At 54.4% G+C, this 113919-nt stretch carries 105 protein-coding genes, 4 tRNA genes, 3 rRNA genes and 4 pseudogenes (2 of these 116 only partly in view); 41 read left to right on the top strand and 75 right to left on the bottom strand.

Translation table 11 applies throughout. The annotated features are described in order from the left end of the window. Positions 1-1330 carry the 5' portion of a methyl-accepting chemotaxis protein gene (locus ACU4F7_RS04650; protein ID WP_481638128.1) on the bottom strand. It extends 254 nt beyond the left edge of the window, so 1330 of the gene's 1584 nt are visible here — the first part of the coding sequence; it begins with the start codon at positions 1328-1330; its stop codon lies beyond the left edge, outside the window. A 141-nt stretch (positions 1331-1471) separates the two neighbouring features. On the opposite strand from ACU4F7_RS04650, the gene ACU4F7_RS04645 reads away from it, so the two are divergent. Then, the gene (locus ACU4F7_RS04645; RefSeq protein ID WP_481638127.1) at positions 1472-2200 is read left to right on the top strand and encodes a metallophosphoesterase; all 729 of its coding nucleotides are present in this window, start codon (positions 1472-1474) and stop codon (positions 2198-2200) included. Between the two features lie 31 nt (positions 2201-2231). On the opposite strand, the gene ACU4F7_RS04640 is transcribed toward ACU4F7_RS04645, so the two are convergent. Both ACU4F7_RS04640 and ACU4F7_RS04635 read right to left on the bottom strand, forming a co-directional pair. After that, the gene (locus ACU4F7_RS04640) at positions 2232-2750 is read right to left on the bottom strand and encodes a hypothetical protein (protein WP_481638126.1); all 519 of its coding nucleotides are present in this window, start codon (positions 2748-2750) and stop codon (positions 2232-2234) included. Between the two features lie 200 nt (positions 2751-2950). After that, complete coding sequence (locus ACU4F7_RS04635; RefSeq protein ID WP_029590866.1) at positions 2951-3847, bottom strand: LysR substrate-binding domain-containing protein; 897 nt, start codon at positions 3845-3847, stop codon at positions 2951-2953. A gap of 115 nt (positions 3848-3962) precedes the next feature. On the opposite strand from ACU4F7_RS04635, the gene ACU4F7_RS04630 reads away from it, so the two are divergent. Next, positions 3963-5459: a UbiD family decarboxylase gene (locus ACU4F7_RS04630; RefSeq protein ID WP_481638125.1), complete on the top strand. Its 1497-nt coding sequence runs from the start codon at positions 3963-3965 to the stop codon at positions 5457-5459. 90 nt (positions 5460-5549) lie between these two features. After that, the gene (locus tag ACU4F7_RS04625; protein WP_029590864.1) at positions 5550-5936 is read left to right on the top strand and encodes an acyl-CoA thioesterase; all 387 of its coding nucleotides are present in this window, start codon (positions 5550-5552) and stop codon (positions 5934-5936) included. A 53-nt stretch (positions 5937-5989) separates the two neighbouring features. Here the strand turns inward: ACU4F7_RS04625 and ACU4F7_RS04620 are convergent, their stop codons facing one another. Next, on the bottom strand, positions 5990-7585 hold the full coding sequence (locus ACU4F7_RS04620) for an ABC transporter substrate-binding protein (RefSeq protein WP_481638124.1): 1596 nt from the start codon (positions 7583-7585) through the stop codon (positions 5990-5992). Between the two features lie 117 nt (positions 7586-7702). Here ACU4F7_RS04620 and pepT point away from each other — a divergent pair, with 117 nt between their 5' ends. The 3 genes from pepT to ACU4F7_RS04605 all read left to right on the top strand — a co-directional run bounded on the left by pepT (position 7703) and on the right by ACU4F7_RS04605 (position 9782). Then, positions 7703-8932: a peptidase T gene (pepT, locus tag ACU4F7_RS04615; protein WP_029590862.1), complete on the top strand. Its 1230-nt coding sequence runs from the start codon at positions 7703-7705 to the stop codon at positions 8930-8932. Between the two features lie 129 nt (positions 8933-9061). Continuing rightward, positions 9062-9508, top strand: a complete 447-nt coding sequence (locus ACU4F7_RS04610; protein WP_029590861.1) for a hypothetical protein — start codon at positions 9062-9064, stop codon at positions 9506-9508. A gap of 46 nt (positions 9509-9554) precedes the next feature. Next, entirely contained in the window at positions 9555-9782 is a 228-nt protein-coding gene (locus tag ACU4F7_RS04605; protein ID WP_029590860.1) for a hypothetical protein, read from the top strand. Positions 9783-9859: 77 nt separating this feature from the next. On the opposite strand, the gene ACU4F7_RS04600 is transcribed toward ACU4F7_RS04605, so the two are convergent. From ACU4F7_RS04600 to ACU4F7_RS04590, 3 genes are all read right to left on the bottom strand, one after another. Further along, positions 9860-10567 carry a DUF3142 domain-containing protein gene (locus tag ACU4F7_RS04600; protein ID WP_481638123.1) on the bottom strand — a complete coding sequence of 236 codons (708 nt, stop codon included), beginning with the start codon at positions 10565-10567 and terminating at the stop codon, positions 9860-9862. After that, entirely contained in the window at positions 10537-12681 is a 2145-nt protein-coding gene (locus tag ACU4F7_RS04595; protein WP_481638122.1) for a PA5441 family protein, read from the bottom strand. The genes ACU4F7_RS04600 and ACU4F7_RS04595 overlap by 31 nt, the downstream gene beginning before the upstream one ends. Positions 12682-13022: 341 nt before the next feature. Beyond that, complete coding sequence (locus tag ACU4F7_RS04590) at positions 13023-13349, bottom strand: darcynin family protein (protein ID WP_481638121.1); 327 nt, start codon at positions 13347-13349, stop codon at positions 13023-13025. A 629-nt stretch (positions 13350-13978) separates the two neighbouring features. Between ACU4F7_RS04590 and ACU4F7_RS04585 the strand changes: the two genes are divergently transcribed. Together ACU4F7_RS04585 and ACU4F7_RS04580 are read left to right on the top strand one after the other, a co-directional pair. After that, positions 13979-14818: an HNH endonuclease gene (locus ACU4F7_RS04585; protein WP_481638120.1), complete on the top strand. Its 840-nt coding sequence runs from the start codon at positions 13979-13981 to the stop codon at positions 14816-14818. A 396-nt stretch (positions 14819-15214) separates the two neighbouring features. After that, positions 15215-15796, top strand: a complete 582-nt coding sequence (locus tag ACU4F7_RS04580) for a hypothetical protein (RefSeq protein ID WP_481638119.1) — start codon at positions 15215-15217, stop codon at positions 15794-15796. 59 nt (positions 15797-15855) lie between these two features. Here ACU4F7_RS04580 and ACU4F7_RS04575 read toward each other — a convergent pair whose 3' ends face one another. Beyond that, complete coding sequence (locus ACU4F7_RS04575) at positions 15856-16458, bottom strand: tyrosine-type recombinase/integrase (protein ID WP_481638118.1); 603 nt, start codon at positions 16456-16458, stop codon at positions 15856-15858. A gap of 125 nt (positions 16459-16583) precedes the next feature. On the opposite strand from ACU4F7_RS04575, the gene ACU4F7_RS04570 reads away from it, so the two are divergent. Continuing rightward, positions 16584-17693, top strand: a complete 1110-nt coding sequence (locus tag ACU4F7_RS04570) for a hypothetical protein (protein ID WP_481638117.1) — start codon at positions 16584-16586, stop codon at positions 17691-17693. Between the two features lie 229 nt (positions 17694-17922). Here the strand turns inward: ACU4F7_RS04570 and ACU4F7_RS04565 are convergent. Next, positions 17923-18045, bottom strand: a pseudogene (locus ACU4F7_RS04565) (transposase); the annotation flags it as partial. A 339-nt stretch (positions 18046-18384) separates the two neighbouring features. Between ACU4F7_RS04565 and ACU4F7_RS04560 the strand changes: the two are divergent. The 3 genes from ACU4F7_RS04560 to ACU4F7_RS04550 are packed head-to-tail and all read left to right on the top strand — an operon-like array spanning position 18385 to position 19659. Then, the gene (locus tag ACU4F7_RS04560) at positions 18385-18876 is read left to right on the top strand and encodes an Hcp family type VI secretion system effector (RefSeq protein WP_024560485.1); all 492 of its coding nucleotides are present in this window, start codon (positions 18385-18387) and stop codon (positions 18874-18876) included. Then, positions 18873-19286: a polymorphic toxin type 44 domain-containing protein gene (locus tag ACU4F7_RS04555; RefSeq protein WP_071788782.1), complete on the top strand. Its 414-nt coding sequence runs from the start codon at positions 18873-18875 to the stop codon at positions 19284-19286. Before ACU4F7_RS04560 ends, ACU4F7_RS04555 begins: the two co-directional genes overlap by 4 nt. Then, positions 19264-19659: a hypothetical protein gene (locus ACU4F7_RS04550; RefSeq protein ID WP_481638116.1), complete on the top strand. Its 396-nt coding sequence runs from the start codon at positions 19264-19266 to the stop codon at positions 19657-19659. Before ACU4F7_RS04555 ends, ACU4F7_RS04550 begins: the two co-directional genes overlap by 23 nt. 884 nt (positions 19660-20543) lie before the next feature. On the opposite strand, the gene ACU4F7_RS04545 is transcribed toward ACU4F7_RS04550, so the two are convergent. From ACU4F7_RS04545 to ACU4F7_RS04510, 8 genes and pseudogenes are all read right to left on the bottom strand, one after another. Further along, positions 20544-21155 carry a BRO-N domain-containing protein gene (locus ACU4F7_RS04545; RefSeq protein ID WP_481638115.1) on the bottom strand — a complete coding sequence of 204 codons (612 nt, stop codon included), beginning with the start codon at positions 21153-21155 and terminating at the stop codon, positions 20544-20546. 20 nt (positions 21156-21175) lie between these two features. Next, positions 21176-21388, bottom strand: coding sequence for a helix-turn-helix transcriptional regulator (locus tag ACU4F7_RS04540; protein WP_481638114.1), 213 nt, complete (start codon positions 21386-21388; stop codon positions 21176-21178). Between the two features lie 124 nt (positions 21389-21512). Further along, complete coding sequence (locus ACU4F7_RS04535; protein WP_481638113.1) at positions 21513-22172, bottom strand: hypothetical protein; 660 nt, start codon at positions 22170-22172, stop codon at positions 21513-21515. Then, on the bottom strand, positions 22139-22465 hold the full coding sequence (locus tag ACU4F7_RS04530; RefSeq protein ID WP_481638112.1) for a hypothetical protein: 327 nt from the start codon (positions 22463-22465) through the stop codon (positions 22139-22141). The genes ACU4F7_RS04535 and ACU4F7_RS04530 overlap by 34 nt, the downstream gene beginning before the upstream one ends. Before the next feature lie 142 nt (positions 22466-22607). Further along, a pseudogene (locus ACU4F7_RS04525) lies at positions 22608-23148 on the bottom strand (tyrosine-type recombinase/integrase); the annotation flags it as partial. Then, positions 23069-23245, bottom strand: a complete 177-nt coding sequence (locus tag ACU4F7_RS04520) for an Arm DNA-binding domain-containing protein (RefSeq protein WP_481638111.1) — start codon at positions 23243-23245, stop codon at positions 23069-23071. The gene ACU4F7_RS04520 and the pseudogene ACU4F7_RS04525, both read right to left, overlap by 80 nt. A gap of 365 nt (positions 23246-23610) precedes the next feature. Beyond that, entirely contained in the window at positions 23611-24468 is an 858-nt protein-coding gene (locus ACU4F7_RS04515) for an HNH endonuclease (RefSeq protein WP_481638110.1), read from the bottom strand. Between the two features lie 318 nt (positions 24469-24786). Then, on the bottom strand, positions 24787-25251 hold the full coding sequence (locus tag ACU4F7_RS04510; protein WP_481638109.1) for a helix-turn-helix domain-containing protein: 465 nt from the start codon (positions 25249-25251) through the stop codon (positions 24787-24789). A 238-nt stretch (positions 25252-25489) separates the two neighbouring features. On the opposite strand from ACU4F7_RS04510, the gene ACU4F7_RS04505 reads away from it, so the two are divergent. After that, positions 25490-25987 (top strand): hypothetical protein, encoded by a 498-nt coding sequence (locus ACU4F7_RS04505; protein WP_284647464.1) that lies wholly within the window; start codon positions 25490-25492, stop codon positions 25985-25987. 41 nt (positions 25988-26028) lie between these two features. On the opposite strand, the gene ACU4F7_RS04500 is transcribed toward ACU4F7_RS04505, so the two are convergent. Together ACU4F7_RS04500 and ACU4F7_RS04495 are read right to left on the bottom strand one after the other, a co-directional pair. Continuing rightward, positions 26029-27525 (bottom strand): reverse transcriptase domain-containing protein, encoded by a 1497-nt coding sequence (locus ACU4F7_RS04500; RefSeq protein ID WP_079516908.1) that lies wholly within the window; start codon positions 27523-27525, stop codon positions 26029-26031. Positions 27526-27736: 211 nt separating this feature from the next. Next, entirely contained in the window at positions 27737-28297 is a 561-nt protein-coding gene (locus ACU4F7_RS04495) for a recombinase family protein (RefSeq protein WP_079518332.1), read from the bottom strand. Positions 28298-28490: 193 nt separating this feature from the next. Here ACU4F7_RS04495 and ACU4F7_RS04490 point away from each other — a divergent pair, with 193 nt between their 5' ends. The 3 genes from ACU4F7_RS04490 (at position 28491) to ACU4F7_RS04480 (ending at position 31521) form a co-directional block, all read left to right on the top strand. Further along, positions 28491-29444 carry a hypothetical protein gene (locus tag ACU4F7_RS04490; RefSeq protein WP_481638108.1) on the top strand — a complete coding sequence of 318 codons (954 nt, stop codon included), beginning with the start codon at positions 28491-28493 and terminating at the stop codon, positions 29442-29444. Positions 29445-30293: 849 nt separating this feature from the next. Further along, entirely contained in the window at positions 30294-30929 is a 636-nt protein-coding gene (locus ACU4F7_RS04485; RefSeq protein ID WP_481638107.1) for a hypothetical protein, read from the top strand. Positions 30930-31188: 259 nt separating this feature from the next. Beyond that, positions 31189-31521 carry an NIPSNAP family protein gene (locus ACU4F7_RS04480; protein ID WP_001261101.1) on the top strand — a complete coding sequence of 111 codons (333 nt, stop codon included), beginning with the start codon at positions 31189-31191 and terminating at the stop codon, positions 31519-31521. Positions 31522-31641: 120 nt separating this feature from the next. On the opposite strand, the pseudogene ACU4F7_RS04475 reads toward ACU4F7_RS04480, so the two are convergent. The 4 genes and pseudogenes from ACU4F7_RS04475 to proB all read right to left on the bottom strand — a co-directional run bounded on the left by ACU4F7_RS04475 (position 31642) and on the right by proB (position 36227). Continuing rightward, positions 31642-33582 (bottom strand): annotated as a pseudogene (locus ACU4F7_RS04475) (tyrosine-type recombinase/integrase). An 87-nt stretch (positions 33583-33669) separates the two neighbouring features. Continuing rightward, a tRNA-Thr gene (locus ACU4F7_RS04470) sits at positions 33670-33745 on the bottom strand. Positions 33746-33859: 114 nt separating this feature from the next. Beyond that, positions 33860-35113: a glutamate-5-semialdehyde dehydrogenase gene (gene proA, locus ACU4F7_RS04465; RefSeq protein WP_481638106.1), complete on the bottom strand. Its 1254-nt coding sequence runs from the start codon at positions 35111-35113 to the stop codon at positions 33860-33862. A 10-nt stretch (positions 35114-35123) separates the two neighbouring features. Beyond that, complete coding sequence (proB, locus tag ACU4F7_RS04460) at positions 35124-36227, bottom strand: glutamate 5-kinase (protein ID WP_481638105.1); 1104 nt, start codon at positions 36225-36227, stop codon at positions 35124-35126. Positions 36228-36521: 294 nt separating this feature from the next. Between proB and ompC the strand changes: the two genes are divergently transcribed. Continuing rightward, positions 36522-37628 carry a porin OmpC gene (ompC, locus tag ACU4F7_RS04455; RefSeq protein ID WP_481638104.1) on the top strand — a complete coding sequence of 369 codons (1107 nt, stop codon included), beginning with the start codon at positions 36522-36524 and terminating at the stop codon, positions 37626-37628. A gap of 108 nt (positions 37629-37736) precedes the next feature. Here the strand turns inward: ompC and crl are convergent, their stop codons facing one another. From crl to gpt, 3 genes are all read right to left on the bottom strand, one after another. Beyond that, positions 37737-38138 carry a sigma factor-binding protein Crl gene (crl, locus tag ACU4F7_RS04450; protein ID WP_024561764.1) on the bottom strand — a complete coding sequence of 134 codons (402 nt, stop codon included), beginning with the start codon at positions 38136-38138 and terminating at the stop codon, positions 37737-37739. A 57-nt stretch (positions 38139-38195) separates the two neighbouring features. Beyond that, entirely contained in the window at positions 38196-39443 is a 1248-nt protein-coding gene (frsA, locus tag ACU4F7_RS04445; protein WP_481638103.1) for an esterase FrsA, read from the bottom strand. Positions 39444-39551: 108 nt separating this feature from the next. Next, a complete protein-coding gene (gene gpt / locus ACU4F7_RS04440) occupies positions 39552-40010 on the bottom strand; it encodes a xanthine phosphoribosyltransferase (protein WP_024558399.1) in 459 nt (152 codons plus the stop codon). 259 nt (positions 40011-40269) lie between these two features. On the opposite strand from gpt, the gene pepD reads away from it, so the two are divergent. Beyond that, positions 40270-41727, top strand: a complete 1458-nt coding sequence (pepD, locus tag ACU4F7_RS04435) for a beta-Ala-His dipeptidase (protein WP_481638102.1) — start codon at positions 40270-40272, stop codon at positions 41725-41727. Positions 41728-41839: 112 nt separating this feature from the next. Here the strand turns inward: pepD and prfH are convergent, their stop codons facing one another. The 4 genes from prfH to dinB all read right to left on the bottom strand — a co-directional run bounded on the left by prfH (position 41840) and on the right by dinB (position 45531). Then, entirely contained in the window at positions 41840-42457 is a 618-nt protein-coding gene (gene prfH / locus ACU4F7_RS04430; RefSeq protein ID WP_481638101.1) for a peptide chain release factor H, read from the bottom strand. Further along, positions 42454-43593 (bottom strand): RNA ligase RtcB family protein, encoded by a 1140-nt coding sequence (locus ACU4F7_RS04425; RefSeq protein WP_481638100.1) that lies wholly within the window; start codon positions 43591-43593, stop codon positions 42454-42456. Before ACU4F7_RS04425 ends, prfH begins: the two co-directional genes overlap by 4 nt. A 253-nt stretch (positions 43594-43846) precedes the next feature. Continuing rightward, the gene (locus ACU4F7_RS04420) at positions 43847-44320 is read right to left on the bottom strand and encodes a GNAT family N-acetyltransferase (RefSeq protein ID WP_481638099.1); all 474 of its coding nucleotides are present in this window, start codon (positions 44318-44320) and stop codon (positions 43847-43849) included. A 155-nt stretch (positions 44321-44475) separates the two neighbouring features. Next, positions 44476-45531 carry a DNA polymerase IV gene (dinB, locus tag ACU4F7_RS04415; protein ID WP_481638098.1) on the bottom strand — a complete coding sequence of 352 codons (1056 nt, stop codon included), beginning with the start codon at positions 45529-45531 and terminating at the stop codon, positions 44476-44478. A gap of 140 nt (positions 45532-45671) precedes the next feature. On the opposite strand from dinB, the gene ACU4F7_RS04410 reads away from it, so the two are divergent. Next, entirely contained in the window at positions 45672-46538 is an 867-nt protein-coding gene (locus tag ACU4F7_RS04410) for a glycerophosphodiester phosphodiesterase family protein (protein WP_481638097.1), read from the top strand. Between the two features lie 261 nt (positions 46539-46799). Then, positions 46800-47537 (top strand): peptidoglycan meso-diaminopimelic acid protein amidase, encoded by a 738-nt coding sequence (dpaA, locus tag ACU4F7_RS04405; RefSeq protein ID WP_024558406.1) that lies wholly within the window; start codon positions 46800-46802, stop codon positions 47535-47537. Here the strand turns inward: dpaA and ACU4F7_RS04400 are convergent. Further along, on the bottom strand, positions 47508-48275 hold the full coding sequence (locus ACU4F7_RS04400) for a class II glutamine amidotransferase (RefSeq protein ID WP_481638096.1): 768 nt from the start codon (positions 48273-48275) through the stop codon (positions 47508-47510). The two genes, dpaA and ACU4F7_RS04400, sit on opposite strands and share 30 nt — an antisense overlap. Positions 48276-48322: 47 nt before the next feature. After that, on the bottom strand, positions 48323-48904 hold the full coding sequence (gene lpcA, locus ACU4F7_RS04395) for a D-sedoheptulose 7-phosphate isomerase (RefSeq protein ID WP_024555167.1): 582 nt from the start codon (positions 48902-48904) through the stop codon (positions 48323-48325). A gap of 228 nt (positions 48905-49132) precedes the next feature. Here lpcA and fadE point away from each other — a divergent pair, with 228 nt between their 5' ends. The 3 genes from fadE to ACU4F7_RS04380 all read left to right on the top strand — a co-directional run bounded on the left by fadE (position 49133) and on the right by ACU4F7_RS04380 (position 54885). Beyond that, positions 49133-51577 carry an acyl-CoA dehydrogenase FadE gene (gene fadE, locus ACU4F7_RS04390; protein WP_029590828.1) on the top strand — a complete coding sequence of 815 codons (2445 nt, stop codon included), beginning with the start codon at positions 49133-49135 and terminating at the stop codon, positions 51575-51577. Positions 51578-51699: 122 nt separating this feature from the next. Further along, positions 51700-52470 carry an amidohydrolase gene (locus ACU4F7_RS04385; RefSeq protein ID WP_029590829.1) on the top strand — a complete coding sequence of 257 codons (771 nt, stop codon included), beginning with the start codon at positions 51700-51702 and terminating at the stop codon, positions 52468-52470. Positions 52471-52980: 510 nt separating this feature from the next. Then, positions 52981-54885 (top strand): aryl-sulfate sulfotransferase, encoded by a 1905-nt coding sequence (locus tag ACU4F7_RS04380; RefSeq protein ID WP_029590830.1) that lies wholly within the window; start codon positions 52981-52983, stop codon positions 54883-54885. 68 nt (positions 54886-54953) lie between these two features. Here ACU4F7_RS04380 and ACU4F7_RS04375 read toward each other — a convergent pair whose 3' ends face one another. The 12 genes and pseudogenes from ACU4F7_RS04375 to ACU4F7_RS04320 all read right to left on the bottom strand — a co-directional run bounded on the left by ACU4F7_RS04375 (position 54954) and on the right by ACU4F7_RS04320 (position 67374). Continuing rightward, a complete protein-coding gene (locus ACU4F7_RS04375) occupies positions 54954-55874 on the bottom strand; it encodes a LysR family transcriptional regulator (protein WP_029590831.1) in 921 nt (306 codons plus the stop codon). A 37-nt stretch (positions 55875-55911) separates the two neighbouring features. Further along, the gene (locus tag ACU4F7_RS04370) at positions 55912-56241 is read right to left on the bottom strand and encodes a DUF202 domain-containing protein (protein WP_071809124.1); all 330 of its coding nucleotides are present in this window, start codon (positions 56239-56241) and stop codon (positions 55912-55914) included. After that, positions 56241-56585, bottom strand: coding sequence for a YidH family protein (locus ACU4F7_RS04365; protein ID WP_029590832.1), 345 nt, complete (start codon positions 56583-56585; stop codon positions 56241-56243). The genes ACU4F7_RS04370 and ACU4F7_RS04365 overlap by 1 nt, the downstream gene beginning before the upstream one ends. Before the next feature lie 88 nt (positions 56586-56673). Continuing rightward, positions 56674-58434, bottom strand: a complete 1761-nt coding sequence (locus tag ACU4F7_RS04360; RefSeq protein ID WP_029590833.1) for a sulfatase — start codon at positions 58432-58434, stop codon at positions 56674-56676. Position 58435: 1 nt separating this feature from the next. Continuing rightward, on the bottom strand, positions 58436-59854 hold the full coding sequence (locus tag ACU4F7_RS04355) for an MFS transporter (protein WP_071809127.1): 1419 nt from the start codon (positions 59852-59854) through the stop codon (positions 58436-58438). Positions 59855-60195: 341 nt separating this feature from the next. Then, positions 60196-61434 (bottom strand): anaerobic sulfatase maturase, encoded by a 1239-nt coding sequence (locus tag ACU4F7_RS04350; RefSeq protein WP_029590835.1) that lies wholly within the window; start codon positions 61432-61434, stop codon positions 60196-60198. A gap of 203 nt (positions 61435-61637) precedes the next feature. Next, positions 61638-62981, bottom strand: coding sequence for a nucleobase:cation symporter-2 family protein (locus ACU4F7_RS04345; protein WP_481638095.1), 1344 nt, complete (start codon positions 62979-62981; stop codon positions 61638-61640). Between the two features lie 27 nt (positions 62982-63008). Then, positions 63009-63344, bottom strand: coding sequence for a hydroxyisourate hydrolase (gene uraH, locus ACU4F7_RS04340; RefSeq protein ID WP_029590837.1), 336 nt, complete (start codon positions 63342-63344; stop codon positions 63009-63011). Continuing rightward, positions 63341-63862: a 2-oxo-4-hydroxy-4-carboxy-5-ureidoimidazoline decarboxylase gene (gene uraD, locus ACU4F7_RS04335; protein WP_268237259.1), complete on the bottom strand. Its 522-nt coding sequence runs from the start codon at positions 63860-63862 to the stop codon at positions 63341-63343. The genes uraH and uraD overlap by 4 nt, the downstream gene beginning before the upstream one ends. Further along, positions 63845-65095, bottom strand: a pseudogene (hpxK, locus tag ACU4F7_RS04330) (allantoate amidohydrolase); the annotation flags it as partial. The gene uraD and the pseudogene hpxK, both read right to left, overlap by 18 nt. Beyond that, positions 65092-66333 carry a pyridoxal-phosphate-dependent aminotransferase family protein gene (locus ACU4F7_RS04325; protein WP_029590839.1) on the bottom strand — a complete coding sequence of 414 codons (1242 nt, stop codon included), beginning with the start codon at positions 66331-66333 and terminating at the stop codon, positions 65092-65094. The gene ACU4F7_RS04325 and the pseudogene hpxK, both read right to left, overlap by 4 nt. Before the next feature lie 201 nt (positions 66334-66534). Continuing rightward, on the bottom strand, positions 66535-67374 hold the full coding sequence (locus tag ACU4F7_RS04320) for a MurR/RpiR family transcriptional regulator (RefSeq protein ID WP_029590840.1): 840 nt from the start codon (positions 67372-67374) through the stop codon (positions 66535-66537). A 115-nt stretch (positions 67375-67489) separates the two neighbouring features. Here ACU4F7_RS04320 and ACU4F7_RS04315 point away from each other — a divergent pair, with 115 nt between their 5' ends. Genes ACU4F7_RS04315 through hpxZ form a run of 4 tightly spaced genes read left to right on the top strand, consistent with a single transcriptional unit; the run spans position 67490 to position 71021 of the window. Further along, positions 67490-69073 carry a gamma-glutamyltransferase family protein gene (locus ACU4F7_RS04315; RefSeq protein ID WP_029590841.1) on the top strand — a complete coding sequence of 528 codons (1584 nt, stop codon included), beginning with the start codon at positions 67490-67492 and terminating at the stop codon, positions 69071-69073. Positions 69074-69082: 9 nt separating this feature from the next. Then, positions 69083-69268 (top strand): oxalurate catabolism protein HpxX, encoded by a 186-nt coding sequence (gene hpxX, locus ACU4F7_RS04310; protein ID WP_024559191.1) that lies wholly within the window; start codon positions 69083-69085, stop codon positions 69266-69268. Further along, positions 69265-70641: an AtzE family amidohydrolase gene (locus ACU4F7_RS04305; protein WP_481638094.1), complete on the top strand. Its 1377-nt coding sequence runs from the start codon at positions 69265-69267 to the stop codon at positions 70639-70641. The genes hpxX and ACU4F7_RS04305 overlap by 4 nt, the downstream gene beginning before the upstream one ends. Continuing rightward, on the top strand, positions 70638-71021 hold the full coding sequence (gene hpxZ, locus ACU4F7_RS04300) for an oxalurate catabolism protein HpxZ (RefSeq protein ID WP_024559193.1): 384 nt from the start codon (positions 70638-70640) through the stop codon (positions 71019-71021). The genes ACU4F7_RS04305 and hpxZ overlap by 4 nt, the downstream gene beginning before the upstream one ends. 264 nt (positions 71022-71285) lie before the next feature. Here hpxZ and puuE read toward each other — a convergent pair whose 3' ends face one another. The 3 genes from puuE to ACU4F7_RS04285 are packed head-to-tail and all read right to left on the bottom strand — an operon-like array spanning position 71286 to position 73706. After that, positions 71286-72239 (bottom strand): allantoinase PuuE, encoded by a 954-nt coding sequence (gene puuE / locus ACU4F7_RS04295; protein WP_024559194.1) that lies wholly within the window; start codon positions 72237-72239, stop codon positions 71286-71288. Positions 72240-72252: 13 nt separating this feature from the next. After that, complete coding sequence (gene hpxA / locus ACU4F7_RS04290) at positions 72253-72990, bottom strand: allantoin racemase (RefSeq protein ID WP_029590844.1); 738 nt, start codon at positions 72988-72990, stop codon at positions 72253-72255. Then, positions 72987-73706, bottom strand: a complete 720-nt coding sequence (locus ACU4F7_RS04285; protein WP_481638093.1) for a GntR family transcriptional regulator — start codon at positions 73704-73706, stop codon at positions 72987-72989. The genes hpxA and ACU4F7_RS04285 overlap by 4 nt, the downstream gene beginning before the upstream one ends. Positions 73707-73847: 141 nt before the next feature. Between ACU4F7_RS04285 and ACU4F7_RS04280 the strand changes: the two genes are divergently transcribed. Then, complete coding sequence (locus ACU4F7_RS04280; protein WP_029590846.1) at positions 73848-75329, top strand: NCS1 family nucleobase:cation symporter-1; 1482 nt, start codon at positions 73848-73850, stop codon at positions 75327-75329. Between the two features lie 56 nt (positions 75330-75385). Here the strand turns inward: ACU4F7_RS04280 and ACU4F7_RS04275 are convergent. Continuing rightward, positions 75386-75462, bottom strand: a tRNA-Asp gene (locus ACU4F7_RS04275). A 133-nt stretch (positions 75463-75595) separates the two neighbouring features. After that, the gene (dnaQ, locus tag ACU4F7_RS04270) at positions 75596-76333 is read right to left on the bottom strand and encodes a DNA polymerase III subunit epsilon (protein WP_481638092.1); all 738 of its coding nucleotides are present in this window, start codon (positions 76331-76333) and stop codon (positions 75596-75598) included. A gap of 51 nt (positions 76334-76384) precedes the next feature. On the opposite strand from dnaQ, the gene rnhA reads away from it, so the two are divergent. Next, complete coding sequence (gene rnhA / locus ACU4F7_RS04265) at positions 76385-76861, top strand: ribonuclease HI (protein ID WP_029590847.1); 477 nt, start codon at positions 76385-76387, stop codon at positions 76859-76861. On the opposite strand, the gene ACU4F7_RS04260 is transcribed toward rnhA, so the two are convergent. Continuing rightward, a complete protein-coding gene (locus ACU4F7_RS04260; RefSeq protein WP_024559200.1) occupies positions 76858-77574 on the bottom strand; it encodes a class I SAM-dependent methyltransferase in 717 nt (238 codons plus the stop codon). The two genes, rnhA and ACU4F7_RS04260, sit on opposite strands and share 4 nt — an antisense overlap. 33 nt (positions 77575-77607) lie before the next feature. On the opposite strand from ACU4F7_RS04260, the gene gloB reads away from it, so the two are divergent. Beyond that, complete coding sequence (gloB, locus tag ACU4F7_RS04255; protein ID WP_029590848.1) at positions 77608-78363, top strand: hydroxyacylglutathione hydrolase; 756 nt, start codon at positions 77608-77610, stop codon at positions 78361-78363. A gap of 71 nt (positions 78364-78434) precedes the next feature. Continuing rightward, complete coding sequence (gene mltD / locus ACU4F7_RS04250; RefSeq protein WP_029590849.1) at positions 78435-79805, top strand: murein transglycosylase D; 1371 nt, start codon at positions 78435-78437, stop codon at positions 79803-79805. A gap of 99 nt (positions 79806-79904) precedes the next feature. Here the strand turns inward: mltD and ACU4F7_RS04245 are convergent, their stop codons facing one another. Further along, a complete protein-coding gene (locus ACU4F7_RS04245; protein WP_024559203.1) occupies positions 79905-80708 on the bottom strand; it encodes an endonuclease/exonuclease/phosphatase family protein in 804 nt (267 codons plus the stop codon). 126 nt (positions 80709-80834) lie between these two features. Continuing rightward, positions 80835-82010 (bottom strand): MFS transporter, encoded by a 1176-nt coding sequence (locus ACU4F7_RS04240; RefSeq protein WP_481638091.1) that lies wholly within the window; start codon positions 82008-82010, stop codon positions 80835-80837. A gap of 106 nt (positions 82011-82116) precedes the next feature. Here ACU4F7_RS04240 and yafC point away from each other — a divergent pair, with 106 nt between their 5' ends. After that, positions 82117-83019: a DNA-binding transcriptional regulator YafC gene (yafC, locus tag ACU4F7_RS04235; RefSeq protein WP_029590851.1), complete on the top strand. Its 903-nt coding sequence runs from the start codon at positions 82117-82119 to the stop codon at positions 83017-83019. A 13-nt stretch (positions 83020-83032) separates the two neighbouring features. Here yafC and dkgB read toward each other — a convergent pair whose 3' ends face one another. The 7 genes from dkgB to gmhB form a co-directional block, all read right to left on the bottom strand. Continuing rightward, entirely contained in the window at positions 83033-83836 is an 804-nt protein-coding gene (dkgB, locus tag ACU4F7_RS04230) for a 2,5-didehydrogluconate reductase DkgB (protein WP_481638090.1), read from the bottom strand. Between the two features lie 159 nt (positions 83837-83995). After that, positions 83996-84072 (bottom strand) — tRNA-Asp (locus ACU4F7_RS04225). Positions 84073-84128: 56 nt separating this feature from the next. Beyond that, positions 84129-84244 (bottom strand): 5S ribosomal RNA (rrf, locus tag ACU4F7_RS04220). 91 nt (positions 84245-84335) lie between these two features. Next, a 23S ribosomal RNA gene (locus ACU4F7_RS04215) occupies positions 84336-87240 on the bottom strand. A gap of 190 nt (positions 87241-87430) precedes the next feature. Continuing rightward, positions 87431-87505, bottom strand: a tRNA-Glu gene (locus tag ACU4F7_RS04210). An 85-nt stretch (positions 87506-87590) separates the two neighbouring features. After that, positions 87591-89132, bottom strand: a 16S ribosomal RNA gene (locus tag ACU4F7_RS04205). The 16S, 23S and 5S rRNA genes sit together here with 2 tRNA genes alongside, the layout of an rRNA operon. Positions 89133-89524: 392 nt before the next feature. Further along, positions 89525-90085 carry a D-glycero-beta-D-manno-heptose 1,7-bisphosphate 7-phosphatase gene (gene gmhB, locus ACU4F7_RS04200; protein ID WP_024559208.1) on the bottom strand — a complete coding sequence of 187 codons (561 nt, stop codon included), beginning with the start codon at positions 90083-90085 and terminating at the stop codon, positions 89525-89527. A gap of 188 nt (positions 90086-90273) precedes the next feature. Here gmhB and metN point away from each other — a divergent pair, with 188 nt between their 5' ends. The 7 genes from metN (at position 90274) to ACU4F7_RS04165 (ending at position 96723) form a co-directional block, all read left to right on the top strand. Continuing rightward, positions 90274-91305 (top strand): methionine ABC transporter ATP-binding protein MetN, encoded by a 1032-nt coding sequence (gene metN, locus ACU4F7_RS04195; protein WP_481638089.1) that lies wholly within the window; start codon positions 90274-90276, stop codon positions 91303-91305. Then, entirely contained in the window at positions 91298-91951 is a 654-nt protein-coding gene (locus ACU4F7_RS04190; protein ID WP_024559210.1) for a methionine ABC transporter permease MetI, read from the top strand. The genes metN and ACU4F7_RS04190 overlap by 8 nt, the downstream gene beginning before the upstream one ends. Positions 91952-91995: 44 nt before the next feature. Then, positions 91996-92811, top strand: coding sequence for a methionine ABC transporter substrate-binding lipoprotein MetQ (gene metQ / locus ACU4F7_RS04185; RefSeq protein ID WP_029591137.1), 816 nt, complete (start codon positions 91996-91998; stop codon positions 92809-92811). Between the two features lie 111 nt (positions 92812-92922). Further along, positions 92923-93327, top strand: a complete 405-nt coding sequence (gene rcsF / locus ACU4F7_RS04180) for an Rcs stress response system protein RcsF (RefSeq protein ID WP_029591138.1) — start codon at positions 92923-92925, stop codon at positions 93325-93327. After that, entirely contained in the window at positions 93324-94031 is a 708-nt protein-coding gene (tsaA, locus tag ACU4F7_RS04175; RefSeq protein ID WP_481638088.1) for a tRNA (N6-threonylcarbamoyladenosine(37)-N6)-methyltransferase TrmO, read from the top strand. Before rcsF ends, tsaA begins: the two co-directional genes overlap by 4 nt. 107 nt (positions 94032-94138) lie before the next feature. Continuing rightward, positions 94139-95857 (top strand): proline--tRNA ligase, encoded by a 1719-nt coding sequence (gene proS, locus ACU4F7_RS04170; RefSeq protein WP_481638087.1) that lies wholly within the window; start codon positions 94139-94141, stop codon positions 95855-95857. A 68-nt stretch (positions 95858-95925) separates the two neighbouring features. Continuing rightward, positions 95926-96723 (top strand): YaeF family permuted papain-like enzyme, encoded by a 798-nt coding sequence (locus tag ACU4F7_RS04165; protein ID WP_481638086.1) that lies wholly within the window; start codon positions 95926-95928, stop codon positions 96721-96723. Between the two features lie 4 nt (positions 96724-96727). Here the strand turns inward: ACU4F7_RS04165 and nlpE are convergent, their stop codons facing one another. From nlpE to ACU4F7_RS04150, 3 genes are all read right to left on the bottom strand, one after another. Then, entirely contained in the window at positions 96728-97384 is a 657-nt protein-coding gene (gene nlpE, locus ACU4F7_RS04160) for an envelope stress response activation lipoprotein NlpE (RefSeq protein WP_481638693.1), read from the bottom strand. Between the two features lie 75 nt (positions 97385-97459). Further along, a complete protein-coding gene (gene arfB, locus ACU4F7_RS04155) occupies positions 97460-97876 on the bottom strand; it encodes an alternative ribosome rescue aminoacyl-tRNA hydrolase ArfB (protein WP_029591142.1) in 417 nt (138 codons plus the stop codon). Then, on the bottom strand, positions 97873-98418 hold the full coding sequence (locus ACU4F7_RS04150) for a YaeQ family protein (RefSeq protein ID WP_029591143.1): 546 nt from the start codon (positions 98416-98418) through the stop codon (positions 97873-97875). The genes arfB and ACU4F7_RS04150 overlap by 4 nt, the downstream gene beginning before the upstream one ends. Before the next feature lie 201 nt (positions 98419-98619). On the opposite strand from ACU4F7_RS04150, the gene ACU4F7_RS04145 reads away from it, so the two are divergent. Further along, positions 98620-98820, top strand: coding sequence for a YaeP family protein (locus ACU4F7_RS04145; protein ID WP_024559219.1), 201 nt, complete (start codon positions 98620-98622; stop codon positions 98818-98820). Beyond that, on the top strand, positions 98807-99067 hold the full coding sequence (rof, locus tag ACU4F7_RS04140) for a Rho-binding antiterminator (RefSeq protein ID WP_035887768.1): 261 nt from the start codon (positions 98807-98809) through the stop codon (positions 99065-99067). Before ACU4F7_RS04145 ends, rof begins: the two co-directional genes overlap by 14 nt. Before the next feature lie 45 nt (positions 99068-99112). Here the strand turns inward: rof and ACU4F7_RS04135 are convergent, their stop codons facing one another. The 13 genes from ACU4F7_RS04135 to bamA all read right to left on the bottom strand — a co-directional run. Next, positions 99113-99424, bottom strand: coding sequence for a c-type cytochrome (locus tag ACU4F7_RS04135; RefSeq protein WP_481638085.1), 312 nt, complete (start codon positions 99422-99424; stop codon positions 99113-99115). Further along, positions 99421-100725, bottom strand: coding sequence for a tRNA lysidine(34) synthetase TilS (gene tilS / locus ACU4F7_RS04130; RefSeq protein ID WP_481638692.1), 1305 nt, complete (start codon positions 100723-100725; stop codon positions 99421-99423). Before tilS ends, ACU4F7_RS04135 begins: the two co-directional genes overlap by 4 nt. A 63-nt stretch (positions 100726-100788) precedes the next feature. After that, positions 100789-101178 (bottom strand): VOC family protein, encoded by a 390-nt coding sequence (locus tag ACU4F7_RS04125; RefSeq protein ID WP_024559223.1) that lies wholly within the window; start codon positions 101176-101178, stop codon positions 100789-100791. Positions 101179-101235: 57 nt separating this feature from the next. Beyond that, the gene (locus ACU4F7_RS04120; protein ID WP_481638084.1) at positions 101236-103374 is read right to left on the bottom strand and encodes a lysine decarboxylase LdcC; all 2139 of its coding nucleotides are present in this window, start codon (positions 103372-103374) and stop codon (positions 101236-101238) included. A 171-nt stretch (positions 103375-103545) separates the two neighbouring features. Then, positions 103546-104505 carry an acetyl-CoA carboxylase carboxyl transferase subunit alpha gene (accA, locus tag ACU4F7_RS04115; protein ID WP_029591148.1) on the bottom strand — a complete coding sequence of 320 codons (960 nt, stop codon included), beginning with the start codon at positions 104503-104505 and terminating at the stop codon, positions 103546-103548. A gap of 107 nt (positions 104506-104612) precedes the next feature. Further along, complete coding sequence (gene dnaE / locus ACU4F7_RS04110) at positions 104613-108095, bottom strand: DNA polymerase III subunit alpha (protein WP_481638083.1); 3483 nt, start codon at positions 108093-108095, stop codon at positions 104613-104615. 31 nt (positions 108096-108126) lie between these two features. Then, positions 108127-108723, bottom strand: coding sequence for a ribonuclease HII (rnhB, locus tag ACU4F7_RS04105; protein WP_029591150.1), 597 nt, complete (start codon positions 108721-108723; stop codon positions 108127-108129). After that, complete coding sequence (lpxB, locus tag ACU4F7_RS04100) at positions 108720-109868, bottom strand: lipid-A-disaccharide synthase (protein WP_029591151.1); 1149 nt, start codon at positions 109866-109868, stop codon at positions 108720-108722. The genes rnhB and lpxB overlap by 4 nt, the downstream gene beginning before the upstream one ends. Continuing rightward, complete coding sequence (gene lpxA / locus ACU4F7_RS04095) at positions 109868-110656, bottom strand: acyl-ACP--UDP-N-acetylglucosamine O-acyltransferase (RefSeq protein WP_024561072.1); 789 nt, start codon at positions 110654-110656, stop codon at positions 109868-109870. The genes lpxB and lpxA overlap by 1 nt, the downstream gene beginning before the upstream one ends. A 3-nt stretch (positions 110657-110659) precedes the next feature. Beyond that, positions 110660-111115, bottom strand: a complete 456-nt coding sequence (fabZ, locus tag ACU4F7_RS04090) for a 3-hydroxyacyl-ACP dehydratase FabZ (protein ID WP_024552956.1) — start codon at positions 111113-111115, stop codon at positions 110660-110662. Positions 111116-111229: 114 nt separating this feature from the next. After that, complete coding sequence (gene lpxD / locus ACU4F7_RS04085; RefSeq protein ID WP_024559231.1) at positions 111230-112255, bottom strand: UDP-3-O-(3-hydroxymyristoyl)glucosamine N-acyltransferase; 1026 nt, start codon at positions 112253-112255, stop codon at positions 111230-111232. Positions 112256-112258: 3 nt separating this feature from the next. After that, on the bottom strand, positions 112259-112753 hold the full coding sequence (gene skp / locus ACU4F7_RS04080; protein WP_024559232.1) for a molecular chaperone Skp: 495 nt from the start codon (positions 112751-112753) through the stop codon (positions 112259-112261). A 119-nt stretch (positions 112754-112872) separates the two neighbouring features. Beyond that, on the bottom strand, positions 112873-113919 hold the 3' end of the coding sequence (bamA, locus tag ACU4F7_RS04075; RefSeq protein ID WP_481638082.1) for an outer membrane protein assembly factor BamA. Its footprint extends 1371 nt past the window's final position; only the last 1047 of its 2418 coding nucleotides appear in the window; its start codon lies beyond the right edge, outside the window — the gene reads right to left on this strand; its stop codon occupies positions 112873-112875.

Raw genomic sequence — 113919 nt, 5'->3', positions numbered from 1 at the left:
TATCAGCGACCCGCTTAATCGCCCCTTTCACGTCACCGATGGTCTCGCTTACTTGCGTCGCCTGCGCGGAGCCGTTTTCGATTAATGAAACCGAGGTGGCGATAAGATCCTTAATCTCTTTCGCCGCCGTGGCGGAGCGCTGCGCCAGCGTGCGCACTTCCCCGGCCACCACGGCAAAGCCGCGCCCCTGCTCACCCGCGCGCGCCGCTTCCACCGCGGCGTTCAGGGCGAGGATGTTGGTCTGGAAAGCGATGCCTTCAATAATATTGGTTATCTCGGAAATTTTGGTTGAACCGCCGCGAATGTCGTTGATCGTGCTGACCATTTGCTGCACGGCAGCGTTGCTGCCGCCAGCAATGTTGTCAGCGTCTTTCGCGAGAATATTGGCCTGGTGCGCGCTTTCCACATTCTGGCGAACCGTCTCCGTCAGTTGGGTCATGGTAGAGGCGGTTTGCTCAATGGCGGCGGCCTGCTCTTCGGTGCGCGAAGCGAGGTCGGCATTGCCCATCACAATTTCGCCAGAGGCGCTGGAAACGGCGCTGGCCGACGCTTTTATGCCGCTCACAATGCCTGCAAGCTGCGACTGCATTTCATTCAGGCTGAACAGCAGGCTGCTGCTGTCGTGCGGCTTTAGCGCCACCGAAGAGGTGAGATCGCCGCTGGCCACTTTTTTGGCGATCAGCGCCGCGTAATCCGGCTCGCCGCCAAGCTTGCGGTACAGGTTGCGGGCCAGGGTCCAGCCCAGCAGGCCGATCACCAGCATCAGCACGCCGCCAATCGCGAGCAACGCTTTCGCGCTCTGCCAGAAGGCCGTGTCGATATCGTCAATGTAATCGCCGGTTCCCACAATCCAGTCCCAGGGTTTAAACCAGACAACGCCGTAGAGCTTTTGTACTTTCTCCGTTGCGCCTGGTTTGGTGCCCCATGCGGTCAGCGTGGCGGTTTCCCGCCCTTCCAGCGCCGCGCGATAGCGTACGCCCGCCTCTTTGCCGCCTTTGGCGTCCACGGTGCCGATACGCTTCGCATCCGGGTGGACGTAGTTGACGTCGTTGGCATACCCCCTTGCCCAGAAGTAAAGCTGGTCGTGCCGCAGGCTGCCGAGAATGCGGCGGGCTTCCGCCTGCGCCTGTTCGCGGGTGAGCTTGCCCGCCTGTTCTTGTTCATAGAGTTTGTCGAGCGAGGACTTCGCCAGCGTCACCAGCGTGGTGACCTGCCCGGTGCGCTCCTGCAGCATGGTGTGTTTGAGGGTGGAAAGGGAGACGGCGGCGAGCGTCGTGACGCCAATCAGCGCCACCAGACAGAGCCAGAGAATGTGGGTACGGAGCTTCATTTTTAGCCTTATGTAAAATTTTATTATTCATATAGTTATCGTCTTGTTAATTAATTGCTTTAACTGGTACAACCACTTAAGCAAGCACGTGCTGAACGGTGCTGATAAGCTGAAATCAACCGGCCGTTACAGGAGGAAGCGATGCGCATTGCGCACATTACCGATATTCACGCCACGCCCGATAACGGCAATCTGGGGCGTCTGCGCCGGGTTATACGCTGGCTGGAGTCGCTCGCGCCCGATCTGCTGGTGGTGACGGGCGACCTGGTGGATGACGGCTGGTATGAGGGATACGCGATCGTCGAAGCCGAGCTGTTGCGCGCGCAGTGCCGCCTTCTGGTGCTGCCGGGCAACTCAGACAGTCGGGAGGCCATGCGCCATGTGTGGCAGGAAACGATGCGCTGGCCGCTCTGCGGCGCGCTGCACTTTAGCGATGTGATTAACGGCGTTCCCGTGATCGGCATCGATACCACCCTGCCCGGTGAAACCCGGGGTGATATCGCCCCGCATCTGACGTGGCTGACGGAAATACTGGCGGGCTTTACGCAGCCCGCGCTTATCTTCACGCACCATCACCTTTTTCGCTGCGGCATCGCGCCGATTGACGAGGTGATGTGCGGCGGCGACACGGCGTTCTGGCAGGTGATAGCGGGCAACCCCGTTGCGCCGCTCGCGGTATGCAGCGGCCACGTGCATCGCTGCATGTCGACGACGATAAGCGGCGTGCCTGCCTATATTTGCGGTTCAATCTGCCCTGCGAATCCGTTATGGCTGGACGAAAGCCGGATACCGCCGGTAACCGACCCGGCGGGGCTAATGATTTATAACTTGCGAGGCGGTGATGTTGTGGCAAGCCAGGTGAGCGTTTAAGAAGGCCAGACGCTTATCCGGTTTTTCACCTTCAGTAAGTATTACAAACGGTTTGCCAGCCCACCTGGTTGCAGTAAGTCGTTTTAGGCAGCGAATTTTGCAGGTTTTGCATGGACTGATTCAGCAGTTGTTGCTGTTGCAAGGCGAGTTGCTGCTGCTGATAAGCCTGTTGCGCCTGCTGCTGACGCTGAGCAATGGCAATGGCATAGCTTTCACAGTCACTTTTTGTTGGCGGCCTGGCTGTCAGTTTTGTCTGTACGCCCGCGTAGACGGCCTGATAGACCACCGGATCGTAGGTCCACTGATTCATATCACTGGCAGTAATATTTTTTGCGGCTGCCGCCGTCTGAATATCCATAAAGCCCTGCTCAACACACTTGTTCGCGGCAACATCATAAAGTGCAAATTGCTGGTAGTTTTGATAGGGGATAACGGGCTTCGACGTCGCGCAGCCAACAAGCATAGTTATAGCTGTGGCCACAAGAATAACGCGTTTCAATGTGCAGTCCTTATCAGCAAGCTTAAGAAGATTCTTATCTACCGGCAGCATCCCTTATTCAAATCCGTAAGTAAATCGCCGCTCCGTTATTGTCCTTCTCTCCCTACTTAAAAAGGTAGGCCCATGCATTCGCTTTTCCGCGTGTAAAAAACAGCGCGATTTCTGCTTACGCAACGGTCTGAAATAGCTAAGCGCAGGTCACCACTACGCCTTGATGAAAAATGAAGTGAGGAAAGGCAGAGGCGGACACGTTAATTATTCATGCCGGCATTGCGTAACAGGGCGATGGATTTTTTGACCGCTTCTGAGCGGATAAGCGGGTGATAAACCATGCATAGCTCGCTCTCTTCAAGGCGGTCCAGCACATCAAGGTAGACCACATTTTCAAGGCGCATCGCGTCGACGGAAGCGGGCACCAGCGCCACGCCTAACCCCGCCGCCACCAGGCTTATCAGCGTTGAGACGTCGCTGGCGTACTGCGCCACCTGCGGCGCGAAACCCGCCTGTTTGCAGGCGTCCTGAAAATATTGCTCAAGGCCGACGCCGCTCGGATCGCGCAGGGAAATCCAGGGTTCATTTTTCAGTGAAGCAAGGTTAAGCGAAGCGGCGTTCGCCAGCGGATGCTGATCGTAAAGCGCCAGCCGCATCTTTTCACGAAACAGCGGCCTGACCGCCAGCGCATCCGGCAGCGTCGCCAGCGGCGCGCGAAGGATAGCCACATCAATGCGGTAACTGAGTACGGCGTCGTAGAGCGTCTGCACATCGCCGGTGGTCAGCGAAACCTGAATGTCCGGCCAGCGGGTGCGGAGCTGGCGCAGCATGGCGGGCAGCCGGTCGTTAAACATCGCGCTGGAAACATATCCAAGGTTCAGCACGCCCTGCTCGCCTCTCGCCGTGCGCCGCGCCTCCAGCACCGCCTGGTCGGCCATGTGCAGCGCCATACGCGTTTTTTGCAGGAAGACCTCGCCCGCCGCGGTGAGCGTCAGCCTGCGGTTAGCGCGGGAAAACAGCGTCACGCCCAGCCTCTCCTCCAGGCTTTTTATCTGCTGGCTCAGCGCAGGCTGGGCCATGTTCAGCCGCTCTGCGGCCCGGTGCATGTGCAACTCTTCTGCCACAACCACAAAATTGCGCAACTGGCGTAACTGCATCTTCTTTACCCGCTCCTTTTTGATAACAAAAACCTTATCAATATCGACTTGCTGATGCAATTGATGCGCAGTTCTGCCGGGAGGATACTGGATACAGTGATTCAGTGAGGTAAATATGAGTAATAAAATCTGCGACTTACGCAGCGCTATTGCACTGCTGCAACAGCATGAAGACCAGTACCTTGAGACGAACCATCCTGTCGACCCCAACGCGGAGCTGGCTGGCGTTTATCGTCATATCGGCGCTGGCGGCACGGTGAAACGCCCTACCCGTATCGGCCCGGCGATGATGTTTAACAACGTAAAAGGCTACCCGGGCTCGCGCATTCTGGTGGGGATGCACGCAAGCCGCGAGCGCGCCGCGCTGCTGCTGGGGTGCGAGGCCTCCGCGCTGGCGCTGCATGTCGGCCAGGCGGTTAAAAACCCGATTGCGCCAGTGGTGGTGCCTGCTTCTCAGGCCCCTTGCCAGGAGGTGGTTTACCGCGCCGACGACCCGAACTTTGACCTGCGCAAACTGCTCCCGGCGCCGACCAACACGCCGATAGACGCGGGTCCTTTTTTCTGCCTCGGCCTGGTATTAGCCAGCGACCCGGAAGACGCGTCGTTAACCGATGTGACTATTCACCGCCTTTGCGTGCAGGCGCGCGACGAACTGTCGATGTTCCTCGCCTCGGGCCGCCACATCGAAGTGTTCCGCAAAAAAGCCGAAGCGGCGGGCAAACCGCTGCCGGTGACCGTCAACATGGGGCTAGACCCGGCGATTTATATCGGCGCCTGCTTTGAAGCGCCCACCACGCCGTTTGGCTATAACGAGCTGGGCGTGGCTGGCGCGCTGAGATCGCAGCCGGTGCAGCTGGCGCAGGGCGTTTGCGTGGCGCAAAAAGCGATTGCTCGCGCGGAGATTGTGATTGAAGGCGAGCTGCTGCCGGGCGTACGCGTAAGGGAAGATCAGCACACCAACACGGGCCACGCGATGCCAGAGTTCCCGGGCTACTGCGGCGAGGCCAACCCGTCGCTGCCGGTCATCAAGGTAAAAGCGGTCACGATGCGCCGGCAGGCTATCCTGCAAACGCTGGTCGGCCCCGGCGAAGAGCACACTACGCTTGCGGGCCTGCCGACCGAGGCGAGTATCTGGAACGCGGTGGAGGCGGCGATTCCGGGGTTCCTGCAAAACGTCTATGCCCATACCGCGGGCGGCGGGAAGTTTCTTGGCGTGTTGCAGGTAAAAAAACGCCAGCCTTCGGATGAGGGCCGCCAGGGGCAGGCCGCGCTGATAGCGCTCGCCACCTATCCGGAGCTGAAAAACATCATTCTGGTGGATGAGGATGTCGATATTTTCGACAGCGACGACATTCTCTGGGCCATGACCACCCGCATGCAGGGCGATGTGAGCATAACGACAATCCCTGGCGTTCGCGGCCACCAGCTCGACCCTTCGCAGATGCCGGACTACAGCCCTTCCATTCGCGGCCAGGGCATTACCTGCAAGACTATCTTTGATTGCACCGTGCCCTGGGCGCTGAAGTCGCGCTTTGAGCGCGCGCCGTTTGCGGATGTCGACCCCCGCCCGTTCGCGCCGGACTATTTGGCAAAACGGGCGAAAACGCAGTAACCCCACGGGCACGCCGCCGCTCCCGCTTTATTCATCCGCTGAATTATGATCTGATGGGCGCATGACTTAATGCTGAAAAAGGATAAGTAGATGTTCGCTAAACACTATTCGGTTGATGAAAAGCATATCGATTTTCAGGGCGTGGTAGACGGCCTTTATTACCCGTTCTACATGGAGTGGGCGCGCCACGCCTACATGCGGGAAGGGCTGGGCATCGATATTGAAAAAGAGTTCACGTCAGGCCGCCTGTACATGGTGCTGGAGTATACGCTGCGCTTTCGCAAGAGCCTGCAAAAGGGCGACGAGATGGAAGTGACCTGCCAGCTTGTGAAAAACGAGAAGCGCAACCGGGTGAACTTCGAGCAGCAGATTCTGGTGGACGGCAAGGTCTACGCGGAAGCGACGTTTGTCGCCACCTGCCTTGAGAACGGCCGCCCCTGCGTACCGGCCGCCATTGCGGACTATCTGGCCGACTAAAACCGCGCCTTTTCTGACCCGGCGGGGTCCCTCACCCCGCCGTTTCGCCACGCTTACTTTTTAATATCCACCTGATAAAAAATGTGCTTGCCGAACGGGTCGATCTCATAGCCCGTCACCTCCTTGCGCACCGGCTCGAAGATGGTCGAGTGGGCTATCATCACCGCCGGCATTTGCTCGTGCATCATCTGCTGGGCCTGCACGTAGAGCGCCGCGCGCTGCGGCTGGTCGGTGATGGCTTTGGCCTCGCCGATGAGCTTATCGAACGGGGCGTAGCACCACTTCGCCGAGTTCGAGCCGCCGTTGGCGGACTGGCAGGTAAAGAGCGGGCCGAAGAAGTTATCCGGGTCGCCCGTCGCGGTGGTCCAGCCCATCAGCGCCGCCTGGTGTTCGCCGCCCTTCACGCGCTTGAGATATTCGCCCCACTCGTAGCTGACGATTTTCGCCTTCACGCCGATTTTCGCCCAGTCGGCCTGGATGATTTCCGACATGCGGCGGGCGTTCGGGTTATAGGGGCGCTGCACCGGCATCGCCCAGAGATCGATGGTGAAGCCGTCCGGCAACCCCGCCTCTTTCAGCAGCGCCTTCGCCTTCTCTGGCGAGTACGCATAATCTTGTAAGCTCTCATCGGCGCTCCAGACGCCCGGCGGCAGCAGGTTTTTCGCCGCGGTGCCGGTGCCCTGGAAAACCGCATCGATAATGGCCGGCTTGTTGATGGCCATCGCCAGCGCCTGGCGCACTTTCACGTTATCCAGCGGCGGCTTCTGGGTGTTGAGCGCCAGGAAGCCGGTGTTCAGCCCCGATTTGCTCATCAGGTTGATATCCGGGTTCGCCTTCATGCGCGGCAGGTCCGCCGGGTTGGGGAAGGCCATCACCTGGCATTCGTTTTTCTCAAGTTTGGCATAGCGCACCGAGGCGTCGGGCGTGATGCTGAAGACCAGCCGGTCGAGCTTCGCCTTGCCCTGCCAGTAGTCATCAAACGCGGTAAAGAGAATGCGCGAGTCTTTCTGATACTGGGTGAGCGTAAACGGCCCGGTGCCGATCGGGTCCATATCCACCCGCTCCGGCGTGCCCGCTTTCAGCATCGCATCGGCGTATTCCGCCGACAAGATAGAGGCAAAATACCAGGCGAGATCGGGCACGAACGGCGCTTCCGGGTGGGCCAGGGTAAAGCGCACGGTGTGGTCGTCTACTTTATCTATCGCGGTGATGAGCTTGCCGAACTCCAGGCTTTCAAAGTTGGAGTAGTTGCCGTTAGAGACGTTGTGATACGGGTGCTTTGGGTCTTTCTGGCGCATAAACGAGAAGATAACGTCGTCGGCGTTAAAATCCCGCGTCGGCTTAAAGTATTTATTGCTCTGAAACTTCACGCCCTTGCGCAAATGGAAGGTGTAAACCTTGCCATCTTCGCTCACCTCCCAGCTTTCGGCGAGGCTTGGCACCAGCTCCGTGGTGCCGGTTTTAAAATCCACCAGCCGGTTGTAGACCGGCACAGCGCTGGCGTCCACGCTGGTGCCGGAGGTGTAGAGTTGCGGGTTGAAGTTTTCCGGTGAACCTTCAGAGCAATAAACCAGAGTTTTAGCGCCAGCCGCCGAGCTGGCTGTCAGAATGGCGAGCGTCAGAGCATGAATCGTGTGCTTGCTAATCATCGTAATTCCTTTATGTTTTTTTACTACGTGCCAAAGGATTCTGATTCTTCGTCACTCATCAATAACATTAAAAACACAACGCAAACACCTGATAACACCAATAGAGAAGGATCCACCATGCCATCTGCGCTCGGTAGTCAATTAACCCAACGCTTCTTTCGCTACCTGGCTATCACCAGCCAGAGTAATGCATCCGCCACTACCCTCCCCACCACGCCAGGCCAGCATGAGATGGCGCGCGCACTGGCGGAAGAGCTGAGAATGCTGGGCCTGGAGCAGATAGAGATAGACGAACACGCCACCGTCACCGCCGTGAAAAAAGGCAACGTGGCGGGCGCGCCGCGCATCGGGTTTATCACCCATATCGACACCGTGGACGTTGGCCTCTCGCCGGAGATTCATCCGCAGATCCTCACCTTTACCGGTGAAGATCTCTGTCTGAACGAGAAAGAAGGGATTTGGCTGCGGGTAAACGAGCGCCCGGAGATCAAGGCTTACCCGAACGAAGAGATTATTTTCAGCGACGGCACCAGCGTGCTGGGCGCCGATAACAAAGCCGCGGTGACGGTGGTGATGACGCTGCTGGAGAACCTGACACCAGAGATGCGGCACGGCGATATCGTGGTGGCGTTTGTGCCGGATGAAGAAGTCGGCCTGCGCGGCGCGAAGGCGCTGGACCTTAAGCGCTTCGACGTGGACTTCGCCTATACCATCGACTGCTGCGAGCTGGGCGAAGTGGTGTATGAGAACTTCAACGCCGCGCAGGCGGAAATTCGCTTTACCGGCGTGACGGCGCACCCGATGGCCTCTAAAGGCGTGCTGGTGAACCCGCTGCTGATGGCGACGGACTTCATCAACCATTTCGACCGCCAGCAGACGCCGGAGCACACCGCCGGGCGCGAGGGTTATATCTGGTTTAACGGTATGCAGGCGAGCCAGAACAGCGCGCTGCTGAACGCCAGCATTCGCGATTTCGACCTCGCCTCCTTTGAGCGCCGCAAGCAGCAGCTCAACGACGTGGCGCAGAAGATTGCCGCCGAACACCCGACCGCGAAGGTGGAAGTGAGCATCAGCGACGTGTACAGCAATATCAGCAACGCGATTGGCGAAGACCGCCGGCCGATTGAGTTGATTTATGAGGCGCTGGATGAGCTGGGCATTACGCCGAAAACCATTCCGATGCGCGGCGGCACCGACGGCGCGGCGCTTTCCGCCAAAGGGTTATTAACGCCGAACTTCTTTACCGGCGCGCACAACTTCCACTCGCGCTTTGAGTTCCTGCCGATTACCTCATTTGAGGCGTCTTATCACGTGGCGCTGAAGCTCTGTTTGCTGGCGGCGAAATAACGTTAAGGGGCCGGGAGACCGGCCTTTTTTATTTCTGGTAGCTGGCTACCTCCGCTTCGCCAGGGTATTTATGTCGCAGGTTATCAACGCGACGCTGTTTCGCTGAAAGTAAAAAAAGGACAGGGTTAAATGAAAGGTTATAACGGCCTGATTATGGCGGGGCTAATTGGTTTGTCTTTACCTGCGTACGCAGACATTACCTATTTCTCATGCGAAACCGGGAAAGGCACGGTCGCGTTGAAAGAAGCGAACGGCGTGCTTCACTACACGATGACCAAAAACGGCAAAGAGGCGTTCAGTTTTGCCTCGAAGGGACAAGATTTTGCCGGCTTTACGTATAATCACTACGCCCGCTACCAGACGGATTACCTGAATGTCTCCTTCAGCAATGACGGATACCGGTATCTGGTGTTCAGCAATGAAGAAGGTAATCAAGAGCGCCGCGGCGTGACGGTCATTAACCTGAAAAACAGCAAAGATTATACTTACGAGTGCACGTCTGCGGCCGTGGATCGCCTGAATGAGTTATCAGAGAAGCTGACGTGCGACATCGACTCGGCTCAGGGGTGCGAGTAGCCCTGCCCTGCTGGCGCGTTTCGGAACGCTCAGCGTTTTACCCGGCGTGCTTCTTACGCTGCCTGCCGTTTTTCATAAAGGCTGTTATCGGGCGTTTGAAGCGTATCCACCAGAAGCGGGGAAGTATCCGCAAGGCAGCGACGGCAAACCTTCCACCATCATGCCGGAAACCCGACAGCTTTCCCGCGCCATCGTCTTCGGCGTACTGCTGATTGGCGCCAGACCCTGTGGAGCGCGTTTGGGGGTTGGGTTTAAGCAGACCGGATATGGCTGAGAGATAAAAAGGCCGGAAATCCCCGGCCCTGCTCTTTTTCCTTCACCGGCTTTTTGCGCCGCCCGGCGCCATCGGCCTTATGGCTTAAGCATAAAGACCACGGTGCCGCGATACCAGGGTGAGGCGTTTAGCTGCGCCTCGGCCTGCGGTTCGCGGCTGCCGTTTTGCACCAGCCCAAGCTTAAACGGGATGCGCAGCCGGGCGAGCGCGGGCAGGTACGCCTGATAATTCGCCACCGTATGCCGCCCCTGATAGCTTTGCACCACCAGCTCATCCACCGGCAGCGCATTCAGCGTGGCCACCTCGCCCGTTTTGGCCCAGTCGAGCAGCCCGGTGACGCCCAGCGCGAATTCCGGCGGCAACTGCTGGCGTAGCTCGCGCAGAAAACGGGCGTAGTCTGCAAGCTGATGCGTCGCCGCATCAAAATCGACCTGCAATCCCACCACGTGATTCCCCGCCGCCTGCCAGCGTTGCATCAGCCGGACAAGCCGCGCCGGGATCGCCTGCGGCGCCTCCAGCGTGGTGAAGCGCACGGTTAGCCAGATGGACGGAAACGTCAGGCGGCTGACCGGCAGCCCGAGGCGCTGAAACACGACCTTGCCTGAGCGCGTCAGCACCTCGCCCTGATGAAGATAGACCGTCTGCGCGTTTCGCAGCTCGTCACTCGCCTTCACGCCGGACCACAGCCAGAAGGCAGCGTGGCGGCTTGCCGACACCGTCTCCGCCGCCTGCGCCTGGCCTGCCAGCAGCGCGGTTACCAGTAGTATTTGAGCTTTTGCGCCCACGGGCTCCCCGGATACTGCGTTTTTAACTGTGTGAACCACCCTTTGCGCTTCAGCTTATCGACCTCTTGCCCGCCGCAGTCGTTCGCCCCGGAGGGGGCATAGCACATGATGGCGCGATAGAGCGCATAGCTTTTATCTTCAGGTTCTGCTTTGGGTGAAGCGATGATGCGCTGGTAATAGCGCTGGCGATCGGACTGGCCGAACGGCTCCTTGCGGGAGATTGCCGCTTCGAGGACGCCGTTGCCCGCACTCTCTTTCCACAAATCAACCTGCGCGCGCGTGGTGCGAAAAAACTCGCCAAGGCAGTTCAGCGCGTGCGGGTCCGCCGCGTTCTTGCTAAGCACGGTGACGGTTTCATGCAGGCTCTGGCAGACATAACCCGGCTCGGTGGTGTCACCGTTCCAGTCGAAAATGCTCAGGTTGACGTCGTCGAAGGCTTCGCCAGTGACCGGCGGCGTAATGGCGCTGGCGAGTTTTTTGTCATTCAGCCAGTCACCGAAGCGGTTTTCGGTTAAATCGCGCACCAGCAGCGTGTGCAGGGCGATGGTGCGCTCCTCGCTGTTCGGCCCTTTTGTCGCCTGCTGGCGCAACAGCTCAGGCGAAGCCTGGGTTTTCAGCACGCGGGAGCGATAGCGCAAACTGGTGACGGCGCTGCCTGGCGCGAACACCGCCGCCGTGTCGCCCATGTAAACCAGCGTGGCGGCGAGCTTAGCCTGCACATACTGCTGCTGCTCGTTATCCTGGCTGAGCTTCAGCAGCCGCAGCCAGAAATCACGCGCGGCGGGCCACTGCTGTTGCGCCATCAACGCCTCGCCGTAGATAACCTGCTCGCTGAAGGCGAGGATATCGTGCGCGGGGAGCGTCTGCGCGGGCGCGACCTCCTGCAGCACAGCGGCGTAGTTGCCCGTCGCCATCCACAGGTTGAGTTGCAGGTTGCGCCACAGCGGCAGCTTGCCGCCCTTTTCAAACGCCGGTTTGCTGGTATTCAGCGCGTCCTGCGTCAGTACCGGTTTATTGTCGCTGTTGAGGCGAAGCGCGCGCAGCAGTTCGATAAAGCTCACCAGCGACGCTTCGGGAAACGCTTCTGTTACAGGTTGCTCGTAGAACTGCATGCCAAAGACATTATCGTATTCGGTTACCAGACCGCGCAGCGCCTGCGGGCTGGCGGCGTGCTGGAACGCCTGCTCGTAGCGTTCCGCCAGTTGCGGCCAGGCCTGCAGATACCAGTTAATGCGGCGCAGCATGCCACGTGCGGAGTCGGCATAGCGCCCCTGCGGCCAGCGTTGCAGATAAGCCTGCGCCGCGTTTTGCGCCTGGACGACATCGTCATGGCTGACGCGCGTCACGTCAAAATCGCCATACTCGCCCGTGCTTTGCTGGCTGCTTTTGTTAAGCGCCGTGCGCATCAGCATGTACTGCGCGGTTTCAGCTAACCATGGGCTATCGCTTGTAACCAGCGCGCTGAACCCCTGCGCAGCGCCTGCGTAATCCCCCTCATAGAACCGGGCGGCGGCGTCCAGATACGCTTTATATAACGCAGGCGCACCGGCCGGGAGCGCGGCTAACGAAGCGCTAACCTGCTCGCTGGTTGCGCCGGATAAAAGCGCCACCCGCGCCTGCGCCAGCGCGTGGCGCTGCTCAGGCGTTAATGCGCCGTCTGCCAGCAGCGCTGCAAAAAACTGGCTTACGCTTTCTGTGTTATTCGAGACAAAGCGGTTTTCCTGCTCGCCGTTGTCGGCGCGCATTGCCTCTGGGTCGATTTGCAGCGCGGCCAGTTGTTCAGCGAGAGCTTTATCTTCGACTGGCGCAGCGTCGGCAGAGGTAGATTGCGGGCTAACGTCATCCCACTGCGGATGATAAGCGAAGTAGAAATCGCGGGAGCGCGTGATATCCGCAGGCATCGGCTGCACGGGCAGCGCGAACGACTTTGCCTCGCTCAGCAAGCGTAGCAGGTTGTCGCGGGAATCATTATCCGGTGCCAGAACAGGAGCGCCTTTCAGCAGACAGGTGTCGTCGCTCCAGGTGCAATCTTCCATATCGGAAGAGGCGAAGGCATGCGGGGTGTGAGCTAACAGCAGACTTACGGTGACTGCAAGGGGGATCTTCCTGACCATAGCGTCAGTCCTTGTGGTTGTTTTTTATGGGGAAGATTTATATAGGGGAATGGTTTTGGCGGCAATGGGTTTTGGGGAGTCTGTTATGAACGAGGCGCGGGCAAGCGTGTTGTCCGTTGCCTGGCTGCAATGTAAACGCTTTTTATATTTAATATTGCAGTGGTGAATAAACTAAAAATGACGAAGCAGACACTGGTTAATCACTTAAAAAAGCGAGTGTAAGCATCAAAAACCTGGAGGCCCGGTAAAGCCGGGTCGTTAATCCTGCTTTAACCATTAAAAAGATAAGTCTCAACGGTGGGAGTAGCAACCGTCATTGTTACTCCCTCTGACCAGAATTATTATTTAGGAATACTGGCCTTCTCGAAAGCTTTAAAACCATCTTCAATGGCAGGAATAATTTCCACCATTTCAAAATAAGGTCTGGTTATAAGTTCCGAGTCCCTTAGCCGCTCAATAGCAAAATAAAATGCCTGCATATCTTCTGCCTGTAACATAGCGACATCAGTACATTTTGTGGTAAACGCCTCGGCGTCAAACATTCTTAGCGTGACTTTATTATCGGACAAAACGGTAGATAATACGCTATCAGCAATGCGGTTTCTTTCAGCGCGCTCCAGACGGAGCCATTCCTTTGTTGTCTTAAGTAAAACAAAAACGGTTATCATAAGTACCTCATGTGTGGAGTATTTAGAACGTTACCATGTTTTTGTTCAGGAAATTTATTTGACGATTCCCCTTTTAGTAACAAAAAATTATTGAACACCCAGGCGTGGCAGGAAATTCCGATCTGTTAATTGCCACACCTAATTGCCACACCGGGAAACGGGGTGCGAGGAACATCTGCCTCTGGCACGACGCGGACAGAAGAGACAGTTTTAATGCCTGCTATGAGCGAGGAGCGGACATTAAGCTACTTAAAGTATACGAAATAGAGAAACTCAGACGCACCACGGAGACTATCTCATCACTGGAGTTGAGCATTAACATTTTTGAATACAACTTATAAGGTTCCTCAACAATTAATGTATTGAAATACCCATAACGTCCACTCCATGCGCATTTCTAGCAGTAACCACGCGGTAAAAGACGCAGGTGACCACTGCATCAGAGGGAGCTAGAGAACGCGTGAGCAAAAGTAATGTAGTCGCATGAACAAGCCAGTAGAGAATTGATACCATTTTAGTAGCCATAAGAGACATTTTCTCATAATTTATATAAGGTATGACTGAGTCACGGCCTGTATAGGCCGATCGATTAAACAATTTTAGTTTGAAAATGTAGAGCCGGAGTAAGAATGTCAATTCCTGATAGCATTGCTGCCAAAATACTTGTTAAATCAGCTAGACATTGCTGCATTTGCAGAAGATTTTCACCATTGCAGATTCAAATACACCATATTGTCGAGCAAAGTGAAGGGGGTTCTAACGATGAAGATAATTTAATATCTATATGTATTTTATGTCACTCCTCTGTTCATACAAAAATGCATATGACTAAAGGATTTAGCAGGGAAGAATTAAAAGGGCATCGCGATGCTGTGTACGATATGGTAGAAAAAGGGAAGCTACCTTTACAGCCTCAGGTGACTGGTGAAGAAATGCATGCACTATCAGCAGTCATCATTGAAACCTTGAAAGTAGAGGGTAAGAGCAAGGAGCTTTCTGATCGTGCAACGAAAATTTTATTGGCGGCAGCATGTGAAGAAAGCCCCGCATTAATAGAACGAACTGATGGGGGTTTTTTTATTACGATCAATAGGCAAAATTTATTCTTTGATTCGAAGGGCGCAAAACAATACCCTGAAGAGATATTTGAACTTGCGCACGCTGGTTTTATGAGCCTTGATGGAGGGCAATCAAACATAACAGATGCTGGTCTTGCCCATGTACATAAGCTCGTAAAAACAACTTCCAAATATGTGGAAAAAAAAGTCAAATGTATGAAATGCAGTCTGCATTTTATTATTTTTTCATGGTTTCCCGACGGGCATCGCGCAGATACGCTTCATTGTCCAGAGTGCGGACAGTCAGAAGGGCTATTTTTGGTTTGGGCTCAGCAGAAATTTGGTTTTATTTTTGACCAAGTTCCTGGTAATTCTGCTTTATGGGATAGGGGTGATTTCACAAAATTATAGCACTGAAGTGCATCATAAATTTTTATTTAGTCACAACAAAAAGTTCTCACTTTTTAAATTGAGTAAGCACAGAATTAAATACCAGCCTAACGTTTGTGCTTACTCTCAATTCTCACATTCGGAGTAAGCAATTTTGAAAAATAATATCGATAAATGTTATGTAGAACTGCGTAACTGTGTTTAAAATCTATTATACCTGCCATCTGAATCATCGTGATTACTTCCCCCAGATTCGAAAATCCGCCTAGGGTCGAAAATTGCTCTACATCAGTGTCCGCTTCTGGCACGAAGCGGACGGGGACGTAGCGCTGATGGGCTGCTATGAGCGAAGAGCGGACTCTGGTATTATTTGCTTGTATTGGTGATCAGTGATAGTGCTTGCTAATATTTGAGCGTATGCAAAAAAACAAACATATCTTTGAAATGTTAATTTGGAACGGGAAAATGGCAAAATTATATGTTATCGACAGATACAATCGCTACCAAGAAAAACAAATTTTATCGCTGAAGAAATTTGATGATATCACACCTATCGAACTGGGGAATTTAGTGATTGAGTTATTCCCTGATGGTGTATCAGATCAAGGTAACTACTATTTCCTTTCGAATGTACCTTATATAGACCCAACGATTAATATAGATTGGTCATTTGAATTTTATCGGCGCGCAAAGTACCCAACCAAACCATCGCGATGGCAAAGCTTATACGCTTGGCAATCCTTGAGTGAAGCGATAGCGTTCAGAAAGTCTAATGGTAGTCCCGATAATCCCATTTATGAGATTGATGTAGATTTAAGTAGATGCCATATCGCGGATATGCGCTTATTAGATAATCCCGACTCTGCACTTGTACATACTTATCGTGCAGAGTTGTATTGGCAGGGACAAACAATACCAACTCATATTGTTCCCGACTGGCCCACTAAATGGGAGGTTCTGGTTCCCTTACCAATCACAATAGGGAAGCAGATTTATTAATATTATCAACAAGAGTTACCTGTTTACTACTCAGGGCTGCTGTTGCAGCCCTGACAATCTTAGATTTCAATCGACTCAGAGATCTCTAACGCATCATCGACTTCAGTGCCCAGGTAACGGACTGTGCTTTCCAGTTTCTTATGGCCCAATAGAAGTTGGATCCCCCAGAGATTCTTGGTTTTCTTGTATATCAGGTAAGGTTTTGTTCTTCTCATGGAATGTGTGCTGTAAAGCGAAGCTTCGAGACCAAGCTTTTTTACCCACCCATGAAAAATTCGGCTGTATTGTCGGGTTGATATGTGCCGGTTAGTTCCGATCCGAGACCGAAACAAGAAGTCTTTACTGTGCAAATTGCCAAGCTTTATCAATGCAGCAACAGCCTCTCTTGTCCCTTTGGTTATCTCAAATTGCACAGGGCTACCGGTTTTCTGTTGCAGCACCGTTGCTCTGCTTGAAACCGAGCTACCATATGCAACATCAGATACTTTGATGTTCACCAGATCGCAGCCTTGTAGCTTACTGTCTAAGGCCATATTGAACAGAGCTAAATCACGCGTTTTACCTTCCAGTTCAAGCCGGATTCGGATCCCCCAGATATGAGATATCTGAAGTGGTCTTTTTTGGCCTATGATACGGTCTTTATTCCACGGTGACGTGTTCATACTCAAATCTCCTGCAATGTGGGAGATTTGAGTATGGTTGTCCCTTATGAGCAAGGAGCAGACAGGGGCCGTTGGTTGTTGTATAACGATTTCATTTAGATTGACAGTGTGATGAGAAAGGAAAGATGGGCAAAGAAAACAGAGATGATTTTTCTTCCAAGACTAAGCAAGCTTTAGCAGCAAGAGCGAATTTTAGATGTTCTTTTACAGGCTGTGCCCAGATTACATGTGGACCCAGTCATGAGTCTAGTTCTGCGGTGAATAACACTGGCGTTGCTTCTCATATTTATGCTGCAGCTCCTGGCGGCAGGCGATACAGAAGGGATATGACCTCTGAAGAACGTTCCGATATCACTAATGGTATTTGGTTATGCGTAACCCATTCTGTAATGATTGATAGAGATGAAATAACATTCACTCCCGAAGTATTATTTAAAATGAAAGAGGAACATGAACGTAAGATTCAACATGAACATTTAAAGTTACCGGAAGAAGCCAAATCCGAGTTGTTTAGGTTAGGTAGTCAATTAATTTTTACTGGAGAATTATTATCAGTTGAACCCACCACATGGAATATAAAAATTGATGAATATATTTCTGGTGATAAGTTTGACATTTTAAATGTGATAAATTGCTTCGACGATCTTACTAATGAAGGAAAATGTATAATTTCAGAATCACTTAGTGATGCCCGTCTACTCACAACTCCCCCTAAAATAGTTTTCACTTCTACTGGCCTAATTTTAGAGTTAAAAGTATCACCAAGAACCAAACGAATTAGTGGTCGTAACCTTGGGGGTGATTTGGCTTTAGATGATAATGGTGATCTTCTCATTGAAAATGGTGATATTAAGATCATTTCAGGCATAGATAGACTATCACAGCATCTCATGATCTGCTTATCAACGCAGAAAGGAGAAGTTTACGGACAGCCTGAAATTGGAGTAAACCTTTCTGAATATTATAAATTGTTCAAGTGCACTACTTGGCTTGAGCGGATTTTAAAACTTGAAGTGATTTATCATTCGGCTTTAGGCCCAGAAAACCATTTGCCGGTGGAAAGACAAACCACTCTTGAGTGTATTGATCGAGTAGAAGATTTTTATATGGTCAGTGACATTTTAGATAAAGATTTTTTTACTGTCTTTATCGGTGTGCAGGTAAAAGATTATGGGCTTTGGGAAGGTGAAGTAAAAATCTATCTTGATAAAAATGCTAAATTGCTATCGATTTGACCGACTAGCCTCATAGATTGATAAACATACATATAAACTTACGCCAAAGTCTGTAATTGGCGCAGAGCGGACAAATTGACAGTCCTGTCTGGCTCCCTCAGAGTTAACCATTAATGTCGTTATACTGCCCGGCATGGTCGGTCAGTCCGAACGAACCGCATCAGTTCCTAAGTTATGGGAGAAGTTTTGGCATTTTGCCCTGTCGTTCATCCCGCAACTGCTTTACCTATTGCGCCATAGTAGAAAGACCAACACTCATAGCAGTGGCCGCATCTTCAACGGTGTACTTCTGGTCAAGGGCCAGTGGAGCGGATTCGTGTTTAAACTCTGCGCTGAAACGTCTTCTTTTCATTGGGACACCTGTATTGTTCTGAGGTGAGGATATCACCTCTTTTCAGGTGACCAACTGCAGTGTGCCACTACAACAGCCAAAGAGACGCTGTGCCGCTATAGCAATTCCATCTACGATTTCGTCTATAAAACGAACAGCAAGCATTGCCAAAGTGTGAAGACGTTCGATAGCAGCGAAAAGTTAAAGCACCGTTGCGGCCTCTTCCCTTAGTGTTATTTAACTAAAATCTAGCCACGTTTATATTAGTGAATTTGTTACATTTGATCGTTTACTTTCCACCCGGCCTTATAGGTACACTTTCTTTATGGATTTTTATAACAACATAAGGAAAAAGAGAAAATGGCTATTCCAGCTTACCTATGGCTTAAAGATGACGGCGGCGCAGATATCAAGGGATCTGTAGACGTTCAAGACCGTGACGGCAGCATTGAGATCAACGGATTCTCCCACAGCTTAAACATTCCCACAGACCCAATGACCGGGAAGATTACCGGGACTCGCAAACACTCCGCGCTGATTATCCAAAAGGAATTTGATAGCTCCAGCCCGTACCTCTACAAAGCTGTTGCCACAGGTCAGACGCTTAAATCTGCAGAGTTCAAATGGTACAAGATCAACGATGCAGGGCAGGAAGTGGAATACTTCAACATGCTGTTAGAAGGTGTGAAGATTGTGGGTGTTTCTCCCGTTATGCACGATACCAAAGACGCGAGCAAGGAGAAGCATAACCACCTTGAGTGTGTCGAGTTCCGTTATGAGAAGATCACCTGGAAGCACTGCGACGGCAATATTATGTTTACCGATAGCTGGAACGAAAGAGCGCAAGCATGAGGTATCCGACATTAGCGGCAAATCCTCACCCGCCGTATGAGTTATCTGCTATAACCCCGCCTGGTGTGAGTGTTGTCAATAACATGATGATGGCTCGCTTTCACCGTGGCCCGTCAGCCCTCACCTATGTCTGGTTTTACTATCAGGTAAGGAATCATGGACCGTGGGACTATAAGCAACGTGGCAGTAAATATGCAGCCTTTGGTAACTTTAACTATGGTGCGGTTGGAGCGGCTGCGGGTATCCCGGATCAGATCTTGCTACGTGGTGCAGGTGCTGCGCAAATTCTCGCAGGTACAAGCCGTCCGGAGTTTGCGGATTATCCAGGGCCCAATTCATATGGTGATGATCCTCAGGATCAGACTTGGATAAGAGCAGGGATAGACTATGCGAAACGTTCGGGTTTTTAAGTGGGTGGTGGTGCTATTGCTCGTCGTGGCTTGCTATGGCGCGTATAAGGCTCTCAACTCGCCAATCGACCAAACTGTTTACAAGGTTGAGAAGGTTAACTCACAGGTGTCACTGTACGTCACAGAGGGCAGCGCAGGTGCTACCACAGCCTTTGTGTACCAGTTTTATTTAGTCCCTCCAAAAGTCACGGAAGCGACTTTCCTGAAAGGTATCGGGGATAAGTATCAGCCATTTTTATCAACGTCTGACGGCAACGCAAAGATCGCGATACGTGATAGTGCTATTCATCTGAACGTGAAAGGCGATGTGTACCGCTTCACCAATGGGGCGAGCTACTCAACCACGATCTATCTGAATGCTTCACCATTCTAAAAGCATAGCCAGCTTTAACGCTGGCTCTTTTCTTCTGATTTCAGACAACAGAAGCCATAAAGCCCCGTTAGTGGTATTAGCAACAAGCGGAGCGTAGCAATTTCATCAGATTGTCAGAAGGATCACACCTTATCAGAGTACTCGTGTACCTTTCGGAACGTGAGCGAAGCGCTGGCAGAGCCGGATCTGTAGCTACCGGGGCATTACCACTATTCACCTGTTTACGCAGCCACAAGGCCGCACATCGGGCTTAAATGCGTTTGATAATCTGCTTCGGGAGGATGTGGAGACGTTGGCAGCGTCATCAGCTTCGAGTTGAGAGCGGTCCGTGGGGACTGTTCACGCTTTGTACCTGTTCGAGCTTTACAACTACAGAACTCCAGGCTGCTACGTACTAACATCCCTGAATAGCCACGATTAACCATACGGCAACTGTTGGTCATAGAATATTGTAAAAAGAGATCGTAGCTTGAGAGCGAAATTATATGTAAATAATTTTTTTAATTATGTTTTCCAATTTAGTGGTAAGGAATCAATAATGAAAAAAATCCTGCTTGGTCTTCTGGTCTTATTAATAGCAGCATTCGCATTTAAATCATGCCTCAGCAGTAAGAGCGCTTGCGGAAGTAACGAAAAAGACGTGCTGAAGCAAAGTTGCGAAAAATTGCTAAACAACAATTGATTATCGCAGGGGGCGATGGAGAGATCCTCGCCCTTGCTACGGGGAATAATTTATTGGCTGCTTTCGGTGTGAGCGAAGCCCTGCCCCAGAGGGGTATAAATGTTTTTCATGGCATTAACCTTTTCGAATCGTTTAGTGAGCTGTCGCGACAAACTTATTTTGAGTGCTCAACATCGCAAGAGCACTCAAGTTATTCACGAACTCAATTTTTTTCATCTGTTAAAGGCCGTACTTCAGGAAACGGCTCATGATCATCTTCGCCTAACAGCTCGGGCTGATACTCACGCCATAGCTGAATCTCCTCCCGCTCAAGTGCCTCTTTTGCTCCCTTACATTGCTGCAACTTATACCCGCGTTTGCTGGCCTCATGCTGATAAGCAGCCATGCGCCGGCTAAAGTCGTTCAGGAACGCGAACGGCACACCATAAGAGCCAGTTTTGCGGATAGAGGGGATAACCTCGCGAAATACCCAATTACTGAAACGATGGGAGAATGTGCCCGGCGTAGTAGCTTTACGGCTGCGGGCGATCAGCTTGTAGAAACCAGATTCAGAGACAGCGCTCTGATTTGGGTTCCCGCGAATACCGTAAGTTAAAGTTACGGTATTTCTCTCGTCATCATCCAGAGCCTGCAACGCCATGCGCGAATTGGATAGTTCCAGCGCCGCGCAAACATCTTTTGCAACGAACCACGGTTCACCGTTGATCTTAACAATACGGACTTTCGCGGCCTCAAATTTAATGACCGAAATATCATCGCTGCTGTTTTCAGGTTGAGCAAAACCCTGCCCGGCTAGGGCATTTTTGTTAGTCATAATAATTTTCCCGGGCTAAGTTACAGTTGAGGTTTTTTGGAAATTAATGCATCACGTTCTTCGATACGCTGGCTTATCCAATCATCAACTTCACTTTCAACAAATGCGATGGCTCGTGACCCAACTTTGACGAGGCGAGGGAAGCGATCTTGAGGTATAAGCCTGTAAATCCAGGTTTTTCCATTACCGGTGCGGCGCATAACTTCAGGCATTTTAATAAGGCGTACTGACATCTATCCTCCTGTCTTCGTGTGGCGTCATCGGTAGACGCCAATAGATTACAGGAGGAATTATGCCGTTCATGTGGAGTAAGGATAAGGCATAGTAAACCTACTGTACCGGTAGAGTGAGTTACCTCTACCCCTTGTTATTTGCTGCAGCTCTAAGATGTCTTAGTATCACATCTTCATTTGTGATTGGTAATGGAGGTATCTCACTTTGACGAGCCATAATACAATCACGCCATTTTTCAGGACTTATTTCCTTGCGTTCTCCACGACATTCCTCAGGATATTTCGATAATAAGCATATAGCATATTTGTATAGTTTCTCCCGATTTATTGCATGACGTTCAGCGCTTTGGTTGTTTTTTTTTGCTTTTTGCACCAAATCGGCAGTTAGGAAAGTCTCATTATCACTACACTCAGGTAGATCGCTGTAGTCACCATTATAGTTTAATAATTTTCTCATCTGCTCTGATGTTATCCACAAGTCATTTGCAGTTATTTCAACATCTGGATAATTTTCTTCATATTCATCGTTATCATCCTCACTATTATTATTATCGGAATGTACCGGCAAAGGAATTAAGCATAAACTAGGTGTGCTTACATCTGTACGATAAAGACCTAAAGAACCCCATAAAAGAGAAGAGCGCCCATAGTTCATTATCGAATTTATTACCGGCAACTGAGGAACCCAGAGACCATAGCCTCTTCCTTTATGACTTTGGGATTGATTCCCTAATGGATTGCCCTTTGCATCTAAACTTTGATAAACCTTGGATGAAAGACGCATTCATCACTCTCTTCATCATAAGCAAGTCGATCAATAGAAAAAGATGTGTATTTTGATAAATATTTTGCAGCAGCTAGTACACTGCCATCATTTTTTAAGGATAAATACCATTCATCCAGTCCATCGGGTTTACCATCGACAAAAAGTACTGAACTTAAACCATCTAACCTAACGCAAAGGATTATTTTCTCGGATAATGCAAGGCTAAGTAGATCCTCATTACTCATCCCCAAGAAATCAGCAGCCCTGTTTAATCGACAAAATGAAAAGGGTATAAAAATATTTTCAGGCATCACACCACCTCATCCCTCTGATTATTCGGATATGTCAGCCCGCAGAGGTATGCAGGTTTTCGGTGACCAGCCTAGACAATGCCTAATCATTGTTCGTCTACTGAAGTCTACTACTGTCAATAAGCACTGTCTATACATACAGTTAGACGCTTTTCCCAAAGGTTCCATGCATAACATTTTCGCCGTTTTCCAACGCTTCCATATAGCCGGCATACCACTGGAGCATTTCACGACGGCCGTCTATGTATCGAGCATGATTGTAAGTGCTGCGGATAGAGTTTTTATCGACTTGTGCCAGCTGCGTTTCTATCCATGCAGTGTTGTAGCTTGTTCGTGCAGATAGTACTCATGGTGTGCCGGAAACCGTGCCCGTTGACTTTTCCGTTATAGCCAATCCGCTTAAAGACTTGGTTTATGCTGACTTCACTCATTGTTTTTCGCGGATCATTACGGCCAGGGAGCATAAGCGGGTAATTGCCTGTTAGCTCTTGGAACTGGCCAATAAGCGTAAGAGCTTGTCTGGACAACGGCACCACATGAGGGCGACGCATTTTCATGCGTGAGGCTGGTATTTCCCAGACCGCCTTACTGATATTGATTTCATCACAAAATGCCCCGCGGAGTTCGCCGGGACGCAAGCCGGTGATAATCAGCAGACGAGCGGCCAAAACTACTAACTTTGAGTCGCCAGTATTTGCCGCCATTAGGTTTGATAAGGAGATACAGACCACCACCATCAGCCAGCTTGTAAGGCTTATCCTTAGGGTTGGCGGCGTCCACCTGCCGAGCGTTTAGTTTAACTTGGGGGTAACTCCTTTAGACCGAACAGCAAATACCCCCATAAGTACCCCCAAACGACCGTAGGTTTCAGGAAACTTTAGTAGACGTAGAAATACTAAAAGGGGCTGTAAAGCTCAGAGTATAAGGGGGTTTCAGTGAACTTTAGTAAATTTGGGGAGACGTTAGAATGGTGCCGGTAATAGGAGTCGAACCTACGACCTTCGCATTACCGAAACTCGCGTAACCACATGAGTTTGTGAAGTTAGATTGTAGGACGCATTTGTAGTAGGTGCTACATGATGAAGTAGTCTTACTCCGAAAGAGCTCAAACTCTTTTACTGCGATCTCCTGATGGCATTTAGATTTTACTTTATACGAGAACAGAACTCTTCCCAGCGAGCGACCAAGGCAATTTTATCAAGTGACAGCACTGTTTGAATTACGTGTCCTTCAAAATCGAGGTAGCTATCAATTGCTCGCTCACTAAAATGAATCGTGAGGGTTTCCGGGTTGACTGCCATATCACCGCGATCAAAAACAGCATGAAGGTCTTTTCGAACAGCAATCCCATTAGCTACCTTCATCGCACCTCCATTACTATGCGGGTGTATATGCGCAGCATCCAATGCGGCACGATACTCAACACCAGTTACAGCACACACATTCAAGGAATTCAGCAATACTGCATTACGGAAGCGAGCCTGACCGAAGCGACTATATGTGTTATAAGTCTTAATCATTGAGCTATTCACCATATCCCGTATCTGATCGGGATGTAGCTCGAAATCAGCTTGATCAACCTGACTCGGTTTTAAGTAAGAGTGGCTTCGTGCTGATCCTCTAACCTCGTTGTAAGTCGAGTAAAGCTCTCCTCTCGTCATTGCTTCGATTCGTGCGGGCTGATAGCCCTCTTTAATCAAGCGACGATAAGCACTTCGGTAGTCTTGTTGGGACTTTTCAGAAAGTAAAACACCGCCTTTTCCATCAAATGAAATTAACCAGAAATCTTCTTGGTTACTGACCTTATTCTTACATGCCTTCAAGTGCCAGCCACCATCTCTCGCCCAATCAGCTCGCTGATTACTATGATTGGTCGTGTCATACCCTAAGCTATTGAGCCAGCTATAAAATGAAGTAAAACCCAAATTCTGAACTTCTAAAGAAGGAATACGCACAACTTGTAGTGTGTGGCGCGGTTTTAAGAGTGGAGCGGATTCGTTCAATGATTTTTCCTAAAGTTAAATACTGCCGTTACTCACTCAAACCGGAAATGCAACTGCGTTCAAATTCCGAAAGGACAAATGAATATCAGTCACTTTCAAGGCTACCCCATCAAGTTCATGTTATATATGATTTTTTTATTACACTTACTTTGACTTAGCCTTGAAAAAAACGCCACCGTAACGCCTACGTAATGCACCTGAATTTTGGTGTTTAATTCACTCTTATATAAACAAAAGGCTGATGAAACGGTAAAAAATTCGCACCCAATAAACACTGTTCATCCATACAGCATCAGAATTCTTAAACTTATACTTGCTCTACCTTCTCAGTTTGTCCCATCGCACCGCTGACACAATGCCCCAATTGCCACTGGCATTAGGCCTACGCCACTTTGCGGTCTCCATGCTACGTAGATACTCAAGTGCTTCGGAAAACGTGCCAAAACGCTTCTGAGCCGTTTTATCACCTACGCCAAACGAACCATCGCGACTACTCGCAAGTCCAGGATTAAAGCACGAGCCATCGGCCGCGTATGGAACCAACAGTTCCGGGTCGTCATCTTTAGATGAGTCAGACGCTAATAACTGCCATGGCTCAACACTCAGAGCGTTAGCCAGCACCTCAATCGCATCAAGAGACGCGTTGGAGCCACCACGTTCAATACGACTCATATAACTACGAGCAAACCCACACCGATCAGCAAAGGCTTCCTGGCTCATTCCGGTGGCAATGCGCAGTTCTTTTACCCGCTCGCCAAACTGTATTCTCAAGGTTTTTTTCATGCACTGAATGTGCAGTTTTGACCACTGTAAGGCCACGCTCCATATGAGACATTTTGAATCTAAAAGCTCTATTTGTGAGCACAATCTCCCTCGCAAGAAGCCTGTATCACTACAGCAAATAGATTCAAAATGAATACCAATAGTGACAAATAGAATCAAACCGTATGATGGTCATCACTGGTTAAGTGTCTCCAGCACTCACTACAAGCTGTGACGTTGTTTGGCAAATGAGGGAATCATGACGGAATCAGGCTTTATATTACCGATGGCAGCGGGAGCCGTGCTTAGCTGGGCCAGTTACAGCATAGTTGCTCACGTTTCAATAAAACGGCAGATCAGCAGCCTACGAGCAATATCATGGGGCATTTTGGGAACTCTCGCTTTGGTGCTGGGAGTGTGTGCGTTTTCTGCTGTGAGTGCAGAACACACAACAGAAAAGCAAGGTGCTGCTTGCTCAGATAATACACCGGAATGCTATGCAAAAGCGCACCACAACCCCGTCAGAGAGTGCAAGCAGGTAATGGACCAGAAAGCGACGTTTCGCCATGTGTGGCAGGAAAGTGAAGCTCAGCCGGTTTTCGGAACTTACTTGTGGCACGACGAGCAAAAGAAAACGATTCAAGCATTTGGACATCAGGCTAAGGCGATTAATAGCCTTGGGATGCAAACACCACTTCAATATTTTTGTGTTTTCAACGCCAATACCGGGGAAGTCATCGCAGCTTCGTTTGAGTAAATACTAGTTTTCAAACTGCTTCATAAATATATGAAGCAGTTTTAGTAATCATAATTATCTGACTGAGGATCTGTCACCGCTAATATCCCAGATTCAGTGATTCCTTTTTTCATAGCATTATAAATTGTCATGAAACTAGGAATCTTCATTAATTTCTTGCCATGAATAAGCTGCGAATCACAATATCCAACAAGTTCCTTCCTACTTGCAGAAAATGGTAACGAATGACTCCGCGGCATGGAATGATTTGTAAGTTGACGTGATCTTTTTTGGACTGCTTTATAAATTTCGTTAACCAACCATCCATCCATTGATTTCATTTGTTCAACGTTGTTAATGATTGGGTAAAAACTCATGATACCTTTGAAATAAATCCTACTACTACGCCCACTCAAATAAGAACGAATCATTTCTTCGTTAAGATCACCATAGAGATACCGTCGGATTTCACATATAGCACTTAGTAGTGCTTCATCCTCATCGTTTGCAGGTATTTTCACTGCTCTAAGAGGGATTGAATTCAATGGTTGAATTAAGTGCTTATAGAGGATGAACGATATTTGTCTTTTTATCTTTATTAAAGATTCTTGTTTTATAGATACATTATCAACTGAAATAGAATAGCCTAAGAATTCGATATGAGACTTTCTGCTTGCTATTTCTGATGGCATTTTTTCATTACATAATAAACTTATACCATCTGACTTATCTTCGTTAATAGCCACACCGGCTTCAATAGAAAAATCAGATATGATATCAAAGGCTTTGCTTATCTTAGAATAATCTTTAGACCAGATGATTGTATCATCAGCATAACGAGCGAACTGTAAACCTTCTTTTTCGAGTTGCTTATCTAATTTCCAACATGTTAAGTTTGCCAAGAATAAAGAAATTGAAGTTCCCTGCGGAATGCCTTTCTCTCTACCATGCAAGAAAGCTTTTATTACATTCCGTTCCTCATTGCTTATCAAGAAACCATTTTGCTCAAACTGAGCATACAGAAACTCATGAGAAATAGTGTCAAAGAATTTACGAAAATCAAATTCAGCGACAAAAATTCTTGAAGAGTGTAATAACTCGACGGATATGTCTTGTATTGCAAAATGGACATTTCGGTCATTCCTGTAAGCGTAGGAAAAAGAACTAAATCTATGTTTATTTTTCTTCAGCAGCCTATGATAAAAAAGAGTAGAAACAGCCGCATCTGGAATCTGATAAATTGAAACCTCTCGACTTCCTCCTGACTTCTTAGGAATACTAGCTAGTTCAGGGGATTGCGGAGCATATGTGCCATCCTTTATTTTCTTTGCAATAGAATGGGCAATACTTTTTGCATGTTTATTTACATAGAAAGGATTGTATTTTTTATCAACTAGCCAGTGATCAGGTTTTTTTACTTGTAATAAATTTGGCGATGTTGTTCGTTCTTTCTTACGATTGTTTTCAATAGCTATCGAATTATGGTAAGCGTGATGTCGCATTGAGAGTTTGGTTGCTTCATCACGAATACTATTAAGTATGCTCTTCTCAAGATCCATTTCGATCAAACGCCTTCATATGAATAATTCGTTCACGGGCTAACCTATGTAAAAGTGAGTCGCTACATGACCTCATCGATAAGCTTTATCTCTTTGAGTTACAAACATGCCAAGCTTCGGCAAGTATAAGAGGCGCCCGCTCTCCCCCTTGGGGAATAAAGAGATTCCACCCCAAATGAAAGTTATTGTCAATAGGCCAAAGAGTTCTTTCCTATAATTTTAAATTTGTGATCGTAGCCCTTGAAACGCCGTATTCACGCGCTAAAGCACTGACACTGGTTCCGCTATTCTTTTTCTCGATAATCGCTCTACGGGCTTCTGGGGCGATTCTCGACGGTCTTCCCAGCTTCTTACCTTCGGCTTTTGCCCGCAACAAACCCGCCTGAGTGCGTTCAATCAACAGGTCACGCTCCATCTCAGCAACCGCTGCCAGCATCGACAATAGAAGCTTACCCGCTGCGGAGGTGAGATCCGTCGTGCCAAGCTGGTGGACAATGACCTTGATATTGCGGTCAGCCAACGCCCTTACCGTCTGGAGAACGTCAATCGCGTCACGTCCCAAACGATCAAGCTTCGCTACCACTAACGTTTCACCATCGCGGATTTTGCTGAGCATTTCAGAAAACGCTTTGCGTTGCACCGCAGGAACCTTCCCGCTAACAACATCAGTAAACCAAAAGTCGAAAGTCCATCCAGCTTGCTCAAGTTCCAAACGCTGGTTCTCAGTATCCTGCTGCGATGTCGAAACACGCCCGTAGCCAAAAATCGCCATAGTCATCCCCTCATCCGGCCCCTGCCAGAAAACGGTGTCAACTTAGGATGGCCTGCCAAAAAAGCCAAGGCTAATTTTCCAACAGAGTGAAAGCACGCGATTGAAAGGTGCCGGAAAACGGTCGTTTGTTGGCACTTCCTGATCTGTTTATACATACAGCAGAGCGTTGCCGCGGAAAACCGGATGACATAACATGAAAATTCTCTGGGCCAAAAAAGGAACAAACATGATTGCTCTCAACACAGTCAAGGGAATCATTGAGATCAGCAGTTGGCATGATATCGTTGAGCGCCCGCATTTTCGCTCAAACATCAACCCTACAAACGTTGACCTTAAAGAGATCATCGGTAGCTACCAATTTCCAGAAGATGTTCCGTGTGGACTCACAACATGTCATCAACCGCATAAACGTGGTTATATCGTAGTGACAAAAGAAGGTTACGAAACCAACATCGGAAAAGATTGTGGCAAAAACTACTTTTCCGTAGATTTCGTCGAAATGAAGACGCGGTTTGATCGAGATGTTAAAACCTCACTACAACGCGACAATATCCGCAAGGCAAAAGAAACAGCACCACAACTCCTTGAGCATGTCGAGGGATTACGGAAACAGCCTAAAGGGGCTGATTGGATCTACTCTCGTATTGAGAAACTCCGCAATCGAGGTGTAATTGGTGAGGCAGCGGCTAACGAAATTCGTAAAATGCTTAAGGAGAGACGTAAAGAGCTACTCTCATCTCGTCTTGCAACGAAAGAAGAAAGAGAGCGGGATTTTTCCATGAATCCGTCTTTGGAGGATAAATACCGTGGCCAACCTTATTACGTTACCATCGTTACAGGCTCGATTAACCACCTCGAAGCAATGTCTAAAGACAATGATCTCAAAGAACTACTGATCCGTGGCGTTACACAAACACTAAGACAATTAATAGATTGTGATGTCGATAATTTGAAGCCTCGTGAACTTGCACAGCTGTCCAAAGATGCAAGCAACATTCAAGCAAAAATTAACATGGCCCAAGAGATCATACCGCTTGCACAAAAATTACTGACAGCTTCAAATCTTGAACCGCTTGCCTTTTGGGTGGAAGAGCATCATGGAGAGCGAGCAGTGGCACCCTTTAAACGCTTTATTGAACAACTCTAAACAAGATAACTCTCTTGCACTGAAGCCTCAAAATGTTACTATCAGTATACATTTTGGGGTTTTGGTATACAGACGCTTACCCAAAATGGCGTATCAACAAGGCTCTGCAACTAGCTGAGCCGGGGTTTAAAGCGGGCGCACCGTTACCCACTGGTCTGGTTCCGAAAGGCGGCGTATGCCAGGGTGCGTGAGGTTGTGTAAGGTGCTGAGTCTTGGACTTGCACAGCCAATAAGAATAGCGAGTTATCATGTTTTGCAAAGGGCTTACGTCGTGAGCCTTTTTTAAAGCAGAGTAGCTCACATCGCCGATCCAAGCAGGGACCCGGAGAAGAGGTTAAAACTCTGGAAGCCTGATTAGCCAAGTGCCTCACTGCAAATCATCGCATTGGCCCTTAGGGCTAGTTTTGCTCCCCAGAAAAGAGGTTTAATAAAACATATAAAACAAAACAGGAAGTTAAGAAGAAATACAACTCAAGAACCAAGTTCTTGTTGTCTTGAAGTTTCAGCTTAGAACCCACCAGAACCCCCAACTCACACGACAAAAGCTACCGAAAAAATTGTCGCGCCGAAAAGTGGATCTCCTAGGTTTGGAAGCGACTCTCAAAGGCGTTGCGTTCAAAAACTTCGGTGGCGACAAAGTCATCCTTATACTTGCACTATAGACGTTGTTGAAAAATCCTCCCCCGCATAGTTGAATAAACCACTTCACAATGATATCCACTACCTTGATAAAAAATGTGCCACGAGGCGACTAACAACGCTTTACAGTCTCTTACGCATAACGCTCTTGCTTTTGTTTAAGCATAATTAGCACTTCTTAAACTACGTGAAACCCAATCGGCACTCCCCATGAACATTAAATCATTTAGCTTTTTAATTTTGCTTAGCGCCCCACTTGCAACTATCGCAGCCGATACAGAAGAAATCAGCCAAAAACTTGATGATGGTTATCGCTACGCATGTAACGCCACCCAAACAGGCGAGGCGGCTAGCGCGTCCTATAAACTTGAAAATTATAGAACGCTATTCACTGGCACTTCTGCCGTAACAGGCTTCAGCCAGATTATGCACGGTGAGATAGACGGTATGGTGGCTGGTTTTTTTAAAAAGGGAATGATCCAAGGGAACACTAGCACCGCTGCATGTGAAACTCCGCAAGACTTGCTGGCAACAACCACACGAGAAGTATACATCCGGCAGGTAAAATTAACTCTGGCATCTAATTTTGATGACGTTCGCTTTAGCCAATATGCAAATCAGGCTTACCCAATATTTGATTCGATACTTGCCGGAAAAATTAGCGAAGAAGAAGCCAGTAGTTCAATAAATAAGATTGCGAATAATGCCATCATTAACAATGAAGATGCTGGTGCCGTCAGTAATGCAACCAATGCCATGAAGGCTGTCGCAAAAGTTCTCGTATCCATCAGAAACGATAAGGATCTTGAACAATTCTTTTCGGACTATATGAAGAATCACAAGTAGCCTTATCGATGGTTGCAACTCCGGGCTTTCTGATAAACAACAGCTTCACCAGTTGCTCTATGAGAGCGCCGCGAATTCTGCACCATGATTTGACTACCTTCTTTAAAAACTCGCCAGAGAGCCTTACAGCGCGTTTGAACCGCATATCGCGGCTTCTGCTTACGGATGACTGTCTGATTAGTGGTAGCTTGATGGCCCAGTCCAGTTTACTTTATTGCTATCAACCAAGAGCCGCCCAAGAGCGACACGGAGATAACACTTGAGAACCGTCGAGATACTGCAATACACCTTACGCAAAGGCAGCGGCGCCACTTTTCATGCCATCATGCAGGAAATCAGCGTTCCCCTACACCAGCGCCACGGGATCGATGTCGTGTCGTTTGGTAACTCGCTTCATGCCCCAGATTGCTACTATCTGATTCGCGCCTTTGACAGTGCTGAAAGCATGGCTACGATTCTTGAAACTTTTTACGCAAGCGATGACTGGCGCAGCGGCCCACGTGAAGACATCATTGGCAGCATAGAAACCAGCATTAAAACAGTGATGAATCTACCGCCGGAAAGCGTGGAAGGTCTGCGGGTGCAATCATAGGTCATCAAGTCTCACCAAACGCGTTTTGAGCGTCTCCAAATTCAGCACTATGAAATCCCCCCTTAATAAAAAACGCGCCAGAACCATTCTGAGCGCGTTAGAGTAAGAGAAAAAGTCAGGCTATTGCGGTTCTTTCCGCGATTTATTGCTCTGCTTAATCCGTAGCGCATCAGCTACCGCATCGACACCATCTTCGCAAACGAATGGTGCAACTTCCGGTAGCCCTAACGTAACGCTCTCAAGCACAGCATAAAGAGTCGCTGGTGGATGATCTTTGCTATATCGGTTCTCTGTCTCGCCAGAACCGCGGATATGTCCAACAAACTGCGCACGCGTCTCGCTGTCGATTCCTGCTTGTTTGAGCCTGGTAGAAAACGTGTGACGGAATGAATGGAAAGATTTCTTGCTATCCTTTTCAAATCCTAATTGCACTTTCAGCAACGAACGGTTAAACCAGTCCGAAGCCTTATCGCCGTATCCTTTTACAGAGTGGTAAGGAAGCTCAGGAAATAAACGCGCATGACCTGCTTTCTTCAATGCTTCGCAATAGCGGATTAATCCAAGTTTGATCAATGTCGGGTGCAACGGTATTTTTCTTCGTGAATTAATCGTTTTCAGTGACTGATCGACACGCTCGTTGCTGATTTCGAAGAAATAAAAACCGACAGCATCCTGCTTAATATCATCTAGATAAAGCTGGCATAACTCATTAATCCTTGCTCCGGTAAAGAATCCGATGAGTGGCAACCAGTAATGAAATGCACGATAATGATGGAAGCGTCCCTCGCTATTTCTATCCACAGTCCCACGTTTAAACCAAGGGCGGTTAAAAATAGCGTGTAAATCCTCATCAGTGAAATCAGCTTTGAAGTCCTGATCCATCTTTTCATTTTCTACAGGTGCGAAGAATTGATTCGCTGGGGACTTAATAAAAATACCTTCTCCATCAGCCCACCTGAAAGCTTCGAAGATAACCCGCATATATTTACGAACGGTGTTATCACTCATTAGAGGGTCGCCATTTTCTTTTGCTTTAACCATCAGCTCATGAATGTCATTGATTTTATATCGGATTTTAGCTAAATCACGCCGTGCAGGTATCGACCTTAGTAAGCTCTCATACTCACGGAGATAGTCACGATCTACTTTTACAAGCTTTGGATCACCCATGACTTCAGCCAGTAGGCTAAAACCTTCCCGAACTCGATTCTCTGCCTTTTCGGTGAATTTCCCTCCGCGCTTGTATCTAATATATTTTTCACATAACTCGCTCATTTTCACTGAGTAGTATTTACGATTTACATATTCATTATCCGGTATTAATGAAGGCGATAATACAGGGGTAATTGCTTTTGGTCTCTCAGGCATGATTGGAGAAACTGCGGTGCTATGTGACAGCCAAAATAATCATAAGCGCTCTGCTTGCACACGATGGATCATTAATGAAGTAGGCGAGATTTCGACACCGGGAAAGTCAACGAACCAAGCGGCTTTGGATGAAGCCTCTGAGGATTTAAATGCGGTTTCTGCATCCAGCGTCTCGCCAGCGATCATCTGACGTAATATACGTGATGAAACCAAGGGCTGAACATAACCGCTCAGAGAACCTCTGATCCCGATGTTAATGGCACTATCGATGATAAATCCAGAAGCCTCAGGATCATCCTTATCAACGAGAGAAAGATCTTCTACATTGTAGGCAGGACGCCCATCAGCAAGCCAAAACAGCGGGATATTCGTATCAAGTAGTCGCTGCGCCACTTGTTGCAGGGAAGCGCTTGTTAAACCGCAAAATTCAGCGAGGCTGATCATTCCTTCTCCAGCCAAAGCAGGCGCACTGCTTACCAACTTTTCTCTATCCAATTTTTGATACTCACCCAGACATCGCTGCCAGACAACCAATAGACCTGCGGCAATCGCTCGCGCTTTTCTGATGTCGTTTGTTTCTGTTGAAGCGTGAATCTCACGCTGTCCCGTGTAGAGACGGTATCGGGCGGGAACTGCAATACGGACAACATAAATACCGCTGCTACGGCGATACAGATTATCACGTTGAGCCATCGGCTGTATGACCTCTATGTAGTAGAGGCTACGCGATTTCACTCTGAATGAATTTAATATTAATTAAATCAATAAGATAGAAGTGACTGGTGCCGGTAATAGGAGTCGAACCTACGACCTTCGCATTACGAATGCGCTGCTCTACCAACTGAGCTATACCGGCCCTGAGAGACGTGTCCACGAGCGTGAAGCACGGTGTAAAAGGGTAAGCAAAAGCGGGTGATGCGTCAATACGGTGTTGTTTCAACCGCCTGTTTTTGCATCACCCTGCCCTCAGTTAAGCACGAATGGTATCGTCGCCAAAGCCAATCCACTTGTAGGTGGTCAGCGCCTCCAGGCCCATCGGGCCGCGGGCGTGCAGCTTCTGCGTGCTCACCGCCACTTCCGCGCCCAGGCCAAACTGCGCGCCGTCGGTAAAGCGGGTGGAGGCGTTCACATACACCGCCGAGGAGTCCACTTCGTTCACAAAGCGATTGGCGTTGCGAAGCGTGCGGGTGAGGATGGCGTCTGAATGCTGGGTGCCGTGCTCGCGAATGTGCTCAATCGCCCCGTCAAGGCCGCTCACCAGCTTCACGTTCAGGTCCAGCGAAAGCCACTCGTCGTCGTAGTTCTCCGCCTGCACCGCCACCGCCTTAGCCGGGCCGTTCGCAAGCAGCGCCAGCGCTTTCTCGTCCGCGTGCAGCGTCACGCCGCGCTCGCTCATCGCCTTGCTCAGCTCCGGCAGGAAACGCGCCGCAATCGCTTCATGCACCAGCAGCGTCTCAACGGTGTTGCAGGTGCTCGGGCGCTGGGTTTTGGCGTTGGCAATAATGTTCAGCGCCGGGGCGAACTCTGCCGTGTCGTCCACAAAAATATGGCACACGCCAATCCCGCCGGTGATCACCGGAATGGTGGACTGCTCGCGGCAGAGCTTGTGCAGCCCCGCCCCGCCGCGCGGAATCAGCATGTCGATGTACTTGTCCATGCGCAGCATCTCGTTCACAAGCGCGCGGTCCGGGCTTTCAATCGCCTGCACGGCGGCGGCGGGCAGGCCGCACTCTTCCAGCGCCTGCTGGATGACTTTTACCGTGGCGGCGTTGGTGCGCCACGTCTCTTTGCCGCCACGCAGGATGGCGGCGTTGCCGGTTTTCAGGCACAGGGAAGCGACGTCCACCGTCACGTTCGGGCGCGCTTCGTAAATCACCCCCACCACGCCCAGCGGCACGCGGCGACGTTCAATGCGTAAACCGCTCTCCAGCAGCCCGCCGTCTATCACCTGTCCTACCGGGTCGGCGAGGTTGCACACCTGGCGCACGTCATTGGCGATGGCGTGCAGGCGCTGCGGGTTGAGGGCCAGACGGTCTAACAACGCCTCGCTCAGGCCGTTGCGGCGCGCTTCCAGCAGATCCTGCTCGTTGGCGAGCAGGATCTCTTGCGCCTGCGCTTCTAAATAATCGGCGATCTTCTCCAGCACGCGGTTTTTCTCGCGCGAGGAAAGCAGCGCCATCTGGTAAGAAGCCGCTTTGGCGGCTTTACCCATCTGTTCAAGCATTGCAGGCTCCTTAGCTGATGATCATGTCGTCGCGATGGACGGCTACCGGGCCATACTCATAGCCAAGAATAGCGTCAATCTGTTGTGAGTGATGCCCGGCAATACGGCGCAGCGCGTCGCTGTTGTAGCGGCTCACGCCGTGGGCGATGTCGCGCCCGTCAAGGCTGCGGATGCGGATGACTTCGCCACGCGAAAAGTTGCCGGAAACGCTCTTAATGCCTTTTGGCAAGAGCGAGCTGCCGCGCGCCTGAATGGCCACCTGCGCCCCTTCATCCACGCTAATTTCCCCTGCGGGCGGCGCGCCGAAGATCCAGCGCTTGCGGTTCTCCAGCGGCGACTGCTGCGGGTGGAAACGCGTGCCCACCGGCAGCCCTTCCATTACGTCGCCAATCACGCCCGGCTTGCTGCCTGCGGCGATAACGGTCTCGATGCCGGCGCGGCCCGCCACGTCGGCGGCCTGCAGTTTGGTGCCCATGCCGCCGGTGCCAAGGCCGGAGATGCTGTCGCCCGCGATAGCGCGAAGCGCATCGTCAATGCCGTACACGTCCTGAATCAGCTCCGCGTCCGGGTTGCTGCGCGGGTCGGCGGTGAACAGGCCCTGCTGGTCGGTGAGCAGCAGCAGCTTATCGGCGCCTGCCAGAATGGCCGCCAGCGCCGAAAGGTTGTCGTTGTCGCCCACTTTGATTTCCGCGGTGGCGACGGCGTCGTTTTCGTTGATGACCGGCACGATGCGGTTATCGAGCAGCGCGGTGAGCGTATCGCGGGCGTTCAGAAAGCGCTCGCGGTCTTCCATATCAGCGCGCGTCAGCAGCATCTGCCCAACGTGAATGCCGTAGATAGAAAACAGCTGTTCCCAGAGCTGGATCAGGCGGCTCTGCCCCACCGCGGCTAATAGCTGTTTGGAGGCGATGGTCGCCGGGAGTTCCGGGTAGCCCAGGTGCTCGCGCCCGGCGGCGATGGCCCCGGAGGTGACGATAACAATACGGTGCCCGGCGGCGTGAAGCTGGGCGCACTGGCGCACCAGTTCGACAATGTGGGCGCGGTTCAGGCGGCGCGATCCGCCGGTTAAGACACTGGTCCCCAGTTTGACCACCAGGGTCTGGCTGTCACTCATGATTCTCTGCCGTTTCAACGAAAATGGAAAAATTCAAACCAAAGAGACGTTGTAACAGGCGCGGCCCTTCTTGCCAACTGCTGCCCGGGAAAAGCGCACCGGATGTTGAGCAGGATCGGCAAGCGTAACGGCGGATATTGACATTTTTATGACGTTTACACTTTTTTAAGCGAATTTAAAATTTTTCTGAATCTGTAATAAATCTTTCATTTCGAACCGTTAAAACGCTCCTTGTTTTTTCACAGGTCTCACGACCCGCGAATATTAGCGCGTTTTACTTATCGGGATTTCAAAATGAAAAAGAGCACTCTGGCATTAGTGATCACTGGCGTAATGGTTGCCGCTTCCGCACAGGCCGCTGAAGTTTATAACAAGAACGGAAATAAACTGGATTTATATGGCCGCGTAAAAGCGGAACACTATATCAGCGATAACGCGTCCGTTGACGGCGACCAGTCTTATATCCGTTTAGGTTTTAAAGGCGCCACGCAAATTAACGACCAGCTGACCGGTTACGGCCAGTGGGAATATCAGGTTGCCGCTAACCGTGTGGAAGGCGACAACACCAACAGCGCCACCAAAACCCGCCTGGCGTTTGCGGGCCTGAAAATCGCCGATTTCGGCTCTATCGACTACGGCCGTAACTACGGCGTGCTGTACGACGTGGAAGCCTGGACCGATATGATCCCGGAATTCGGCGCCGACTCGATGGTGAAAACCGATAACTTTATGACCGGGCGCACCACCGGCGTCGCCACCTACCGCAACACCGATTTCTTCGGTCTGGTTGACGGCCTGAAGTTCGCCCTTCAGTACCAGGGTAAAAATGAGAACGACGGCCGCGCCGCCAGCAAAGCGAACGGCGACGGCTTCGGCGCTTCTCTGACCTACGCGCTGGGCGACAGCGGCGTGAGCGTGGGCGCGGCCTACGCGAACTCTAACCGCACGCTGACGCAGAAGCGCGGCGTGTATGGCCAGGGCGACAACGCCGAAGCCTGGACCTCCGGCCTGAAGTATGACGCCAACAACATCTACTTGGCCGCCATGTATGGCGAATCCCGCAACATGACGCCGTTCTCCGGCACCGCGGTGATTAACGGCGCCAACGCCAGCGTCAGCGGCTTCGCCAACAAAAACCAGGCGTTCGAAGTGGTCGCGCAGTACCAGTTCGATTTCGGTCTGCGTCCGTCCGTGGGTTACGTTCAGTCCAAAGCCAAAGATGTGGAAAACGGCATTGGCGATGTAGACCTGGTGAAATATATCGACGTGGCGGCAACCTATTACTTCAACAAAAACATGTCCGCTTTTGTTGATTACAAAATTAACCAGCTGGATGACGATAACGCGCTTAATCTCAACAACGACGACGTTGTCGCGTTAGGCGTGGTTTACCAGTTCTGATTAATACCCCGGACGCCCTTAACAAAGGGCGTCCAGAATAGATCGTGTGGCTACGATAAAAAATTAACCCCGCTCAATGGCGGGGTTAGTCTTTTATTCAGCGCGCGATTACGCGGTTCTTTTCAGTAACTGCTCGCTGAAATTTTCCGCTGGCTCCAGCGTTAATTCCAGTGAAGCTAACAGCTGGCGCAACCTTTCATGGAAGCCCTGCAACGTTTGCTCAAGCTTCGCGGTCACTTCGCTGTCTTTGATGACGGTCGGAACCCATTTCCCTTCTTTATCAAACAGCCCAAAATGCCAGCTGTAAGTAAAGCCGGTTTCATGGCCTTCCAGCTCCATCCACCATCCCCAGAACTCTCGCTTCTCCGGCGCAGGCTTCACGTTAACGCAAACGGCCAGGCAGTCAAAAAAGAAGCGGTTTCCTTCACATTGCTCTTCCCGGATGTACGGGCCAAGGGCAGTAAATTTCTTGATCAATCGGCTTCTCGGGTGTCCACTCGGTAACGTCATTGCGATCTCCTTTTGTGATGCAACTGTTTTACCAAACCGATGGAATTTAGCAATCAATTAACGCAGTTTATGAATCATCCACCCGGTTATTTCCGTGAGCGCCTTGTCAAAGTTGCTATATACCGGGTTGGAAGCGATTTCCAGCAGCTTGCCATCGGCAGATGACGACGCGATTAAACGCGATTCCTCTTCCGGGCTGAACGGGTCGTCCTGCCAGAAACCGGAAAGCATCGGCGTCGGGCAGCGGCGACCGAGCAGCCCCTGGGTTTTCAGCGAGTAGCGGTTAAGCTCCACGCGCAGCGCGGCGTCGGAGGCGTCATACATGCCGAGGCGGCTTGCCAGCACATCCATATACATTTCCGGCACCTGCGCCTGGCGCGCCGGGTCGCTCAGCAACTGATGCACCACCGGCCCGAGGCAGGCCACCGCCTTCAGGCGCGACGCTTCCAGATACGCCAGCCGCACCGCCACGTTGGCGCCGAAGCGAAAACCAAACGCCGCCACCCGGGTGTGATCCACCCACGGGAGATTCTCCAGCGCCTTCAGCACATGCTGGTGCAGCAGGCTTGAATCCTGGGTGAGCTTCCATTTAGAAGAAAAGCCGACGGAAGGCATGTCGATAGTGAGCATGGCGAGGCCGCGCGGCGCGAAGTAGTGCTCAAAGAGGTGATAGTAGTCGCTTTGCAGGGAATCGAGCCCGCCGCAGATAAGCACCGTCGGGAACGGGCCGTCGCCGCCTTTAGGCAGGTGCAGAAAGCCGTTAATCGGCGCGCCGCCGGGAATAGTAAACTCCAGCTCGCGCAGCTTGCCGGCAAGGCGGGTGGCGGCCTCTTCATAGGCGCGGTTCGCCAGCACCTGCGCCTGCTCCGCCAGTTCATCGCCCTTCAGGTGCGGATAGGCGGCGATGCTGTAGAGGTTCGCCGCTTGAAGCCAGGCTTTGCCGATGCGGGCTTCATCCGTTTCCTGCGCGGCGCGCTGTTGCCACTCCATCGCCTGCTTCGACCACTCATAGATCCAGTTGCCGCCGCGATAGCCGATTACCGTGTCGTACTGCGCCGGATCGGTGCGCTCGGCGTCGCTCAGCACGATGCGCGACTGCACGTCGAGAATTTCCAATGGGTCGACGCCGCGCCAGACCCACATGATGCGGTTGATCATGCGATACCAGTGCGGCACCGTTTTGCCTTCCAGCGTGGATTCAATATGCGGCGCAGGCGCGTGATGCACGCGGCGGACCAGCGTCGAGGTTTCGGGGTGTTTAAAACGCGGCTTGAACAGGGTTTCGCTAAGGTTGGCCTGCGACATAGCTTTCCGGCTCCATGAAAACAACAGGAGCTTTAATTGTACTCGCCCGGGCGCCAAAAAAACAAAACGCCCGGCAAAGCCGGGCGTAAAACATCGTAAGAATGGCGATTAACGGCCGGACAGCGGCGGCACGAAGACCACGCCCATGTCCCACGGCTGTTCAATCCAGGTATCCTGCGGAATGTCGATCACGTAGTCGTCCACCAGCGGCTTACCGGCCGGCTTGGCGAAAATGGTGACGAAACGCGCTTTGGGATACATTTCACGGATAGCGACGGCGGTGCCGCCGGTGTCAACCAGGTCGTCCACCACGATGAAGCCTTCGCCGTCGCCTTCGGCGCGCTTAAGCACTTTCATTTCGCGCTGGTTATCGTGGTCGTAGCTGGAGATGCAAACGGTGTCGACATGGCGAATACCCAGTTCGCGCGCCAGCAGAGCGCCCGGCACCAGACCGCCGCGGCTGACGGCAATAATGCCTTTCCACTGTTCAGAAGGCAGCAGGCGGCTTGCCAGCTTGCGCGCGTGGATCTGCAACATATCCCAGGTGACAACGTATTTTTCGCTCATGTGAAGTGTCCCGGCCAGTTAAAAAAATGGCTTAAAAAGTGTTCAGGGGGGAAATAGGTTGCGCGAGATTATAGAGATCTGGCGCACTAAAAACCAGCCTTGCGCGGGTGCGCCCTGGTTTTTACTCGCTGCGGGCTACATGGCGCAGCATAAAGTGGTATTCTCAGCCCATCGCCCAGGCAAGGCTTGCGGCACATTTCAATGATAACCTGTGACCCGCCAGCGAGGCTTCGCCGGGTCGTCGTCAAGGAGACTTAACGTGTCTGAACTGTCTCAGCTTTCTCCCCAACCGCTGTGGGATATTTTCGCCAAAATCTGCTCCATTCCTCACCCTTCTTACCATGAAGAACAACTCGCCGAACACATCATGGGCTGGGCGAAGGAAAAGGGGCTGTTTGCGCAGCGCGACCAGGTGGGCAACATTCTTATCCGCAAACCGGCTACCGCCGGCATGGAAAACCGCAAGCCGGTAGTACTGCAGGCGCACCTCGACATGGTGCCGCAGAAAAATAACGACACCGTTCATGACTTCACTAAAGATCCTATCCAGCCTTACGTTGACGGCGAATGGGTAAAAGCGCGCGGCACCACCCTTGGCGCCGACAACGGCATCGGTATGGCCTCCGCGCTGGCGGTGCTGGCGGACGACGCCGTTCAGCACGGCCCGCTGGAAGTGCTGCTGACCATGACCGAAGAAGCGGGTATGGACGGCGCGTTCGGTCTGCAGGCGAACTGGCTGCAGGGCGACATCCTCATCAACACCGACTCTGAAGAAGAGGGTGAAATCTACATGGGCTGCGCAGGCGGCATTGATTTCATCACTACCCTTGCGCTTGAGCGCGAAGCGGTGCCGGCGGGCTACCAGACCGTTAAGCTGACGGTAAAAGGCCTTAAGGGCGGCCACTCCGGCGCGGATATTCACTTAGGCCTCGGCAACGCCAACAAGCTGCTGGCCCGCTTCCTGTTCGCTCACGCCAAAGAACTGGACGCGCGCCTGATAGACCTTAACGGCGGCACGCTGCGCAACGCTATCCCGCGTGAAGCGTTCGCCACGCTTGCCGTTCCGGCGAATAAAGCCGATGCGCTGAAAACCCTGGCGGCGGCGTACCTCGATATCCTGAACAACGAACTCTCTGCAAAAGAAAAAAATATCACCGTGCTGGTTGAGCAGGCGACGGCTGAGCACGGCGCGCTGACCGCGACATGCCGCGACGCCTTTATCGGCCTGCTGAACGCCACGCCGAACGGCGTTATCCGCAACTCCGACGTCGCTAAAGGCGTGGTGGAAACCTCGCTGAACCTCGGCGTGGTGACGACCGATGCCGACAAAGCGCAAATCATCTGCCTTATCCGCTCGCTTATCGACAGCGGCAAAGATTACGTGGTGCAGACGCTGGAAGCGCTGGGCCAGCTTGCGGGCGCCGAAACCGTCGCCAAAGGCAGCTACCCGGGCTGGCAGCCGGACGCCTCTTCCCCGGTAATGGCGCTGGTGCGTGAAACCTACCAGAAGCTCTTCAACAAGACGCCGAACATTCAGGTCATCCACGCCGGTCTGGAATGCGGCCTGTTCAAGAAGCCGTACCCGGAGATGGACATGGTTTCCATCGGGCCGACCATTACCGGTCCGCACTCCCCGGACGAGCAGGTTCACATTGAAAGCGTCGGCCAGTACTGGACGCTGCTGACCGAGCTGCTGAAAGCCATTCCGGCTAAGTAAGCGAAAGCGTGTAATAAGGCGGCCAGCGGGCCGCCTTTTTTCTCTGTCGCGCTTACTCAGCACACTCCCTCGCAGAACGAAAAACCCTGCCTTATCAGGGCGGGGTTTTTTATTACTTCACGGGCGTAAAGCCTTTGCCCGTAAAACAGCGCTGCGGGTTGCCGCGCGCTATCTGATGATGAAACCGCCGCCGCTGCGCCTTCTGCCCGGCGTGCTGCGCTTCCCGCAACGCTTCCAGCTTGTGGGCGATCAGCAGCCGCGCCAGCTTTTTATTGGCGTGCTGGCTGCGCTCTGACTGCACCTTCACGCTAATGCCGCTCGCCAGATGCGTGGCGCGTATCGCCGAGTCGGTTTTATTGACGTGCTGGCCGCCCGGCCCGGAGGCGCGCTGCGCCTCAAAGCGGATGTCGCTTTCCGGCACCTCGCTCACCGGCGTAAACACCTCCGCGCCAATAAACCAGTTTTTGCGGCCATGGCGCGGGCGATAAGGGCTTTCGCACGTCCACTGCAACGTGCCGCGCCAGCGTTCGGCAAGCGCCTGCGCCTGTTCGCCCGTGAGCGAAACCAGCACCGAGCGCAGCGTGCCCGCCACGCGTCCCGGCTCTTCTTCCACCCTGGTCAGCGTTACGCCTGCGGCGCAGGCCTCCTCAGCCAGCCGCGCCAGCGCTTTGCTCACCGCCAGACAGCATTCGTCCGGCCCCTGAGCGGAGGAGAGTTGTAACAGCCTCATTCGCTTCGCTCCCCGCTGGTTTTCAGCGTCAGCACCGGCTTCAGGCGCGCCAGCGGCTTCACCAGCCCGGCGCCCGTCAGACATTCCATCACGCTCTCTATTGATTTGTACGCCTGCGGCGCCTCTTCATAGATAAGCTGGCGGTCGCGGCAAATCACCCGGCTGCCAAGCGGCGTGCGGGCAAGCTGCGCCGGGCTGAATTTCCTGGAGAGCCGCCCTTTGCACTCGGTGCGCATCCATTTGCGCCCGGCGCCGTGAGCCAGTGAATCGAGCGCGTCGCCGCTGTTCAGCGGCTGCACCAGATAGCTGTAATCGCCGCGCGAGCCGGGAATAACAACCGGGCCGCAGCTGGCGGGCGTGGCGCCCTTGCGGTGCAGCCAGCCGGGCTGGCCGTTGAAAACGTACGGCTCCAACAGGTTGTGGTTCACGTCGAGCAGCCGCTCCCCCTCCTCCCTGAAGTGCTCAAGCAGGCGACGGGCGATAAGCGCGCGGTTGGCGACAGCGAACGTAAGCGCGTCGTTATGCTGCGCCAGGTAATCGTTCGCCGCGTCGCTGCCCTCTTCCAGCCCGCTGTGGGAGAAGCGCTCGACATGGGCGCGCAGGATCTGCTGGCCAAGGCCGCGCGAACCGCTGTGCGCCAGCAGCAACAGCTGCTTTGCGTTAATGCCGAGCGCGCTGACCGCCTCGTCATCGTAAACGCTCTCCACCTGCTGCAATTCGGCGAAGTGGTTGCCGCCGCCGACCGAGCCGAGCGAAGCGGCATAGGGGTGCGCCGCCAGCGCCGGTGGCAAAGCCGCTTCCAGCCACTCTGGCGTCGCTGCATCGCTGTAGCTCTGCGCACGCTTTTCCAGCTTATCGAGATTCACTTTGCGGCTCTGCAGCGAGGTTTGCCACAGCCCCATGCCGCAGCCGATATCGTTGCCTACCAGCGCCGGGTAAAAATGGTTAACGGAGAAAAATGCCGCGCCGACGGGATACCCGCGGCCTGGATGCAGATCCGGCATGCCGACGACGCGCGTCATGCCCGGCAATCTGGCAGTGTTTAAAAGCTGCCGGGTGGCGTCGCTTTCGATCCAGAGGTCATCCGACGCAACGTAAGCGACGGCTTCAGATAAGGGACGTATAAAATTGCCCATATACCCATCCTGTAACAGGAAAAAAATAAGGATGTGGCAGACGAAAACCCGGGCAAAAAAAGCGAGGAAATTATTCCTGGGTCAGTCTGCAAAGCGTAATCAGCGGTGAGTAAGTCATGATGTGCCTCCTTTGCAGATGAAGAGAATGGAAAAAAACGGCTTGCATAATAACCACATGGCCACGCAGCCACAACCGCCAGCGGCGAAAAAAGGCGCCTGCCTATTAGTTTAGGTAGGGACAGGCCGGGCTGCATTATGTTGCCGACAGCGTTTTTACCATGCGGTAGTTAATAAACGTTTCTCCGCGCAGCGCCACGGTTTGCGCCTGCTCAATGCTAAAGCCGTTGGCCGCAAAAAACGGCCGCGCGGTGAGGCTCGCGTCGGTAGTCAGACGGGTTAACCGTTGCTGGCGGGCCGCCTGCTCCAGACGCGCCAGCAGCGCGGCGGCAACTCCCCGGCGCAGGGCCTGCGGGTGGACAAACAGCAAATCGATATGCCCTGCACGCTCAAGCGAGATAAACCCAAGCCGCTTTTCACCGTCGCAGGCGACAAAAACGCATGCGCGGGCGAGCCGTTCCCGCCAGCAGGCTTCGTCCACCTGCGCCCAGGCACGGATCTGGGCGGCGTTGTAGTCCCGGCTCGCCACTTCGCTAACCGAGAGAATAAACAGCTGCGCCAGCGAGGGGAGATCCTGCGGCTGGTAGTCGCGAAGGGTGACATTGTTCATCGTGATTTTTCCGGTCGGCTGTAGGGGGAAGCGTAACGCACTGCGTTTGTGTTGTCGTCAGCCCCTCTCCCCGGCGGGGAGAGGGCCAGGGTGAGGGTTTACGGTATACCCGGGGCGGATAACTGCACACCACCGCAGAACACTCCTGCCCGCCCTTAAAGCCCCAGCACCAGCTGACGTTCGATTTGCGGGTCGAGCAAGGTAACGTGCAGCCCCACCAGCCGCACGCCGCGCCCGCCCCGGCGTTCTTCCCACGTTTTACGGGCGGTGGCGAGCAAATCGTCCTTGTTAAGCATCGGCCAGACGTGCTCCTGCGTGGTGAGCTGGAAATCATCAAACTTCAGCTTCACTCCCTGACGGGCGATGCGCAAATCCGGCTGCACGGCGGCGAGGCGGCGCTCCAGCTCCGGGTAAAGGCGCTCGACAATCGCCTCGCACTCGGGCCATTCATGGATATCCTGTGCAAGCGTACGCTCCACCCCTACCGATTTACGCTGCCTGTCGCTGCTTATCTCGCGCTCGTCTATTCCCTGGCTGCGCTCCCACAGCACGCGGCCAAACTTGCCAAAGCGCTTGAGCAGCGCGGCGAGATCGCTGTTTTGCACATCCTCGCAGGTGCGCAGCCCAAGGTTTTCGAGCTTTGCCGCCGTCACTTTCCCCACGCCCGGGATCTTGCCGAGCGGCAGCGTGCGCAGAAACTCCGGCACCTCTTCCGGCGTTATCACATACTGCCCGTTGGGCTTGTTGAGATCGGAGGCGATCTTGGCGAGAAACTTCACCGGCGCGATGCCCGCCGAGGCGGTGAGCTGCAGCTCGTCCAAAATAGTCTGGCGAATCTCTTTCGCCATTAGCGTGGCGGAGCCGTAGCAGTGCGGACTGTCGGTAACGTCTAAATAAGCTTCGTCGAGCGACAGCGGTTCAATCAGCGAGGTATAGCGGGAGAAGATTTCCCGGATACGGGCGGAAGCTTCTTTATAGGCGTCAAAACGCCCCGGCAGCAGCGTGAGATGCGGACAAAGCTTGAGGGCCATGGCGGTGGGCATGGCGCTGCGCACGCCATATTTACGCGCCGGGTAGTTGGCGGTGCTGATTACGCCGCGCCGTTCGCGGCTGCCGCCGATGGCGAGCGGAATATCGCGCAGGGCCGGGTTGTCGCGCATCTCGACAGCCGCAAAAAAGCAGTCCATATCGACATGAATGATTTTACGCATCGCGAAGCCCCGCACTGTATGTTCATACAGTCTGGCAAAAAATGGGCGCGGCGGCAACCACCCTCCATTCGCTGTCATAAAGCTGTGATACCAAGAAGCCTTCGCCACCTGTTGAATAATAAAGATTAAGGGAGAAAAGCATGACCCGAGTTTCGCTTGCCGCGCTGCTGCTTACCGTCTCCGCCCTGGCCTGCGCCAGCCCGCAGCTGATAGCCCACCGGGGCGGCACCGGCGACGCGCCGGAAAACACCCTGCCCGCCATCGAGCTGGCGCTGAAAAACCGCGCCGACGCGGTGTGGGTAACGGTGCAGCTCAGCAAAGACGGCGTGCCGGTGCTTTATCGCCCGAGCGACTTAAGCGCGCTGACGAACAGCAACGGCCCGGTCTCCCGTTTCACCGCCGCAGAGCTTGGCGCCATCGACGCGGGCTGGAAATGGGGCGACACCACGCACCCCTGGCGCGGTAAAGGCGCCACTATCCCGACGCTGGAAGCCGTGCTGCAAAAGTGGCCGCAGACGCCGTTTTATCTCGACATCAAATCGCCGGACGCCGCGCCGGAGGAGATGGGACGACGGCTGCTGGCGGTGCTTGAGAAAACGCGCAGCCTCGGACGCGTGCGCGTCTACTCAACGGAAGACCGGTATATCAGCGCCCTGCCCGCCGCCGTGCCGCGCTTCGTCACCCGCAGCGAAACCCGCACCCGGCTGGCTACGGTTTCGCTCTCGCACCAGTGCCCGCCGCCTGTCGCCGATGAGCAACCGCGCTGGTATGGACTTGAGCTGAACCGCAACGTGGAGGTGGTGGAAAAATTCACGCTGGGCGAAGGCGTCTCCCCCGCGACGCTGACCTGGGATAAAGAGGCGATGGCGTGCTTTCGCTCGCACGGCGAAGCGCACATCCTCTTTTTCGGCGTTAACTCGCCGCAGGACTATGAAAAAGCGGTGGAACTGAACGCCGATGGCGTGATGGTGGATGCGCCGAGTCAGTTCAGCGCCCGCAAGGGTTAACGTTTCGCGCCGCGAAAGCGGCGCGCGTCATCTGAATTTTTACGTTTAAGCCAGACGTTTTTTGCGAACCTTCTGGCTCGCCTCCGGTCACATTACGCAGCGCTTTGGTGGTTTAAGTAAAACTGAAGTGTAAACGCAGCAGTCAACGCTTGCGAAAAATAACAGCGGTGCTAATGTGAGCGCTCCCGAGACAGAATAATCTTATTTTGGGCTCTCTCGCCGTCCTGGCATTGTTACAGATTTATCAAGGAAATAAGCAGTATGCGTAAAATTGCATTGTTTATCGCAATGCTCCTGATGCCGTGCATGTCTTTTGCCAGTTTGCTCAGCAGCGACAGTAACACCCCTATCAAATCAGAACTAAAACAGCAGTTAATGGGTTCGCCGGTCTATATCCAGATCTTCAAAGAAGAGCGCACGCTGGATCTTTACGTGAAGATGGGCGAACAGTATCAACTGCTCGACAGCTATAAAATCTGTAACTACTCCGGCGGTCTGGGCCCGAAACAGCGCCAGGGCGATTTTAAAAGCCCGGAAGGGTTTTATACCGTAGAGCGTCCGCAGCTTAAGCCGGACAGCCGCTTCTATAAGGCTATCAACATCGGCTTCCCGAACGCCTATGACCGCGCACACGGTTATGAAGGGAAATATTTAATGATCCACGGCGCCTGCGTGTCGGTGGGCTGCTACGCCATGACGGACAAGAATATCGACGAGATTTTCCAGTTCGTGACCGGCGCGCTGGTGTTCGGCCAGCCTCGCGTGCAGATAAGCATCTACCCGTTCCGCATGACCGACGCCAACATGGAGCGCCACAAGTACTCCTACTACATCAACTTCTGGAAACAGCTGAAGCCGGGCTACGACTACTTCGCCATGACCCGCCAGCCGCCGGTAGTTTCCGTCTCTAACGGCAACTACGTGGTAAGCAAGCCTATCAGCAGCCAGGTGGTTCACCCGCAGCTGGCGTCAAACTATACGCTCCCCAAGGCAGAATAACGCCCACTCGCCTGGCATTATCTTGTGCCAGGTTTCATTGCCCGTCAGCGGCTGAGTGGCTATCACCGTGACCACATCGTTAGGTGTGGTCTCTTTCTGAAAGTCTATCTCCACATCCTGGTCTAAAAGCTTCGCCACGCCAAACGGCGCGCGCCTTGTTATCCAGAACAGGTTAGTGGAGCAGAACGCCATCACGTAACGCCCGTCCGAAAGCAGCATGTTAAAAACGCCCTTCTTGCGAAGCTCGGTCGCCAGCGTGGCGATATAGCGAAACACCGCCTCCATATTGCCCGGCGTGCGCGGATAGCGCTGGGTCAGCTTGTGCAGCAGCCAGCAGAACGCCTTTTCGCTGTCGGTTTCCCCCACCGGGCGGAACTGACCGGTTTGCAGCGTTTTGTAGCCTTTAAGCTGGCCGTTATGGGCGTAGGTCCAGTTGCGGCCCCACAGCTCGCGGGTAAAGGGGTGGGTGTTTTCCAGCGCCACCTCGCCGCGGTTCGCCTGGCGGATATGCGCGACAACGGAGCAGGATTTTATCGGGTAATCCTGCACTAATTTCGCGATGGGGGAGTTATAGCTCGGCTGCGGATCTTTAAACGTGCGGCAACCTTTGCCTTCATAGAAGGTAATGCCCCAACCGTCTTTATGCGGCCCTGTGCCGCCGCCGCGCTGCACCAGGCCGGTAAAGCTAAAGCAAATATCCGTTGGCACATTGGCGCTCATCCCGAGCAGTTCACACATTTCCACCTCCCACCGCGCTGAAAAGGGGGCCGCGGCCCCCGACTGCCTTACGCCTTCACCATCTCTTTTTCGATAAGCTGGATCAGAATATGGATAACCTTGATATGGATCTCCTGAATACGGTCAGCATAGCCAAAGTGCGGCACGCGGATTTCGATATCCGCCGAGCCCGCCATTTTGCCGCCGTCTTTGCCGGTCAGGGCGATCACCTTCATGCCTTTCTCGCGCGCCGCTTCAATCGCTTTGATCACGTTAGCGGAGTTGCCGGACGTGGAGATGCCGAGCAGCACGTCGCCCTCGCGCCCGACCGCTTCCACGTAGCGGGAAAAGATATGGTCGTAACCGAAATCGTTGCCGACGCAGGAGATATGGCTGACGTCGGAAATGGCGATAGCCGGGTAGCCCGGACGGTTTTCACGGTAGCGCCCGGTCAGCTCTTCGGCGAAGTGCATAGCGTCGCAGTGGGAGCCGCCGTTGCCGCAGGAGAGCACTTTGCCGCCCGCTTTGAAGCTGTCCGCCAGCAGCACCGCCGCGCGCTGAATGGCGTGAATATTGGCGTCTTCTTTCAGGAAATTCGCCAGCGTTTCCGCCGCTTCGTTCAGTTCGTTACGAATCAGATCCTGGTACATGAGGATGTCCTTCAGCATTTAGAAAATATCACTACGCAGTGTACCGGATAGCGCCGAAAGCGAGAAGCGTCGCGGGGTGAGCGCGGCGGCGGTTTTGTTTTTCCGTGCGGCAACAATGTGAGCCAGGTTGTAATTATTTTGTGAACACATTGCTAAAAAACGTCACATCCTCTACAACCATAACATCACAAGTGGTCAGACCTCCTACAAGCCAGGGAGCTTTTCTCTATGATGATTTTGAGTATTGTTGCAACCGTCGTTCTGCTCGGTGCGCTCTTCTATCACCGGGTGAGCCTTCTGCTAAGCAGCCTGATTCTGCTGGCGTGGACAGCGGCGCTTGGCGCGGTGGGCCTGTGGTCCATCTGGGTGCTGGTGCCGCTGGCGATTATCCTTGTCCCCTTCCTCTTTACGCCGATGCGCAAAGCCCTTATCTCCGCGCCGGTATTCCGCGGCTTCCGTAAAGTGATGCCGCCGATGTCCCGCACCGAGAAAGAAGCGATCGACGCGGGCACCACCTGGTGGGAAGGCGACCTGTTCCGCGGCAACCCGGACTGGCAGAAGCTGCATAACTACCCGAAACCGCAGCTGACCGCCGAAGAGCAGGCGTTTCTCGACGGCCCGGTAGAAGAAGCGTGCCGCATGGCGAACGATTTCCAGATAACCCATGAAATGGCGGATCTGCCGCCGGAACTGTGGGCGTACTTAAAAGAGCACCGCTTCTTCGCGATGATCATCAAGAAAGAATACGGCGGGCTGGAGTTCTCCGCTTACGCCCAGTCTCGCGTGCTGCAAAAACTGGCGGGCGTTTCCGGCATTCTCGCTATCACCGTCGGCGTGCCGAACTCCCTCGGCCCGGGCGAACTGCTGCAACACTACGGCACCGATGAGCAGAAAGATCACTACCTGCCTCGCCTGGCGCGCGGCCAGGAGATCCCCTGCTTCGCGCTCACCAGCCCCGAAGCGGGCTCCGACGCAGGCGCTATTCCCGACACCGGCGTGGTTTGCATGGGCGAGTGGCAAGGCCAGCAAGTGCTCGGCATGCGCCTGACCTGGAACAAGCGCTACATTACGCTTGCCCCTATCGCCACCGTGCTGGGCCTCGCGTTTAAACTCTCCGACCCGGACCATCTGCTGGGCGACCAGGAAGAGCTCGGCATCACCTGCGCGCTTATCCCGACCAACACGCCAGGCGTGGAGATTGGCCGACGCCACTTCCCGCTGAACGTGCCGTTCCAGAACGGCCCGACCCGCGGCAAAGATATTTTTGTGCCGATCGACTACATCATTGGCGGACCGAAAATGGCCGGTCAGGGATGGCGTATGCTGGTGGAATGCCTCTCCGTGGGCCGCGGCATCACCCTGCCGTCTAACTCCACCGGCAGCCTGAAAACCATCGCGCTGGCGACGGGCGCTTACGCTCATATTCGCCGCCAGTTCAAAATCTCTATCGGCAAGATGGAAGGGATCGAAGAGCCGCTGGCGCGCATTGCGGGCAACGCCTATGTGATGGACGCCGCCGCCTCGCTTATCACCTACGGCATTATGCTTGGCGAAAAACCGGCGGTGCTGTCGGCGATTGTGAAATACCACTGCACGCACCGCGGCCAGCGTTCGATTATCGATGCGATGGATATCGCGGGCGGCAAAGGCATTATGCTTGGCGAAAGCAACTTTCTGGCCCGTGGCTACCAGGGGGCGCCTATCGCCATCACCGTGGAAGGGGCCAACATCCTTACCCGCAGCATGATGATCTTCGGCCAGGGCGCCATCCGCTGCCATCCGTACGTGCTGGAAGAGATGGCCGCCGCGCAGAACAACGATGTGAACGCGTTCGACAAGCTGCTCTTCCGCCATATCGGCCATGTGGGCAGCAACACGGTGCGCAGCTTCTGGCTCGGCCTGACCAACGGCCTGACCAGCGCCGCGCCGACTAAAGACGCTACGAAGCGCTACTATCAACATCTGAACCGCCTGAGCGCAAGCCTTGCGATGTTGTCGGATGTCTCCATGGCGGTGCTGGGCGGCAGCCTGAAACGCCGCGAGCGCATCTCCGCGCGCCTGGGCGACGTGTTAAGCCAGCTCTATCTCGCCTCGGCGGTGCTCAAGCGCTATGACGACGAAGGTCGCCACGAGGCGGATCTGCCGCTGGTGCACTGGGGCGTGCAGGACGCGCTTTATCAGGCGGAACAGGCGATTGACGACCTGCTGCGCAACTTCCCGAACGGCGCGGTGGCGGGCCTGCTGCGTCTGGCTATCTTCCCGCTCGGCCGCCGTTACGATGCGCCTTCCGACAAGCTTGACCATAAGGTGGCGAAGATCCTGCAAATCCCGTCGGAAACCCGCTCCCGCATTGGCCGCGGCCAATACCTGACGCCGAGCGAGCATAACCCGGCGGGCCTGCTGGAGGCGGCGCTGGCGGATGTGATGGCCGCCGAGCCGATTCACCTGCGTCTGTGCAAAGAGCTGGGCAACAACATGCCGTTCACCCGTCTGGACGAGCTGGCGGCGCTGATGCTCAAAGAAGGTCGCATCAATCCGCAGGAAGCGGAAATTCTGACCCGCGCCGAAGCGAGCCGTCTGCGCAGTATTAACGTAGACGATTTCGAGCCGGAAGCGCTCGCTACCCAGCCGGTAAAGCTGCCGGATAACGTGCGAAACGTAGAAGCCGCCTAACCCTCAGCCCCGCAACATGCGGGGCTTTTTTATCCTACCTTTTGCCTCTTGCTCTTCTTGCCAGTTTGTTCGCCTCTCGTGCTACAGTGGAAACATCGCCCTTTTTACAGAGAGCCTTAATCGTGCCTGGTTTAAAACTCACCCTGTTGCAGCAGCCGCTGGTCTGGATGGACGGCCCTGCCAATTTGCGTCATTTCGATATTCAGCTGGAAGCCATTACCGGACGGGATCTTATCGTGCTGCCGGAGATGTTCACCACCGGCTTCGCCATGGAAGCGGCGCAGCAGTCGATGCCGGAAGCGGAAGTGGTGGCCTGGCTGCGGGAAAAAGCGCAGCAGACTGGCGCGATGGTCGCAGGCAGCGCGGCGCTGCAAACCGAACGCGGCCCGGTGAACCGCTTTTTGCTGGTGGAGCCGGAGGGCAACGTGCATTTTTACGACAAGCGCCACCTGTTCCGCATGGCTGACGAGCACCATCACTACGTGGCTGGCGAAGCGCGTCTGGTTATCGAGTGGCGCGGCTGGCGCATCTTGCCGCTGGTCTGCTACGACCTGCGCTTCCCGGTCTGGTCGCGCAACCGCAATGACTACGATCTCGCGCTCTATGTCGCCAACTGGCCTGCGCCGCGCTCGCTGCACTGGCAATCCTTGCTGGTAGCGCGCGCCATTGAAAACCAGGCTTACGTGGCGGGCTGCAACCGCGTCGGCAGCGACGGCAACGGCCACCACTATCGGGGCGACAGCCGCATCGTCAGCCCGCAGGGGGAGATTCTGGCCGAAGGGGTGGCCCACCAGGCGATGCGCCTTGACGCCGAGCTCTCGCTCAGCGCCCTGCGCGAATACCGCGAGAAGTTTCCCGCCTGGCAGGACGCCGACCCGTTCACGCTTGGTTAAACAGGGGCATGAGCTACTGCCTGCGGTAGCTCATAACTTTGTACTGAATCTCTCTTGCGGGAATAACAGCTATAAAACAGCCCGCATCTATTCCAGAATTCACCATGCCCAGGATTGTAATAAAAGCCTCTCTTTACGCTTACCTTTCGTCATGCTCAATTAACCTTTGGCGTCACGCTTCACTTTACGCAACCCGCGGTTTTACCTGCAATACATAATCAACTACAGCAAGACTGGCGATAAAAGATTGTATCGGCATAGCAATCCTTATCAATTTTTTATAATTACTCCATTAATACTCTCTCAGCGCTTTAAAAACTAAAAACCAGGCAAATTTTGCACTATGAAAAGCACGTCGCAAATATTCTGCCTCGTTATTATTTAAAGGAGGGATCCGCACAAAAAAACAAAGTTAAGAGGCAAAGGAGCGATATTAATAACGCGGTCTTACGAATAATAAGACAAACAAAACTCTCATAACGTTAATTTACTCTATAAAGGATATTCATTATGTCTATTCCAACCCATATCGGAAAACGCGACCCTGAAGACGGAACCTATAATCCAGGACTACAAACAGAAATTGAACCGGTAACGCGTGATAACGCGATTTATAATGCCTTTGTCGCATCAATAACCCCTTCAGATACCTTAGGAAGCGGTACTGAAAAATATCAGCAAGATATTTTTAATCGCGCCCCGTTAAGTGGATTATTTGGCTTCTGGAACACCCATAGCGAAATAACAATTACCGTATCTTCGCAGGATGTTCCTGCAGCGCCGCAAATAACGCATACCTATACGAATCTGCAGCTTAACCAAGCTATTACGCTTCCTGTTTTGGGGTTTGTTGCCAGACCAAAGGTTGCGACTGAATGCCAGGTGGTTATTTCAGATGGCACAAACCAGCGCGAGCTGTCTATTCTCGTTGCGCCTCTTCCTTTAACCGATTCTGAAGCAAATATTACTACTGGCTTCCCTGAAATTAAGGTTAATAAAACGGCAACCCAGAATGACGTTGGCGATGATCTTTACTTTACGGTTATAGCGCCCCAACGCGCGTTTATCGCCTTTGACAGACAAGGCAATGTCCGCTGGTACGTCTGTGCCGGAACTAGCGAGACGCCGCCAGAACTGTGTTTGCCAGTTTATAATAATCTGCGTCTGTCCGATGGAACTTTTATCGGTTCGGATGTCTATCTTCAGCACTACTACCAGCCAGAAAATATGGGAGCCAATGAACCTTTAGGGCAAAGAGAACTGTGGCGATTCGATATCACTGGACGCGTATTAGGTATTTATTTCTTGCGTGACAGGGCGCATCACTCGTTAATGGAACTCGCTGGAGAAAATGCATTACTCTATGCATCAGATTACATTAGCGTCCGTAAAAGCGGCGAAGGTCCAAACCCTGATAATGCCAACCAGGGGCCTTCTTCGGAAGACTGTATCGCGATACTTGATTTATCAACCGGCTACGAAAAAGTCTATTACGATCTTCGTATAATCCTTAATTTTTGGCGTACTCCGGTGCCAATGGATTTATCAGTGCCTTACACTTATGACTGGGCACATGTTAATCAGGTTGTGTTTCACTCTTCTAGTAATCAACTAATTGCCTCTTGCCGCCATCAGGGTGCGGTGATCGGGATTGACAGAGAGACAGGCGCGCTTCGTTTTATTTGCGCGAATCATGATGACTGGCAAGCAACTCAGTCGGGCATTCCTACCACAGACTGGTCGGCATTATTATTAACACCGATTAATCCTGAGACCGGTCTCGCTTACGATCTTACCGATCCCATACAAAAAGAACATGCTGACCGGAATTTCTGGACGTGGGGACAACACAACGTTCAGTTAGTCCCGTCGACGATTTCGGATCCAGCAATAATCGAGTTTTCTGTCTTTAATAACGGAAACTATCGTACACGTGACAGAAGCGTAGGGGTCGTTGCGTCAGAGAACGCCTCACGCTGTTCCCATTACCTGGTTGACTTAACTAATAAACAAGTCAAATTAGAATTTGAATACGGGCAAAACGCGCCAGGCGCAGCAGGATACAGTCCCTACGTCTCAACGGCGAATTTTTTCAATTACCAGGATAATGAAGCTATGCCGCGCTTACTTGCTAATTTTGGGGGAAGCATTTTCCAGGAAAATAGCGCTTATCCGGCTGGCTTACCCGTTACGCTTGAACCAGGCGTTTCTGATGCGCAGGATCCACTTGAAGAGAAGATGGGCTCTTATCAGGGTCGAACACTTCTTCAGGAAGTTGATCTGAATACGTTAAACCCACTATTCGAAATTGAAATGACATCAGGCCAATATAAATTCCCACCCGCAGACGTTGATGATGTCCGAAGAGTCGACCTTTACTCATTTCGTGCGTATAAAATGCCACTTTATTCCTGATACGCTCACGCCATTCATGTAAAGGTGAGCACCCACGCTATCGACAAAGCGCCTGACCGGTCGGCGCTTTAACAGGCACCTGTTCGCTCTTCGCTAAAAAGCCTCTTTGATGACACTATCGTGTCGATAAAGGCTTTTTTATGTTCGTATTTCAGCACATCATCGATAAACATAATGCCCGTTTGAAATTGTGGGATTTCAAAATCCGTTTCGAGGGAGAGAAGCCCGCGACTGACAGCGTCTTTTTCCAGCTGGACAGGTAGCGCCAGGATAGCATGGCTGCGAATAGCCAGATTAATAGCGCTGGAAACTGAAAACACTTCAAAGCGAACCTTAGCGGGTGGAATATGGCAGATGAGCGGATCGTTAAATCCCTCCGCTTCCGATTCATGATTCAGTACAATCCACTCGCTGGCGTTTAACTGCCTCGCAGTGATTTTCCCCTTACCTGCCAGGGGGTGCGATGATGCGCAAAAAAGCATAAACCGCGTCGAAAAAATGGGGATGTGGTTAATATGTGAGATCCGCTTATCCGGTTCTGGAATCGCGCTTAACGCGAGGTCGCATTCACCTTTCAATAAATGTTGCTGCGCCATCACGGTGTTGCTGTTTTTTATCACCATACGAATATGGGGATATAAGGCCATGTACTCGTTCATGAGATTAAACAATACGCCATGGCTCCAGGCATGGCCGCACTCAATGACCAGCGTCTGCCGCTGGCTGTTTTTGATGTTATCAATGTCCAGTAGCGCCTGTTGATAATTTCGGTCCAGCAGACAGGCGTGTTGATATAAGGTTTCGCCGTACACTGTGAGGGAAATTTTTTTGCTGCCTCTTATCAGCAGAGGTATTTGTAGCTCGGTTTCAAGTCGCTGAATATTTTGCGTTAAGGTCGGCTGCGAAATAAACAAGCTTTTCGCCGCAGCGGTAAAGGTCTCTTTATCCACCAGCACCTTGAACTGAAAAATCAATTTATGCAGAAGCATTTTTTTCCCTGAATGCAGACAGAAATAATGGCAAACATCACATTCGGCAAGTGAGGTTATAGAGCACTAGCGTCAGCGCACACAGACAGATTGTGCCGCTGATTAAACGTTTTACGCCTCGCGCTGGCCTGGAAACCACATCAACAGGGCAAGCCATCGCCTGGCGGCGCAGGAGAATGATTAACGTCATCGTTAAGGATAAAAGTACAAAGCTGGCCCCTGCGCCTGTCAACAGCATATTTTCGCGGCTTAAACCACAACGTAGGGTAACCAGCGCCAGTATCAGTACCGAAAAAAAGGTTCTCTGCCAGGACAACAACGTGCGTTCAGGTTGTAACCCCGGATCGCGATTATCTAACTTCGCCATTACATTATCACCATGATAATTAGCACCATGATAAGCGCGAAAGATAAGCCGCTGCTGAGCCAGATAAGCAAATATGGGTAAGGTAATGCCGCCTCCTGCTGCATGGCGCGTTCATTTTTGGCCCAGCGCAGGTAACCATAAACGGCAAGCCCTGCCGCCGTCAGGCTAAGCAGGGTGACGATGATGACTCGCAGGTTGGCTGGCGCCAGGTTCGGCGTTAGCTGATCGATGCCGATCGCGCCCGCCATGAACGCCAGCGCAGTACGCATCCAGGCGAGGAAGGTGCGCTCATTGGCGAGCGTGAACCGATAATCAAGTATTTTTTCCTTTTTCTCCTGAGACATCGCTTTCCCGGCATCCGTTAACATGGTCATTATTTATAGAGGCATCGCGACCGCTGACTTTTACGATAGCGATGCTCTCCGTCACGCGTTAATAAGGCTTGTTAAACAACGAATAAATTTCCGCCCCGTACTCTCCACGCTCATAAAAGGCAACGACGTCCCGTCTGTGAAGCTTTCCTTTATGGCATTGGTACAATTCAGAGAGAAACCGTTTTCCGTCATCACAAACGGCGATCTCAAGCAACAACGCGCGGGTATCCGGATGCATTTCTGTCATCGCCAGCGGACCAAGATAGTCATTTAATATCCGGGCGCGCTCCTTATGTTCTGTGATGATGAATGCCGCGTTAATCTCGTCAGGATTAAGTGGAATGCCAAGACGCACCCATTCATCTGCTGGCGCTTGCGCTTCAGTCAGCGCTTGTGAAAGCTTGCGCAATAATGCGGCTTCAGTTTCGGGGTCGAACAACGGCTGTTCCTGATACGGATCGCAGGATAAATCAAAGAGCAAATTGCCGTGGGCATAAGAACTGTAAAAGCCAGCACAGCCAGGAATTTTAAGCAGCGGCGCGCCGTGTGTGAACCTGAAACCGGCATGTAATGTGGCATTACGTAATTCGTCGACATTAAACATACGCCGCATATGTACAGGCATAAGCGTGTATTCATAAAGGGGCTTATTTTCCGGCGTATGGCTGCCGCGCATATAGACATATCGCCCATTCGTGATGGAGACATGCGCGCCGAAATAGCCAAAAATAATGTTTTGCCGTTTTTGTTTATGCTGTGCAAGCACAGGTAATAAAGACTCTCCCGTCATGCGCGGTGTTTTCTGCAAACCGAAAGCATCAAGCAGGGTGACGGATAAATCGTGCATTTGCGCCAGTTCGCCGCAGGCTTCCCCCGCCAGAGCGGAACGCGGATCCCAGATAAAGAAAGGTACATGCGCAATTTCGTTATAGACAGGCATTACGCTTTTCCCCGACCACTCTTTTTCGCCCAGCAAAAAACCGTGATCGGTATTCACCACCAACATGGTGTCCCGCCACATATCATGCTCATCAAAGAAATCGAGAATTTTTCCCAGATATTCATCGCACATCAGCATCAGCGCCTGGTAATGCTTGCCGTTATTATTTATTTTCTCCTGATTATTGATTCGCTCTGTCGAACTGTACTCCGGCCAATCGTCTTCATTATGCAGCAGCGCTGGGTCAACCATCGCTTTGAAACGATCGGGCACACAAAAAGGCTCGTGAGGATCGAAACTTTCAATCTGTAATAGCCAATTATCCTGCCTGCAATTCTCTACAAGGAACTCCAAACCCGCCTGATAACAACGTGCCTGCGGATAATCCGCTTCACGGTGAAGATAGCTGCGGTTGATCTGATCGTGCAGGATCATATTGCGACGCAGCGGCTCGGCATTTTTCCATGAGTCCAGCTTTTCAGCCCCGGTAAAACCAATCCTGGCCTTCCATAAATCACCCTCCTGACCGCGAATAAACTCATAACTACTATAACGGTTATGATAGGTCGCCCCGCCATCTTCCCAGTAGTGTTGATGGTCGGTAATAAGATGCGAGTAAACCCCGTTTTTTTTCATTATCTCAAAGATGGAGTCGTCAAAAGGCTCTAGCGGTCCCCAGCTTCGATGCAGAAAATTCAGTCTGCCGGTGTGTAGATCCCGCCGGGCAGGCATGCAAGGCATGCTGCCGACATAAAAATTATCAAAGCGTACCGTTTTTTGCGCCAGCCGCTCAAAATTAGGCAATGGCTGGGCGCCGGAATTATAAGGTGGCAATTGGTTGCGACGAAGCGTGTCGAACATTAACATCACGACTTTCATTTTATTCTCCTGAGCCAAGCAGTTTCATACAAATCTCTTTATGCGTTTTGCGATTAAGCGAATAAAAAATCATTGAAAGAAGCGAGATCACCTGCCCACAAACAGGGGTCATCACAATCAGAAACGTCAGACCGTGGAGCGCATGATTACTTTGAGTCGACATCCCTGGCATATAACCAATTAAATCGAGCATGCCGCCCAGCACGAAGGCCCCGACGGCCGAGCCAAATTTATTGGAAAAGGTTAATGTTGAGGAAGCGATGCCCGCCGCATTTCTTTTTGTTTTCCAACGGAGTTCATCAGCGCAGTCGGTAACCATCATCCAGGTAATTAAAGAGCCGCTTTGACAAAGCGCCATAATGCAAGCAAGCAATACTATGGTGTACATGACGCGATCGGGACTAAACGTCATCCATAAGATTAGCGATGGGATAATCGCGATTATACAAATAATAACGAAACCGCTTTTATTGCCGTAAAGTTGCACCAGGACTTTGACCACCAAATACATCGACGCGCCAAATACCATATTGAGTAATGCGCCGGTTGCAATGAGCTGGGGGTCATGCAGTACCCAGGTATAAAATTGCACTGTCACGCCAGAGGTTATAGCGAGCGAAAGCGTATTGGCCGCTGAGGCTAAAGCAAGGCAGGCCAGCGAACGGCTATGGAAGACCAACGCCAGATGTTTGAAGACGGCAATGATAAAGTGGGTGTCGTCGTGTTGCTGACTTGCCTCCAGAGCAGCATCTTCCTTTTGAATACGCTGCCAATTATCTCGCCTGCGTGCGCCCCATGCGCAAACCCAGAAACCCAGCGTAGTGACCACGCCAAATAAAATCCCCAGAAACTCGTAACTATGGCTGTCAACAACCGGTTTTCCTTGCTCATTCACCGTGTGGCTAAATGCGGAGAGGATATAGATGCCGCCTGCGCTGACAATAAACTGCGCGATAATACCGGTAAACTGTTTGAGTAAAACAATATTGCTTCGCTCATTCACTTTTTCAGTAATATAGGCAGTTAAAGAGTGATAGGGAATATTAGAGGCAGTGGAAACCAGCGAGTAAAGTATATAGATAAAAGTAATATAGATGATTCGCCACGTTGGTGATAAATCAGGTGAGATAAAAACCAGCCAGGTTGTTAAGCCGAGCACAGGAGCAGAGGTAATTACCCAGAAGCGATACTTACCAAGCCGCGTCCGGGTCCGGTCCCCAATCGCCCCCATGACCGGGTCGATAAAAGCATCGATGCCCCGGGATGCCAGCGTAATAAGCCCCACGGTGGCCGGATTGATTCCATAGATATCGGACGCATAGGTAATAAAAAAAACCAGCATAGCGTAAAAACTTAGATTTGAAGCAAATCCTCCGCCCATTGCATAACAGAGCTTTTCAGAGATTGTTAACCTTTCCATATCATCCCCTTATGTTTATCACCTCTCTCTTTTAAATGACTCCTGCAACGGGGAATAATTGTTTGTTCTTTATGCCCTATAGAAAAAATCTATATCTCAATAAAAAGCTGGCGTCTCTGCCTTGCAACGTCTTGAATATTCACTCTCTAATTCGCCATGTACAACATTCGCACGTAACGCGACCCGCTTTGCTGGATTGCAAAAATTGTGAGGCCATTAAAAAAGACCGGCAATTCAGAATACAACCTTAATTACCGGTTATTGTAAGTCAGAACCTATTGATTCATTTTTTACCTCGCGCAGCAAAGTTTATATTTTTTGCATTGCTACAAAGACAGGCGTCAGTCGTCTTCTTTCATCCGGGTCATCTGCGCTTCATGGGCAAGAATCGCGATAATTGTGGCAGCGGGATATCCCGCCGCCATAAGATCCCGCATCACGTTCATTTCCCGTGCAATATGCAAAAAGAAATATTTATAACCTGCACATAAGTAATTGTGGCCAGCATCACCGGAGGAGGAAACGGCAAACCGGTGTTTTGGGCAACCGCCGTGGCAGACAAAGCGGAATTCGCACTGACGACATTCGCCTGTCAGCGTTTCACGTTTGGCCAGGCCAAAATCAATGGCCTGCGCGCTGTTGTTAAGCGTCAGGATATCCTGCTGATGAATATTCCCAAGAAGGTGTTCCGGATAAACAAAATGATCGCAATTATATAAATCGCCATTCGCTTCCAGCGCAAAAGCATGCCCGCAGGTGGGCGAATGCACGCAAAGCACCGGGGGTTGATTGCACCATGCCGCCAGCGCCACATCGAACATCTGCACCGAAACCCGCCCCACATCCCGGCGCACCCAGATATCAAAAACGTGACTGAGAAATTCGCCATATTGCCAGGAAGGCACCGTCCAGGGCGCCAGTTTAGCACCGCTAACAGAAGGCTTTGCCAGCTTCAGTAAGGCGGGTTCGGCGTTATGAAGGCGCTCCACCAGAGGGATAAACTGGATATAGCGGGAGCCTGCCGCCAGTAAAAACTCATATACTTCTCTAGCATGCCCCACATTATGTTTGCCGACCACGGTTAACGTGTTGAAGTCCACATGGTGACGTTTCAGCAGCCTGAGCGCGGCCATAACGCGGGTAAACGTCCCTTTTCCGGCTCGCGTCTTACGATACCTGTCATGCAAAGACACTGGGCCGTCAACAGACAGCCCTATTAAGAAGTGATGTCGGGCGAAAAACGCCGCCCATTGGGCATCTAACAGGAGCCCATTAGTTTGCAGGGCATGGCTAATATGCCGCCCTTCGGCGTATTTATTGCAAAGCTCAATGACGCGTTGAAAAAAATCCAGCCCCAGTAAAGTCGGTTCGCCGCCCTGCCAGGCAAAATTAACCTGTGATCCAAGCTGCGCGGCGATGTGCTGGCGAATATAGGTTTCCAGCGTAGCATCAGACATTTGCCAGTTTTTATGGCGCTCCGGGTATAACGCCTCTTTTTCCAGATAGAAGCAGTAATCGCAATTAATATTGCATACCGATCCCCCAGGTTTTGCCATTACGTGACAACCTTTCACTTCCATGCTGATAATTTCCCTGAGCGTTAAGATGACGCGGCGGGACATATTTCATGCCCGCCAGGCATTAAGAAAGGCGAAGGTAACGCTAACCGTCGGCAACTACCTTAGATTAGGTCACATTTTTTGCTGGCAGGAGAAAAAAATGCGAACTGGACCAGCGCCCCGCGAGAAGTTTCCCGCCTGGCAGGACGCCGACCCGTTTACCCTCAGCTCACCGTCTTCGCCCTCCCCCGCGCGGCGAGGGCGACAAACTTGCCGTTAAACAGAATATTCAGCACGAAGGCGACAAGGCAGGTGGCGCTGATGCCCGAGTGAAACAGCGTGCGCACCCAGCCGGGGAACTGGTCGTAAAAAGCGGGCATCACGATGGGGATCATGCCGAAGGCCAGCGACGTCGCCACCACCACCAGGTTCATATTCTCTTTGTAATCCACTTTCGACAGCGTCCGGATGCCGCTCGCCGCCACCGAGCCGAACAGCACTACGCCCGCGCCGCCCAGCACCGGCATGGGAATAGCGGCAACCACGCGGCCTAACACCGGCAGCAGGCCGAGCACGAGCAAAATCACCCCGCCCGCGCTCACCACAAAGCGGCTTTTAACGCCGGTGAGCGCCACCAGCCCGATATTCTGCGCAAAGGCGCTCTGCGGAAAAGAGTTGAACACCGGCGCCAGCGCGCTGGTGAGCATGTCGGCGCGCAAGCCGTTGGCGATGCGCCGCCCGTTAACGTCGGTGCCGACAATCTCCCCCACCGCCATCAGCCCGGCGGTGGTTTCGGTCAGCAGCACTAACACGATCAGGAACATTGAAAGAATGGCGGCGCTGTCAAACACCGGCATGCCGAAGGCGAAGAGCGTCGGCATCGCCAGCCAGTCGCCCTGAAAAACGGCGCTGAAATCCGCTTTGCCGGCGGCGAGGCCCGCCAGCGTGCCGATGACCATCGCCGCCAGCACCGCGATGCGGGTAACGCCGCCGCGCCCAAGGCGGTTGAGCAGCAGAATGACGCCAAGCGTCAGCGCCGCGAGGCCGATATTCGACGGCGCGCCCCAGTCCGGCGCTTTCGCGTTGCCGCCCATCGCCCAGCGGGCCGCCACCGGCATCAGCGACAGGCCGATAACCGTAATCACGCAGCCTGTCACCACCGGCGGGAAGAAGCGAATAATATGCGCAAAGAAAGGCGTAATCAGCAGCCCGAGCAGCGAGGAGGCGATCACCGCGCCAAAGACCACCGGCAGCCCGCCGCCGCCGGAGACGATAGTCACCATCGTCGCCACGCCGGCAAAGGAGACGCCCTGCACCAGCGGCAGCTTTGAGCCGAAAAACGGCAGGCCGAAGGATTGCAGCAGCGTGGAAAGCCCGCTGATAAACAGCGCGGCGGTTACCAGCAGACCGATATCCTCCCCCGAAAGCCCGGCGGCGGAGCCGATAATCAGCGGCGGCGCGATGATGCCGCCGTACATGGTCAACACGTGCTGTAAGCCCCAGGCGAAGGTTTTTACCGCCGGGTAACGCTGGTCTTCCGGGCGCGCGCAGGCGCTTTCTCTGTTCATAGTGCCCTTCCGTTACGTGAGTGAGAATCAGCTGCCGCGGTAGGTGGACCACGACCAGGGAGAGATCAAAAACGGCAGATGGTAATGACCGCCGTCTGCGGCAACGACGAAATCTATCTGCGCCGTCGGGTAGAGCGTTTCGCGCAGGGTCTGGGCGAAATAAAGGCCAATCTCCGCCGTCAGCCGGTAGCGGCCAGCGCTCAGCGGCGCCTGCGTGAACGCGTTATAGCGGCCGTCGGCGTCGGTCAGCGCTTCGCAAAGCGTCTCCCAGCCTTGCGCCGTCTGCTGCTCCAGGCGAAGCGCCACGCCGCTGGCGGGCTTGCCGAGCGCGGTATCGAGAATATGGGTTGAGAGCGAACTCATGGGTGCAAGGCTCCTTCCAGCCGTAACAGGGTGATTTGCCGCAGCTGGTCCAGCGCTTCCGCCGCTTCCTGCTCAGCATCGTTCTCCATGCGGCGCGACAGCTCGCTTAAGATCTCCTCGCCGCTGCGCCCGCTGGCGCGAATAAGAAAGACGCGGCCAAAGCGCGCCTCGTAGGCGGCGTTGCCTGCCGCCAGCGCGTCGGCAAGCGCCGCGTCCCGGGCGTTAACCGCCGCCTGCTCGCCGCGTGAAAGCGCGGCTTCTTTGCTTTCCCCCCGCGCTTTTTCGCCAATGCGCGGATGCGCGCTCAGCGCCAGGTTCAGGTCGTCAAGGCTCCAGCCGCGCGCCAGTGCATCCGCTTCATCCAGCAGGTGGCCGGGCGAGGCGTAAGGCCGTCCCCGCACCAGCGACGCCGTCCAGTGCGGCAGGGCCACGCAGGGAGAGATCATCGCCGCCGCGTCCTCTTCGCTCGCGCCGTTGAAGCGCGCCAGCGGCGAGGCGTGCTGCGCAAGCGTCGTCACCGTCTGGCTCAGGGCGACTAACGCCAGCGCCACGTCCGTTTCCTGCACCGCTTCGGCCGGATGATGGCTGACGCCCCCGGCGCAGCGCACAAACAGCATGCCGACCGGCCAGCGTTCGGCGATGGCGATGGCGTCGTGGCCCGCGCCGCTCGGCAGCCGCAGCGCCTGCCCCTGCGTCGCCTCCAGCGCGCCCGCCAGCATCTCCTGCAGGGTTTGATCGCAGCGTGTCGCCGGGATCGCGTAATAGGTATCCTGGCTGAAGGTGAGCCCCCGGCGGATCGCTATCTGATCCGCCTCTTCCAGCAGGCGGGCCAGCAGCGTTTCCAGCTGCGCGTCGCTGGGGCTGCGGATATCCAGCGTCAGGTTGACCGCGCCGGGAATAACGTTCACCGCGCCCGGCTCGCAGGCGAGCGTGCCGACGGTGGCCACCAGCTCCGGTCCCCAGCTGCGGGTAGTCTGTTCGATAAACACCATCCATTCGGCGCTCGCCGCCAGCGCGTCGCGGCGGTGGCTCATCGGCACCGTGCCGGCGTGCCCCGCCTCGCCCGTAAAGCGGCAGGCAAGGCGTTTCGCGCCGTTGATGGCGGTGACCACCCCCAGCGCCAGGTTTTCGCGCTCCAGCACCGGGCCCTGCTCAATGTGCAGCTCCAGGTAAGCGCTGAAGTCCGCCGCGTTTCGCGCCGCCTCGCCGATGCGCGCAGGGTCAAGCCCGGCGTTGACCAGCGCCTGCGCCACCGTAACGCCCTGCGCGTCCCGCTCTTCCAGCCAGCCTGTGGGCCAGCTGCCGGTCAGCCCGCGGCTGCCAAGCAGCGTAACGCCAAAGCGGGTGCCCTCTTCATCGGCGAAGCCGACAATCTCAATCGCCTGCGCCAGACGCAGGTTATGGCGGTTGAGCCAGTCGACCAGTTCAATCGCGCTTATCACGCCCAGCATGCCGTCGTAGCGCCCGGCGTTGCGCACCGTATCCAGATGCGAGCCGAGCAGCACGGCGCTGGCGCCTTCCGTCGCCCCCTCGTAGCGGCCGCAGATATTCCCCACCGCATCCTGCCAGGTGAGCATGCCCGCGTCGTTCATCCACTGCGCCACCAGCGCGTTGGCGCGCAAATGTTCCGGCGAGAGGTAAACACGGGTGAGCTGCCCCGGCGTTTCGCTGATGTGCGCAAGCTGGTCGCAGCGCTGCATAACGCGCGCGGCGCCGAGGCTCGCCTCGTGGCTGGTCATCAGTGCATTCATACGGCGCTCCGCGCATAAACGTCCCACGCCGCCTGCATCGCCGCGCCCTGGGTGGTTTTAAAGCCAAGGCGGTTGAGCACCGCCTCCAGCGCCGTCAGGGTTTGCAGCACGCAGTCTTTGCGGGCGTTGTAGCCCATGGTGCCGATGCGCCAGATTTTCCCCTGCAACGGGCCGAAAGAGGTGCCAATCTCAATGTGGAAATCTTCCAGCAGCAGCTTGCGTACCGCCTCGCCATGCACCTGCGAAGGGATAACCACGCCGAGCACGTTGTTCATCTTGTGGCGGAGATCGCCGAACGGCTCAAGCCCCATACCCTGAATGCCCGCCAGCAGCGCGTCGCCGTGCAGTGCATGACGGGCGATAAGGTTATCCATGCCCTCTTCCAGCATGATGCGCGCGCACTCGCGGGCGGCGAACAGCATGCTGGTGGCTTCGGTGTGGTGGTTCAGCCGCTCCGGCCCCCAGTAATCCATCACCATGCCGAGGTCAAAATAGTTGGAATAGATCATCTCTTCATCGCCATCCTCATGGGCGGCGGTGCGAATGCCCTCCTCCACGCGCTTGCGGCGGCGGATAGCCTCTTCCATCTGCGCGCTTAAGGTAACAGGCGAGCTGCCGGACGGGCCGCCGAGGCACTTCTGCAAGCCGGCGGAGACGGCGTCCAGCCCCCAGGCGTCGGTTTGCAGCTCGTTGCCGCCGAGCGACGCGGTGGCGTCGGTATAAAAGAGCACGCCGTGGCGACGGCAGATGTCGCCCAGCTCCGCCAGCGGCTGAAGCATGGTGGTGGAGGTGTCGCCCTGCACGGTAAGCAGCAGGCGCGGCTTCACTTTTTTGATAGCCTCTTCAATCTGATCCGGGGTAAACACCTCTCCCCAGGGCGCTTCAATAGCGTGCACCTCGGCGCGGCAGCGGCGGGCGATTTCACACAGCAGATGGCCGAAGCGGCCAAACACCGGCACCAGCACTTTGTCGCCGGGGCGAATGGCCGAGACCAGAATCGCCTCGATACCCGCACGCGACGTGCCGTCCACCAGCATTGTCCAGCGGTTTTGCGTGCGAAAGACGTCGCGGTAGAGCGCCATCACTTCGTTCATGTAGCCGGTCATCACCGGGTCATACTGGCCGACAAGCTGGCTCGCCATGGCGCGCAGCACGCGCGGGTCGGCGTTAATCGGCCCGGGCCCCATCAGCAGGCGGTGCGGCGGGTTGATCTGCGGGTAGTGTGCATTTGCTGACATGAGAAATTCCTTTATGGTCTGGCCGGGCGACATGAAACAAACGATTCGTTAAGACTCATTCTGCAACTAATGTGCCACTGGCAAAAACAACGGAGAAAGCGAGAAAGCTTGCGGCATCCGTTCGGGAAGTGAAAAGGTTCGAAATGACGCGCTGAACCAAAGCGAGACATCCTGGTGGTGCAACTGCACCACCAAAGGGCGTTAACGCTGCTCCAGTTCGTCCAGTTCGCCATAGAGCGCGGCGATATGATGAATGCGCTGACGGCCTTCGCTCAGCGTGTTGTGCAGCACGGCGTTGGCCAGCAGGTTGACGAGGCTCATCGCCCCGCTGTAGCTGTCGAAGGCGGACACGCTGTCGAGCGGCGTGGCGAGATGCCAGCGGGCAAGTGCGCTCAGGCCGCTCGCCTGCGGTTCGCTGATAAGCGCCACCGGGACGTTCTGCTGCTTCAGCTGCGCAAGCAGCGGACGGATAACGCGGGGCCGACGGCGAAACGCCACCACCACCACGCAATCTTCCGCGGTTAAATCCACCAGCTCTTCCGCCAGCGTCTGGCCGGGCTGCGGGATAAGCGTAACGCCGCCCCGGCTTTGCAAGAGTTGCTGGCGCAGATGCAGCGCCACCGGCGCGCTGTTGCGCAGGCCGAGAATAAAAACCCGACGCGCGCTGCCGAGCGCGTCGACCACCCCGGCGAACTGCTGCGCGTCCAGCGCGTTCACCCATTGCGCCAGGTTCGCCATCTCCTGCTTATAGTGGCGCGCCAGCAGCGTGTTGCCCTGCACCGCGTCGCGGTTCTCCGCAAGCGGCATGCCGCTCTGGCGCAGCTCGCGCAGCTCTTCGCGCATCGCCTTATAACGATCATAGCCAAGGCGCTTAAAAAGGCGGCTTACCGTCGCTTTTGATACCCCGCTCAGGCGGGCCAGCTCGACGCTGTTGTAGCTAATCAGGTCGTCGAAATGATCCATAATGAAAGCCGCCACGCGCTGCTCCTGCACGGAAAGCTGGCTGTAGCAGGCGCGCAGGCGCTCGTCTAACTGTTGCATGGCTGCTCCTGTAACTTTCGTTTCATCTTACCCTCGCACAGTGAAACGAATGCGGTCAACCTGGAACAGTTTTTGCCTCACTCCGTACCTGACTTGCCCAAAAGAGAGCAACACGATGCAAAGCAATATGGCCCCTTCCGGCATGGCGGTAACGCCGCATCACCTCGCCAGCGAAACCGCGCTTTCGGTGCTGCGCCACGGCGGCGACGCGATAGAAGCGATGGTGGCCGCCGCCGCGACCATCGCCGTGGTTTATCCCCACATGAACGGCATCGGCGGCGACGGCTTCTGGCTGATTGTGCCGCCGGAGGGCGAACCGGTGGCGATAGACGCCAGCGGCGCGGCGGGTTCGCTCGCCACCCTTGAGTGGTACGCGGACCATGCCGCCATTCCCCATCGCGGCCCTCGCGCGGCGCTGACGGTGCCGGGGACGATAAGCGGCTGGGATGAAGCGCTGAAGCTTTCCGCCCGCTGGGGCGGCGGGCGCTTGCCGCTGTCTCGCTTGCTTGCCGACGCCATCCGCTACGCCGCCGACGGCATTCCCGTTACGCTCTCTCAGGCGCACGCCACAGAGAATAAATACGCTGAACTGGTGGAGATGCCAGGCTTTGCGCAGACCTTTCTCACCCGGGGCGAAACGCCGCGCCCCGGCTCGCGTTTCTGCCAGCCGAAGCTTGCGCAAACCCTGACGCGACTGACCACCGAGGGGCTGGAGAGCTTTTATCGCGGGCCGTTGGCCACGCTGATGGCGCAGGAGATGGCGGAGCTCGGCATGCCGGTAACGTACCAGGATCTCGCCGCCCACCGCGCCCGCCAGCGGGTGCCGCTGCGCCTGCATCACTCCCATGGCGAAATCTACAACATGACGCCGCCGACCCAGGGGCTGGTGTCGCTCGCCATTCTCGGCATTACCGACCATCTGGATATGGCGCACGCCGACGAAGAGGAAACCGTGCACCGTATCGTCGAGGCGACCAAAAAAGCGTTTGCGCTGCGCGATAAGTACATCACCGACCCGCGCCACGTTACGCTGCCGGTGCAAAGCCTGCTGGAGGCAGACAAGCTGGCGGCGCTGGCGGCGGAAGTGGACGACAACCGCGCCGCCGAATGGGGCGCCGGCAAAGGCCCGGGCGACACGGTGTGGATGGGGGTTATCGACAGCAACGGCATGGCGGTGTCGTTTATCCAGAGCATCTATCACGAATTCGGCAGCGGCGTGGTGCTGCCGCAAAGCGGCGTGCTGTGGCAAAACCGCGGCGCCGCCTTCAGCCTCGACCCGGCGCATTTACTGGCGCTCGCCCCTGGCAAGCAGCCATTCCACACGCTCAACCCCGCCGCCGCCCGGCTGGCGGATGGCCGCACGCTGGTTTACGGCTCGATGGGCGGCGACGGCCAGCCGCAAACTCAGGCCGCCATTTTCACCCGCCATGTGATTCAGGGGATGGGATTGCAGCAGGCGGTAAGCGCGCCGCGCTGGCTGCTCGGACGCACCTGGGGCCAGGCGAGCGATAGCCTGAAGCTTGAAGGGCGCTTCAGCGCGCAAACCTTCCAGCGGTTGCGCGAGCTGGGACATGAAGTGGAAGCGCTGCCCGACTTCAGCGAGGCGGTGGGCCACGCGGGGGCAATTGTTCGCCATACCAACGGCATGCTGGAAGGCGCCTTCGACCCGCGCAGCAACGGCAGCGCCGCCGGATTTTAAGGAGAGAAAATGAACGAAACTTTCGACTGGCCGGCTTACATCCGGCTGATGGAACAGCTGCTGGCTGTGCCGCTGGACGATGCCCGGCGCGCCGAGCTTGAAACCCAGCTTTCGCGCATCGCCAGCATGGCCGCACCGCTGCTTGCCTTCCCGCTGGACCAGCGTCAGGAAGTGGCAGGAGTGTACCGGCTATGAGTTTATCCATTAAGGCTATCCGTGAAGGGCTGGCGCAGGGCCTTTTTTCCGCCGCCGAGCTGGCGCAACAGACGCTTGCCGCCATTGAGCGAAGCAACCCGGCGGTGAACGCGTTTACGCACGTTACGCAGGCGAGAATGTTGCAGGAGGCGGCACGCGTTGACCAGCTTCGCGCTCAGGGCCAGCCGCCGCCGCCGCTTGCCGGCGTGCCTTACGCCGTAAAAAATCTCTTCGACATCGACGGCGTAACCACGCTTGCGGGCGCGGCGCTTTTCAGCCAGCAGCCGCCCGCCGCGAAAGACGCGTTCGCCGTCTCGCAACTACGCCGCGCGGGGGCACTGCTCGGCGGGGCGCTGAACATGGACGCTTACGCTTACGGCTTTACCACCGAGAACAGCCATTATGGCGCCACGCATAACCCGCACGACCTGGCGCGGGTGGCGGGCGGCTCCTCGGGCGGCTCCGCGGCGGCGGTGGCGGCCGGGATGGTGAACTTTACGCTCGGCACCGACACCAACGGCTCCATACGCGTGCCAGCCTCGCTGTGCGGCGTGCTGGGGTTGAAACCCACTTTCGGACGCCTTTCGCGCAGCGGCAGCGTGCCGTTTGTCGCAAGCCTTGACCATATCGGCCCGCTGGCGCGTTCAGCTGACGACCTGGCGCAGGTTTACGACGCGCTGCAGGGCGCGGATGAGACAGACCGCTTTCAGTCACCCCGCCCGGTTGAACCGGCGGCAACGCTGCTTGCAGCAGAGACGCCGTTGCGCTGCGCCGTGCTGACAGGCTACTTTGATACCTGGTGCGATGAAGACGCGCGCGCGGCGGTGGCGCAGGTGGCGAAAGCGCTCGGCGCCCAGGAAACGCTGACGCTGCCGGAAGCGGAGCTGGCGCGCCAGGCAGCGTTCTTGCTGACCGCCGCCGAGGGAGGAAATCACTATCTGCCGCGGCTTCGAACCGAGCCGCACCGCTTTGAACCCAACTCCCGCGAACGCCTGCTGGCGGGCGCGATGACCCCTTCGGCCTGGTACACGCAGGCGCAGCGCTTTCGCGGCTGGTTTCGCGACCAGACGCTGGGGCTGTTCGATAATGTCGACCTGCTGCTGGCTCCCGCCACGCCCTGCTGCGCAACGGAAATCGGCGCGGCGACAATGCGTATCAACCATACCGATTTGCCAGTCAAAGCGAGCATGGGGATGCTGGCGCAGCCCATCTCGTTTCTCGGCCTGCCGGTCGTTACCGTACCGGTGATGACCGCGAAGGGGTTGCCCATCGGCGTGCAGCTTATCGGGGCGCCGTGGCGGGAGGCGACATGCTTACAGGCGGCGAAACGGCTTGAAAATCTGGGTGTGGTCAACGTGGAGGTGAAGAGATGAACAGGGATAATATCGATCGCCCGGCGGTGTTAAACGAGGTTCGCGCCGCCTTTTATCGCTACGAAGAGGCGTTGGTCACGAATGATGTGGCGACGCTGGATGCGCTTTTCTGGGTGGACGAGCGTACGGTGCGCTACGGCGCGACGGAAAACCTGTATGGCATTGAGCAAATCCGCGCGTTTCGCGCAGCGCGCCCTTCGCAGGGCTTAGACCGGACGTTACGCAACACCACCATCACCACCTTCGGCGACGAGATGGCGGTCGCCAGCACCGAGTTCACCCGCGAAGGCAGCGATCGCATCGGCCGTCAGATGCAGACGTGGGTGAAGTTTCCGTTCGGCTGGCGCATTGTGGCCGCGCATGTGAGTTTGATGGAATAGCGGCGTTTCGCTGCGGCCCCTCACCCTCTCCACATAGGGGTGAGGGAACCGGTATGCGCCGTTGGTAAGGGCGCTTTCACCGCGCCTACGCTAAAAACCGTATCCATAAAGCCAACCTGCTTTCCGGCGCCTCTCACCTCAAGGGAAAGGGAACCAATATGTGTTACCGGCAAAGCGGGTTTCGCCGCTCTACACGCGCCTCTCCCACATTCGCAAAGCTGACCGACTCCCTCTCCCCGCCGGAAAGGGGGCTGGGGTGAGGAGCTACTTCGCGTAGGGGTGCGTTTTCAGCCAGTGGTCGGCGATATCCTGGCGGCGGCAGACCCACACGCGGTCGTGGCTCTGCACATAGTCCAGAAAACGCTGCAACGCGCGAAAACGTCCCGGTCGACCCAGCAGGCGGCAGTGCATGCCCACCGACATCATCTTCGGCGCGGTCTCCCCTTCGGCATACAGCACGTCGAAACTGTCCTTCAGATAGGTATAAAACTGCTCGGCGGTGTTGAAACCCTGGGCAGTGGCGAAGCGCATGTCGTTAGCATCCAGCGTGTAGGGGATGACCAGATGCGGCTTGCGGCCGCCATCTTCGCATTCCACCTCCGTCCAGAACGGCAGGTCGTCGCCGTAATAATCGCTGTCGTACTGAAACCCGCCCTGCTCCACCACCAGCCTGCGGGTGTTGGGGCTGTCGCGCCCGGTGTACCAGCCGAGCGGCTTTTTGCCAAACAGGGTCTCCAGCGTGTCGATGGCCTGACGCAGGTGCGCGCGCTCCTCTTCCACGCTCATATGTTGATAGTGGATCCAGCGCCAGCCGTGGCTCACCACGTCGTAATCCGCCGCTTTGATCGCCTCGACAATCGCCGGGTTGCGGGCAAGCGCCATTCCCACGCCGAAGATAGTCATCGGCAGGCCCCGGCGTTGGAACTCTTCATGGATGCGCCAGAAGCCCGCGCGGGAGCCATATTCATAGAGCGAGTCCATCGACATGTGGCGATCCGGGTAGCTTGCCGCGCCGATGATATCGGAGAGAAACTGCTCGGACCCGCTGTCGCCATGCAGCACATGGTTCTCGCCTCCCTCTTCGTAATTCAACACAAACTGCACGGCGATGCGCGCCTCTCCCGGCCAGCGGGCATGGGGCGGTTTGCCTGCATAGCCCAGCATGTCTCGCGGGTAAGCTTCATTCAGGTGATGGCGGTGATCCGGTACAGTTTGCATCCTTAGTATCCTCTTAGCTCAGCATTTCAAAACAGCCGGTGAGCGGCTTTTTGTTGGGATACGCGAGGTCGCCGTGTTTACTGGTGCCAAGACCGAGCGACAGCAGGGATTCCACCATTTTCACCGCCGCCGTTACGCCGTCGATGACCGGAATGCCAAGCTCGGCGGTCAGCTCGCGGGCAAGGTTCGCCATGCCGCCGCAGCCGAGCACAATCGCCCCGCTGTGGTCTTCGTTCTTCGCCTGTATACAACGCTCGCGTACTTTCTGCTGAGCAAGACCCGTGCCATCTTCAAGCGCCAGCACCGGTAAATCGATGGCGTGCAGCGCCGCGCAGTGGTGTTCAAAGCCATACTGGCGCAATAAATGGCGGGCGATGATGACCGTGCGCGGCAGCGTGGTGACCACAGAAAAACGCGTCGCCACCAGCGTCGCCATGTGCATGGCCGCCTCGGCGATGCCAATCACCGGCCCTTTCGCCAGTTCCCGCGCCGCCAGCAGCCCCGGGTCGCCAAAGCAGGCGATGATATGCCCGTCGGCGCCCTGCGCCTGACCACGCTTTATCTGCTCAAGCACCCCAACGGCGGCGATAGCTTCGTCGAAATGCCCTTCGATGGATTCCACCCCTTGCGTCGGACAAACCGCCAGAATTTCCGTGCCCGGCATGGCGACAGCGCGGGCCGCCTCGCCGATGGTGCGCGTCATCTCAGCGCTGGTGTTGGGGTTGATAACTTGTATACGAAAACCGCTCATGGCTGCGCCTCCGCCTTGCCAAACAGGCGGGTGAAATCCGCCAGGGTTTCTCCACTGCGTTCAAAGCAGAGGCTTTCTACAATGTGGGTGAAATGGTGCGCCAGCGCGTCCGTCAGCCCGGCGAGATCTCTTTCGCGCAGCAGATCGATAAGCTTTTCGTGATCGTCGCAGCGACAGCCGCGCTGCCAGGGCGATCCCCATGCGGCGATAACCAGTGAGGAGCGCTGCGTAAGGCTTGTCACCATCTCCGTTAGTACGGCATTGCCGGAGATAGCCTGTAGCTGAATATGAAAAGCGGCGGAGTGACGAATTGCCGCCGGGCCGTCGCCGTCGCGGTGCGCCTGCTCTTCCAGCGCCACGACTTTTTCCAGCCCCGCCAGATGAGGCGGCTGAAGGCGGGCAAGCACGTGCGGCAGGTTAGCGCACTCAATGACGCTGCGGGTCTGAAAGATAGCTTTTGACGCTTCCACCGTGGGGCTGGCGACAAATGCACCACGCCTGGGCGTCATTTCGATCATTTGCACCGCCGCAAGGCGCGTCAGCACTTTACGAATGCCGGTGCGGCTAACGCCAAACACCTCCGCCAGCGCCTCTTCCGGCAGCTTGCAGCCCGGCGGCAGCTGGTGCTCGACAATCGCATTCAGCAACGAGTGCCAGATATGCGCTTCTTTATCCGGTAATTCCTGCGGGGCGCTTAAGCCCGTTTCACGCTTCATTTATAGCTCCCGTCTATGGTCGGTTTTCACTTCTTGTATACAACAAATAATTCTCTTGTACACAAAAAAGAAAAAACTGGCCTGGTTCCTGCAAAGAGACTGGCAGACATTTCGTCGCCATTGTTCAGAGGAGCAGATTCCATGCCAAACCATGAGCCCGCAGAAGTGAACCCGAATGCCGGATACAGCCCCCGGCTCTGTAATGACGACCTGGCCCCTACCCGCAACCAGACCTGGTCCTGGTACAATATCTTTTCATTCTGGATGTCGGATGTGCACAGCATGGGCGGCTACGTGGTCGCCGCCAGCTTCTTCACCCTGGGGCTTGCCAGCTGGCAGGTGCTGCTCTGTCTGCTGGTAGGAATTTGCATCGTGCAACTGTGCGCCAATCTGGTGGCGAAACCGAGCCAGATGGCGGGCGTGCCTTACGCGGTTATCTGCCGCCAGGCGTTCGGCGTGTTTGGCGCGAATATCCCGGCGGTGATCCGCGGCCTTATCGCCTTCGCCTGGTACGGCATTCAGACTTACCTTGCCGCGAATGCGTTAATGCTGGTGGCGCTGAAGTTCTGGCCTTCTCTCGCAACCATGACCGAGGGGCATTTCCTTGGCCTTTCGCACTTAGGCTGGGTTTGCTTTGGCATTATGTGGGTGCTGCAGGCGATGGTGTTCTGGCACGGGATGAATGCGATTAAGCGCTTTATCGACGTCGCCGGGCCGGCTGTTTACGTGGTGATGATGGCGCTGGCGGGCTGGATTTTGTATCAGACCGGCTTTGACGGCATCTCCTTTACGCTTGCCAGCAAATCGCTTTCTACTGGCGAGCAGACCTGGCAGATGATTACCGCCACGGCGCTGGTCGTCTCCTATTTCTCCGGCCCGCTGCTGAACTTTGGCGATTTCTCGCGCTACGGAAAAAGCATGGGCGAAATTAAGCGCGGCAACCGCTGGGGCCTGCCGTTTAACTTCCTGCTGTTTTCCATCGTCACCGTGGTGATTGTCTCCGGCACGCAGTCGTTGTTCGGCCAGATGATAACGGACCCGATCGAGACCGTCAGCCGCGTGGGCAACAGTCTCGCCATGGCGATTGGGCTGCTGACGATGATCACCGCCACCATCGGCATTAATATCGTGGCCAACTTTGTCTCGCCGGCGTTTGACTTCTCTAACTGCTCGCCGCAAAAGATTAGCTTTCGCACCGGCGGGATGATCGCGGCGGTGGGTTCCGTTTTACTGACGCCGTGGAATCTGTTCCAGTCGCCCGAGTTGATTCACTATACGCTGGACGTGCTGGGGGCGTTTATCGGCCCGCTGTTCGGCATTCTGCTGGCGGATTTCTACCTGATTAAGCGCGGCAAGGTGTTCGTCGACGACCTCTTCGATGACACGCCGAAAGGCCGCTACTGGTACAAGAACGGCTTTAATCCGAAGGCGATTTTCGCGCTCATTCCATCCGTAGCGGTAGGCCTGATCATCAGCTTTATTCCAGGGCTGCATGAGGTGGCGAACTTTAGCTGGTTTATCGGCGCGGCGCTGGGCGCGGGCTGCTACCGCTGGGTGGCGCGACATGAACGCGCGACGGACGTCAGCGGCTTCCCGGCGCAGGTGGCGATGTCGAAGGAATAACCGAAGGCGGAAAAGACGAAAGCCTGAATCATTGCTGATTCAGGCTTTCTGAATAGTGGCGGAACGGACGGGACTCGAACCCGCGACCCCCTGCGTGACAGGCAGGTATTCTAACCGACTGAACTACCGCTCCGCATTGTTCCCGTTGGGGAACGAGGCGCATATTACGGATTGCCCCCAGGGCCGTCAACGCTTTTTCTCACACTTTTAACCGTTTGCTGCAAATTTCGCCCAGCCGTTGAATTTCTCTTCATTATAGCCCGCCATCAGGCGCGCCACAGGCAGCTGCCGCCCTTTTTCTGCACCAGATCCAGACGCGATTCGTGCGCCATTATCTCTTCATCGCTGGCCCTTATCACCCGCAGCGACGAAGCCTGACGGACAACGCGCTGAATTGCCGCCTCGCCGCCCTGCTGCTGCTGCTGCCCCTCGCCGTCCATAGAGAATTTCAGCGACGTCTGGCCGCCAGTCATCGCCAGGTAGACATCCGCCAGGATTTGGGAGTCAAGCAACGCGCCGTGCAGGGTACGCTTGGTGTTGTCGATTTCGTAGCGCGAACAGAGCGCGTCCAGGCTGTTGCGCTTGCCGGGGAACATGCGGCGCGCCAGCGCCAGGCTGTCGGTAATTTTGCAGAACGTTTCTGTCTTCGGAATGCCCCGGTTGAGCATGCCGAATTCATAATCCATAAAGCCGATATCAAACGAGGCGTTATGGATGATAAGTTCGGCGCCGCGAATATAGTCGAGGAAATCCTCCACCACGTCGCCGAACGTCGGCTTATCCATCAGGAACTCGTCGGCGATGCCGTGAACGCCGAAGGCTTCCGGGTCCACCAGCCTGTCGGGCTTCAGGTAGACATGAAAGTTGTTGCCGGTCAGGCGGCGGTTTATCACTTCGACCGCACCAATCTCAATAATACGGTGCCCTTCATAGTGAGCGCCGATCTGGTTCATACCGGTGGTTTCTGTATCGAGGACAATCTGTCTTGTAATAGCTGTGCTCATAGCGCTCGTTGTGTCAGACTTGGGCTTTTAATCACAGGAAGTCTACCAGAGATGCGTAAAGAGGTAGAAATTTTCACCGATGGATCCTGCCTTGGCAACCCGGGGCCCGGCGGTTACGGCGCGATTTTGCGCTATAAGCAGCACGAGAAAACGTTCAGCGCGGGTTATCGCCTTACCACTAACAACCGCATGGAGCTGATGGCCGCTATCGTGGCGCTGGAAGCGCTGCGCGAGCACTGCATTATCACCCTCAGCACCGACAGCCAGTATGTCCGCCAGGGGATAACCCAGTGGATCCACAACTGGAAAAAGCGCGGCTGGAAAACGGCGGAAAAGAAGCCGGTTAAAAATGTCGATCTCTGGCAGCGGCTGGATGCGGCGCTTAGTCAGCATGAGATTAAATGGGAGTGGGTGAAAGGCCACGCGGGCCACCCGGAAAACGAGCGCTGCGATGAGCTCGCACGCCAGGCGGCTAATCACCCGACGCTTGAAGATGTGGGTTATCTGCCCGAAGCGCCCGCGCTTTAAGGTTTACGGTATTGCCTTGTCGCCCCGACGGCGGGGCGCAGTTGCGCTTTGGCTTTGCGCGCTTTCATTGGGTTGAGCGTAAGGGGAATGGTTCGCTTACGGGCCACGATAAGCTGCATACAGCCCAATGCCGGCAGGTGCGTGCTCAGCAATCTGCCGCCCTGCCGGTGCCAGGGCAGCACCTGAAAATTCCCGTGATGCATCACTTCAAAATTTAATAAGGTGAGCCAGTCCAGCTGGCGCATCATGGTGAACATGCGGCTGTTATACGGCATTTTGCGGCGCAGGAAAGGCACCATTTTCCCGGCACCGAGGAGGCTTAACGGACTGAAGCTGCTGAGGATCATCCAGCCGTCGTCAATCAATACGCGATCCACTTCCCGCAGCAGGCGGTGCGGATCCGGGCACCAGGGCAGCGTATGCGCCAGCAGACAGGCATCCACCGACTTTTCGGCAAAGGGTAAATGAAGCGGGTCAGCTTTTACCTGCAACGTTTCCCCTTGCGGGGCAATGTTAACCTGATGTGAAATGGCGCAGGCTTCCGTGCTGACCTCCGCGCTCAGGTTGCCTATCTTAAGCAGATGAAAACCATACATCTTCCCAAGCCATGGCGTAAGCTGCTGCTCCAGCGCCGCGCGGTAAAAGTCGCCCCAGGGCAACTGGCTCCAGTGAGCGGGCGCGGTGAAGGCCGCAGGGGTCCTTGCAGGTTTCATCACTACCTTCCGTAACGTAATGTGAGGTGATTTATGAATCTTAACAGTATTCCTGCTTTTCAGGACAACTACATATGGGTGCTTAACGATGAACAAGGAAAGTGCCTGATTGTCGATCCAGGCGAAGCCGCGCCGGTTCTGAAAGCGATAGAGGAAAACGCGTGGCAGCCGGTCGCCATTCTGCTGACGCATCATCACGATGACCATACAGGCGGCGTTAAAGCGCTGCTGGCGCGCTATCCTGAGCTCATCGTGTATGGGCCGCAGGAGACGGCGGGCAAAGGAACCACGAAGGTAGTCCAGGAAGGCGATGCGGTAGTCATACTGGGGCATGAATTCACCGTTATTGCCACGCCCGGTCACACTTTAGGACATCTCTCTTATTTCAGTTTTCCTTATCTTTTTTGCGGCGACACGATGTTTTCCGCAGGCTGCGGTCGTCTCTTCGAAGGCACGCCAGCGCAGATGTACCAATCATTCCAGAAATTAAATCAGCTGCCGGAAGAAACCCTGATTTGCTGCGCACACGAATATACGTTAAGCAATTTAACGTTTTCAGTGGCTATCCTGCCTGAGGATATGCACTTAACCCAATATTATCGAGAAGTTAAAGAGTTACGTGCAAAAAACCAAAAAACACTCCCCTCAAATCTGAAAAAAGAACGGCAAATCAACTTATTTCTCCGCGTGAATGATATTGATTTAATTAATAAAATAAACACAGAAACAACTTTGCAACACCCTGAGGAGCGATTCGCATGGTTACGGGCAAAGAAAGATAGTTTCTAAAAATTTCTGCTTGTGCTCTGTTGCCTTCAAAGTTATCATCGCTCGTCTTTTAAGCAACTATTGACACACACATGAAGGCAAAAGCGATATTACTCGCCTCTGTCCTGCTTGTGGGGTGCCAGGCAACCAAGCAAGACGCCGGCGTTCAACAGCATGCACAGAGCCTTTCTGCGGCTGGTCAAGGGGAAGCAGGAAAGTTTGCTGGTCAGACTGCGCGATGGATGGACGATGGAACCTTCCTCGCGCAAGATCAGGACCTGTGGTCTTTCATTGGCGACGAGCTAAAGATGGGGATACCGGAAAATGACCGGATCCGCGATCAAAAACAGAAGTATTTGAGAAACAAGAGCTATCTCCACGATGTAACTTTACGGGCAGAGCCGTATATGTACTGGATAGCCGGGCAGGTTAAGAAACGTAACATGCCGATGGAGCTGGTACTCCTACCCATAGTGGAGAGCGCTTTTGACCCCCACGCCACATCGGCTGCGAATGCCGCTGGCATCTGGCAGATTGTGCCGAGCACGGGGCGTAATTATGGTTTAAAACAGACCCGCAATTACGATGCGCGTCGCGACGTGGTGGCCTCAACAACCGCCGCGCTCAATATGATGCAGCGTCTTAACCGCATGTTTGACGGCGACTGGTTACTGACCGTGGCGGCCTATAACAGCGGCGAAGGTCGTGTATTGAAGGCAATGAAAGCGAATAAAGCACGAGGAAAATCCACGGATTTTTGGTCGCTTTCACTGCCACAGGAAACCAAAATCTACGTGCCTAAGATGCTGGCTTTGAGTGACATTCTCAAAAACAGCAAGCGTTACGGGGTACGTTTGCCTACGTCCGACGAAAGTCGTGCGCTGGCGCGCGTGAAGGTCAATAACCCGGTTGATATGGATCAGCTGGCGGAAATGGCTGGCATGCCTGTCAGCAAGCTGAAAACGTTCAATGCGGGCGTGAAAGGCGATACGCTGGGCAAAAGCGGGCCGAAATATGTCATGGTGCCGCAAAAGCATGCTGAGCAGTTGAGAAGCTCGCTGGCGGCCGGCGAAATCGAAGCTATCCAGCCGCAGATGCTGGCGGATGCGAGCCCGGTTGAAAGCCGCACTTATAAAGTGCGCTCCGGCGATACGCTTTCCACCATCGCGGCGCGAATGAACGTTTCGACGAAGGATCTGCAACGCTGGAATAACCTGCGCGGCGCGAACCTGAAAATCGGCCAGACGTTAACTGTAGGCAGCGCCAGCGGCGCGACAAGCCTCGCCAGCAACAGCGACAGCATTACCTATCGCGTACGTAAAGGCGACTCTTTGTCGAGCATTGCGAAACGCCACGGCGTAAACATCAAGGATGTGATGCGCTGGAATAGCGATGCGGATAAATTGCGGCCTGGCGACCAGCTCACGCTCTTCGTGAAAGATAGCGCGACGCCGGACTCCTGATCGTAACGTGTAAACGTTAAAAAGGCACCGATTCCCCCGGTGCCTTTTTTATTGCGCCGCGTTCAGACTAAGCGGGCGACCAGGCGAGTTTATGCCGCCCTACTTCTTCTCAGGCTTGCCCGGGCTGAATTCGACCAGCAACGGGTTATGGTCGGAAGCGCGGGTAACCAGCACTGAAGCTTCATGCACGGCTAACCCACGGTAAAAGACAAAGTCGAGCGGACGGCCAAAGGCGCGACGACGCTGGTCGTCAGTAAAGCGAACCTCACGCAGCGCCATCTCGCGGGCGAAGCGATATAACGCGTTTTTACGCGGCCGGCTCCAGGCGTTGAAGTCCCCCGCCATAATGACCGGACCATTGTGATGCGCCAGCTGATCGCCAATCGGTCCTAACTGTTTACTGTAGACATCCACACCAAGGCTGAAGTTAACCGCGTGCACATTCACCACCATCAGCATGCGGCTATCCGGCAAAGGATAGACCGTTACCAGCGCCGATTTCGCCAGCCGCAGAATAGGCTCCCGCTCACGTAACGGGCAGCAATAAACCGGGTGTGCCGCAGCCAGCGTCATTACGCCGGAGGGGTGTTGCGGCAGCACGAAAGCAGGCACCTGGTCGGCAGCCAGATAATTTTTTGTGGCGAAAGAGACCAGTTCAGGCGTGGTCTGCGCCTCCTGGAGCAAAACCAGATGAGCATCTTTACCAAAGGTCTGTAATACGGATAACCATTCGGCACGCTGCTGTTTGAAGATGTTCCATACCAGCACACGCAGCACATCATGTCCGGGCAACGGTTCCCCCGCTGGCAGCGCCTGGCCAATGCCCGAGAAGGAGCCTGGCGGTAAAATTCGCTCTGCTGGCTGGCCGGCAATGTAGCGCATGGCATAGGTTGTTTTTCGCACGTTTCGCTGAATGCCTCCGTTGAGATAGCCGTCACAATGACGTGACGGCTTATCAGTTATAGGGATTTTAGCTCACAGTTTCAACGCCAGGCAGTGAGGAAATGTACGAACTGACTTTAGCTAAAGTTAACCCAGCGCCAGACGCGGCTTGCTATCGAGACGGCCGCTCAGGCTCACCAGCACCAGGGCGACGGCCACAATTACCGCGCCGATCCACGGCGTCTGGGCAAGCCCGATATGCGCTACCGTCTGGCCGCCTATGACCGATCCCATCGCTATTCCTACGTTAAACGCCGCGATATTCAACCCGGAAGCGACATCGACAGCATCCGGCGCATACTGCTCCGCCTTTTGCACGACATAAACCTGTAAACCCGGCACGTTGCCAAACGCGAAGATGCCCATTACCAGCACGGTCGCCAGCGCCGCATACTGTATGGAAGCGGTGAACTGGAAGACAAGCAGCAACAACGCCAGCGCGGCAAAAATAAACTTAAGCGCAGGCACTGCGCCATGGCGATCGGCCAGTTTGCCTCCCCAGATATTGCCGACAGCAACAGAAACACCATATCCCAGCAGGATCCAGCTCACTGCCGCAGGGCTAAAACCCGCCAGACTCTGCATCATCGGCGCAAGGAAGGTGAACGCAGTAAATACGCCGCCGTAACCCAGTGCAGTTATCGCATAGATAATCAGCAGGCGGGGATGCGTCAGCACGTTAAGCTGTGCCTTAAGGCCCGCGACGGCGCGACCAGGAATGTCATTCGGCACCAGAATCAGGCTGCTGATAAGCGAAATGACCCCAAGCGCCGAGACCGCAAGAAACGTTTCACGCCAGCCAAAGTGCTGCCCGATGAAAGTCCCGAGCGGCACTCCGGTGACCAGCGCGACGGTCAGGCCGCCAAACATAATAGCAATGGCGGAAGCCGCTTTCTCTTTTGACACCAGACTTGTGGCAATAGTGGAACCAATCGAGAAGAAAACGCCGTGCGCAAGGCCTGTTAACACTCGCGCCACAACCAGCGTTTCATAACCCGGCGCCAGCCAGGCGAGCACATTGCCGGCGGTAAAAAGCGCCATCAGCCCGACCAGCAGCTGTTTGCGCGGTACTTTTCCCGTCAGCGCGGTCAATACCGGCGCGCCAACCGCCACGCCCAGCGCATAAAGCGAAACCAACAGCCCCGCAGAAGGCAGCGAGACGCCAAGTTGTTCAGCGATGGTGGGCACAAGGCCAACGATAACAAATTCGGTCGTGCCTATTGCAAAGGCACTGATGGTCAGAGCGAGCAATGCCAGAGGCATAATTTATCTCCATAAGCAGTGGTTCAGTGTTGGCGTGCAGTATGGAGAAATGCTTAAATAACAAAAATATTCAAAATCACAATAAAATTTTGCCGGAGAAGCAACAATGAAGGCGACGTCTGAAGAGCTGGCTATTTTTGTCGCGGTGGTGGAAAGCGGCAGCTTTAGCCGGGCGGCAGAACAGCTACGGCTCGCGAACTCGGCGGTAAGTCGATCGGTTAAGAAGCTCGAGATGAAGCTTGGCGTGAGCCTGCTGAACCGCACGACTCGCCAACTTAGTCTCACCGAAGAAGGCGAACGCTATTTCCGTCGCGTTCAACAAATTTTGCAGGAGATGGCTGCCGCCGAGAATGAGCTAATGGAAACCCGCCACACGCCGCGCGGTTTACTGCGTATTGATGCCGCTACGCCTGTAGTCCTGCATTTTTTAATGCCGCTAATCAAACCCTTTCGTGAGCGCTACCCGGAGGTCACGCTTTCGCTGGTCTCCTCTGAAACCTTTATCAATCTTATTGAGCGTAAAGTGGATGTGGCTATTCGCGCCGGTAATCTTACAGACTCCAGCCTGCGCGCTCGCCCCCTGTTCAGCAGTTACCGTAAAGTCGTCGCTTCGCCTGACTATCTGGATCGTTATGGCGTGCCGCGAACCGTCGAAGATCTCGACGATCATGTTTGCCTTGGTTTTACCGAACCCGTGTCGCTGAATACCTGGCCGGTGGCGCGGCAGGATGGTCAGCTGCACGATATTCAGGTGGGATTATCTTCCAACAGCGGGGAGACAATTAAGCAACTGTGTCTGACAGGCAATGGGATTGCCTGTCTGTCGGACTATATGATTGATAAAGAAATAGCGAGTGGGGAGGTTGTGGAATTGCTCGCTGAGCATCGCTTGCCCGTAGAAATGCCGTTCAGCGCAGTTTATTACAGCGACCGTGCCGTTAGTACACGCATCCGGGCATTCATCGATTTTCTGAGCGAACATGTGAAACAGCCCCGTGAAGGGCTGTAAATAGAGGAGACGCTTAGTCCCACTGGGGCGCTAAACCTTCCGGGCTTACCAGACGCTCGTTACGATCTAGCGCGGCGATGGCGATCATATCTTCCTCATCAAGCGTTAGCTGTTGCGCCTGCAGGTTACTCTGCAGGTTTGCTCGCTTCGTTGAAGACGGAATGACGGCATACCCCAGCGCCAGTGCCCAGGCCAGAATCACCTGCGCAGGCGTTGCCTGATGCTTTGCCGCGATACGGGCAATGGCTTCGTCTTCCAGCGCCTTGCCGTAAGCCAGCGTCATATAAGATGTAACAGGGATACCGTGCGCTTTAGCCCATGCCGCGACCTTTTTATTTTGCAGATAAGGCGAAAGCTCAATCTGATTAGTCGCAATCTGTTCAGCACCGACAGCGGCAATCGCCCTTTCCATTAGCGGGATGGTGAAATTAGAGATACCGATTTCACGCGTCAGCCCTTCTTTCTTCGCTTCAAGCAGCGCTTGCATAAATTCTTCAACCGCCACGGCATCACCAGGCGATGGCCAGTGAATCAGCGTCAGATCGACATAATCAGTACGGAGTTTTTGCAGACTCGCTTTCAGGCTGGGAATGAGCTTTTCCTTGCTCAGATTTTCGGTCCAGATTTTTGTCGTGATGTAGAGATCGCGACGCGCAACGCCGCTCTCTTCGAGAGCCTGACCAATAGCTGCTTCATTATCATAAATTTGTGCGGTATCGATAGCGCGATAGCCCAGCTCAAGGGCGGTTTTAACGGACGCGATGACGACGTCATCTTTGAGACGGAAGGTACCAAGACCAAATGCAGGAACTGTCATAAATCCTCTTTAACTCATTTTCGTTGAGAAAGAAGATTATCGAGGGTCAGCTTTGGAAGAAAAAGATCGCTAGTAGCAGAGGATTATTGCCATTAAAGCAATAATGGGGCTGACAGAAACAAAAAAGCCCTGAGCTAATGCTCAGGGCTTCATAATAAGTGGCGGAACGGACGGGACTCGAACCCGCGACCCCCTGCGTGACAGGCAGGTATTCTAACCGACTGAACTACCGCTCCACCGAATTTTTCTACAACCACCGGTTTGTTGCCCCGGTTTTACTGCTTAATTAGATGCCTGGCAGTTCCCTACTCTCGCATGGGGAGACCCCACACTACCATCGGCGCTACGGCGTTTCACTTCTGAGTTCGGCATGGGGTCAGGTGGGACCACCGCGCTACGGCCGCCAGGCAGATTCTGTTCACCCACCGCTTTCGCCATGAGTGGTTATCCGTCACAAGCTGAAATTTCTCAAATCACGCCAAAACATCTTCGGCGTTGTAAGGTTAAGCCTCACGGTTCATTAGTACCGGTTAGCTCAACGCATCGCTGCGCTTACACACCCGGCCTATCAACGTCGTCGTCTTCAACGTTCCTTCAGGAGACTCAAAGTCTCAGGGAGAACTCATCTCGGGGCAAGTTTCGTGCTTAGATGCTTTCAGCACTTATCTCTTCCGCATTTAGCTACCGGGCAGTGCCATTGGCATGACAACCCGAACACCAGTGATGCGTTCACTCCGGTCCTCTCGTACTAGGAGCAACCCCCCTCAATTCTCCAGCGCCCACGGCAGATAGGGACCGAACTGTCTCACGACGTTCTAAACCCAGCTCGCGTACCACTTTAAATGGCGAACAGCCATACCCTTGGGACCTACTTCAGCCCCAGGATGTGATGAGCCGACATCGAGGTGCCAAACACCGCCGTCGATATGAACTCTTGGGCGGTATCAGCCTGTTATCCCCGGAGTACCTTTTATCCGTTGAGCGATGGCCCTTCCATACAGAACCACCGGATCACTATGACCTGCTTTCGCACCTGCTCGAGCCGTCACTCTCGCAGTCAAGCCAGCTTATGCCATTGCACTAACCTCCTGATGTCCGACCAGGATTAGCTGACCTTCGTGCTCCTCCGTTACACTTTGGGAGGAGACCGCCCCAGTCAAACTACCCACCAGACACTGTCCCCACGCCAGATTATGGCGCCAGGTTAGAACATCAAACATTAAAGGGTGGTATTTCAAGGTTGGCTCCACGCAGACTGGCGTCCACGCTTCAAAGCCTCCCACCTATCCTACACATCAAGGCTCAATGTTCAGTGTCAAGCTGTAGTAAAGGTTCACGGGGTCTTTCCGTCTTGCCGCGGGTACACTGCATCTTCACAGCGAGTTCAATTTCACTGAGTCTCGGGTGGAGACAGCCTGGCCATCATTACGCCATTCGTGCAGGTCGGAACTTACCCGACAAGGAATTTCGCTACCTTAGGACCGTTATAGTTACGGCCGCCGTTTACCGGGGCTTCGATCAGGAGCTTCTCTTGCGATAACCCCATCAATTAACCTTCCGGCACCGGGCAGGCGTCACACCGTATACGTCCACTTTCGTGTTTGCACAGTGCTGTGTTTTTAATAAACAGTTGCAGCCAGCTGGTATCTTCGACTGGTTTCAGCTCCGCGAGCAAGTCGCTTCACCTACGCACCAGCGTGCCTTCTCCCGAAGTTACGGCACCATTTTGCCTAGTTCCTTCACCCGAGTTCTCTCAAGCGCCTTGGTATTCTCTACCTGACCACCTGTGTCGGTTTGGGGTACGATTTCGTGTTACCTGATGCTTAGAGGCTTTTCCTGGAAGCAGGGCATTTGTTGCTTCAGCACCGTGGTGCCTCGTCATCACGCCTCAGTGTTAAAGTGAACCGGATTTACCTGGAACACCCACCTACACGCTTAAACCGGGACAACCGTCGCCCGGCCAACATAGCCTTCTCCGTCCCCCCTTCGCAGTAACACCAAGTACAGGAATATTAACCTGTTTCCCATCGACTACGCCTTTCGGCCTCGCCTTAGGGGTCGACTCACCCTGCCCCGATTAACGTTGGACAGGAACCCTTGGTCTTCCGGCGAGCGGGCTTTTCACCCGCTTTATCGTTACTTATGTCAGCATTCGCACTTCTGATACCTCCAGCAGACCTCACAGTCCACCTTCGACGGCTTACAGAACGCTCCCCTACCCAACAACACACAGTGTTGCTGCCGCAGCTTCGGTGCATGGTTTAGCCCCGTTACATCTTCCGCGCAGGCCGACTCGACCAGTGAGCTATTACGCTTTCTTTAAATGATGGCTGCTTCTAAGCCAACATCCTGGCTGTCTGGGCCTTCCCACATCGTTTCCCACTTAACCATGACTTTGGGACCTTAGCTGGCGGTCTGGGTTGTTTCCCTCTTCACGACGGACGTTAGCACCCGCCGTGTGTCTCCCGTGATAACATTCTCCGGTATTCGCAGTTTGCATCGGGTTGGTAAGCCGGGATGGCCCCCTAGCCGAAACAGTGCTCTACCCCCGGAGATGAATTCACGAGGCGCTACCTAAATAGCTTTCGGGGAGAACCAGCTATCTCCCGGTTTGATTGGCCTTTCACCCCCAGCCACAGGTCATCCGCTAATTTTTCAACATTAGTCGGTTCGGTCCTCCAGTTAGTGTTACCCAACCTTCAACCTGCCCATGGCTAGATCACCGGGTTTCGGGTCTATACCCTGCAACTTAACGCCCAATTAAGACTCGGTTTCCCTTCGGCTCCCCTATACGGTTAACCTTGCTACAGAATATAAGTCGCTGACCCATTATACAAAAGGTACGCAGTCACCCTCTTACGAAGGCTCCCACTGCTTGTACGTACACGGTTTCAGGTTCTGTTTCACTCCCCTCGCCGGGGTTCTTTTCGCCTTTCCCTCACGGTACTGGTTCACTATCGGTCAGTCAGGAGTATTTAGCCTTGGAGGATGGTCCCCCCATCTTCAGACAGGATATCACGTGTCCCGCCCTACTCATCGAGCTCACAACCTGTGTGCCTTCGTGTACGGGACTTTCACCCTGTATCGTGCGACTTTCCAGACGCTTCCACTGACACACAAGCTGATTCAGGCTCTGGGCTGTTCCCCGTTCGCTCGCCGCTACTGGGGGAATCTCGGTTGATTTCTTTTCCTCGGGGTACTTAGATGTTTCAGTTCCCCCGGTTCGCCTCGTTAGCCTATGTATTCAGCTAACGATAGTGCAACGGATTGCACTGGGTTTCCCCATTCGGACATCGTCGGTTATAACGCCTCATATCAGCTTACCGACGCTTTTCGCAGATTAGCACGTCCTTCATCGCCTCTGACTGCCAGGGCATCCACCGTGTACGCTTAGTCGCTTAACCTCACAACCCGAAGATGTTTCCTGAGAATCATCATCGTGCTGCAAGCATTTGAGAGACTCGAACACACTTTCGTGTGTCGTTTCAATTTTCAGCTTGTTCCGGATTGTTAAAGAGCAAATATCTCAAACGTGACTTTACAGTCAGTTTTGAGATATCGGTTGGTTGTGCCTTTCACCCACAGCCAAGCAAGTGGCGTCCCCTAGGGGATTCGAACCCCTGTTGCCGCCGTGAAAGGGCGGAGTCCTAACCGCTAGACGAAGGGGACACGAATGTCACGACTTCGCAGCCGTCTTGCTCATTACATCTATCAGACAATCTGTGTGAGCACTGCAGAGGCAGGTTCTTTAAGGTAAGGAGGTGATCCAACCGCAGGTTCCCCTACGGTTACCTTGTTACGACTTCACCCCAGTCATGAATCACAAAGTGGTAAGCGCCCTCCCGAAGGTTAAGCTACCTACTTCTTTTGCAACCCACTCCCATGGTGTGACGGGCGGTGTGTACAAGGCCCGGGAACGTATTCACCGTGGCATTCTGATCCACGATTACTAGCGATTCCGACTTCATGGAGTCGAGTTGCAGACTCCAATCCGGACTACGACGCACTTTATGAGGTCCGCTTGCTCTCGCGAGGTCGCTTCTCTTTGTATGCGCCATTGTAGCACGTGTGTAGCCCTGGCCGTAAGGGCCATGATGACTTGACGTCATCCCCACCTTCCTCCGGTTTATCACCGGCAGTCTCCTTTGAGTTCCCGGCCGGACCGCTGGCAACAAAGGATAAGGGTTGCGCTCGTTGCGGGACTTAACCCAACATTTCACAACACGAGCTGACGACAGCCATGCAGCACCTGTCTCAGAGTTCCCGAAGGCACCAAGGCATCTCTGCCAAGTTCTCTGGATGTCAAGGCCAGGTAAGGTTCTTCGCGTTGCATCGAATTAAACCACATGCTCCACCGCTTGTGCGGGCCCCCGTCAATTCATTTGAGTTTTAACCTTGCGGCCGTACTCCCCAGGCGGTCGACTTAACGCGTTAGCTCCGGAAGCCACGCCTCAAGGGCACAACCTCCAAGTCGACATCGTTTACGGCGTGGACTACCAGGGTATCTAATCCTGTTTGCTCCCCACGCTTTCGCACCTGAGCGTCAGTCTTCGTCCAGGGGGCCGCCTTCGCCACCGGTATTCCTCCAGATCTCTACGCATTTCACCGCTACACCTGGAATTCTACCCCCCTCTACGAGACTCAAGCCTGCCAGTTTCAAATGCAGTTCCCGGGTTGAGCCCGGGGATTTCACATCTGACTTAACAGACCGCCTGCGTGCGCTTTACGCCCAGTAATTCCGATTAACGCTTGCACCCTCCGTATTACCGCGGCTGCTGGCACGGAGTTAGCCGGTGCTTCTTCTGTGAGTAACGTCAATCGCGATGCGTATTAAGCATCACGCCTTCCTCCTCACTGAAAGTACTTTACAACCCGAAGGCCTTCTTCATACACGCGGCATGGCTGCATCAGGCTTGCGCCCATTGTGCAATATTCCCCACTGCTGCCTCCCGTAGGAGTCTGGACCGTGTCTCAGTTCCAGTGTGGCTGGTCATCCTCTCAGACCAGCTAGGGATCGTCGCCTAGGTGAGCCGTTACCCCACCTACAAGCTAATCCCATCTGGGCACATCTGATGGCATGAGGCCCGAAGGTCCCCCACTTTGGTCTTGCGACGTTATGCGGTATTAGCCACCGTTTCCAGTGGTTATCCCCCTCCATCAGGCAGTTTCCCAGACATTACTCACCCGTCCGCCGCTCGTCAGCGAATCAGCAAGCTGATCCCTGTTACCGCTCGACTTGCATGTGTTAGGCCTGCCGCCAGCGTTCAATCTGAGCCATGATCAAACTCTTCAATTAAAGTTTGATGCTCAATGTTTCTTTATTTCTAAAGAAAAGAACTTCGTAATGAATTACGTGTTCACTCGTTGAGACTTGGTATTCATTTTTCGTCTTGCGACGTTAAGAATCCAGTCCATCTGAGTGCCCACACAGATTGTCTGATAAATTGTTAAAGAGCGGTGCGACGCGGCATTCAGCCTGCTGTCGCGAGGTGGCGTATATTACGCTTTCCTCTTTCAGAGTCAACCCTTAATTTCAGGATTTTTTCTCTTCCGACTCACCGTCGCTGTGTGATGTTGTTCACCAGCGCCGTGTCGATGGAGGCGCATTATAGGGAGCCGTCCGAGGATGGCAAGCGGAAATCTTAACTTTTTTACTGACCGCTTACCATTTAGCCATAACGCCGTTTTTTAACGCGATTTGATAGCCGCTGGCAGTTCTGCAAGGCTATTTATCACCCAGTCTGCCGCATTTTCTGCATCCGACGTGACTGGCTTGCCGCTGCGAACCAAAACTTTCGTTCCCACTCCGGCCGCTTGCGCCGCCAGCATATCTTCCAGTTTGTCCCCTACCATATAAGAAGCAGCCATATCTATATGAAGGAAGTCGCGAGCGGAGATAAGCATACCTGGTTGTGGTTTACGGCAGTCGCAGGCCTGACGAAACTCTTCCACTGTGCCTTCGGGATGATGCGGGCAATAATAGATGCCATCGAGATCGACGCCCCGGTCCGCCAGCGACCAGTCCATCCACTCAGTAAGCTGTTCGAACTGCGCTTCGGTGAAGATACCGCGCGCGATCCCCGACTGGTTCGTTACCAGCACCAGCGCAAAGCCCATCTCTTTAAGCTCGCGCATCGCATCAATTACGCCATCGATAAATTCAAAACGATCGATTTCATGCACGTAACCGTGATCGACATTCAACGTGCCGTCGCGGTCAAGAAAAATAGCGGGTACAGATTTAGCCACCTGAAAAACTCCTGACATATATATTGCGCGTAGTATCGCATGTTTCCAGCAGGGAGAAAGCGCTCATCGCTGTGCACACGATTGATTTAGACGTCTGGATGCCTTAACATCCATCCCGTCTACGGTCACCGCCCGTATCTGGCAGAACAAAATGCCACGGCTAACTCGTATAAGATAATAAATACCTAATGATCAAACTTTCGAATATCACCAAAGTGTTCCAGCAGGGAAACCGAACCATCCAGGCGCTGAATAATGTCAGCCTGCATGTGCCTGCCGGACAAATTTATGGCGTGATTGGCGCATCGGGCGCCGGTAAAAGCACGCTTATTCGCTGCGTTAACCTCCTTGAGCGGCCAACCCAGGGCTCCGTTCTGGTAGATGGACAGGATTTAACGGCGCTTTCTGAATCCGAACTCACCAAAGCGCGCCGCCAGATTGGCATGATCTTCCAGCACTTCAACCTGCTCTCTTCCCGCACCGTATTTGGCAACGTGGCGCTGCCGCTTGAGCTGAACAACACGCCGAAAGAAGAAGTTAAACGCCGCGTAAGCGAGCTGCTGGACCTGGTAGGATTGGGTGAAAAACATGACGCCTGGCCTGCAAACCTCTCCGGCGGGCAAAAGCAGCGTGTGGCGATTGCCCGTGCTCTGGCCAGCAACCCGAAAGTTTTACTGTGCGACGAAGCGACCAGCGCGCTCGATCCGGCCACGACGCGTTCCATCCTGGAATTGCTGAAAGACATTAACCGTCGCCTTGGTCTCACCATTCTCCTTATTACGCATGAGATGGACGTGGTGAAGCGCATCTGTGACTGCGTGGCGGTTATCAGCAACGGCGAACTGATTGAGCAGGACAGCGTAAGCGAAGTGTTTTCTCATCCCAAAACCCCATTGGCGCAGCAGTTTATTCAGTCCACCCTGCATCTGGATATTCCGGACGATTACGCGCAGCGCCTGAATGCGCAGGCAAGCAGCAATACCGTTCCGCTGCTGCGTCTTGAATTTACCGGCCAGTCTGTCGATGCTCCGCTGCTTTCCGAAACCGCGCGCCGCTTTAATGTAAACAACAACATTATTAGCGCCCAGATGGATTATGCAGGCGGCGTGAAGTTCGGCATCATGCTGGCGGAAATGCACGGCACGGCGCATGAAACGGAAGCGGCAATCGCTTATCTGCAAGAACATCATGTAAAAGTAGAGGTGCTGGGTTATGTCTGAAGCAATGATGTGGTTAATGCTGAAAGGCGTGTGGGAAACCCTGGCGATGACCTTTGTTTCCGGCTTCTTCGGTTTTGTGATCGGCCTGCCGGTTGGGGTGCTACTGTATGTGACCCGCCCGGGCCAGATTATTGAAAACGGGAAGCTCTATCGCATTATCTCCGCGCTGGTGAATATCTTCCGCTCCATTCCTTTCATTATCTTGCTGGTATGGATGATTCCGTTCACCCGCGCCATTGTCGGCACCTCTATTGGTTTGCAGGCCGCTATCGTGCCGCTGACCGTAGGGGCGGCGCCGTTTATCGCCCGTATGGTGGAAAACGCGCTGCTGGAAATCCCTTCAGGCCTGATTGAAGCCTCCCGCGCAATGGGCGCCACGCCGATGCAGATAATCCGTAAGGTACTGCTGCCGGAAGCGCTTCCCGGACTGGTGAACGCCGCAACCATTACGCTAATTACGCTGGTCGGCTATTCCGCTATGGGCGGCGCGGTGGGCGCAGGCGGTCTGGGGCAGATTGGCTACCAGTATGGCTACATCGGTTATAACGCCACCGTGATGAATACAGTATTAGTATTGCTCGTGGTATTGGTGTATTTAATTCAATTCTCTGGCGATCGCATCGTCCGGGCTGTCACTCACAAGTAATGTCATACACAACATTAGATAAACTTTTCGAGTAAGGAATGGCTATGTCTTTCAAATTGAAAACCTTTGCAGCGGTCGGCGCCCTTATCGGCTCTCTGGCATTAGTGGGTTGCGGTCAGGAAGAAAAAGATCCGAACCATATTAAAGTCGGCGTGATTGTTGGCGCGGAACAGCAGGTTGCCGAAGTGGCGCAGAAGGTCGCTAAAGACAAATACGGTCTGGACGTTGAACTGGTCACGTTTAACGACTACGTGCTGCCGAACGAAGCGCTGAGCAAAGGCGATATCGACGCTAACGCCTTCCAGCACAAGCCGTACCTGGATCAGCAGATTAAAGATCGCGGTTACAAACTGGTTTCGGTTGGCAATACCTTCGTTTATCCAATCGCTGGCTATTCCAAAAAAATCAAATCGCTGGATGAGCTGCAGCCGGGCTCGCAAATCGCCGTGCCTAACGATCCGACTAACCTTGGCCGCTCCCTGCTGCTGTTGCAGAAAGTGGGTCTTATCAAGCTGAAAGACGGCGTAGGTCTGCTGCCGACCGTGCTGGACGTGACTGAAAACCCGAAAAACCTGAAGATTGTTGAACTGGAAGCGCCGCAGCTGCCGCGCTCCCTGGACGATGCGCAGATCGCGCTGGCCGTTATTAACACCACCTACGCCAGCCAGATCAACCTGACCCCGGCGAAAGACGGCATCTTCGTTGAAGATAAAGATTCCCCGTATGTAAACATGATAGTGACCCGCGAAGACAACAAAGACGCGGAAAACGTGAAGAAGTTTGTTCAGGCTTATCAGTCTGACGAAGTTAACGACGCGGCGAACAAAATCTTTAACGGCGGCGCTGTGAAAGGCTGGTAATGCTTCACACTTTGCCACATAAATAATGTAAGACGGGCCGCGGCCCGTCTTGTTATTTCTGCAAGCTCCTGATTCAATAAACTCTCGTTGATGATTAATTGAGGAAATATTATGCGTGCTTTACCGATCTGTTTACTGGCCCTTATGCTCAGTGGCTGCTCTATGTTAAGCAGATCTCCCGTAGAACCCGTTAAAAGCACAGCAACCACCCCACCCGCTGAAGCGCCTCGCCAGAAAGTTTCTCATCCCGCTCCCGTAAGAATTTATAGCAACGCTGAAGATCTGGTGGGCAAGCCTTTCCGCGATCTCGGGGAAGTGAGCGGCGAATCCTGTCAGGCGACTAACCAGGACTCTCCGCCTAACATTCCTACCGCGCGCAAGCGCATGCAGATAAACGCCTCTAAAATGAAAGCGAACGCCGTACTGCTGCACAGCTGCGAAGTCACCAGCGGAACGCCGGGCTGCTACCGTCAGGCGGTATGCGTCGGTTCTGCGCTAAACGTCTCAGCTAAATGAGTCAGTTCCACTTCGAACAGATAGGCGTTATCCGTTCACCCTATAAAGAAAAGTTCGCCGTCCCGCGCCAGCCAGGACTGGTGAAAGCTGTCGGCGGCGAACTGCATCTTCTTGAGCCCTATAATCAGCCGGATGCGGTTCGTGGTCTGGAAGGGTTCAGCCATGTCTGGCTGCTGTTTGTTTTTCATCAGACAATGGAAGGCGGATGGCGGCCGACAGTGCGTCCGCCGCGCCTTGGCGGCAACGCCCGCATGGGGGTTTTCGCCACCCGCTCCACTTTTCGCCCTAACCCGATCGGCATGTCGCTGGTTGAGCTCAAGGGAATACGCTGCGAAAAAAATCAGGTTATCCTGCAGTTAGGTGGGCTTGATCTGGTAGACGGCACGCCTGTCGTGGATATTAAACCTTACCTGCCTTTCGCCGAAGCGTTGCCGCAAGCCCGGGCGGGTTATGCTCAGGAAGCGCCCGTCGCGGATATGCCGGTCTTTTTTACCGACGACGTTCAGGCGAAGCTGGCAACGCTTGAGAAACAATACCCGTCGCTTGGGCAATTTATTTGCGAAGTGCTGGCTCAGGATCCGCGTCCGGCTTACCGTAAAGAGGAAGATCCGGGTAAAAGCTACGCCGTCTGGCTGCTTGATTTCAACGTGCGCTGGCGCGTGACCGAGCAAGGCTCTGAAGTGTTTGCCCTTGAGGCGCGCTAATTTGTTTTCCCTCTCTTTTGGCAATCCGGCCACGCTGGTAAACTAAACCACTTTTTTGCGCCAGGCCGTCCGGCCTGCTCCGATAGTTCAAATGGAACCGTAACAACATGCGTACTAGCCAATATCTGCTCTCCACTCTCAAGGAGACGCCTGCCGACGCCGAAGTGATCAGCCACCAGCTGATGCTGCGCGCCGGGATGATCCGCAAGCTGGCCTCCGGGTTATATACCTGGCTGCCGACCGGCCTGCGCGTCCTGAAAAAAGTCGAAAACATCGTGCGTGAAGAGATGAACAACGCCGGTGCCATTGAGGTGAGCATGCCGGTGGTGCAGCCAGCCGACCTGTGGCAGGAGAGCGGCCGCTGGGAACAGTACGGCCCGGAGTTGCTGCGTTTCGTCGATCGCGGCGACCGTCCGTTCGTGCTTGGCCCGACGCATGAAGAGGTCATTACCGATCTTATCCGTAACGAGCTGAGCTCCTACAAACAGCTGCCGCTCAACTTCTTCCAGATCCAGACCAAATTCCGCGACGAAGTGCGCCCGCGCTTTGGCGTAATGCGCTCGCGCGAATTCCTGATGAAGGACGCCTACTCTTTCCATACTTCTCAGGAATCCCTGCAGGAAACGTACGATGCCATGTACGCCGCCTACAGCAAAATCTTCAGCCGCATGGGCCTTGATTTCCGTGCGGTGCAGGCGGATACCGGCTCAATCGGCGGCAGCGCTTCCCATGAATTCCAGGTGCTGGCGCAGAGCGGCGAAGATGACGTTATCTTCTCCGACACTTCCGATTACGCAGCAAACATTGAGCTGGCCGAAGCCGTTGCGCCGAAAACCCCGCGCGCCGCCGCCACGCAGGAAATGCAGCTTATCGATACGCCGAATGCGAAAACCATCGCTGAGCTGGTTGAGCAGTTCAATCTGCCGGTAGAGAAAACCGTTAAGACGTTGCTGGTAAAAGCGGTAGAAGAGAGCGCTTATCCGCTGGTCGCGCTGCTGGTGCGCGGCGATCACGAACTCAACGAAGTGAAAGCCGAGAAGCTGCCGCAGGTGGCGAGCCCGCTGACTTTCGCAACCGAAGCGGAAATCCGCGCCGTTATTAATGCAGGCCCAGGTTCTCTCGGCCCGGTCAATATGCCGGTTCCGGTAGTTATCGACCGTTCTGTTGCGGTTATGAGCGATTTCGCGGCTGGCGCTAACATTGAAGGCAAACACTACTTCGGTATTAACTGGGATCGCGATGTGGCGACGCCGGAAGTTGCCGATATTCGTAACGTTGTCGCAGGCGACCCAAGCCCGGATGGACAAGGCACGCTGCTTATCAAGCGCGGCATCGAAGTGGGCCACATTTTCCAGCTCGGCACCAAATACTCCGACGCGCTGAAGGCTTCCGTACAGGGGGAAGATGGCCGCAATCAGGTGCTGACCATGGGTTGCTATGGCATCGGCGTAACGCGTGTCGTGGCCGCGGCGATTGAACAGAACCATGATGAGCGCGGTATCGTCTGGCCGGAGGCGATTGCGCCGTTCCAGGTCGCCATTCTGCCGATGAACATGCACAAATCTTTCCGCGTTCAGGAACTGGCGGAGAAACTCTACAATGAACTGCGCGCGCAGGGCATTGAAGTGCTGATGGACGATCGTAAAGAGCGCCCGGGCGTGATGTTTGCCGACATGGAGCTTATCGGCATTCCGCACACTGTTGTTATTGGCGATCGCAATCTTGATAACGACGAGATTGAATACAAATACCGTCGTAACGGCGAGAAGCAGATGATTAAAACGGGTGAAATTCTGGATTACCTGATCAGCAACATCCGCAAGTAGTGCCGCTTTGTTATACTAACGCCCCGCTCTGTCGGGGCGTTTTTTTATCAATGACAAAGGATGGTCATATGCATCTCAGGCGCGGCGTATTGGGCGTTCTGGTTCTGTTAATCGTTGCGTTAACAGGATGCGCTGTTGATATCGGCCAGGATCCTCTCGCTCCTTCCTCTACCAGAACAATTAGCGTACGGCAGTTCAGCTCCGCGCCCGGGCAGACGTTACGGGTTATCGACGAAACGCAACTGCGAACAGGCGATCTGCTTTTCTCATCTTCGATTGGGTTGACCTCGTTAGGGATTCGCTTTTTCAGCGCATCCGCAGTGAGTCATGTAGCGTTGTATACAGGAGAAGGCCATGTTGCTGAAGCCGTCGGCGCGGGCGTGCATATCATCACGTTAAAGGAGGCGATGGCGCATAGTGATAAACTCTTTGCGTTAAGAATGCCGGGGCTTACAGAGAAAGAAGCAAAACTTATCTCGCAATTTGCGACTGATAAAAGCGGTAGCCGCTATAACTTTTCCGGTATCGCTGGAATGGCGCCTTTTATGGTGACCAGCAAGCTTTGTTCACTCACGCCTTTTTCATCCGACTTTCGACATCAATGCCTGGCAACCCTGGCGAATGTGCAGCTCGCGCCGCCAGAGCGCCCTGCCAACAATCGCTACTTTTGTTCCGAATTTGTCACTGCCGCTTATGCTTATGCCGGTCATCCCTTGACCTCAGCCGCTTCCGGGTGGGTCAGTCCGGCGGATCTGCTCCATATGCGAGAAGGCGATGTAACGTCGCTAAAACCGCTACATCGCCTGCGCTATGTTGGTCATTTAAAAAAAGGAATTTATCTGTCCGCCCGCAGCTATTTTCAGTAAAGGCCTAATCCTGGCAATCTTTATCGCTTTCGAAACGGCTATGACTGTCCACCACCAGCGTCTTTTGCATCGTTCCGCTGTCGGGATTGGGCTCAAGCGTAAAATGCGCCTGCGTTATCAGCAATACGGCTTTCTGTTCGCCGTCCCGCGCCACGGCATAGTCGCGCTCAAGCCGGGCGTTGCTGGAGACGGCAAAACGGCGTCCCGTCGCGCAGTCGGTAAAGGTTGCCGCATCCGCCATATAAAAATACATGCCCTTCATGGCGATGGGCGTCGTCGGCAGCGAGGCGTTTACCGGCGAAAGCGTATAGTTAAGCGTAGAGGAGATGAGTTTTCCTTCGCGGTCGAGCATTTCCAGCTGCTCGCCTTTCGCATGGAAGTAGCGCTTTTCGCCGTCGCTGTCGGTCAGCACCAGCTTATCTGCGGTACGCGCCCAGGTCCCCCAGGAGGCGATAACCGTTGGCTCGCGCGCGCCCAGATAGCGCTCGTTCATAACCCACGTGCCGTCTTTTTCCAGAAAAAGCGACGTTTCGATGCCTTCGCAATCCGCACAGGGCAGGACGCCGCGCCAGCTTTGCTGCATGGGTTTAAGCTCTGGCGAAGAAGCAGGCTGAAGCGTCTGCACTTCAGCACGGTTATTACAGCCAAAAAGCGCCAGCATACTCAGCAGCGCCACGGCGGCGGGCACAATGCTCTTTTTCACCTGATTTCCTTATATTCTGATGGTGAGTGGCTTCTACAGACCGCGAACTTTTCCACGCAGTGCTTTGGTCGCAGACCGCTGTGTTTTCGCCTCGCGGCGACGCACCTTTGACGCGCGCGTGGGTTTGGTAGCTTTTCGACTCTTTTGCGTAACGGTAAGTTCCCGAATTAACGCAATAAGCCGCGCGACCGCCTCTTCCCGATTCATCTCCTGGCTGCGGTGCGTTTGCGCTTTAATAATCACCACCCCCTCTTGCGTAATCAGGTGGTGGCTCGCCGCCAGCAGTCGATGCTTATACTCTTCCGGCAAACTGGACGCGTTGATATCAAAGCGCAGATGAATCGCCGTCGAGGTTTTATTCACATGCTGGCCGCCCGCGCCCTGCGCCCGGATAGCGGTAATGGTTACCTCTTCATCAGGGATCGCGACGCTGCGTGAAATTTCTATCATGAAGCCTGCTGCCAGGGCGTTAGCTGGAGCTCCAGATTATGACGCTCGTCGGAAAGCCAGATAATCCCTTCCTGCAGCGTTGCCTGTAACGACATGGTACGGTCCGCGAGTTCGCTCACCTTCGCCAGCTGTTCGTCATTGATGTACCAGATAGCGAGGTTTTTATACTGGCGCAGCTTGTCCTGGTTCTGTTGCCACCAGACCTGCGCCGCGCGGTCGTTATAGGTAAATAACACGACTTCGCTGGACTGATTGACCGCCTTACGCAGCCTGCGCTCATCGGGCAGTCCTAATTCCACCCAGAGCTCAATGCCCATGTGATCGTTACGCAGCCAGATTTCCGGCTCGTCATCGGCGCACAATCCGCGGGTGAATTGCAGCCGCTCGTCGGCATGGATTATCCATGCCAGCAGACGCAGCATCATGCGCTCCTGCGTTTCGGATGGATGACGCGCCAGCGTCAGGCTGGTTTCCAGAAATTGCTGGCGGTCCAGATCCGCTACGTTAACCGCTGCTTTGTAAATCGTTGCTTTTAATGCCATCACGTCCCCCAGGTTATGCTGGACGCTATTGTAACGGAATAACGGCGGCCTGCCGTAGAATTCCCTGCCCGGGCCTCGTTATCCGTTAATATCGTTCAGGTGACTATGGTATAGTCACCTTGCTAAACAGAGTTTATCTTCGTAGGCTTAGACTTGCATCCCACAACGAAGTCTGTAGTCAGGACTCTGACAGGAGGGCATGTGGATAGTTATTGTGCGTTAATACGCAAGCGCTATGCGGAAATTGCCAGCGGCGATCTGGGGTATATCCCCGATGCGCTGGGCTGCGTGTTAAAGGTTCTGAATGAAGTCGCCTCTAACGATGCGCTTTCAGAGTCGGTCAGGGAAAAGGCGGCTTATGCTGCCGCGAACTTACTGGTGAGCGATTATGTCAATGAATGATGCCTATCAACCCATCAACTGTGACGATTATGACAATCTCGAACTCGCCTGCCAGCATCACTTAGTACTGACGCTGGAACTGAAGAGCGGAGAAATTTTTAAGGCGCAGGCCAACGACCTGGTTTCTCGTAAAAACATCGAATATCTGATTGTCGATGAAGCCGGTGCCCCGCGCGAAGTTCGTCTCGATAAAATCGCCAGTTTCAGTCACCCTGAAATCGGCACCGTCGTGGTCAGCGAGTCCTGATCTACTCAACAAACACAGCAAGGGCAGCCAGCGGGCTGCCCTTTTTTATGGTTTCTGGCTGGCGTAATAGGCCGCAAGATTGTCAATATCGCTGTCAGACAGGCCGCTGACATAAGCCTTCATGATTTCCGCCTGACCGCCGCTGCGCTCGCCCTTTTTATAAGCATGCAGCGCATGAGCAAGGTACTCTGCATTCTGCCCGGCCAGGTTGGGGTAAAGCGGCACCGACACTTTTCCGGTCGCGCCGTGGCAGGCAACGCACATTACCGCTTTTTCTTCACCTGCTTTTATATCGCCCTTTGCCAGCGCCGAGAGACTGCACAGCATTAGCCCCGTCAGCATCGCCCATTTTTTCATTCGTCTTGCTCCTTTCGCCAGTCTATATGCCAGCCTGTTTCCACCTGCGCTGCGCCCTCGCGAGTGACAAAAACGCCAGGGGCGCAGATAAGTTGCTCGCCATAAAAAATCAAAGGCGTAGTGTCGCGCCGCCAGGGGGGAACGCGCAACTCTTGCCAGAGTTTTTTCAGGCTACGCCCCCGTTCGCGACCGGCAATATACAAAAGCCCACTGGCGCGAAAACGCACCGTTACGCGTTCATCAGCCCTTGGTACGCGCACGCGCGTACCCGTGTCGCCCGTTGTCAGTTGGCCCAGCCCGTCCGGCAGCACAAGCGGTTGCCAGGGCTTTTCCCAATCGATGACGCGATCGCCCTGCCCCGGACGCATTGGCACCCACCAGAGCGCCTCCTGATAACGACGCACTTCGTAGCGGCCAAACTGTAAACGCGGACATGCATCTTCACGGCTTTGCGCCACCTCGTCCCACAGCCGTTGCAGCGCGGCGCGGGAAGGCATTTGAGCGCTGTTCGCGGCAAACCAGCGCCGCAGCAGAGCCCCGCGCCGGCTGTCGCTCACCGCGGCAAGCGGAGCAAGACGAAGCTCGCCCTGCTCTCCCGTTAAGGCGGCGAGCTCTTCGCCCAGCAGTTCATCCAGCAGTTGCTCCTGTTCGCCGCAAAGTTGCGCGCTGCGCGCTGCCGCTTCGGCAAAATGGGGCCAACGCGACGCCAGCAGCGGCACTACGCGCAGCCGCAAAAAGTTACGGTCGTAGCTGTCGTCCTGATTGCTCTCATCGTCAATCCACGCCAGGCGATGCGCCTGCGCGTACTGCTCCAGCTGCGCGCGCGAGACGTTAAGCAAAGGACGCAGAATAAACGTCCCGGCGAAAGCAAGTCTCTCCGGCATCGCCGCCAGCCCTGCCGGGCCGCTGCCGCGCTTGAGCGCCAGCAGCAGCGTCTCGCACTGATCGTCCTGATGCTGCGCCGTTACCAGCGCCTCACCAGGCTGCAAAGCGTCAGCAAAAGCGGCGTAACGCGCCTTGCGCGCCTGCGCCTCCAGCCCTAGCCCTTCCTGCTCGAGCTGCACGCGACGAACCGTAAGCGGCACGTTCAGGCCTTCGCAAACCCGCCTGCAATGCGCAACCCAGCTATCAGCATGCGGGCTGATGCCATGATGGATGTGAATGGCGCGCAATGTCAGCGGCGTCCCGGCTTCGCGCAAACGCACAAGCTCATGCAGCAGCGCGGTGGAATCCAGCCCGCCGCTGAACGCCACCAGCAAATAGCGAAAAGGATGCAGCGAAGTGAGTGAAAGAGTGGTCATAACGCAGCGAAAAATGAGGAGAATGCCCGGCACGTTACCGGGCATTGCGGGTTCGGGCAAGTCTTACTGCTGATAAAGCTCCAGCGGCAGGCCGTCCGGGTCGTTGAAGAAGGTAAAACGCTTGCCCGTCAGCTCATCAACGCGCACCGCTTCGCATTTCACGCCGCGGCTTTCCAGATGCGCGGCCGCCTGGTCGACATCCTCCACGCTAAAAGCGAGATGGCGCAGGCCGCAGGCTTCGGGGCGGCTGGGGCGAGCGGGCGGGAACGGGAACGAGAAAAGCTCAATGACATACTGGCCGTTTAACGCCAGGTCGCCTTTCCAGGAGTCCCGCGCTTCGCGGTACACTTCTGACAGCAGCGTAAAGCCGAGAATGTCGCAGTAAAAAGCCTTACTCTTTTCGTAATCCGTCGCGATGATGGCGATATGGTGAATCTGTTTTAAACCCAGCATGCTCTCTCCTTTTGCTTTTTCCGAACGTTAACCAGCCGTTAATAGCAAAACAAGGGGTTAGCTATTTTTTAGGACACGTACACGGTAAACGCCGTCGTCCCCCAGTTTGGCGCCGTGAATATCGGTCTCAAAACCGGGATAGTGTTTGCCGATGGAACAGAGCATGAGCAAGAAATCGAGCACGGCGCGGCTCTCCTGAGTGATCATCTCGCCTGGCATCACCAGCGGCACCCCGGGCGGGTACGGCAGGATCATATTAGCGGAAACGCGGTTGATGAGCTTTTCTATCTCCACGGTCTCTACGTTGCCTTTTACCTGCTGCTGGTACATTTCATGAGGGGTGAGCTTCATTTCCGGCAATACATCGAAAGCGCGCAGCATCAGGCTCGCCATATCATGCTGTTTAATGAGGTCGTGAATGCCGCGCGCCAGCGTCTGGATACGCATGTTGCGATAAAAGTCCGGGTCCTCGGCGTAAAGGTCGGGCAGCATATTTTTCACCCGTAGGTTCAGGTCATAGGCGCGTTTGAACTCAGTCAGGCCGCGCAACAGGCTCATCGCCCGGGTTTTATCAATGCCGATGCTGAATAAAAAGAGCAGATTGTAAGGGCCGGTTTTCTCTACCACCACGCCGCGCTCGTCGAGAAATTTGGCCACCAGCGCAGCCGGGATCCCCTCTTCCGCCATGTTTCCTTGTTCGTCCATGCCCGGCGTAAGGATAGTGACTTTGACCGGGTCGAGATACATGTGGTCATCATCGGCATCGTTAAAACCGTGCCACGTCTCGCCCGGCGCGATGGGCCAGCAATCCGCTTCATTAATTTCTTCCGGCTGCCAGATATCGAAGAACCAGCTGTCTGACTCCTCCCGCAGCCGCTGCACCTCCTTACGGAAATGCAGCGCACGCTCGACCGAACGGTTAATCAATCTTCTGCCCGGATTGCCGCGCAACATCGCCGCCGCGGTTTCGATGGACGCCACCAGCGGGTAGCTCGGCGACGTGGTGGTATGCATCATGTAGGCTTCGTTAAAGGTTTCTTCGTCGTAATCGCCTTTAATATGGATCAGCGAGGCCTGAGAAAACGCGGCCAACATTTTGTGGGTGGACTGCGTTTCAAAGAAGACTTTGCCCGGAATACGCTCGCCGCTCATGCCGCTTTTGCCCTGATAGATAGGATGAAAATGGGTATAGGGCACCCAGGCGGAATCGAAATGAATCGAGGGCACGTCAAGCGTGCGCTTGATCCAGTTGGTGTTGTAAAGCAGCCCGTCGTAGGTGGAGTTAGTGATAACCGCATGCACCGGCCAACTGGCGTTTTTCGTCTGTCCGACTTTCTCTTCAATCGAAGCGCGGCTGAATTCATGCTTTGGAATGCCGCCCAGAATGCCCAGCGCGTTGCGGGTCGGCTTCAGCCAGACAGGCACGATGTCGCTCATCATCAACAGATGGGTTAACGACTTATGGCAGTTGCGATCAACCAGCATCGTGCTGCCGGCGGGCGCGGCATACATGCCGATAATTTTGTTCGACGTGGAGGTGCCGTTAGTCACCATATAGCTCTGCTCGGCGCCGAAGGTGCGGGCGATGTACTCCTCCGCCTCCAGATGCGGGCCGGTATGATCCAGCAGCGAGCCCAGTTCAGTGACTGAGATTGAGACATCTGCCTTCAGCGTATTGCCGCCGAAGAAATCATAAAACAGGCAGCCGACCGGGCTTTTCTGATACGCCGTGCCCGCCATATGACCTGGCGTACAAAAGGTGTATTTGCCCTCTTTCACATAGGTAAACAGCGCTTTAGTAAAAGGTGGCGTGATGTTGTCGAGATACTCATTGGTATATTGCCGGATGCGCGTGGCGATATCTTCCGCCGCGCCTAATGCGTATTCAAAAAACCACAGCGCCATGCGCATTTCGTTAACGCTGACATCGAGCGAGGAATGGGTGTTGATAAAGGCATAAAGCGGCAGGTATTCGTTGAGGCGATTGATTTCGCTACAGAGATCGAGACTGTATTCGTCCCAGTCAAAAATCACGCCGCAGATGCGCGGGTTATGCTCGATAAACTTCAGCAGATCGGTGCTGTTTTTCGGCCAGATAACCTGGAAACCCTGGCGCTGAAGCGCATTCTGAAGCTCGTCAATCGGCTCGTCTTTATAAAATGCGCCGTGCGGCCCCATGATGGCGATGATGTTCACTGCTTACCTCCTGGCAAAAATGCATCTGGTAAGCATAGTTGTTAACGCCAGCGACGGGCGCTGGCGTTACGCGTTTACAGAGCAGTCCAGGAGGGACGAACAGCCAGCTCGCGAAACGGAAATAAAAAAGGCCGACAATCGTCAGCCTTTTAAAGAAGATAAATTAACGCATTAAGCGTAACCGTAGCTCATCAGACGCTGATAACGACGGTTGAGCAGATCTTCTTTACTCAGCACATCGAGATCCGCCAGGTCTGCCAGCAACTGCGCCTTCAGGGAGCCCGCCATCGCTTCCGGATTACGGTGCGCGCCGCCGAGCGGTTCGCCAATCACAGAGTCAATGAGCTTCAGCTCTTTCAGACGCGGGGCGATAATGCCCATCGCTTCTGCAGCGAGCGGCGCTTTATCCGCGCTTTTCCACAAAATGGATGCACAGCCTTCCGGTGAAATAACGGAATAGGTGCTGTACTGCAGCATGTTGACTTTGTCGCCCACGCCGATAGCCAGCGCGCCGCCGGAGCCGCCTTCGCCGATAACGGTGCAGATAACCGGCACTTTCAGGCGGGACATTTCCCGCAGGTTGCGGGCGATGGCTTCAGACTGGCCGCGCTCTTCCGCGCCCACGCCCGGATAGGCGCCCGGGGTATCGATGAAGGTGATAATCGGCATATTGAAACGCTCAGCCATCTCCATCAGGCGCAGCGCTTTACGGTAGCCTTCCGGCGCCGGCATACCAAAGTTGCGACGGATTTTTTCTTTGGTTTCGCGTCCTTTCTGGTGGCCGATGATCATCACCGGGCGGCCATCCAGACGCGCGATGCCGCCAACAATGGCTTTATCGTCGGCGTAAGCGCGGTCGCCCGCCAGTTCATCGAACTCATCAAACGCCAGACGAACATAATCCAGGGTATAAGGGCGCAGCGGATGACGCGCCAGTTGCGCAATCTGCCATGCGCCCAGATCGGCGAAAATCTTTCGGGTCAGCTCTACGCTTTTTTCGCGCAGACGATGCACCTCTTCGTCGATGTTAATATCCAGTTTTTCATCCTGACGGCCTACAGCGGTCAGGGAATCGATTTTCGCTTCCAGCTCTGCAATCGGCTGTTCAAAATCAAGGAAATTCAGACTCATAATATTCCTGTATTAGTCAAACTCCAGTTCCACCTGCTCCGGGCCTGGCAGGCCTCGCGGCTACCGACCCGGTGATTCAGAACCCGGGAAACGTGGATGCATACGCATCAGTCAAATTCCAGTTCCACCTGCTCCGAACCAATCAGGCCACGCAGATCGTTAAGTAAACGATCGCTTGGCGAGACACGCCACGTCGCGCCGAAACGCAACCGCGCACGGGCGTCCGCCCTCTGATAGTAGAGATGTACTGGAATTGTCCCCGAACGATGGGGTTCCAGAGACTGACGGAGACGGTTTAAAAGCTGGTCATCAATTTGCCTGTCCGTCAGCGAGATAGCAAGCCCGCGCGCATACTTTTCGCGGGCTTCGTCAATGTCCATGACTTCGCGGGCGGTCATTTTAAGCCCTCCGCTGAAGTCATCAAAGCTGACCTGTCCGCTAACGATCAGGATTCGGTCTTTCTCCAGCAACTGCTGGTATTTCTCCAGCGCGTCGGTGAATAACATCACCTCCAGACGCCCTGAACGGTCATCCAGCGTACAGATGCCGATACGATTGCCGCGCTTGGTGACCATAACCCGCGCGGAAATCACAAGCCCCGCCGCCGTGGTCACTTTGCCACGTTCGGTCGGATGCATATCTTTAAGCCTCATGCCACCGACATAACGCTCAATCTCTTTCAGATACTGGTTGATAGGGTGGCCGGTTAAGTACAGCCCCAGCGTTTCACGCTCGCCATCCAGCACCACCTGCTCCGGCCACGGCTGACAGCTGGCGTAGGATTGCTCTATCTGCTCGGGCTCTTCCGCCAGTACGCCGAACATATCCGCCTGGCCGATGGCTTCGGCTTTGGCATGCTGATCGGCGGCTTTCAGCGCGTCGCCCAGCGAATTCATTAGCGCCGCGCGGTGCGGTCCCAGGCGATCGAACGCGCCGGACATAATCAGCTTCTCCAGCACGCGGCGGTTCAGCTTTTTGGTGTCCGTACGGGCGCAGAGGTCAAACAGCTCGCGGAAATAGCCGTCTTTGTTGCGCGCTTCAATAATCGCTTCAATCGGGCCTTCGCCCACGCCTTTAATCGCGCCGATGCCGTAAACAATTTCGCCGTCGTCGTTTACGTGGAACTGGTAAAGCCCGGAGTTAATATCCGGCGGCAGCACTTTCAGCCCCATGCGCCAGCATTCATCCACCAGACCGACAACCTTATCGGTGTTGTCCATGTCCGCGGTCATTACCGCCGCCATAAACTCTGCCGGATAATGCGCTTTGAGCCACAGGGTCTGGTAAGAAACCAGCGCATAGGCTGCCGAGTGCGATTTGTTAAATCCGTAACCCGCGAATTTCTCTACGAGGTCGAAGATTTTCATCGCCAGCTCGCCGTCGATGCCGTTATTTTTCGCGCCATCTTCAAAAATGGAGCGCTGCTTGGCCATCTCTTCAGGTTTCTTTTTACCCATGGCGCGACGCAGCATATCCGCGCCGCCCAGCGTATAGCCCGAGAGCACCTGGGCTATCTGCATCACCTGTTCCTGATAAAGGATAATGCCGTAGGTCGGCTCCAGCACAGGCTTCAGGCTTTCATGCTGCCACTGAATATCAGGATAAGAGATGGCCTCACGCCCGTGCTTACGGTCGATAAAGTTATCCACCATGCCGGACTGCAGCGGGCCCGGACGGAAGAGCGCCACGAGCGCGATCATATCTTCGAAGCAGTCAGGCTGCAGGCGCTTAATCAGGTCTTTCATGCCGCGCGATTCAAGCTGGAACACCGCGGTGGTTTCCGAGCGTTGCAGCATGTCGAAGCTTTTTTTATCGTCCAGCGGAATGGCGGCGATATCGATGGGCTCAAGGCCCTGCTTCGCGCGGCGGGCGTTAATCATATCCAGCGCCCAGTTGATGATGGTGAGCGTACGCAGTCCGAGGAAGTCAAACTTCACCAGCCCCGCGTATTCCACATCGTTTTTATCAAACTGAGTAACCGGATGGTGTCCCATTTCGTCGCAGTAAAGCGGCGCGAAATCGGTAATTTTGGTTGGCGCGATAACCACGCCGCCGGCGTGTTTACCGGCGTTACGCGTCACCCCTTCAAGCTTGCGCGCCATGTCGATGAGCGCTTTAACTTCTTCATCGGCATCGTAAATTTCCTGCAGCTGCGGCTCCGCCTCAAACGCTTTGGCAAGCGTCATGCCCGGATCGGGCGGAATAAGCTTGGAGATGCGGTCAACAAAGCCATACGGGTGGCCTAACACGCGGCCCACGTCGCGGATAACCGCTTTCGCCGCCATGGTGCCGAAGGTGATGATTTGCGATACCGCGTCGCGACCGTACATATCCGCCACGTGTTCAATCACCTGGTCGCGCTTCTCCATACAGAAGTCGACATCGAAGTCAGGCATCGAGACACGTTCGGGGTTAAGGAAACGTTCGAACAGCAGGTCGAATTCCAGCGGATCGAGGTCGGTAATCTTTAGCGCGTAGGCCACAAGCGAACCCGCGCCGGAACCACGGCCTGGCCCTACCGGAATGCCGTTATCCTTCGACCACTGGATAAACTCCATAACGATGAGGAAGTAGCCCGGAAAGCCCATCTGGTTGATAACCTGAAGCTCAATGTCCAGGCGCTCATCATATTCCCGACGCTTCTCGGCGCGTACCGCCGGGTCAGGGAACAAAAATTCCAGTCGCTCTTCCAGACCTTCCTTCGATTTCTTCACCAGAAAATCTTCGGTGGTCATATCACCAGTCGGGAACTGCGGCAGGAAATATTCGCCAAGGCGCACGGTGACATTGCAGCGACGGGCTATCTCTACGCTGTTTTCCAGCGCTTCCGGGATATCGGCGAAGAGCTCGCACATCTCTTCTTCCGTACGCATGTACTGTTGCGTGGAGTAAAAACGCGGGCGTTTAGGGTCGTCCAGCGTAAAGCCATCGTGGATGGCGACGCGGATTTCATGCGCTTCGAAGTCAGATGGGTCGATAAACCGTACGTCATTGGTGGCAACAACCGGCAGCCCCTTCTCTTCCGCAAGCCGGACGGCGGCGTGCAGGTAGTTTTCTTCATCAGCACGCCCGGTGCGCACCAGCTCCAGATAGTAACGATCGGCGAAATAGTGCTGATAGAACTCCACGCACTGATCCACCAGCGCGCCGTTGCCGCGCAGCAGGCTTTTGCCCACATCGCCCATTCTGCCGCCCGAGAGTAAGATCAAACCCTCATTCAGCTCAGCCAGCCATTCGCGGTCGATCCACGGGCCGGCGGCGCCGTAACCGCGCTGGTAAGCTCTTGAGATAAGCAGCGTCAGGTTCTGATAACCGGTATTGTTCGCGGCAAGGACGGTCAGGTGGGTGAATTCATCCCCTAACAGTTCGCTCTGGACGTTAAAATCAGCGCCGATTATCGGTTTCATCCCTGCGCCGTGCGCGCCGCCGTAAAACTTCACCAGTCCGCAGAGGTTAGTGAAGTCAGTTATGGCCAGCGCAGGCATGCCGAGCGCGGCCGCCTTTTTTACCAGCGGCCCCGTCTTTGCCAGTCCGTCGATCATGGAATAGTCACTGTGCACCCGCAGGTGCACAAAACGAGGTTCAGCCATCTCTGTTTCCGGTTCGTTGTATCAGTATGTCTTAAGACGCCAGACCCAGCGCGCGTTTAACCGGTGCAAAACTGCGCCGATGATGTATCGTCGCGCCATGCTCAGCCAGCCGTTCAAGATGGAAAGCGGTGGGATAGCCCTTATGTTGGGCGAAACCATATTGGGGAAAACTCAGATCCAGCTCGGCCATTTCGGCATCACGCGTAACCTTGGCAAGTATCGACGCGGCGCTGATTTCTGCAACCCGGCTGTCGCCTTTTACGACAGCCATCGCAGGAACAGGCAATTTCGGGCAGCGGTTGCCGTCAATCAGCACATATTCCGGCGCAATCGCGAGCCCGGCCACGGCGCGCTGCATAGCGAGCATAGTGGCGTGCAGTATGTTCAGCTCGTCAATTTCATGCGGTTCGGCGCGGCCGAGGCTCCAGGCCAACGCTTTTTCACGGATCTCATCAAAGAGCGCCAGGCGGCGCTTTTCAGACAATTTTTTCGAATCGGCAAGGCCGATAATCGGGCGGGCTGGATCCAGGATCACCGCAGCGGTAACGACTGCGCCAACCAGCGGGCCGCGCCCTACTTCATCCACACCCGCCACCAGTTGCGTATGCGGGTAGATAAATTCCATCATCGTGCAAGCTCCAGCACGGCCAGCGCTGCCTGCTCATCGGCATTACAGCGGATCTGCTCGTGCAGTTTTCGGAAAGTGTCGTGCATTTCGTGGCTCTGTTTGCCATCCGCCAGCAGCGGCTGCAGCGCGGCGGCAAGTTTGTGCGGCTCGCACTCTTCCTGCAACAGCTCTTTAACCAGCTCTCTTCCCGCCAGTAAATTTGGCAGGGAGACAAATTCCGTTTTTACCAGCCGCTTAGCGAGCCAGAAGGTAAAGGGTTTCATGCGGTAGCCGACGACCATCGGGCATTTCGCCAGCATACACTCCAGCGCCGCCGTACCGGAAGCCAGCAAAGCGGCGTCGCTGGCTATCATCGCTTCACGCGCATGACCGTCCAGCAGATGCGCAGGCAAGTCTGGTGCCACTTCCGCTTTAATACGCTCAAACTGCTCGCGACGTTTCGCGTTGACCAGCGGCACCACGACCTCAAGCTGCGGATAAACGTTACGCAGCAACTGGGCGGTTTTCAGGAAATCGGCGCTGAGCATTTCCACTTCCGCGCTACGGCTGCCAGGCAGAAGCGCAAGACAGCGCGCGTCATGGGCGATGCCCAACACGTCGCGCGCCGCATTTTTATCCGGGTCGAGCGGCATAGCGTCCGCCATGGTATGACCGATAAAGCGGCACGGTACGTCAAATTTATCGTAAAACGCTTTTTCGAAAGGCAGAAACGCCAGTACCAGATCGGTAGCTCTGCCGATTTTGAAAACGCGTTTTTGCCGCCAGGCCCAGACCGAGGGGCTGACGTAATGAATGGTGCGAATGCCCTGCTTTTTAAGATTGCCTTCGAGGGTGATATTGAAATCAGGCGCATCAATGCCGACAAAAACATCGGGCCTGAGCTCAGTAAAACGACGCGTCAGGTCAGCGCGAATATGCAGCAGACGACGTAGTCGCCCCAGCACTTCGACAACGCCCATCACCGCCAGCTCTTCCATGTCGTACCAGGCTTCGCACCCTTCCGACTGCATGCGTGGGCCAGCCACGCCGACGAAGCGGGCGTCTGGCATTTTTGCTTTCAAGGCGCGGATAAGACCCGCACCAAGAATATCGCCGGAGGTTTCTCCGGCGACCAGGGCAATCGTAAGTGGACGCGCTGCGCTCATTAACGAATTAAACCGCGAGTAGAACGCTCGAAGAAATCCGAGAAGGCTTTGACTTCGGGATGCTGCGCCGCCAGTTCGGCAATCTCCGGCTTCACTTCATCCAGCGTTTTACCGCTGCGATAGAGCAGCTTATAGGCGTTACGAATAGCGTGCAGCGCCTCTTTGCTAAAGCCACGGCGTTTCAGGCCTTCAAGGTTTACACCAAACGGCGTAGCGTGGTTGCCCTGCGCGATTACATAAGGCGGTACGTCTTGCGCCACACCGGAGCAGCCGCCGACCATCACATGCGCACCAATGATGCAGAACTGATGAATCGCGGTCATGCCGCCGATAATAGCGAAGTCGTCCACCGATACGTGACCCGCTAACGTTGCGTTGTTAGCCAGGATACAGCGGTTACCCACTGTGCAATCGTGCGCGATATGCGCGTTGATCATCAGCAGGTTGTCGCTGCCCACCTTCGTCAAGCCACCGCCTTGTACGGTTCCTCGATGAATAGTTACGCTCTCGCGAATGCGGTTGCGGTCGCCAATTTCCACGCGGGTAGGTTCGCCAGCATATTTCAGATCCTGGTTTACTTCCCCGATGGAGGCGAACTGATAGATCTCGTTATCACGACCAATTTTAGTGTGGCCGTTCACGACAACGTGAGACTTCAGTACCGTTCCTTCACCGATCTCAACATCTGGACCGACAATACAAAACGGGCCAATGTGGGCGTTAGCGCCAATAACAGCGCCTTCCTCAACAATGGCGGTAGGATGAATAAAGGCGGATTTATCAATCACGTATCAGGCCTCCCGGCTGCGTGCACACATCATGGTAGCTTCGCAAACCACTTTGCCGTCGACCATCGCCACACCTTTAAAGCGGGTCAGGCCACGGCGGGTTTTCTCGAAAGTGACTTCCATCACCATCTGGTCACCTGGCACAACAGGACGCTTAAAGCGTGCTTCATCAATACCAGCGAAATAGTAAAGTTCACCCGGCTCCAGCTTACCTACGCTTTTAAACGCCAGAATCCCGGTGGCTTGCGCCATCGCTTCTAAAATCAGAACACCCGGAAAAATCGGCTTACCAGGGAAATGGCCCTGGAAAAACGGCTCATTGACAGAGACATTTTTTACCGCGCGCAGGAAACGGCCTTCTTCGAAGTCCAGTACGCGATCTACCAGCAGAAACGGGTAGCGGTGCGGCAGCAGTTCTAAAATCTCTTCAATGTGCAGAGTATGAGTGTCAGTAGTCAAAATACTCTTCCTGTCTAAATATACTGAAAAGGCAATAATAACACGGCCTGCGGCGATCGGTTGATCGCTGGCAGGCCGCGAATCTGGTATGCGCGAAAGCGTAATGCAGATGATTTAGTCTTGTTGATTAACTTTACGCTCAACCGCTTTTAAGCGTTTGCTCATATCATCAATATTCATCACCAGCGCTGCGGTTTTACGCCACACTTTGTTCGGTTGCAGCGGGATGCCTGAGGAGTACACCCCAGGTTCAGTGATGGGACGCATAACCATGCCCATTCCTGTCACTGTGACCTTATCGCAGATTTCCATATGCCCGTTGATAACGCTGGCACCGCCAATCATGCAGTAACGGCCAATTTTCAGGCTGCCCGCCATGATAACGCCACCCGCAACCGCCGTATTGTCGCCAATCACGACGTTATGTGCAATCTGGCACTGATTATCAATAATCACGCCATTGCCAATTATCGTATCGTCAAGCGCGCCGCGGTCGATAGTTGTACAGGCGCCGATCTCAACGCGATCGCCAATAATCACACGACCTAATTGCGGGATCTTCACCCAGTTCCCGCGATCGTTGGCATAACCAAAACCATCTGCGCCGATCACGGTGCTTGATTGAATCAGGCACTGTTCGCCGATTTCAATTTCATGGTAAACGGTAACATTGGCCCAAAGGCGAGTGCCTGCGCCAATTTTAGTATTTTTACCGACAAAACAGCCTGCGCCGATAATCACGTTATCACCCAGCTCAACGCCGGACTCGATAACGGCATTCGCGCCAATTGCTACGTTTTGACCCAGGCGCGCGCTTGCATCAATCACCGCGCTGGGCGCGATATCCTGAGCGGGTTGCGGCGTGGTGTCTAAAATCTGAGCCATACGGGCATACGTCAGGTAGGGATTTTTTACTACCAGCGCCGCGCCTGTGGCAAAAGGAAGATCATCCTGCGTCATGACGACAGCAGAAGCCTGGCAAGCGGCCAAATGCTCACGGTAACGCGGGTTTACCATGAAAGTGATTTGTCCCGCTTTCGCAGATTGCATGGACGCCACGCCGGTGATGGCAATATCGCCATCACCGTGTAATTCCGCATCCAACTGCCGGGCTAAATCAGCCAGTCGAATTGAAGGCATTACTTATTTAACCTGTTTCAGTACATCGGCAGTGATGTCTTTAACATCGCTGCCTGCGTAAGCAACGGTGTTGGCATCCAGAACCAGGTCGATATCCTGATCCGCAGCAACGCTTTTCACTGCGCTCTGGATACGGGTAACCAGTTTGCCGCGTTCTTCGTTAGAGCGACGAGCACGATCCTGCTCGAACTGCTGCGCTTTGCCGGAGAATTCCTGACGGCCAGCCATCACGTCTTTTTCCAGCTTGCTGCGATCGCTGGCTTTCATCGTGGAGCCATCACGCTGCAGGCGCTGCATTTTGGATTGCAGGTCTGTTTCCATACGTTGCAGTTCGCTTGCACGGCCTTTGAACTCATTTTCCAGCGTCTTGGATACGCCAGTTTTCTGAGCGACCTGCTGGAACAGGCTGCCCATATTAACAACAGCAACTTTATCCGCAGCCTGGGCAGAAGCCGCCATTGTCAAACCGAGACCTGCAGCAATTAACCACTTTTTCACAATAAACTCCTTACCATCCCATATGTACCCGAAGGTACTGCTCTTTGCGTGGCTTCGGCGGGTTCATACCCGCCAGACGTCAACGCTACACTGCATAAGCATTCCCTTGCAGCGGACAGTTACCAGGTTTTACCGATGTTAAACTGGAACTGCTCTGCTTTGTCTCCATCGTATTTCTTAAACGGCTGGGCGTAAGAGAACACCAACGGCCCCAATGGCGACATCCATTGTAAAGCTAAGCCTGCGGACATGCGGATATTGCTTGGATCGCTGTAATCCGGTACGCCAGCGGCTCTCATCGCAGCGGTATTTTCCCAGTTGGTGTCCCAGACCGAGCCTGCATCGACAAACAACGACGTGCGCACTGAGTTCGCGTACTTCTCGCTCAGGAACGGCGTTGGGGTAATAAACTCAAGGCTTGCTACGCCCATTGCGTTGCCGCCGACGGCGTCGTCGGAATCACATACTTTACTGGTGTCTGTCGTGTCGCAATTATCCAGTCCCGGACCGCCATAGTAGACCGCTTTCGGACCAATGTTATTGGACTGGAAGCCGCGTACCGTGCTGGAACCGCCCGCATAGAAGTTCTCATAGAACGGCATCTCTTTGCCGCCCAGACCGTCGCCATAACCCCAACGGGTACGACCCAGCACGACCCACTTATGATCTTCGTCGATCGGGAAGTAGGAGGCGGTATCAAGCGTCACTTTATAGAACTCGTTATCGGAGCCCGGAATCGTCACTTTACCGTTCAGGCTAACGCGAGAACCTTCCGTCGGGAAGAAGCCGCGGTCAAGCTTGTTGTAAGTCCAGCCGTAGTTCAGCGTAAAGTCATCCGCCGAGAAGCCGTTGTCATCTGAAGAGGTGGACGTGCTCTGACCGATAGAATCCAGGTAGCGCCACATGGATACCTGCGGCTGCATATTGGACAGGTCGTTATGCACATAACCTAAGCCCAGACGCAGCGTGTTGTATTCATTGATCGGGAAGCCCAGCGTGCCATCTAAACCATAGCTCTTATTGGTATAAGAGGAGAGGTCCGCGTCATCCGCCTGGAAATCGTTATAGAAGATACGCCCGCCAAGACTTACGCCATCGACCGTAAAGTACGGGTTGGTGACAGAAAGCTCAGAGTAAGTCTGGTAGTCGTTCTTAGTGCCGTTAAT

Source organism: Franconibacter pulveris, from assembly GCF_056780215.1.
The sequence above is the reverse complement of the archived record's forward strand: the minus strand, read 5'-3'. Positions and strand labels throughout refer to the sequence as shown.

Bases quoted from the DNA above. Each gene is read 5' to 3' on its own strand.
- hpxZ (WP_024559193.1), top strand. From the start codon at position 70,638: ATGAACAGGGATAATATCGATCGCCCGGCGGTGTTAAACGAGGTTCGC.
- nlpE (WP_481638693.1), bottom strand. From the start codon at position 97,384: ATGCTGGCGCTTTTTGGCTGTAATAACCGTGCTGAAGTGCAGACGCTT.
- tilS (WP_481638692.1), bottom strand. From the start codon at position 100,725: ATGACCACTCTTTCACTCACTTCGCTGCATCCTTTTCGCTATTTGCTG.
- ACU4F7_RS04640 (WP_481638126.1), bottom strand. From the start codon at position 2,750: ATGCTGCCGGTAGATAAGAATCTTCTTAAGCTTGCTGATAAGGACTGC.
- ACU4F7_RS04590 (WP_481638121.1), bottom strand. From the start codon at position 13,349: ATGATAACCGTTTTTGTTTTACTTAAGACAACAAAGGAATGGCTCCGT.
- uraH (WP_029590837.1), bottom strand. From the start codon at position 63,344: ATGAGTTCGCTCTCAACCCATATTCTCGATACCGCGCTCGGCAAGCCC.
- ACU4F7_RS04375 (WP_029590831.1), bottom strand. From the start codon at position 55,874: ATGCTTCTGCATAAATTGATTTTTCAGTTCAAGGTGCTGGTGGATAAA.
- yafC (WP_029590851.1), top strand. From the start codon at position 82,117: ATGAAGGCGACGTCTGAAGAGCTGGCTATTTTTGTCGCGGTGGTGGAA.
- ACU4F7_RS04380 (WP_029590830.1), top strand. From the start codon at position 52,981: ATGTCTATTCCAACCCATATCGGAAAACGCGACCCTGAAGACGGAACC.
- dinB (WP_481638098.1), bottom strand. From the start codon at position 45,531: ATGCGTAAAATCATTCATGTCGATATGGACTGCTTTTTTGCGGCTGTC.
- tsaA (WP_481638088.1), top strand. From the start codon at position 93,324: ATGAGTCAGTTCCACTTCGAACAGATAGGCGTTATCCGTTCACCCTAT.
- mltD (WP_029590849.1), top strand. From the start codon at position 78,435: ATGAAGGCAAAAGCGATATTACTCGCCTCTGTCCTGCTTGTGGGGTGC.
- lpxD (WP_024559231.1), bottom strand. From the start codon at position 112,255: ATGCCTTCAATTCGACTGGCTGATTTAGCCCGGCAGTTGGATGCGGAA.
- fadE (WP_029590828.1), top strand. From the start codon at position 49,133: ATGATGATTTTGAGTATTGTTGCAACCGTCGTTCTGCTCGGTGCGCTC.
- ACU4F7_RS04540 (WP_481638114.1), bottom strand. From the start codon at position 21,388: ATGTCAGTACGCCTTATTAAAATGCCTGAAGTTATGCGCCGCACCGGT.
- puuE (WP_024559194.1), bottom strand. From the start codon at position 72,239: ATGCAAACTGTACCGGATCACCGCCATCACCTGAATGAAGCTTACCCG.
- ACU4F7_RS04350 (WP_029590835.1), bottom strand. From the start codon at position 61,434: ATGGAAGTGAAAGGTTGTCACGTAATGGCAAAACCTGGGGGATCGGTA.
- lpxB (WP_029591151.1), bottom strand. From the start codon at position 109,868: ATGAGCGCAGCGCGTCCACTTACGATTGCCCTGGTCGCCGGAGAAACC.
- ACU4F7_RS04505 (WP_284647464.1), top strand. From the start codon at position 25,490: ATGACGGAATCAGGCTTTATATTACCGATGGCAGCGGGAGCCGTGCTT.
- ACU4F7_RS04285 (WP_481638093.1), bottom strand. From the start codon at position 73,706: ATGAAGCGTGAAACGGGCTTAAGCGCCCCGCAGGAATTACCGGATAAA.
- ACU4F7_RS04495 (WP_079518332.1), bottom strand. From the start codon at position 28,297: ATGGCGATTTTTGGCTACGGGCGTGTTTCGACATCGCAGCAGGATACT.
- proA (WP_481638106.1), bottom strand. From the start codon at position 35,113: ATGCTTGAACAGATGGGTAAAGCCGCCAAAGCGGCTTCTTACCAGATG.
- ACU4F7_RS04325 (WP_029590839.1), bottom strand. From the start codon at position 66,333: ATGTCAGCAAATGCACACTACCCGCAGATCAACCCGCCGCACCGCCTG.
- ACU4F7_RS04530 (WP_481638112.1), bottom strand. From the start codon at position 22,465: ATGCCTGAAAATATTTTTATACCCTTTTCATTTTGTCGATTAAACAGG.
- ACU4F7_RS04240 (WP_481638091.1), bottom strand. From the start codon at position 82,010: ATGCCTCTGGCATTGCTCGCTCTGACCATCAGTGCCTTTGCAATAGGC.
- crl (WP_024561764.1), bottom strand. From the start codon at position 38,138: ATGACGTTACCGAGTGGACACCCGAGAAGCCGATTGATCAAGAAATTT.
- ACU4F7_RS04500 (WP_079516908.1), bottom strand. From the start codon at position 27,525: ATGGATCTTGAGAAGAGCATACTTAATAGTATTCGTGATGAAGCAACC.
- ACU4F7_RS04610 (WP_029590861.1), top strand. From the start codon at position 9,062: ATGAAAGGTTATAACGGCCTGATTATGGCGGGGCTAATTGGTTTGTCT.
- proS (WP_481638087.1), top strand. From the start codon at position 94,139: ATGCGTACTAGCCAATATCTGCTCTCCACTCTCAAGGAGACGCCTGCC.
- ACU4F7_RS04260 (WP_024559200.1), bottom strand. From the start codon at position 77,574: ATGAAACCTGCAAGGACCCCTGCGGCCTTCACCGCGCCCGCTCACTGG.
- ACU4F7_RS04510 (WP_481638109.1), bottom strand. From the start codon at position 25,251: ATGAAAAAAACCTTGAGAATACAGTTTGGCGAGCGGGTAAAAGAACTG.
- ACU4F7_RS04320 (WP_029590840.1), bottom strand. From the start codon at position 67,374: ATGCAACAGTTAGACGAGCGCCTGCGCGCCTGCTACAGCCAGCTTTCC.
- metQ (WP_029591137.1), top strand. From the start codon at position 91,996: ATGTCTTTCAAATTGAAAACCTTTGCAGCGGTCGGCGCCCTTATCGGC.
- ACU4F7_RS04490 (WP_481638108.1), top strand. From the start codon at position 28,491: ATGAAAATTCTCTGGGCCAAAAAAGGAACAAACATGATTGCTCTCAAC.
- prfH (WP_481638101.1), bottom strand. From the start codon at position 42,457: ATGAGGCTGTTACAACTCTCCTCCGCTCAGGGGCCGGACGAATGCTGT.
- ACU4F7_RS04280 (WP_029590846.1), top strand. From the start codon at position 73,848: ATGCCAAACCATGAGCCCGCAGAAGTGAACCCGAATGCCGGATACAGC.
- frsA (WP_481638103.1), bottom strand. From the start codon at position 39,443: ATGTCGCAGGCCAACCTTAGCGAAACCCTGTTCAAGCCGCGTTTTAAA.
- ACU4F7_RS04580 (WP_481638119.1), top strand. From the start codon at position 15,215: ATGCAAAAAAACAAACATATCTTTGAAATGTTAATTTGGAACGGGAAA.
- ACU4F7_RS04550 (WP_481638116.1), top strand. From the start codon at position 19,264: ATGCGAAACGTTCGGGTTTTTAAGTGGGTGGTGGTGCTATTGCTCGTC.
- ACU4F7_RS04545 (WP_481638115.1), bottom strand. From the start codon at position 21,155: ATGACTAACAAAAATGCCCTAGCCGGGCAGGGTTTTGCTCAACCTGAA.
- ACU4F7_RS04370 (WP_071809124.1), bottom strand. From the start codon at position 56,241: ATGGCGAAGTTAGATAATCGCGATCCGGGGTTACAACCTGAACGCACG.
- accA (WP_029591148.1), bottom strand. From the start codon at position 104,505: ATGAGTCTGAATTTCCTTGATTTTGAACAGCCGATTGCAGAGCTGGAA.
- rof (WP_035887768.1), top strand. From the start codon at position 98,807: ATGTCAATGAATGATGCCTATCAACCCATCAACTGTGACGATTATGAC.
- ACU4F7_RS04630 (WP_481638125.1), top strand. From the start codon at position 3,963: ATGAGTAATAAAATCTGCGACTTACGCAGCGCTATTGCACTGCTGCAA.
- ACU4F7_RS04190 (WP_024559210.1), top strand. From the start codon at position 91,298: ATGTCTGAAGCAATGATGTGGTTAATGCTGAAAGGCGTGTGGGAAACC.
- dkgB (WP_481638090.1), bottom strand. From the start codon at position 83,836: ATGACAGTTCCTGCATTTGGTCTTGGTACCTTCCGTCTCAAAGATGAC.
- ACU4F7_RS04360 (WP_029590833.1), bottom strand. From the start codon at position 58,434: ATGAAAGTCGTGATGTTAATGTTCGACACGCTTCGTCGCAACCAATTG.
- pepT (WP_029590862.1), top strand. From the start codon at position 7,703: ATGCCATCTGCGCTCGGTAGTCAATTAACCCAACGCTTCTTTCGCTAC.
- gloB (WP_029590848.1), top strand. From the start codon at position 77,608: ATGAATCTTAACAGTATTCCTGCTTTTCAGGACAACTACATATGGGTG.
- ACU4F7_RS04165 (WP_481638086.1), top strand. From the start codon at position 95,926: ATGCATCTCAGGCGCGGCGTATTGGGCGTTCTGGTTCTGTTAATCGTT.
- ACU4F7_RS04485 (WP_481638107.1), top strand. From the start codon at position 30,294: ATGAACATTAAATCATTTAGCTTTTTAATTTTGCTTAGCGCCCCACTT.
- ACU4F7_RS04305 (WP_481638094.1), top strand. From the start codon at position 69,265: ATGAGTTTATCCATTAAGGCTATCCGTGAAGGGCTGGCGCAGGGCCTT.
- dnaQ (WP_481638092.1), bottom strand. From the start codon at position 76,333: ATGAGCACAGCTATTACAAGACAGATTGTCCTCGATACAGAAACCACC.
- rnhB (WP_029591150.1), bottom strand. From the start codon at position 108,723: ATGATGGAATTTATCTACCCGCATACGCAACTGGTGGCGGGTGTGGAT.
- ACU4F7_RS04345 (WP_481638095.1), bottom strand. From the start codon at position 62,981: ATGAACAGAGAAAGCGCCTGCGCGCGCCCGGAAGACCAGCGTTACCCG.
- ACU4F7_RS04425 (WP_481638100.1), bottom strand. From the start codon at position 43,593: ATGGGCAATTTTATACGTCCCTTATCTGAAGCCGTCGCTTACGTTGCG.
- ACU4F7_RS04635 (WP_029590866.1), bottom strand. From the start codon at position 3,847: ATGCAGTTACGCCAGTTGCGCAATTTTGTGGTTGTGGCAGAAGAGTTG.
- ACU4F7_RS04575 (WP_481638118.1), bottom strand. From the start codon at position 16,458: ATGAACACGTCACCGTGGAATAAAGACCGTATCATAGGCCAAAAAAGA.
- ACU4F7_RS04595 (WP_481638122.1), bottom strand. From the start codon at position 12,681: ATGGTCAGGAAGATCCCCCTTGCAGTCACCGTAAGTCTGCTGTTAGCT.
- ACU4F7_RS04420 (WP_481638099.1), bottom strand. From the start codon at position 44,320: ATGAACAATGTCACCCTTCGCGACTACCAGCCGCAGGATCTCCCCTCG.
- ACU4F7_RS04645 (WP_481638127.1), top strand. From the start codon at position 1,472: ATGCGCATTGCGCACATTACCGATATTCACGCCACGCCCGATAACGGC.
- ACU4F7_RS04535 (WP_481638113.1), bottom strand. From the start codon at position 22,172: ATGCGTCTTTCATCCAAGGTTTATCAAAGTTTAGATGCAAAGGGCAAT.
- hpxX (WP_024559191.1), top strand. From the start codon at position 69,083: ATGAACGAAACTTTCGACTGGCCGGCTTACATCCGGCTGATGGAACAG.
- ACU4F7_RS04620 (WP_481638124.1), bottom strand. From the start codon at position 7,585: ATGATTAGCAAGCACACGATTCATGCTCTGACGCTCGCCATTCTGACA.
- metN (WP_481638089.1), top strand. From the start codon at position 90,274: ATGATCAAACTTTCGAATATCACCAAAGTGTTCCAGCAGGGAAACCGA.
- ACU4F7_RS04555 (WP_071788782.1), top strand. From the start codon at position 18,873: ATGAGGTATCCGACATTAGCGGCAAATCCTCACCCGCCGTATGAGTTA.
- arfB (WP_029591142.1), bottom strand. From the start codon at position 97,876: ATGATAGAAATTTCACGCAGCGTCGCGATCCCTGATGAAGAGGTAACC.
- ACU4F7_RS04355 (WP_071809127.1), bottom strand. From the start codon at position 59,854: ATGGAAAGGTTAACAATCTCTGAAAAGCTCTGTTATGCAATGGGCGGA.
- ompC (WP_481638104.1), top strand. From the start codon at position 36,522: ATGAAAAAGAGCACTCTGGCATTAGTGATCACTGGCGTAATGGTTGCC.
- dnaE (WP_481638083.1), bottom strand. From the start codon at position 108,095: ATGGCTGAACCTCGTTTTGTGCACCTGCGGGTGCACAGTGACTATTCC.
- ACU4F7_RS04150 (WP_029591143.1), bottom strand. From the start codon at position 98,418: ATGGCATTAAAAGCAACGATTTACAAAGCAGCGGTTAACGTAGCGGAT.
- dpaA (WP_024558406.1), top strand. From the start codon at position 46,800: ATGCGTAAAATTGCATTGTTTATCGCAATGCTCCTGATGCCGTGCATG.
- lpcA (WP_024555167.1), bottom strand. From the start codon at position 48,904: ATGTACCAGGATCTGATTCGTAACGAACTGAACGAAGCGGCGGAAACG.
- ACU4F7_RS04400 (WP_481638096.1), bottom strand. From the start codon at position 48,275: ATGTGTGAACTGCTCGGGATGAGCGCCAATGTGCCAACGGATATTTGC.
- ACU4F7_RS04585 (WP_481638120.1), top strand. From the start codon at position 13,979: ATGTCAATTCCTGATAGCATTGCTGCCAAAATACTTGTTAAATCAGCT.
- hpxA (WP_029590844.1), bottom strand. From the start codon at position 72,990: ATGAGCGGTTTTCGTATACAAGTTATCAACCCCAACACCAGCGCTGAG.
- rnhA (WP_029590847.1), top strand. From the start codon at position 76,385: ATGCGTAAAGAGGTAGAAATTTTCACCGATGGATCCTGCCTTGGCAAC.
- ACU4F7_RS04365 (WP_029590832.1), bottom strand. From the start codon at position 56,585: ATGTCTCAGGAGAAAAAGGAAAAAATACTTGATTATCGGTTCACGCTC.
- ACU4F7_RS04625 (WP_029590864.1), top strand. From the start codon at position 5,550: ATGTTCGCTAAACACTATTCGGTTGATGAAAAGCATATCGATTTTCAG.
- ACU4F7_RS04560 (WP_024560485.1), top strand. From the start codon at position 18,385: ATGGCTATTCCAGCTTACCTATGGCTTAAAGATGACGGCGGCGCAGAT.
- ACU4F7_RS04410 (WP_481638097.1), top strand. From the start codon at position 45,672: ATGACCCGAGTTTCGCTTGCCGCGCTGCTGCTTACCGTCTCCGCCCTG.
- rcsF (WP_029591138.1), top strand. From the start codon at position 92,923: ATGCGTGCTTTACCGATCTGTTTACTGGCCCTTATGCTCAGTGGCTGC.
- ACU4F7_RS04570 (WP_481638117.1), top strand. From the start codon at position 16,584: ATGGGCAAAGAAAACAGAGATGATTTTTCTTCCAAGACTAAGCAAGCT.
- gpt (WP_024558399.1), bottom strand. From the start codon at position 40,010: ATGAGCGAAAAATACGTTGTCACCTGGGATATGTTGCAGATCCACGCG.
- ACU4F7_RS04135 (WP_481638085.1), bottom strand. From the start codon at position 99,424: ATGAAAAAATGGGCGATGCTGACGGGGCTAATGCTGTGCAGTCTCTCG.
- proB (WP_481638105.1), bottom strand. From the start codon at position 36,227: ATGAGTGACAGCCAGACCCTGGTGGTCAAACTGGGGACCAGTGTCTTA.
- ACU4F7_RS04125 (WP_024559223.1), bottom strand. From the start codon at position 101,178: ATGCTGGGTTTAAAACAGATTCACCATATCGCCATCATCGCGACGGAT.
- ACU4F7_RS04315 (WP_029590841.1), top strand. From the start codon at position 67,490: ATGCAAAGCAATATGGCCCCTTCCGGCATGGCGGTAACGCCGCATCAC.